This window comes from Sphingomonas crocodyli (assembly GCF_004005865.1).
Classification (GTDB): domain Bacteria; phylum Pseudomonadota; class Alphaproteobacteria; order Sphingomonadales; family Sphingomonadaceae; genus Rhizorhabdus; species Rhizorhabdus crocodyli.
In genome coordinates this window covers 1-113,040 of the sequence record NZ_SACN01000001.1, presented here as the reverse complement: position 1 = coordinate 113,040, position 113,040 = coordinate 1, and the positions used below count along the sequence as shown (strand labels likewise).

Annotated in this window: 109 protein-coding genes and 1 pseudogene (1 of these 110 only partly in view); 66 read left to right on the top strand and 44 right to left on the bottom strand. The window is 66.0% G+C overall.

Features of this window, described 5'->3' with window-relative positions:
* From EOD43_RS00555 to EOD43_RS00455, 21 genes are all read left to right on the top strand, one after another.
* A protein-coding gene (locus tag EOD43_RS00555) for an inositol monophosphatase family protein (RefSeq protein WP_127740081.1) crosses the window boundary here: on the top strand, positions 1-430 show its 3' portion. The gene continues 392 nt to the left of window position 1, outside the view; 430 of the gene's 822 nt are visible here — the last part of the coding sequence; its start codon lies beyond the left edge, outside the window; its stop codon occupies positions 428-430.
* A gap of 174 nt (positions 431-604) precedes the next feature.
* Positions 605-982, top strand: coding sequence for an NADH-quinone oxidoreductase subunit A (gene ndhC / locus EOD43_RS00550; protein ID WP_127740079.1), 378 nt, complete (start codon positions 605-607; stop codon positions 980-982).
* Positions 973-1,530, top strand: a complete 558-nt coding sequence (locus EOD43_RS00545) for a NuoB/complex I 20 kDa subunit family protein (protein WP_127740077.1) — start codon at positions 973-975, stop codon at positions 1,528-1,530. Before ndhC ends, EOD43_RS00545 begins: the two co-directional genes overlap by 10 nt.
* Before the next feature lie 5 nt (positions 1,531-1,535).
* Positions 1,536-2,297, top strand: a complete 762-nt coding sequence (locus EOD43_RS00540; protein WP_420822445.1) for an NADH-quinone oxidoreductase subunit C — start codon at positions 1,536-1,538, stop codon at positions 2,295-2,297.
* Positions 2,297-3,520, top strand: coding sequence for an NADH-quinone oxidoreductase subunit D (locus tag EOD43_RS00535; protein WP_206363530.1), 1,224 nt, complete (start codon positions 2,297-2,299; stop codon positions 3,518-3,520). Before EOD43_RS00540 ends, EOD43_RS00535 begins: the two co-directional genes overlap by 1 nt.
* A 23-nt stretch (positions 3,521-3,543) precedes the next feature.
* Complete coding sequence (locus EOD43_RS00530) at positions 3,544-3,849, top strand: nuclear transport factor 2 family protein (RefSeq protein WP_127744555.1); 306 nt, start codon at positions 3,544-3,546, stop codon at positions 3,847-3,849.
* Entirely contained in the window at positions 3,849-4,520 is a 672-nt protein-coding gene (locus EOD43_RS00525; RefSeq protein WP_127740072.1) for a complex I 24 kDa subunit family protein, read from the top strand. The genes EOD43_RS00530 and EOD43_RS00525 overlap by 1 nt, the downstream gene beginning before the upstream one ends.
* Positions 4,517-5,812 (top strand): NADH-quinone oxidoreductase subunit NuoF, encoded by a 1,296-nt coding sequence (gene nuoF, locus EOD43_RS00520; protein WP_127740070.1) that lies wholly within the window; start codon positions 4,517-4,519, stop codon positions 5,810-5,812. The genes EOD43_RS00525 and nuoF overlap by 4 nt, the downstream gene beginning before the upstream one ends.
* A 6-nt stretch (positions 5,813-5,818) precedes the next feature.
* A complete protein-coding gene (nuoG, locus tag EOD43_RS00515) occupies positions 5,819-7,819 on the top strand; it encodes an NADH-quinone oxidoreductase subunit NuoG (RefSeq protein WP_127740068.1) in 2,001 nt (666 codons plus the stop codon).
* Positions 7,816-8,862 (top strand): NADH-quinone oxidoreductase subunit NuoH, encoded by a 1,047-nt coding sequence (gene nuoH, locus EOD43_RS00510; protein ID WP_127740066.1) that lies wholly within the window; start codon positions 7,816-7,818, stop codon positions 8,860-8,862. The genes nuoG and nuoH overlap by 4 nt, the downstream gene beginning before the upstream one ends.
* 3 nt (positions 8,863-8,865) lie before the next feature.
* Positions 8,866-9,351 (top strand): NADH-quinone oxidoreductase subunit NuoI, encoded by a 486-nt coding sequence (nuoI, locus tag EOD43_RS00505; protein ID WP_127740064.1) that lies wholly within the window; start codon positions 8,866-8,868, stop codon positions 9,349-9,351.
* Between the two features lie 36 nt (positions 9,352-9,387).
* The gene (locus EOD43_RS00500; RefSeq protein ID WP_127740062.1) at positions 9,388-9,999 is read left to right on the top strand and encodes an NADH-quinone oxidoreductase subunit J; all 612 of its coding nucleotides are present in this window, start codon (positions 9,388-9,390) and stop codon (positions 9,997-9,999) included.
* Positions 9,996-10,301 carry an NADH-quinone oxidoreductase subunit NuoK gene (gene nuoK, locus EOD43_RS00495; protein ID WP_127740060.1) on the top strand — a complete coding sequence of 102 codons (306 nt, stop codon included), beginning with the start codon at positions 9,996-9,998 and terminating at the stop codon, positions 10,299-10,301. The genes EOD43_RS00500 and nuoK overlap by 4 nt, the downstream gene beginning before the upstream one ends.
* Positions 10,302-10,308: 7 nt before the next feature.
* Positions 10,309-12,396, top strand: coding sequence for an NADH-quinone oxidoreductase subunit L (nuoL, locus tag EOD43_RS00490; RefSeq protein WP_127740058.1), 2,088 nt, complete (start codon positions 10,309-10,311; stop codon positions 12,394-12,396).
* 4 nt (positions 12,397-12,400) lie between these two features.
* Complete coding sequence (locus EOD43_RS00485) at positions 12,401-13,924, top strand: NADH-quinone oxidoreductase subunit M (protein WP_476712812.1); 1,524 nt, start codon at positions 12,401-12,403, stop codon at positions 13,922-13,924.
* Positions 13,924-15,363 (top strand): NADH-quinone oxidoreductase subunit NuoN, encoded by a 1,440-nt coding sequence (gene nuoN / locus EOD43_RS00480; RefSeq protein WP_127740054.1) that lies wholly within the window; start codon positions 13,924-13,926, stop codon positions 15,361-15,363. The genes EOD43_RS00485 and nuoN overlap by 1 nt, the downstream gene beginning before the upstream one ends.
* Positions 15,360-16,061: a biotin--[acetyl-CoA-carboxylase] ligase gene (locus EOD43_RS00475; RefSeq protein WP_127740052.1), complete on the top strand. Its 702-nt coding sequence runs from the start codon at positions 15,360-15,362 to the stop codon at positions 16,059-16,061. Before nuoN ends, EOD43_RS00475 begins: the two co-directional genes overlap by 4 nt.
* A 30-nt stretch (positions 16,062-16,091) precedes the next feature.
* Complete coding sequence (locus tag EOD43_RS00470) at positions 16,092-16,874, top strand: type III pantothenate kinase (protein WP_127740050.1); 783 nt, start codon at positions 16,092-16,094, stop codon at positions 16,872-16,874.
* A gap of 81 nt (positions 16,875-16,955) precedes the next feature.
* Positions 16,956-18,536: a ribonuclease J gene (locus EOD43_RS00465; RefSeq protein WP_127744554.1), complete on the top strand. Its 1,581-nt coding sequence runs from the start codon at positions 16,956-16,958 to the stop codon at positions 18,534-18,536.
* Positions 18,537-18,540: 4 nt separating this feature from the next.
* A complete protein-coding gene (locus tag EOD43_RS00460; protein WP_127740048.1) occupies positions 18,541-18,810 on the top strand; it encodes a DUF1467 family protein in 270 nt (89 codons plus the stop codon).
* A gap of 82 nt (positions 18,811-18,892) precedes the next feature.
* The gene (locus EOD43_RS00455; RefSeq protein WP_127740046.1) at positions 18,893-19,309 is read left to right on the top strand and encodes a hypothetical protein; all 417 of its coding nucleotides are present in this window, start codon (positions 18,893-18,895) and stop codon (positions 19,307-19,309) included.
* Between the two features lie 27 nt (positions 19,310-19,336).
* Here the strand turns inward: EOD43_RS00455 and EOD43_RS00450 are convergent, their stop codons facing one another.
* The gene (locus tag EOD43_RS00450) at positions 19,337-21,766 is read right to left on the bottom strand and encodes a coiled-coil domain-containing protein (protein ID WP_127740044.1); all 2,430 of its coding nucleotides are present in this window, start codon (positions 21,764-21,766) and stop codon (positions 19,337-19,339) included.
* An 84-nt stretch (positions 21,767-21,850) separates the two neighbouring features.
* Here EOD43_RS00450 and EOD43_RS00445 point away from each other — a divergent pair, with 84 nt between their 5' ends.
* From EOD43_RS00445 to EOD43_RS00430, 4 genes are all read left to right on the top strand, one after another.
* A complete protein-coding gene (locus tag EOD43_RS00445) occupies positions 21,851-22,150 on the top strand; it encodes an Hpt domain-containing protein (RefSeq protein ID WP_127740042.1) in 300 nt (99 codons plus the stop codon).
* Positions 22,151-22,314: 164 nt separating this feature from the next.
* Positions 22,315-23,532 (top strand): hypothetical protein, encoded by a 1,218-nt coding sequence (locus EOD43_RS00440; RefSeq protein ID WP_127740040.1) that lies wholly within the window; start codon positions 22,315-22,317, stop codon positions 23,530-23,532.
* Between the two features lie 33 nt (positions 23,533-23,565).
* Positions 23,566-24,678 carry a DUF2336 domain-containing protein gene (locus EOD43_RS00435; protein WP_164857049.1) on the top strand — a complete coding sequence of 371 codons (1,113 nt, stop codon included), beginning with the start codon at positions 23,566-23,568 and terminating at the stop codon, positions 24,676-24,678.
* A complete protein-coding gene (locus EOD43_RS00430) occupies positions 24,675-26,003 on the top strand; it encodes a sensor histidine kinase (protein WP_240653026.1) in 1,329 nt (442 codons plus the stop codon). Before EOD43_RS00435 ends, EOD43_RS00430 begins: the two co-directional genes overlap by 4 nt.
* 174 nt (positions 26,004-26,177) lie before the next feature.
* On the opposite strand, the gene gltA is transcribed toward EOD43_RS00430, so the two are convergent.
* Both gltA and gltX read right to left on the bottom strand, forming a co-directional pair.
* On the bottom strand, positions 26,178-27,461 hold the full coding sequence (gltA, locus tag EOD43_RS00425; RefSeq protein WP_127740037.1) for a citrate synthase: 1,284 nt from the start codon (positions 27,459-27,461) through the stop codon (positions 26,178-26,180).
* A gap of 49 nt (positions 27,462-27,510) precedes the next feature.
* Positions 27,511-28,932 (bottom strand): glutamate--tRNA ligase, encoded by a 1,422-nt coding sequence (gene gltX / locus EOD43_RS00420; RefSeq protein WP_127740035.1) that lies wholly within the window; start codon positions 28,930-28,932, stop codon positions 27,511-27,513.
* An 89-nt stretch (positions 28,933-29,021) separates the two neighbouring features.
* Here gltX and EOD43_RS00415 point away from each other — a divergent pair, with 89 nt between their 5' ends.
* Positions 29,022-31,082 carry a ComEC/Rec2 family competence protein gene (locus tag EOD43_RS00415; protein ID WP_240653025.1) on the top strand — a complete coding sequence of 687 codons (2,061 nt, stop codon included), beginning with the start codon at positions 29,022-29,024 and terminating at the stop codon, positions 31,080-31,082.
* Here the strand turns inward: EOD43_RS00415 and EOD43_RS00410 are convergent.
* The 6 genes from EOD43_RS00410 to trpC form a co-directional block, all read right to left on the bottom strand.
* The gene (locus tag EOD43_RS00410) at positions 31,079-32,068 is read right to left on the bottom strand and encodes a PAS domain-containing protein (protein ID WP_127740031.1); all 990 of its coding nucleotides are present in this window, start codon (positions 32,066-32,068) and stop codon (positions 31,079-31,081) included. The two genes, EOD43_RS00415 and EOD43_RS00410, sit on opposite strands and share 4 nt — an antisense overlap.
* 76 nt (positions 32,069-32,144) lie before the next feature.
* Positions 32,145-32,615, bottom strand: a complete 471-nt coding sequence (locus tag EOD43_RS00405; RefSeq protein WP_240653024.1) for a DUF3224 domain-containing protein — start codon at positions 32,613-32,615, stop codon at positions 32,145-32,147.
* A gap of 2 nt (positions 32,616-32,617) precedes the next feature.
* The gene (gene lexA / locus EOD43_RS00400; RefSeq protein WP_127744551.1) at positions 32,618-33,286 is read right to left on the bottom strand and encodes a transcriptional repressor LexA; all 669 of its coding nucleotides are present in this window, start codon (positions 33,284-33,286) and stop codon (positions 32,618-32,620) included.
* A gap of 76 nt (positions 33,287-33,362) precedes the next feature.
* Positions 33,363-34,553 (bottom strand): molybdopterin molybdotransferase MoeA, encoded by a 1,191-nt coding sequence (locus tag EOD43_RS00395; RefSeq protein WP_276318181.1) that lies wholly within the window; start codon positions 34,551-34,553, stop codon positions 33,363-33,365.
* Between the two features lie 60 nt (positions 34,554-34,613).
* Positions 34,614-35,123: a cyclic pyranopterin monophosphate synthase MoaC gene (gene moaC, locus EOD43_RS00390; protein WP_127740029.1), complete on the bottom strand. Its 510-nt coding sequence runs from the start codon at positions 35,121-35,123 to the stop codon at positions 34,614-34,616.
* On the bottom strand, positions 35,120-35,911 hold the full coding sequence (trpC, locus tag EOD43_RS00385) for an indole-3-glycerol phosphate synthase TrpC (protein ID WP_127740027.1): 792 nt from the start codon (positions 35,909-35,911) through the stop codon (positions 35,120-35,122). Before trpC ends, moaC begins: the two co-directional genes overlap by 4 nt.
* Positions 35,912-36,055: 144 nt before the next feature.
* Between trpC and EOD43_RS00380 the strand changes: the two genes are divergently transcribed.
* The 13 genes from EOD43_RS00380 (at position 36,056) to ruvA (ending at position 49,621) form a co-directional block, all read left to right on the top strand.
* The gene (locus EOD43_RS00380; protein ID WP_240653023.1) at positions 36,056-37,561 is read left to right on the top strand and encodes an efflux transporter outer membrane subunit; all 1,506 of its coding nucleotides are present in this window, start codon (positions 36,056-36,058) and stop codon (positions 37,559-37,561) included.
* Positions 37,558-38,952, top strand: a complete 1,395-nt coding sequence (locus EOD43_RS00375) for an efflux RND transporter periplasmic adaptor subunit (protein ID WP_127740025.1) — start codon at positions 37,558-37,560, stop codon at positions 38,950-38,952. The genes EOD43_RS00380 and EOD43_RS00375 overlap by 4 nt, the downstream gene beginning before the upstream one ends.
* Positions 38,942-39,664 (top strand): ABC transporter ATP-binding protein, encoded by a 723-nt coding sequence (locus EOD43_RS00370; RefSeq protein ID WP_127744548.1) that lies wholly within the window; start codon positions 38,942-38,944, stop codon positions 39,662-39,664. Before EOD43_RS00375 ends, EOD43_RS00370 begins: the two co-directional genes overlap by 11 nt.
* Entirely contained in the window at positions 39,664-40,872 is a 1,209-nt protein-coding gene (locus EOD43_RS00365) for an ABC transporter permease (protein WP_127740023.1), read from the top strand. The genes EOD43_RS00370 and EOD43_RS00365 overlap by 1 nt, the downstream gene beginning before the upstream one ends.
* The gene (locus EOD43_RS00360; RefSeq protein ID WP_127740021.1) at positions 40,869-41,591 is read left to right on the top strand and encodes an EF-hand domain-containing protein; all 723 of its coding nucleotides are present in this window, start codon (positions 40,869-40,871) and stop codon (positions 41,589-41,591) included. The genes EOD43_RS00365 and EOD43_RS00360 overlap by 4 nt, the downstream gene beginning before the upstream one ends.
* Entirely contained in the window at positions 41,588-42,304 is a 717-nt protein-coding gene (locus EOD43_RS00355; protein WP_127740019.1) for a response regulator, read from the top strand. Before EOD43_RS00360 ends, EOD43_RS00355 begins: the two co-directional genes overlap by 4 nt.
* Complete coding sequence (locus EOD43_RS00350) at positions 42,304-43,728, top strand: ATP-binding protein (protein ID WP_127740017.1); 1,425 nt, start codon at positions 42,304-42,306, stop codon at positions 43,726-43,728. The genes EOD43_RS00355 and EOD43_RS00350 overlap by 1 nt, the downstream gene beginning before the upstream one ends.
* 164 nt (positions 43,729-43,892) lie before the next feature.
* Positions 43,893-45,152, top strand: a complete 1,260-nt coding sequence (locus tag EOD43_RS00345; RefSeq protein WP_127740015.1) for a 3-methyl-2-oxobutanoate dehydrogenase (2-methylpropanoyl-transferring) subunit alpha — start codon at positions 43,893-43,895, stop codon at positions 45,150-45,152.
* Between the two features lie 17 nt (positions 45,153-45,169).
* Complete coding sequence (locus EOD43_RS00340; RefSeq protein WP_127744547.1) at positions 45,170-46,174, top strand: alpha-ketoacid dehydrogenase subunit beta; 1,005 nt, start codon at positions 45,170-45,172, stop codon at positions 46,172-46,174.
* A 6-nt stretch (positions 46,175-46,180) separates the two neighbouring features.
* Entirely contained in the window at positions 46,181-47,473 is a 1,293-nt protein-coding gene (locus EOD43_RS00335; RefSeq protein WP_127740013.1) for a dihydrolipoamide acetyltransferase family protein, read from the top strand.
* 70 nt (positions 47,474-47,543) lie between these two features.
* On the top strand, positions 47,544-48,290 hold the full coding sequence (locus EOD43_RS00330; protein ID WP_127740011.1) for a YebC/PmpR family DNA-binding transcriptional regulator: 747 nt from the start codon (positions 47,544-47,546) through the stop codon (positions 48,288-48,290).
* 237 nt (positions 48,291-48,527) lie between these two features.
* Positions 48,528-49,028, top strand: a complete 501-nt coding sequence (gene ruvC / locus EOD43_RS00325; protein ID WP_127740009.1) for a crossover junction endodeoxyribonuclease RuvC — start codon at positions 48,528-48,530, stop codon at positions 49,026-49,028.
* Positions 49,025-49,621 carry a Holliday junction branch migration protein RuvA gene (ruvA, locus tag EOD43_RS00320; protein WP_127740007.1) on the top strand — a complete coding sequence of 199 codons (597 nt, stop codon included), beginning with the start codon at positions 49,025-49,027 and terminating at the stop codon, positions 49,619-49,621. Before ruvC ends, ruvA begins: the two co-directional genes overlap by 4 nt.
* 5 nt (positions 49,622-49,626) lie before the next feature.
* Here ruvA and EOD43_RS00315 read toward each other — a convergent pair whose 3' ends face one another.
* Positions 49,627-50,538 carry a 2-hydroxyacid dehydrogenase gene (locus EOD43_RS00315; protein ID WP_127740005.1) on the bottom strand — a complete coding sequence of 304 codons (912 nt, stop codon included), beginning with the start codon at positions 50,536-50,538 and terminating at the stop codon, positions 49,627-49,629.
* Positions 50,539-50,634: 96 nt separating this feature from the next.
* On the opposite strand from EOD43_RS00315, the gene ruvB reads away from it, so the two are divergent.
* The 9 genes and pseudogenes from ruvB (at position 50,635) to EOD43_RS00270 (ending at position 57,666) form a co-directional block, all read left to right on the top strand.
* Positions 50,635-51,663, top strand: coding sequence for a Holliday junction branch migration DNA helicase RuvB (ruvB, locus tag EOD43_RS00310; RefSeq protein WP_127740003.1), 1,029 nt, complete (start codon positions 50,635-50,637; stop codon positions 51,661-51,663).
* A gap of 173 nt (positions 51,664-51,836) precedes the next feature.
* Entirely contained in the window at positions 51,837-52,292 is a 456-nt protein-coding gene (gene ybgC / locus EOD43_RS00305; protein WP_127740000.1) for a tol-pal system-associated acyl-CoA thioesterase, read from the top strand.
* The gene (gene tolQ / locus EOD43_RS00300) at positions 52,289-52,999 is read left to right on the top strand and encodes a protein TolQ (protein WP_127739998.1); all 711 of its coding nucleotides are present in this window, start codon (positions 52,289-52,291) and stop codon (positions 52,997-52,999) included. Before ybgC ends, tolQ begins: the two co-directional genes overlap by 4 nt.
* A gap of 1 nt (position 53,000) precedes the next feature.
* On the top strand, positions 53,001-53,459 hold the full coding sequence (gene tolR, locus EOD43_RS00295; protein ID WP_127739996.1) for a protein TolR: 459 nt from the start codon (positions 53,001-53,003) through the stop codon (positions 53,457-53,459).
* Complete coding sequence (locus EOD43_RS23495) at positions 53,459-54,265, top strand: TonB C-terminal domain-containing protein (RefSeq protein WP_240653022.1); 807 nt, start codon at positions 53,459-53,461, stop codon at positions 54,263-54,265. Before tolR ends, EOD43_RS23495 begins: the two co-directional genes overlap by 1 nt.
* A gap of 153 nt (positions 54,266-54,418) precedes the next feature.
* Positions 54,419-55,672: pseudogene (gene tolB, locus EOD43_RS00285) on the top strand (Tol-Pal system beta propeller repeat protein TolB); the annotation flags it as partial.
* Between the two features lie 76 nt (positions 55,673-55,748).
* A complete protein-coding gene (gene pal / locus EOD43_RS00280; RefSeq protein ID WP_127744546.1) occupies positions 55,749-56,267 on the top strand; it encodes a peptidoglycan-associated lipoprotein Pal in 519 nt (172 codons plus the stop codon).
* Between the two features lie 256 nt (positions 56,268-56,523).
* A complete protein-coding gene (locus EOD43_RS00275; RefSeq protein ID WP_127739992.1) occupies positions 56,524-57,423 on the top strand; it encodes an SPFH domain-containing protein in 900 nt (299 codons plus the stop codon).
* A 12-nt stretch (positions 57,424-57,435) separates the two neighbouring features.
* The gene (locus tag EOD43_RS00270) at positions 57,436-57,666 is read left to right on the top strand and encodes a type II toxin-antitoxin system antitoxin (protein ID WP_127739990.1); all 231 of its coding nucleotides are present in this window, start codon (positions 57,436-57,438) and stop codon (positions 57,664-57,666) included.
* A gap of 86 nt (positions 57,667-57,752) precedes the next feature.
* On the opposite strand, the gene ung is transcribed toward EOD43_RS00270, so the two are convergent.
* From ung to EOD43_RS00245, 5 genes are all read right to left on the bottom strand, one after another.
* Entirely contained in the window at positions 57,753-58,433 is a 681-nt protein-coding gene (ung, locus tag EOD43_RS00265) for a uracil-DNA glycosylase (protein ID WP_127739988.1), read from the bottom strand.
* 3 nt (positions 58,434-58,436) lie between these two features.
* The gene (locus tag EOD43_RS00260; protein ID WP_127739986.1) at positions 58,437-59,747 is read right to left on the bottom strand and encodes a dicarboxylate/amino acid:cation symporter; all 1,311 of its coding nucleotides are present in this window, start codon (positions 59,745-59,747) and stop codon (positions 58,437-58,439) included.
* A 94-nt stretch (positions 59,748-59,841) separates the two neighbouring features.
* A complete protein-coding gene (trpD, locus tag EOD43_RS00255) occupies positions 59,842-60,807 on the bottom strand; it encodes an anthranilate phosphoribosyltransferase (protein WP_127744545.1) in 966 nt (321 codons plus the stop codon).
* Positions 60,808-60,824: 17 nt separating this feature from the next.
* Positions 60,825-61,424: an anthranilate synthase component II gene (locus EOD43_RS00250; RefSeq protein WP_127739984.1), complete on the bottom strand. Its 600-nt coding sequence runs from the start codon at positions 61,422-61,424 to the stop codon at positions 60,825-60,827.
* A complete protein-coding gene (locus EOD43_RS00245; protein ID WP_127739982.1) occupies positions 61,421-62,665 on the bottom strand; it encodes an FAD-dependent oxidoreductase in 1,245 nt (414 codons plus the stop codon). The genes EOD43_RS00250 and EOD43_RS00245 overlap by 4 nt, the downstream gene beginning before the upstream one ends.
* An 84-nt stretch (positions 62,666-62,749) precedes the next feature.
* Between EOD43_RS00245 and EOD43_RS00240 the strand changes: the two genes are divergently transcribed.
* Entirely contained in the window at positions 62,750-63,808 is a 1,059-nt protein-coding gene (locus EOD43_RS00240) for a DUF5694 domain-containing protein (protein WP_127739980.1), read from the top strand.
* On the opposite strand, the gene EOD43_RS00235 is transcribed toward EOD43_RS00240, so the two are convergent.
* The 3 genes from EOD43_RS00235 to EOD43_RS00225 all read right to left on the bottom strand — a co-directional run bounded on the left by EOD43_RS00235 (position 63,801) and on the right by EOD43_RS00225 (position 66,690).
* A complete protein-coding gene (locus EOD43_RS00235) occupies positions 63,801-64,613 on the bottom strand; it encodes an amidohydrolase family protein (protein WP_127739978.1) in 813 nt (270 codons plus the stop codon). The two genes, EOD43_RS00240 and EOD43_RS00235, sit on opposite strands and share 8 nt — an antisense overlap.
* An 82-nt stretch (positions 64,614-64,695) precedes the next feature.
* Positions 64,696-66,171 carry a helicase HerA domain-containing protein gene (locus EOD43_RS00230; protein ID WP_127739976.1) on the bottom strand — a complete coding sequence of 492 codons (1,476 nt, stop codon included), beginning with the start codon at positions 66,169-66,171 and terminating at the stop codon, positions 64,696-64,698.
* Between the two features lie 213 nt (positions 66,172-66,384).
* On the bottom strand, positions 66,385-66,690 hold the full coding sequence (locus tag EOD43_RS00225; protein WP_127739974.1) for a PspC domain-containing protein: 306 nt from the start codon (positions 66,688-66,690) through the stop codon (positions 66,385-66,387).
* A 197-nt stretch (positions 66,691-66,887) separates the two neighbouring features.
* Between EOD43_RS00225 and EOD43_RS00220 the strand changes: the two genes are divergently transcribed.
* Both EOD43_RS00220 and EOD43_RS00215 read left to right on the top strand, forming a co-directional pair.
* Positions 66,888-67,838: an isopenicillin N synthase family dioxygenase gene (locus EOD43_RS00220; RefSeq protein ID WP_127744544.1), complete on the top strand. Its 951-nt coding sequence runs from the start codon at positions 66,888-66,890 to the stop codon at positions 67,836-67,838.
* A gap of 157 nt (positions 67,839-67,995) precedes the next feature.
* Entirely contained in the window at positions 67,996-69,522 is a 1,527-nt protein-coding gene (locus EOD43_RS00215; RefSeq protein WP_127739972.1) for a S10 family peptidase, read from the top strand.
* Between the two features lie 110 nt (positions 69,523-69,632).
* On the opposite strand, the gene queF is transcribed toward EOD43_RS00215, so the two are convergent.
* A complete protein-coding gene (gene queF / locus EOD43_RS00210) occupies positions 69,633-70,085 on the bottom strand; it encodes a preQ(1) synthase (protein ID WP_127739970.1) in 453 nt (150 codons plus the stop codon).
* Between the two features lie 54 nt (positions 70,086-70,139).
* Between queF and metC the strand changes: the two genes are divergently transcribed.
* Positions 70,140-71,336, top strand: coding sequence for a cystathionine beta-lyase (metC, locus tag EOD43_RS00205; protein ID WP_127739968.1), 1,197 nt, complete (start codon positions 70,140-70,142; stop codon positions 71,334-71,336).
* Positions 71,337-71,464: 128 nt separating this feature from the next.
* Here metC and EOD43_RS00200 read toward each other — a convergent pair whose 3' ends face one another.
* The gene (locus tag EOD43_RS00200) at positions 71,465-71,854 is read right to left on the bottom strand and encodes a hypothetical protein (protein ID WP_127739966.1); all 390 of its coding nucleotides are present in this window, start codon (positions 71,852-71,854) and stop codon (positions 71,465-71,467) included.
* 313 nt (positions 71,855-72,167) lie between these two features.
* Between EOD43_RS00200 and EOD43_RS00195 the strand changes: the two genes are divergently transcribed.
* Positions 72,168-72,944: a TorF family putative porin gene (locus EOD43_RS00195; protein WP_127739964.1), complete on the top strand. Its 777-nt coding sequence runs from the start codon at positions 72,168-72,170 to the stop codon at positions 72,942-72,944.
* Between the two features lie 145 nt (positions 72,945-73,089).
* Here the strand turns inward: EOD43_RS00195 and EOD43_RS00190 are convergent, their stop codons facing one another.
* From EOD43_RS00190 to thyA, 11 genes are all read right to left on the bottom strand, one after another.
* Positions 73,090-74,172, bottom strand: a complete 1,083-nt coding sequence (locus EOD43_RS00190; protein ID WP_164857048.1) for an acyl-CoA thioesterase — start codon at positions 74,170-74,172, stop codon at positions 73,090-73,092.
* 2 nt (positions 74,173-74,174) lie between these two features.
* Positions 74,175-74,576, bottom strand: coding sequence for a DUF427 domain-containing protein (locus tag EOD43_RS00185; RefSeq protein ID WP_127739960.1), 402 nt, complete (start codon positions 74,574-74,576; stop codon positions 74,175-74,177).
* A gap of 85 nt (positions 74,577-74,661) precedes the next feature.
* A complete protein-coding gene (locus EOD43_RS00180) occupies positions 74,662-76,212 on the bottom strand; it encodes an ATP-binding cassette domain-containing protein (protein WP_127739958.1) in 1,551 nt (516 codons plus the stop codon).
* Positions 76,209-76,991 carry an ABC transporter permease gene (locus EOD43_RS00175; RefSeq protein ID WP_127739956.1) on the bottom strand — a complete coding sequence of 261 codons (783 nt, stop codon included), beginning with the start codon at positions 76,989-76,991 and terminating at the stop codon, positions 76,209-76,211. Before EOD43_RS00175 ends, EOD43_RS00180 begins: the two co-directional genes overlap by 4 nt.
* Entirely contained in the window at positions 76,988-77,911 is a 924-nt protein-coding gene (locus tag EOD43_RS00170; protein WP_127739954.1) for an ABC transporter permease, read from the bottom strand. Before EOD43_RS00170 ends, EOD43_RS00175 begins: the two co-directional genes overlap by 4 nt.
* Positions 77,912-78,018: 107 nt before the next feature.
* Positions 78,019-78,450, bottom strand: a complete 432-nt coding sequence (locus EOD43_RS00165; RefSeq protein WP_127739952.1) for a DUF3035 domain-containing protein — start codon at positions 78,448-78,450, stop codon at positions 78,019-78,021.
* Positions 78,440-78,937, bottom strand: coding sequence for a signal peptidase II (gene lspA / locus EOD43_RS00160; protein ID WP_127739950.1), 498 nt, complete (start codon positions 78,935-78,937; stop codon positions 78,440-78,442). Before lspA ends, EOD43_RS00165 begins: the two co-directional genes overlap by 11 nt.
* Complete coding sequence (gene ileS / locus EOD43_RS00155) at positions 78,934-81,882, bottom strand: isoleucine--tRNA ligase (protein ID WP_127739949.1); 2,949 nt, start codon at positions 81,880-81,882, stop codon at positions 78,934-78,936. The genes lspA and ileS overlap by 4 nt, the downstream gene beginning before the upstream one ends.
* A 42-nt stretch (positions 81,883-81,924) precedes the next feature.
* Positions 81,925-82,866, bottom strand: a complete 942-nt coding sequence (locus EOD43_RS00150; protein ID WP_127739947.1) for a bifunctional riboflavin kinase/FAD synthetase — start codon at positions 82,864-82,866, stop codon at positions 81,925-81,927.
* A gap of 176 nt (positions 82,867-83,042) precedes the next feature.
* Positions 83,043-83,525, bottom strand: coding sequence for a dihydrofolate reductase (locus EOD43_RS00145; RefSeq protein WP_127739945.1), 483 nt, complete (start codon positions 83,523-83,525; stop codon positions 83,043-83,045).
* A 148-nt stretch (positions 83,526-83,673) separates the two neighbouring features.
* A complete protein-coding gene (gene thyA, locus EOD43_RS00140) occupies positions 83,674-84,600 on the bottom strand; it encodes a thymidylate synthase (protein ID WP_127739943.1) in 927 nt (308 codons plus the stop codon).
* A gap of 229 nt (positions 84,601-84,829) precedes the next feature.
* Between thyA and EOD43_RS00135 the strand changes: the two genes are divergently transcribed.
* The 3 genes from EOD43_RS00135 to EOD43_RS00125 all read left to right on the top strand — a co-directional run bounded on the left by EOD43_RS00135 (position 84,830) and on the right by EOD43_RS00125 (position 87,299).
* Positions 84,830-85,621: an exodeoxyribonuclease III gene (locus EOD43_RS00135; RefSeq protein WP_127739941.1), complete on the top strand. Its 792-nt coding sequence runs from the start codon at positions 84,830-84,832 to the stop codon at positions 85,619-85,621.
* A complete protein-coding gene (ribA, locus tag EOD43_RS00130; RefSeq protein WP_127739939.1) occupies positions 85,618-86,682 on the top strand; it encodes a GTP cyclohydrolase II in 1,065 nt (354 codons plus the stop codon). Before EOD43_RS00135 ends, ribA begins: the two co-directional genes overlap by 4 nt.
* Positions 86,683-86,786: 104 nt before the next feature.
* Positions 86,787-87,299, top strand: coding sequence for a L,D-transpeptidase family protein (locus EOD43_RS00125; protein ID WP_206363468.1), 513 nt, complete (start codon positions 86,787-86,789; stop codon positions 87,297-87,299).
* A 587-nt stretch (positions 87,300-87,886) separates the two neighbouring features.
* Here EOD43_RS00125 and EOD43_RS00120 read toward each other — a convergent pair.
* The 9 genes from EOD43_RS00120 to EOD43_RS00080 all read right to left on the bottom strand — a co-directional run bounded on the left by EOD43_RS00120 (position 87,887) and on the right by EOD43_RS00080 (position 98,687).
* Entirely contained in the window at positions 87,887-88,636 is a 750-nt protein-coding gene (locus tag EOD43_RS00120) for an SDR family NAD(P)-dependent oxidoreductase (RefSeq protein ID WP_127739935.1), read from the bottom strand.
* A gap of 301 nt (positions 88,637-88,937) precedes the next feature.
* On the bottom strand, positions 88,938-89,438 hold the full coding sequence (locus tag EOD43_RS00115) for a RidA family protein (RefSeq protein WP_127739933.1): 501 nt from the start codon (positions 89,436-89,438) through the stop codon (positions 88,938-88,940).
* Positions 89,439-89,464: 26 nt separating this feature from the next.
* Positions 89,465-89,890: a c-type cytochrome gene (locus EOD43_RS00110; RefSeq protein WP_127739931.1), complete on the bottom strand. Its 426-nt coding sequence runs from the start codon at positions 89,888-89,890 to the stop codon at positions 89,465-89,467.
* A gap of 5 nt (positions 89,891-89,895) precedes the next feature.
* Positions 89,896-91,500 carry a flavin monoamine oxidase family protein gene (locus EOD43_RS00105; RefSeq protein ID WP_127739929.1) on the bottom strand — a complete coding sequence of 535 codons (1,605 nt, stop codon included), beginning with the start codon at positions 91,498-91,500 and terminating at the stop codon, positions 89,896-89,898.
* Positions 91,501-91,605: 105 nt separating this feature from the next.
* A complete protein-coding gene (locus EOD43_RS00100) occupies positions 91,606-94,296 on the bottom strand; it encodes a TonB-dependent receptor plug domain-containing protein (protein ID WP_127739927.1) in 2,691 nt (896 codons plus the stop codon).
* Between the two features lie 439 nt (positions 94,297-94,735).
* Complete coding sequence (locus EOD43_RS00095) at positions 94,736-95,134, bottom strand: MerR family transcriptional regulator (RefSeq protein WP_127739925.1); 399 nt, start codon at positions 95,132-95,134, stop codon at positions 94,736-94,738.
* Positions 95,135-95,192: 58 nt separating this feature from the next.
* Positions 95,193-96,908: a long-chain-fatty-acid--CoA ligase gene (locus tag EOD43_RS00090; protein WP_127739923.1), complete on the bottom strand. Its 1,716-nt coding sequence runs from the start codon at positions 96,906-96,908 to the stop codon at positions 95,193-95,195.
* Between the two features lie 21 nt (positions 96,909-96,929).
* On the bottom strand, positions 96,930-98,240 hold the full coding sequence (locus EOD43_RS00085; protein ID WP_127739921.1) for an OmpP1/FadL family transporter: 1,311 nt from the start codon (positions 98,238-98,240) through the stop codon (positions 96,930-96,932).
* Between the two features lie 42 nt (positions 98,241-98,282).
* Positions 98,283-98,687 (bottom strand): DUF2147 domain-containing protein, encoded by a 405-nt coding sequence (locus EOD43_RS00080; RefSeq protein ID WP_127739919.1) that lies wholly within the window; start codon positions 98,685-98,687, stop codon positions 98,283-98,285.
* Between the two features lie 161 nt (positions 98,688-98,848).
* On the opposite strand from EOD43_RS00080, the gene EOD43_RS00075 reads away from it, so the two are divergent.
* From EOD43_RS00075 to EOD43_RS00065, 3 genes are read left to right on the top strand one after another with little or no spacing between them, the layout of a single operon-like run.
* The gene (locus EOD43_RS00075) at positions 98,849-99,985 is read left to right on the top strand and encodes a thiolase family protein (RefSeq protein ID WP_127739917.1); all 1,137 of its coding nucleotides are present in this window, start codon (positions 98,849-98,851) and stop codon (positions 99,983-99,985) included.
* Positions 99,986-99,987: 2 nt separating this feature from the next.
* Complete coding sequence (locus EOD43_RS00070; RefSeq protein WP_127739915.1) at positions 99,988-102,297, top strand: 3-hydroxyacyl-CoA dehydrogenase/enoyl-CoA hydratase family protein; 2,310 nt, start codon at positions 99,988-99,990, stop codon at positions 102,295-102,297.
* A 47-nt stretch (positions 102,298-102,344) separates the two neighbouring features.
* Positions 102,345-104,153, top strand: coding sequence for an acyl-CoA dehydrogenase C-terminal domain-containing protein (locus tag EOD43_RS00065; RefSeq protein ID WP_127739913.1), 1,809 nt, complete (start codon positions 102,345-102,347; stop codon positions 104,151-104,153).
* A gap of 36 nt (positions 104,154-104,189) precedes the next feature.
* On the opposite strand, the gene EOD43_RS00060 is transcribed toward EOD43_RS00065, so the two are convergent.
* The gene (locus tag EOD43_RS00060; protein ID WP_127739911.1) at positions 104,190-105,068 is read right to left on the bottom strand and encodes an alpha/beta fold hydrolase; all 879 of its coding nucleotides are present in this window, start codon (positions 105,066-105,068) and stop codon (positions 104,190-104,192) included.
* A 37-nt stretch (positions 105,069-105,105) separates the two neighbouring features.
* Positions 105,106-105,783, bottom strand: coding sequence for a DUF1345 domain-containing protein (locus tag EOD43_RS00055; protein WP_240653021.1), 678 nt, complete (start codon positions 105,781-105,783; stop codon positions 105,106-105,108).
* A gap of 194 nt (positions 105,784-105,977) precedes the next feature.
* Here EOD43_RS00055 and EOD43_RS00050 point away from each other — a divergent pair, with 194 nt between their 5' ends.
* Complete coding sequence (locus EOD43_RS00050; protein WP_127739907.1) at positions 105,978-106,319, top strand: TfoX/Sxy family protein; 342 nt, start codon at positions 105,978-105,980, stop codon at positions 106,317-106,319.
* A 160-nt stretch (positions 106,320-106,479) separates the two neighbouring features.
* Here EOD43_RS00050 and ppa read toward each other — a convergent pair whose 3' ends face one another.
* Positions 106,480-107,019: an inorganic diphosphatase gene (gene ppa, locus EOD43_RS00040; protein WP_127739905.1), complete on the bottom strand. Its 540-nt coding sequence runs from the start codon at positions 107,017-107,019 to the stop codon at positions 106,480-106,482.
* A 133-nt stretch (positions 107,020-107,152) separates the two neighbouring features.
* Between ppa and hisS the strand changes: the two genes are divergently transcribed.
* The 5 genes from hisS (at position 107,153) to EOD43_RS00015 (ending at position 111,713) form a co-directional block, all read left to right on the top strand.
* Entirely contained in the window at positions 107,153-108,397 is a 1,245-nt protein-coding gene (gene hisS / locus EOD43_RS00035) for a histidine--tRNA ligase (protein ID WP_127739903.1), read from the top strand.
* Positions 108,397-109,476 (top strand): peptide chain release factor 1, encoded by a 1,080-nt coding sequence (gene prfA / locus EOD43_RS00030; RefSeq protein ID WP_127739901.1) that lies wholly within the window; start codon positions 108,397-108,399, stop codon positions 109,474-109,476. Before hisS ends, prfA begins: the two co-directional genes overlap by 1 nt.
* Positions 109,477-109,478: 2 nt before the next feature.
* Entirely contained in the window at positions 109,479-109,847 is a 369-nt protein-coding gene (locus EOD43_RS00025) for a hypothetical protein (protein WP_240653020.1), read from the top strand.
* A gap of 4 nt (positions 109,848-109,851) precedes the next feature.
* Positions 109,852-110,670 carry a peptide chain release factor N(5)-glutamine methyltransferase gene (gene prmC / locus EOD43_RS00020; protein WP_240653208.1) on the top strand — a complete coding sequence of 273 codons (819 nt, stop codon included), beginning with the start codon at positions 109,852-109,854 and terminating at the stop codon, positions 110,668-110,670.
* A 296-nt stretch (positions 110,671-110,966) separates the two neighbouring features.
* Positions 110,967-111,713, top strand: coding sequence for a DUF4167 domain-containing protein (locus EOD43_RS00015; protein WP_127744542.1), 747 nt, complete (start codon positions 110,967-110,969; stop codon positions 111,711-111,713).
* A 48-nt stretch (positions 111,714-111,761) separates the two neighbouring features.
* Here the strand turns inward: EOD43_RS00015 and EOD43_RS00010 are convergent, their stop codons facing one another.
* On the bottom strand, positions 111,762-112,100 hold the full coding sequence (locus tag EOD43_RS00010) for a hypothetical protein (protein WP_127739897.1): 339 nt from the start codon (positions 112,098-112,100) through the stop codon (positions 111,762-111,764).
* Between the two features lie 85 nt (positions 112,101-112,185).
* Here EOD43_RS00010 and EOD43_RS00005 point away from each other — a divergent pair, with 85 nt between their 5' ends.
* Positions 112,186-112,617, top strand: a complete 432-nt coding sequence (locus EOD43_RS00005) for a CBS domain-containing protein (RefSeq protein WP_127744541.1) — start codon at positions 112,186-112,188, stop codon at positions 112,615-112,617.
* The last annotated feature ends 423 nt before the right edge of the window (positions 112,618-113,040 follow it).

Genomic DNA, 113,040 nt, shown 5'->3' with positions numbered 1-113,040 from the left:
CGAGAGCTTCTGGGCCGAGAAGGGCCGTGGCACCTGGCTGCAGGATCGCCGCCTGCGCGTGTCGGCGCGGCGCGAGCTTTCGGAGTCGCTGGTCGCCACCGGCATTCCCTTCATGGGGCATGGCAATTTCAAGCAGTGGACGTCGATCTTCGCATCGGTCGCCCCGGAAGTCGCGGGTATCCGCCGCTTCGGTGCGGCGTCGCTCGATCTCGCCTGGGTCGCGGCGGGGCGTTTCGATGCCTTCTGGGAATCGGATCTCAAGATCTGGGACGTGGCGGCCGGTATCCTGCTGGTGAAGGAGGCGGGCGGCTTCGTGTCCGATTTCCGCGGCGGCGATCGCTTCCATGAGCGCAACGAATATCTCGTGACCAACGAGGGGCTTGCCACGCGCATGAACAAGCTGGTCGCGCAGGGCCTGAAGGGCGCCTGACGGGGCGTCGTTTCCGTACGGCGGCGTGCTGCCTGACGGAAACGGAAACACGCCGGAAAACAGCCCGTATTATTGCGATTCATTCTCACTCCCCAGCGGCTTGCTTCGCAGGTGCAGCGGGCCTAAACGTCCCGCCAAAGGCCACTTCTGGGCCATCCTTGTCGGAGCAATCGAATGGCGTCGGTCGCCGCCGGATATCTGCCGATCCTGCTGTTTCTGGGTGTCGCGCTCGCATTGTCGAGCGCCTTCGTCTTCCTGCCGATGCTTGTCGGCCGGGCGACGGGCACCCATCAGCCTTCGCCTGAAAAGCTCACCGAATATGAGTGCGGCTTTCCCGCGTTCGAGGATAGCCGCGCGCAATTCGACGTGCGGTTCTACCTGATCGCGATTCTGTTCATCATCTTCGATCTCGAAGCGGCCTTCCTGTATCCGTGGGCGGTCTCGCTCGGCGCGATCGGCTTTGCCGGCTGGCTGTCGATGATGATCTTCCTGGTCGAACTGACCATCGGTTACATCTATGCGTGGAAGAAGGGAGCGCTGGAATGGGAGTGATCCTCGATCCGGCTGCGAACCCGCATCCGACGGAAAATGCCATCGTCCCGCCCGACGCGGACTTCTTCAATTCGCTTCAGTCCGAAGTGAACGACAAGGGCTTCCTCGTTACCTCGGCGGAAGACCTGTTCACCTGGGCGCGCACCGGCTCCTTGTGGTGGATGACCTTCGGCCTCGCCTGCTGCGCGGTCGAAATGATCCACGTCAACATGCCGCGCTACGACATGGAGCGTTTCGGTGCCGCGCCGCGCGCTTCGCCGCGCCAGTCGGACGTGATGATCGTCGCGGGCACGCTGTGCAACAAGATGGCCCCGGCGCTGCGTCGCGTTTACGATCAGATGTCGGAACCGAAATACGTCATCTCGATGGGCAGCTGCGCCAATGGCGGCGGCTATTACCATTATAGCTACAGCGTCGTGCGTGGCTGCGATCGGATCGTGCCCGTGGACATCTACGTCCCCGGTTGCCCGCCGACCGCCGAAGCCCTGCTCTACGGCGTGATGCAGCTGCAGCGGAAGATCCGCCGCGTCGGGACGTTTGAACGATGAGCGTCGTGTCCCACGCCTTTCCGCGCTTCGCGATGCCCGAAGGGCTGGCCGATGCGCTGACCGCCGCGCTCGGCGATCGGCTGATCCAGATCCGCGAATGCGTCGGCGAATATGCGCTGCACGTCCGCCGTGAGGCGGTGGTCGAGGTGGTGACGATCCTGCGTGACAGCCTTGGCTATCAGCAGCTGATGGAAATCGCCGGCGTCGATTATCCCGATCGCGCGGAGCGGTTCGAGGTGGTCTATTGCCTCCTCAGCCTGACCAAGAACCACCGCATCCGCGTCCATGTCGCGACCGACGAAGTGACACCGGTGCCGTCGGTGACGGGCGTGTGGCCGGTCGCCGGCTGGCTCGAGCGCGAAGTGTACGACATGTACGGCGTGCTGTTCGACGGCAATCCGGACCTGCGCCGCATCCTGACCGATTACGGGTTCAAGGGGCATCCGCAGCGCAAGGACTTCCCGCTGACCGGCTATGTCGAACTGCGTTATTCGGAGCGCGACAAGCGCGTCGTCTATGAGCCGGTGAAGCTGGCGCAGGATTTCCGCAGCTTCGACTTCATGTCGCCGTGGGAAGGCGCCGATTACATCCTGCCGGGTGACGAGAAGGCGTCGGCGACCCAGCCGGGCGCGCCCACCCCGGCTCCCGCGCAGAAGGCGCCCGAGCCCGTGAAGGGCGAAGCGCCCCCGGCAACGCCCAAGACGACCGAGTCCCCGGCGCAGACCGGCGAGGGCAAGGCCGATCCCAAGGGCGACGGAGCGAAATGATGGCCAGCGCTTACGAAGCTCTTACCCCCGACAAGCCGACCGTCGGCGACGTCGAGATCCAGAATTACACGATCAACTTCGGCCCGCAGCATCCGGCCGCGCACGGCGTGCTGCGCATGGTGATGGAGCTGGACGGCGAAATCGTCGAACGCGTCGATCCGCATGTCGGCCTGCTCCACCGCGGCACCGAAAAGCTGATCGAGTATAAGACCTATCTGCAGGCGCTGCCGTACTTCGATCGCCTCGATTATTGCTCGCCGCTGGGCATGGAGCACAGCTATGTGCTCGCGGTCGAAAAGCTGCTCCAGATCGAAGTGCCGATCCGCGCGCAATATCTGCGCGTGTTCTTCGCCGAGCTGACCCGCATCTGCAACCACATGCTCAACCTCGGCTCGCACGTCATGGACGTCGGCGCGATGACGCCGAACCTGTGGCTGTTCGAAATCCGCGAGGATTGCCTCAACTTCTTTGAGCGCATGTCGGGCGCGCGCATGCACCATGCCTATCTGCGTCCGGGCGGCGTGCATCAGGATGTGCCGCTCAAGCTGCTGACCGACATCGGCGACTGGCTCGACACCCGCCTGCCGCGCCTGTTCGAGGATGCGATCAGCCTGGTCGCCGACAACCGCATCTTCAAGCAGCGCAACGTCGATATCGGCGTTGTCAGCCGCGACGAGGCGATCGCCTGGGGCTTTTCCGGCCCGATGATCCGCGCGGCCGGCGTGCCGTGGGATATCCGCAAGAGCCAGCCCTACGACGTCTATGATCGCATGGACTTCGAAATCCCGGTCGGCACCAAGGGCGATTGCTATGATCGCTTCATGGTCCGCGTCGAGGAAGTCCGCCAGTCGGCGCGCATCATGAAGCAGTGCCTCAGCGAAATGCCCGAAGGGCCGATCGCCAGCCTCGATCGCAAGGTCGTCCCGCCCAAGCGCGGTGAGATGAAGCGATCGATGGAAGCGCTGATCCACCACTTCAAGCTCTATACCGAGGGCTTCCACGTCCCCGCCGGCGACGTTTACGTTGCGACCGAAAGCCCGAAGGGCGAGTTCGGCGTCTATCTGGTGTCGGACGGCTCCAACAAACCCTATCGCTGCAAGATCCGGCCGACCGCGTTTTCGCATCTGCAGGCGATGGATTTCATGATGAAGGGCCACATGCTGGCCGACACCACTGCGATCCTTTCCGCGATCGACGTCGTGTTCGGGGAGTGCGACCGGTGAGCAAGCTTAAGATCGCCGAGGAAATGATCGCGCATTACAACGCGCAGGACGCCGACGCCTATGTCGCGCTGATGACCGAGGATGCGGCTGAGGCCGGCTATCGCGGTGATGTGGTGCGCGACGGCAAGGAAGGCGTGCGTTCGGGCCTGAAGGCCATGTTTGCGCAATTCCCGGAAAACCGCGCCGAGATCATCACCGGGCAGCAGCTGGGCGATTATGTCCTGCTGCATGAAAAGGTGTTCCGTTCGAACGACGCCGAGCCGTTCGAGGTGATGAGCATCTACAGTTTCGAAGGCGACAAGGTGTCGCGCGTGGAGTTCGTTCGCTAATGGCCGACGCACCGCAGATCCCCGACGAGGCGGAAGTCCGCGCGCGCTGGGGCAATTTCGCCTGGTCGGCCGAAAATGAGCCGCAGGTGAAGAAGATCATCGCGCGCTACCCGCCCGGCCGTCAGCAGTCGGCGGTGATGCCGCTGCTCGATCTCGCCCAGCGTCAGGTGGGGGCCGAGACGAACACCCAGGGCTGGCTGCCCGTGCCGGTGATGGAATATATCGGCGCGCAGTTGGGCATGGCGTATATCCGCGTGTACGAGGTCGCGACCTTCTACACGATGTACAATCTCGCGCCGGTCGGCCGCTATCATGTCCAGGTATGCGGCACGACGCCGTGCATGCTGCGCGGTTCGGACGACGTGCTCGATGCCTGCTACAAGAAGGGCATGAAGAAGGGCGCGACGACCGCCGACGGCCTCTTCACGCTGACCGAAGTCGAATGTCTGGGCGCGTGCGCCAATGCGCCGATGGTCCAGATCAACGACGACAATTACGAAGACCTGACCTTCGACACGACCACCGCGATCCTCGAGGATCTGGCGGCGGGCCGTCAGCCCAAGATCGGTCCGGCGATCGAGCGCCAGACCAGTTGCCCCGAAGGCGGCCCGACCAGCCTTGTGGAAATGGTCGGCGAAAATCACGATTATCGCGGGAGCTGGGGCAAATGAGCCTTGCCGATAAGGACCGCATCTTCACCAACGTCTATGGGTTCCAGCCGTGGAACCTGGAGTCGGCGCGCAAGCGTGGCGATTGGGACAATACCAAGGATCTGATGGCGCGCGGCCAGGATCAGATCATCGAGGATATCAAGGCGTCGGGCCTGCGCGGCCGCGGCGGCGCGGGCTTCCCGACCGGCATGAAGTGGAGCTTCATGCCCAAGGAGCCGAAGCCGGGTAAGCCCAGCTTCCTGCTGATCAACGCCGACGAATCCGAACCCGGTTCGTGCAAGGACCGTGAGATCATCCGCCACGATCCGCACAAGCTGATCGAAGGTGCGCTGATCGCCGGCTTCGCGATGCGCGCGCGGGCGGCCTACATCTATATCCGTGGCGAGTTCATCTACGAGGCGAAGGTTCTCTTCGCCGCCGTCGAGGAAGCTTATGCTGCCGGTCTGCTGGGCAAGAATGCCGCTGGGTCGGGCTACGACTTCGACGTGTTCGTCCATCGCGGCGCGGGCGCTTATATCTGCGGTGAGGAAACCGCGCAGATCGAAAGCCTCGAGGGCAAGAAGGGCCAGCCACGCCTCAAGCCGCCTTTCCCGGCGGGCGCGGGCCTGTGGGGTTGCCCCACCACCGTCAACAATGTCGAATCGATCGCGGTCGCGCCGACCATCCTGCGTCGTGGCGCGGAATGGTTCTCGTCGATCGGGCGCGAAGGCAATAAGGGCACCAAGCTCTTCCAGATCAGCGGCCATGTGAACAAGCCGTGCGTGGTCGAGGAGGAGATGGGCATTTCCTTCCGCGAGCTGATCGAGCGCCATTGCGGCGGCATTCGCGGCGGCTGGGACAATCTGCTCGCGGTCATCCCCGGCGGTTCTTCGGTGCCGCTGGTGCCGGCGGCGCAGATCATGGACGCGCCGATGGATTTCGACGGCCTCAAGGCGCTCGGCTCCGGCCTGGGCACCGCCGCCGTCATCGTCATGGACAAGTCGACCGACATCGTCCGCGCGATCAGCCGCCTGTCCTATTTCTACAAGCATGAAAGCTGCGGCCAGTGCACGCCGTGCCGCGAAGGCACCGGCTGGATGTGGCGCGTGATGGAGCGGCTTCGCACCGGCGAAGCCTCGATCGGTGAGATCGACATGCTCCACGACGTCACCAAGCAGGTCGAAGGCCACACCATCTGCGCGCTGGGCGATGCCGCTGCCTGGCCGATCCAGGGGCTGATCCGCCATTTCCGCCCCGAAATCGAGCGCCGGATCAACGAGCGCAGCGGCGACCTCGCGGTCGCGGCGGAGTAAGAGAATATGCCAAAGCTGACCGTTGACGGCGTCGAAGTCGAAGTCCCCGCAGGCGCCACCGTGCTCCAGGCGTGCGAAGCCGCGGGCAAGGAAATCCCGCGCTTCTGCTACCATGAGCGGCTGTCGATCGCCGGCAATTGCCGCATGTGCCTGGTCGAAGTGAAGCCGGGGCCGCCCAAGCCGCAGGCGTCGTGCGCGCTGCCGGCCGCGGACAAGCAGGAAGTGTTCACCGCGTCGCCGATGGTGAAGAAGGCGCGCGAAGGCGTGATGGAATTCCTGCTGATCAACCATCCGCTCGATTGCCCGATCTGCGATCAGGGCGGCGAGTGCGATCTGCAGGATCAGTCGATCGCTTATGGCAAGGGTCAGTCGCGCTTCCACGAGAATAAGCGCGCCGTCACCGACAAATATATGGGCCCGATCGTCAAGACGACGATGACGCGCTGCATCCAGTGCACGCGCTGCGTTCGCTTCGCCGAGGAAGTGTCGGGCGTCGAGGAAATCGGCGCGATCTATCGTGGCGAAAACATGCAGATCACCTCCTACCTCGAGCAGGCGGTGACGAGCGAGCTTTCGGGCAATGTCGTCGATCTGTGCCCGGTCGGCGCACTGACGTCGAAGCCCTATGCGTTCGAAGCGCGCCCGTGGGAGCTGACCAAGACCCCCGGCATCGACGTGATGGACGCGGTTGGCACCAACATCCGCATCGACGCGCGCGGCCGCCAGGTTCTGCGCATCCTGCCGCGCATCAATGAGGACGTGAACGAGGAATGGGCGTCGGACAAGACGCGCCACGCCGTCGACGGCCTCGCCCGCCGGCGTCTCGACAAGCCCTATCTGCGCAAGGACGGCAAGCTCGTCCCCGTCACCTGGGGCGAGGCGTTCCAGGCGGTCGCGGCGGCCAATGCCGGTTCGTCGGTCGCGGCGATTGCGGGCGATCAGCTTGATGCCGAGACGATGTATGCCGCCAAGGCTTTGCTCGCGAAGCTGGGTTCAACCCTGCTCGAAGGCCGCCAGACCGGCATGGATTATGACGTGTCGAGCCTCGGCGCGGTCAACTTCAACTCGACCATCGCAGGGATCGAGACGGCGGACGTGATCCTGCTCGTCGGCACGAACCTGCGCTGGGAAGCCCCGCTGATCAACACGCGCATCCGCAAGGCGGTGAAGCGTGGCGCGAAGGTGTTCGCGATCGGTGAGGACGTGAACCTCACCTACAAGGCGACCTTCCTCGGCAACGATCTCGGCCTGCTCGGCAATCTGCCGAAGGACGTGACCGACGCCTTCGCCAATGCGCAGCGTCCGGCGATGATCGTCGGCGGCGGCGCGCTCAAGGCGGGCGCGCAGGGCGCGACGCTGGCGCTGGTCGGTCCGCTCGGGCTGATCAAGGATGGCTGGAACGGCTACAACGTCGTCCACCTCGCCGCCGCGCGCATGGGCGGGCTGATGCTCGGTTATGCGCAGAAGGGCGGGATCGCGGATATCGTCGCGGCCAATCCGAAGCTGGTCTTCCTGCTCGGCGCCGACGATGTCGATGCGTCGAAGTTTGCCGGCCTTAAGGTCTATATCGGCCATCATGGCGATAACGGCGCTTCGGCGGCCGACGTCGTGCTGCCGGGTGCGGCCTATACCGAAAAAGCCGGCACCTATGTGAACACCGAAGGCCGGGTCCAGCGTAGCGAGCGTGCGGTCTTTGCGCCGGGCGATGCGCGCGAAGACTGGGCGATCCTGCGCGCGCTGAGCGACGCGCTGGGCGCGACCCTGCCGTTCGACACGTTCGATGCGCTGCGCAAGGCGATGATCGCTGACGTGCCCGCGCTGGGCGTCGAGGGGCTGGCCGGTTATGTCTGGTCGGCACCGTCGCTGTCCGCGTCGGTTTCGGGCCCGGTCGGCTATCCGATCAAGGATTTCTACCTGACCAACCCGATCGCGCGCGCCAGCGACACGATGCAGCGTTGCTCGGCCGAACTGCTCCACGGGGTCAGCTTCGCGGAGGCCGCCGAATGACCGCCTTCTTCGAAAGTTTCGGCCTGCCCTTCGAATGGGCATGGTTCATCTCGATGATCATCGGGATCCTCGTGATCGCGCTGCCGCTGATGCTGGCGGTCGCGATGATCATCTATGCCGATCGCAAGATCTGGGCGGCGATGGCGCTGCGTCGCGGCCCGAACGTCGTCGGCCCCTTCGGCCTGCTGCAGAGCTTCGCCGACGGCGCGAAGGTGTTCCTGCAGGAAACGATCATCCCATCGGCCGCGAACAAGGGCCTGTTCCTGCTCGCGCCGATCATCACCTTCACGGTGGCGCTGATCGTGTGGGCGGTGATCCCGTTCGCGCCGGGCGTGGTGCTCGCCGACATCAATGTCGGTCTGCTCTACATCCTCGCGGCCTCGTCGATCGGCGTTTACGGCGTGATCATCGCGGGTTGGGCGTCGAACTCCAAATATCCCTTCTATTCGGCGCTTCGTGCCGCCGCGCAGATGGTGTCGTATGAAGTGTCGATCGGCTTCGTGCTGATCTCGGTCGTCCTGTGGGCGGGCAGCTTCAACATGTCGGCGATCGTCGAGGCGCAGCGCGGGCAGATCTTCGAATTCGTCAACGGCTTCGGTTTCAATCCGCTGCTGTTCCCGATGGCGGTGGTGTTCCTGATCTCGGCGATGGCCGAAACCGCGCGCGCACCGTTCGATCTGACCGAAGCGGAATCGGAACTCGTCGCCGGCTATCAGACCGAATATTCGTCGATGGCCTTCGCGCTCTACTGGCTTGGCGAATATGCCAACGTCATTCTGATGTGCGGCCTGAACGCGATCCTGTTCTGGGGCGGCTGGCTGCCCCCGGTCGATTGGGCGCCGCTCTACATGGTGCCGGGCATCGTCTGGTTCTTCGCGAAGCTGATGTTCTTCTTCTTCGTGTTCAGCTGGGTGAAGGCCACCGTGCCGCGCTATCGCTACGACCAGCTGATGCGGCTGGGCTGGAAGATCTTCCTGCCGCTGTCGCTGTTCTGGGTGTTCCTGGTCTCTGGGTGGCTGATGCTCACCCGCTACGGAGTTTAACCGATGAGCCTCGGCTACATCGTCAAGTCGTTCACGCTCTGGGAGTTCGTGAAGGCGCACTGGCTGACCTTGAAGTATTTCTTCAAGCCCAAGGCGACGATCAACTACCCGTTCGAAAAGAACCCGCTGTCGCCGCGCTTCCGTGGCGAACATGCGCTGCGTCGCTATCCGAACGGCGAGGAACGCTGCATCGCGTGCAAGCTGTGCGAGGCGGTGTGCCCCGCGCAGGCGATCACGATCGAGGCCGAACCGCGTGACGACGGCAGCCGCCGCACAACGCGCTACGACATCGACATGACCAAGTGCATCTATTGCGGTTTCTGCCAGGAAGCCTGCCCGGTCGACGCGATCGTCGAAGGCCCGAACTTCGAGTTCGCGACCGAGACGCGCGAGGAACTGATCTACGACAAGTCTAAGCTGCTGGCGAACGGCGACCGCTGGGAATCGGCGATCGCCCAGAACCTTGCCGCCGATGCACCCTATCGTTAAGCCGCACGCCGTGACCAAGAGAGGCCATTCGCAGCCGTGATCACAGTCATCGCCTTCTATCTGTTCGCCGCTATGGTGATCGCGTCCGGCACGCTCACCATCCTGGCGCGCAACCCGGTCCACTCGGTCCTGTGGCTCATCCTCGCCTTCTTCAACGCGGCGGGTCTGATGATCCTCGTGGGGGCCGAGTTCATCGCGATGCTGCTCGTCATCGTCTATGTCGGCGCGGTCGCGGTGCTGTTCCTGTTCGTGGTCATGATGCTCGACATCGACTTCGCCGAACTGCGCGCCGGCTTTGCCCAATATCTGCCATTCGGCGTGCTGCTGGTGATCCTGCTCGCCGCCGAAATGGTGTTCGCGGTGGGCGCCTGGACCGCCGGCGGGATCGACATCGCCGCCAAAGCCGCGCCGACGCCCGCCGAAGTCCCGAACATCGAGGCGCTCGGCACGCTGATCTACACGCGTTACCTCTACATCTTCGAAGGCGCGGGCCTTGTCCTGCTCGTCGCGCTGATCGGCGCGATCGTCCTCACCCACCGCGTGCGCGGCGGCGTGAAGGCGCAGAAGATCGCGGCGCAGAACCAGCGCCGTCCGGAAGAAGCGATCCGCAACGTCAAGCCGACCGTCGGTCAGGGGGTCGAACTGTGATTGGGCTGCAGCATTATCTGGTCGTCTCGGCGATCCTGTTCGCGATGGGCGTGTTCGGCATCTTCCTGAACCGGAAGAACGTGATCATCATCCTGATGGCGATCGAACTGATCCTGCTCAGCGTGAACATCAACCTCGTCGCCTTCTCCGCCTTCCTCGGCGATCTGGTGGGGCAGGTGTTCGCGATGTTCGTGCTGACGGTGGCCGCCGGTGAGGCCGCGATCGGCCTGGCCATCCTCGTCATCTATTTCCGTGGCCGCGGCACCATCGCGGTCGACGACATCAACCGGATGAAGGGGTGATCGTTCGGTGATCGTAGCAATCGTCTTCCTGCCGCTTCTGGCGGCGATCGTCGCGGGCCTCGGCAACCGCATGATCGGCAACGTCCCCGCCAAGGTGGTGACGACCGGCGCACTGTTCGCCTCGTGCGCGATGAGCTGGCCGATCTTCATCGACTTTCTCAACGGCACCCAGACGGCGCATGTCGAGCCGGTCCTCGCCTTCATCCGTTCGGGCAATCTGAACGTCGATTGGGCGCTGCGCGTCGACACGCTGACGGCGGTGATGCTGGTGGTGGTGACGTCGGTCTCCAGCCTCGTTCACCTCTACAGCTGGGGCTATATGTCGGAAGACGACAGCCAGCCCCGCTTCTTCGCCTATCTGTCGCTGTTCACCTTCGCGATGCTGATGCTGGTGACGTCGGACAGCCTGGTCCAGATGTTCTTCGGCTGGGAAGGCGTCGGCCTCGCATCCTATCTGCTGATCGGCTTCTGGTATCAGAAGCCGTCGGCCAGCGCGGCGGCGATCAAGGCGTTCGTGGTCAATCGCGTCGGCGACTTCGGCTTCTCGCTCGGCATCTTCGGCACCTTCCTGGTGTTCGGCACGGTTTCGATCCCCGAAATCCTGGCGGCCGCGCCCGGCTATGCCAATGCGACGATCGGCTTCCTGGGCTACCGCGTCGATCTGATGACCCTGCTCTGCCTGCTGCTGTTCGTCGGCGCGATGGGCAAGTCGGCGCAGCTCGGCCTCCACACCTGGCTTCCCGACGCGATGGAAGGCCCGACCCCGGTGTCGGCGCTGATCCACGCGGCGACGATGGTGACGGCGGGCGTCTTCATGCTGTGCCGCCTGTCGCCGATGTTCGAAGTGTCGCAGCACGCGCTGACCGTCATCACCTATGTGGGTGCGGCCACCGCCTTCTTCGCGGCGACCGTCGGCACGACGCAGACCGACATCAAGCGCGTGATCGCCTATTCGACCTGTTCGCAGCTCGGCTACATGTTCATGGCGTGCGGCGTCGGCGCTTATGGCGCGGCGATGTTCCACCTGTTCACCCACGCCTTCTTCAAGGCTTTGCTGTTCCTGGGCGCCGGTTCGGTGATCCACGCGATGCACCACGAACAGGACATGCGCTATTATGGCGGCCTGTGGCGCAAGATCCCGTGGACCTTCGCGGCGATGATGGCGGGCACGCTGGCGATCACCGGCGTCGGCATCGTGGGCGTGGCCGGCTTTGCGGGCTTCCATTCGAAGGATGCGATCATCGAAGCGGCCTTCGCCAGCCATTCGAGCGCGGGCGGCATCGCTTATGCGGTCGCGGTGTTCGCGGCGCTGCTGACCAGCTTCTATTCGTGGCGCCTGGTGTTCCTCACCTTCTTCGGCAAGCCGCGCTGGGCCGGGTCGGAGCATATCCAGCATGCGGTGCATGACGCGCACGGCCACGGCCATGACGATCATGGGCATGACGATCATCATGCGCACGACGCGCATGCCGACGATCACGGCCATGCGCACGATCATGGGCATGGTCACGGCCACGCGGTCGAAGGCGATCTGGGCTATCATCCGCATGAAAGCCCGGCGCCGATGATGATCCCGCTGGTCGTCCTGTCGATGGGCGCGATCTTCGCCGGCTGGTTCTTCGCACCGTGGTTCCTCGAGGCCGAGCATGGCGCGGCCTTCTGGGCCGGCAGCATCGCCTTCAACGAACATCTGATGCACGCGATGCACGAAGTGCCGTGGTGGGTGAAATGGTCGGCGACGGCGGTGATGATCACCGGCTTGTTGATCGCGCTGTGGGCCTATATCTGGGATACGAGCGTGCCCGCGCGGTTCACCTCGCAATTCCGGGTGCTGTACGACTTCCTGCTGCACAAATGGTATTTTGACGAACTCTATCACTATCTGTTCGTCGTCCCCGCCATCTGGCTCGGCCGCTTCTTCTGGAAGAAGGGCGATCAGGGCACGATCGACCGCTTCGGCCCGAACGGCGTCGCCGCAGTGGTGGTGCGCGCCGGTGCCGCGGCCCGCGCCGCGCAGTCGGGATATCTCTATACTTATGCGCTGGTGATGCTGCTCGGCCTTGCCGCCGCCGCGACCTGGGCGATGGTGGGCTGACGTGATGGGCTTTCCGATCCTTACCCTGATGATCGCGATCCCGGCGCTGGCCGCGATCGCCTGTCTCTTTGCCGGCGCCAGTGCAGCGCGCTGGATCGCTTTGATCGCGACGCTCGTCGATCTCGCGCTCGGCGTGGTGCTGTGGACCAATTACGAGATTGGCGGGCCGCAGTGGCAGTTCGTCGAACATGTCGATCTGTTCGGGCGCTTCGCCTGGGCGGTGGGCATTGACGGCATCGCCTTGCTGCTGATCGTCCTCTCGGTCTTCCTGATGCCGATCTGCATCGGCGCCAGCTGGGAAGCGATCACGAAGCGCGTGCCGGAGTACATGGCGGCGTTCCTGCTGATGGAAACGCTGATGATCGGCGTGTTCGCGGCGCAGGATCTCTACCTGTTCTACATCATGTTCGAAGCCGGCCTGATCCCGATGTACCTGATCATCGGCATCTGGGGCGGTGCGGACCGCATCTACGCGTCGTACAAGTTCTTCCTCTACACTCTGCTCGGATCGGTGCTGATGCTGATCGCGATGCTGTGGATGGTGAACACCGCCGGCACCACCAGCATCCCGGTGCTGATGAACTATGATTTCCCGGCCGATGCGCAGACATGGCTGTTCCTGGCCTTCTTCGCGAGCTTCGCGGTCAAGATGCCGATGTGGCCGGTCCACACCTGGCTGCCCGATGCGCACGTCCAGGCGCCGACCGCAGGCTCGGTGATCCTGGCGGGCGTGCTGCTCAAGATGGGCGGCTATGGGTTCATCCGCTTCTCGCTGCCGATGTTCCCGGTCGCCTCGGCTGAGCTGTTCTGGCTCGTCATGGGGCTCAGCATGGTCGCGGTCGTCGTCACCTCGCTGATCGCGCTGGTGCAGGAGGACATGAAGAAGCTGATCGCCTATTCGTCGGTCGCGCACATGGCCTTCGTTACGATCGGTCTGTTCGCGTTCAACCGTCAGGGGCTTGAGGGCGCGATGCTCGTCATGCTCGGCCACGGCCTCGTCTCGGGTGCGCTCTTCCTGTGCGTCGGCATCATCTACGATCGCCTGCACACGCGTGAGATTGCGCGCTATGGCGGCCTGGCGACGAACATGCCGAAATATGCATTGTTCTTCCTGCTGTTCACGATGGCGTCGGTCGGCCTGCCGGGCACCAGCAATTTCGTGGGCGAGTTCCTGTCGCTGGTCGGCGCTTATGAGGCGAACAGCTGGGTGGCCTTCGTCGCGACGACGGGCATCATTCTGGGCGCAGCCTACATGCTCGTCCTCTATCGCGGCGTGGTCTATGGCCCGCTGACGAAGGAAGACGTCGCCGCCATGCCCGATCTGTCGAAGCGCGAACTGGCGCTGCTGCTGCCGATCGCCGCCGGCGTGATGTGGATGGGCGTCTATCCCGAAAGCTTCATCGCGCCGATGCGCAAGGATATCGGGGCGGTTCTCGCCCGGATCGCGCCCACCGCGCCCGAAAGCGACGCCAAGGTCGTCGTCGGTCCTGTCCCTCATGCTGCTGCGCATGCGGAGGCGCACCACTGATGCCGATCACCGCCTCCCTCGCGCTCACTTTGCCTGAGCTGATCCTGTCGCTCGGCGCGCTGGCGCTCCTGATGGTCGCGGCCTTTGGCGGCGACGGGCTGACCCGCGCGATCGGCTGGGGCGCGGTCGCGCTCTTCGCCGCCGCCGGCTTCTCGCTCACCGGCCCCGCCGGCAATGGCGGGCCGGGCTTTGACGGCCTCTACATCGCCGACAGCTTCTCCAGCTTCGCCAAGATCCTGATCTACATCGCGGCCGCCGCCTCGATCCTGATCGCACCGGGCTTCTTCGCGCGCACCGGGCAGCTGCGGGCCGAATATCCGATCCTCATCCTGCTCTCCGCCGTCGGCATGGGCATGATGGTGTCGGCGAACGACCTGCTGACGCTCTATGTCGGCCTCGAACTCCAGTCGCTCTCGGCCTATGTCCTCGCCAGCTTCATGCGCCGCGACAGCCGTTCGGCCGAAGCGGGCCTGAAGTACTTTGTCCTCGGCGCGCTCGCCTCGGGCATCCTGCTCTACGGCATCTCGCTGCTCTACGGCTTCACGGGCACGACCCTGTTCGCCGGCATCGCGGACTCGCTGGCCACCGGCATTTCGACCGGCGAGATGTTCGGCATGGTCTTCATCTTCGCGGGCCTCGCCTTCAAGATTTCGGCGGTGCCGTTCCACATGTGGACCCCCGACGTGTACGAAGGCGCGCCGACCCCGGTGACCGCCTTCTTCGCCTCGGCCCCCAAGGTCGCCGGCATGGCGCTGCTGATGCGCGTCGCGGTCGATGCGATGGGTTCGGGCACCGATGCGTGGCGTCAGATCGTGATCTTCTCGGCGCTCGCCTCGACGATCCTCGGTGGCGTCGCCGCGATCGGCCAGTCGAACATCAAGCGCCTGCTGGCCTATTCGTCGATCAACAATGTCGGCTTCGCTTTGTTCGGCCTCGCCGCCGGCACGCCCGAAGGTGTGGCGGGTACGCTCACCTACATGGCGGTCTATGTCGCGATGACGATCGGCAGCTTCCTGTGCGTCCTTCAGATGCGCGATGCCGATGGCCAGCCGGTCGAAACGATCGTCAGCCTCTCCGGCCTGTCGCGTACGCGTCCGGCGCTGGCGGCGGCGTTCGCGATCTTCATGTTCAGCCTGGCCGGCATCCCGCCGCTCTTCGGCTTCTGGCCGAAGTTCCTGGTGTTCGATGCGCTGGTGAAGGCGGGCTTCTGGCCGCTGGCGATGATCGGCATCGCGACCTCGGTGATCGGCGCCTTCTATTATCTGAAGATCGTCAAGACGATCTACTTCGATGAGCCGGCCGCCGAATATGCGCGCTCGGACAGCAAGCTCGAAGGCGGTCTGATCGCGCTGTCGGCTCTGTTCGTCTCGCCGCTCGGCTATCTCGCCATCCCGGCGCTGGGCGTCGCCAGCATGGCGGCGGCTCGATCGATCTTCTGATCCGGCACGTCGCCAGTACGGGGTCGACCAACGACGACGTCGCGGCGCTCGCCCGCGACGGCGCGGCGGAGGGCCTCTGGCTGCGCGCCGACGTGCAGACCGGCGGGCGGGGGCGACATGGCCGCGCCTGGGTCTCGCCGCCCGGGAATCTCTACGCCAGCACGATCGTCCGCCGCTTCGCGAGTGATCCGCCGCCGCAGACGCTTGCGATGCTCGCGGCCGTCGCGCTCGACGAGTTGCTGCAAATCTGGCTGCCGGCCGATCGGCTGACGATCAAATGGCCCAACGACCTCCTGGTCGGCGGCGCGAAGATTTCGGGTATCCTGCTGGAGGCCGCCGGCGATGCCGTGGTCGTCGGCATCGGCGTCAATCTGGCGCACCATCCCGATCTGCCCGATCGCGTGGTGACGAGTCTCGCCGCTCAGGGCGTCACGCCGCCCGCGCCAGCCGATTTCGCCGCCGATCTGGCCGATGCCTTTGCGCGCTGGCTCGGCCGCTGGCGTGGCGAAGGGCTCGCCCCGGTCCTCGCCCGGTGGCAGGCGCGCGCGCACCCGATCGGCACCGCTTTGTCGGTGCGTGAGGGCGGGGAGGTGATCGACGGCCTCTATGACGGGCTCGACGCCGATGGCGCGCTGCGTCTGCGCCGCGCCGACGGGGTGCTGCAGATCATACGCGCGGGCGATGTTTTCCTGCTATAGGGCGCGGCGGAACAAGGGATGCACTGACCGATGCTGCTTGCGATCGACGCCGGCAATACCAATATCGTCTTCGCGCTGATCGAGGACGGCAAGATCCGTTCGCGCTGGCGGATCGCTACCGATGCGCGCCGCACGGCCGACGAATATGCCGTCTGGCTGCACCAGCTCCTCGCGCTCGAAGGGCTGGGTCGCGACGCGATCGACGCGGTGATCGTCGCGACCGTCGTGCCCCGCGCGCTCCACAATCTGGAGGTGCTGGCGCAGAAATATTTTGGGGTCGACGCGCTGATTGCGGGGCGTGCGCCGGTCGAATGGGGCATCACCCTCGACGTCGCCGAGCCGCAGAGCGTGGGCGCCGATCGCGCGGTCAACGTCATCGCGGCGCACAGCCTGCATCCGGGCGACCTGATCGTGATCGATTTCGGCACCGCGACCACCTTCGACGTGGTCGATTATAACGGCGCCTATAAGGGCGGGATTATCGCGCCGGGGATCAACCTGTCGCTCGACGCGCTCGTCGCCGCCGCGGCCAAGCTGCCGCGCATCGCGATCGAGGCGCCGGAAAGCGACAGCGTCGTCGGCCGCACCACGCAGGATCAGATGCTGATCGGCATCTATTTCGGCTATATCGCGATGATCGAAGGGCTGGTCACGCGGATGAAAATCGAGGTCGGCCGCCCCGTAAAGGTCATCGCCACCGGCGGCCTCGCCACCCTTTTCGAACGCCACAGCGATGCGTTCGACAGCATCGAGCCCGATCTGACGATCCAGGGGCTCGGCATCATGTACGACCGCCTGAAGGCGGCCAAATAACAGAATTGGACAATTTTCTAAGTGACTACACCCGGTAACGAACTGCTCTTCCTCGCCCTTGGCGGCTCGGGGGAGATCGGCATGAACGTCAATCTCTACGGCTGTCAGGGCAAGTGGGTGATGGTCGATCTCGGCCTCACCTTCTCCGATCCCGGCTATCCCGGCGTCGAACTGATCCTGCCCGATCTCGCCTTCATCGAGGAACGGCGCGACGACCTGCTCGGCATCGTGCTGACGCACGGGCATGAGGATCATATCGGCGCGATTCCCTATCTCGCCGCCGATCTGGGCGTGCCGCTCTACGCGACCAAGTTCACCGCAGGCCTGATCCGCGGCAAGCTGGACGAGGAAGGGATCGCCGATCAGGTCGATCTCCACATCGTGCCTGAGGAGGAGAGCTTCCAGCTCGGGCCGTTCGGCTTCACCTACGTCCCGCTCGCCCATTCGATTCCGGAGGGCAATGCCGTCCTGATCGACACGCCGCACGGCCGCATCTTCCACACCGGCGACTGGAAGATCGACGAAAAGCCCCAGCTCGGCACCCCATCGACCGCCGAGGAATTGCGCGCGATCGGTGACAAGGGCGTGCTGGCGCTCGTCTGCGATTCCACCAATGTCTTCAATCCCGAAGCCTCGGGTTCGGAAGACGAGGTTCGCAAGGGCCTCGACGAAGTGATTGCGGGCTGCACCGGCCGCGTCCTCGTCACCACCTTCGCGTCGAACGCCGCACGCCTGCAGACGCTGGGGCAGGTCGCGATCGACACCGGGCGTCAGCTCTGCGTCGCGGGCCGCTCGCTCGATCGGATCATCCGCGTCGCGAAGGCGAGCGGCTATCTGCTCGATCTGCCGCCGACGATCGACGTCGACGCCGCGATGCGCCTGCCCCCGCGCGACGTGCTGTTCATCGCGACCGGCGGGCAGGGTGAATCTCGCGCCGCGCTTGCGCGGATCGCGTTCGACAGCCACCCGATCAAGCTCAGCAAGGGCGACACGGTCGTCTTCTCGTCGAAGCAGATTCCGGGCAACGAACTCGCGATCGGCCGCATCCAGAATGCGCTCGCCGCCAAGCAGATCGACATGGTCACGGAAAAGCAGGCGTTCGTCCACGTCTCGGGCCATCCGGGTCGCCCCGAACTCGCCGCCATGTATGAATGGATCCGGCCTGAGATCATCCTGCCCGTCCACGGCGAACTGCGCCACATGGCCGAACAGGCGCGCTTCGCCGCCGAACAGGGCGTGCCGCGCGGCATCGTCCAGACCAACGGCACCCTCCTGCGCCTCGCGCCCGATGGTCCGAAGGCGATTGGCAATGAACGCGTCGGCCGCCTCGTCCTCGACGGCGATGTGATCCTTCCGGCGGATGGTTCGACGATGAACGAGCGTCGCCGGATTTCGCAGTACGGCACGATCGCGGTCGCGGTCGCGCTCGACAAGAAGGGCCGCCTGATCGGCGAACCGGCGATCCAGATCCAGGGCGTGCCCGTGGAGGAGGACCGCGCCGACTTCCTTGAGGAAGCCCGCGAGGCCGCCGCCGAAGCCGCGCAGGACGGCCCGAAGGATGAGGCCAAGCTGCGCGAGGCGATCCGTCTGGCGGTGCGTCGCAAGGCGAACCACTGGACCGGCAAGAAGCCGATCGTCGACGTCGCGATCATCCGGGCCTGATGCGATGAAAATCAGCTCGGCCATCGCGATCTATCTGCTGTTCTGGTGGGGGTGCCTGTTCCTCGTCCTGCCCTTCCGCCTGCGGTCGAGCCAGGAGCCCGAGGATCATGTCCCCGGCCAGGCCGACAGCGCGACCCCGCGTTTCTCGGTCGGGCGGACGGCGCTGTGGACGACGATCACCTCGGCGGTCGTCTTCGCCTGTTTCTACCTGAACTACACGCAGGGCTGGATCACCGCCGACCTGTTCGACCTCTCCCGCTACGCGGGACGCTGATCGCTAGAATTCGCGTTATTGCCTCGGAGAGGACTGCGGATAATATCTCCGAGTGCTGCGACCGCGCGATCTGACGAGGACTGTGATCATCAACGGCGTGTCGCTCGTCATTGGTGTGATGAGTGGAACTGCCCTGTCGGTGGCTGCCGTGGACGGGGATCCCGACGTTTGGCTTCGCTCGCTTCGTCTCCTCGATTGGACACGACATATGTCGATCGGAGACTCGATTCTCGCTGCCGAATGGGCATTTGCCGCAACCTATGCTTGCCTCTTGGCCATTGTTGGAAGTTTGGTTTGGATGGGCATTGCGCGCATTGGGCGTGATAGCGCTTCGGCGGCGAGTTTACTGGGCCTCTTAGTCGCGTTTGGCGGGGCCCTGTCGGTTTTCGACCCGATGGCCGAGATTGCGACATGTCTGTTGGTCAGTGGGGCAGGTATGATCGCCGCATTGGTGACTTTCCATTTGCACCACGCGCTGAGCAGCATGTTCGATCGGTAAATTATAGTCGCCGTTGTGCGGGCATAGTTAAAACCGCAGCCGGTCGATCGCCTGCGCCAGCGCGACGTAGAGCTTGCCCATGTCGGATGAGAGCATCGTGACGCCCAGCGGCGCGCCGTCGCGGCTGTCGAGGATACGGCCGAGCATGGATTCGAATGCGGCGACATAGCGGTCGACCTGCGCGCGGAAGGCGGGGTTGCGCTGGCAATAGGTGGCGAGATGCTGCGCCTCGCCCGCGTCGAGCAGGCGCACCGCTTCGCGCGCGAACACCCCATGATCGCCCGCCAGATAAGCGGTCCACGCTGTGTCGGCGACGTTGGCGGACAGCACCCGCGTCACATCGATCGCGGCGGCCTTGAGCCCGTCGACCAGCACCGCGACCTCACCCGCGAAATTGTCCGACGGATCGGCCTGCGGAGCGGGCCGGCGCTTGTCGAGGGTCAGCGCGCGTTCTTCCAGGTTCGCGCTCGCCTCGGCGATCGAGAGCAGCTGCTTCAACAGCTTCTCGCTCGCATGGTTCGCCGCCGCGACCGCCGCTTCGGCGGTGTCGGAGATCAGGTGGATGCGCTGGGTGATCTGGTCGCCGAACGCGCGCTCGATCGCCTCGGCGCCGCTGCGCGCCAGCTTCTCGCTTGCATCGGGGATGACCGATTCTAGCGCTGCCTTGGCGCCCCGTGCCGCCTCGCCCGCCGTCTCGCGGACCTTCAGGATCGCTTCGACCAGCCGGCTGCCCGACAGTTCGGCGAGCGAGCGCATATTCTTCTCGCTCTCGGCGATCAGGCGGCCAAGCTCGGTCGAATGATCGCGCAGCGCCTCGAGCCGCGCGGCCGCTTCCTCGGCAAAACTGTCCGAAAGTTCACGCTGGCGATCGAGCAAGGCGTCGCCCTCGGCTGCGATCGCCGCCATGCGCCGCGCCGCCTGATCGCCGAGGCCGGCGACGGCGTTGCGCTGCCGATCGATCAGCAGGTCGGCCGAATCGAGCCGGTCGGTCGCGCGCTCGACGGTGGCGGCGAGCTGTTCGGCCTGTGCGGAAACCGCGCGGATCGCGCTGTCGCCGCGCGCGGCTTCGGCCTCGACCTGCTTCATCGCGGCGGGCATGTCGCGCTCGATCACCTGGTTGACCGCGTCGAACGCGATCCGCAGCGCATTGGCGCGATCGGACAGCGAACGGACGCCCGCCATGCTGCCGTCGAGCGCGCGGCCGACCCCGTCGACATGCTCGCTCAGCGCCACGACCATTTCGGCCAGATCGGCGGTCTGCTCGGTCCCAGTGGCGCCCAGACTCTCGAAGCGCGCCTCGATCTCGCCCAGTGCGCGGTTCATCTGTTCGACCAGCAGGCGGCTCGCCCGATCCTGTTCGGACAGCCGCGCGCCGAATGCCTCGGCCTGCGTCGATAGCGCGTCCATCCGTTCGGCGATCGCCTGTGCGGCGGTGCTGCCCGCATCGTCGATCGCGGCGCGGGCATGGTCGATCATGGCGACCATCGCCGCCTGTTGCGCCTCGACGCCCTGCCGCGCCTGATCGATCGCCTCCCCGGCGGCGAGCAGCGCCTTGTCGGAGGATGCGACCAGCGCCGTGCCGGCTTCGTCGATCGCGCGCGCGGCGCGTTCGGATCGGCTCTCGATCCGGCCGACATGATTGGCGATCCGGCCCGCCGCCGCGCCGATCAACTCGTCCGCCTCATGGCTGCGCGCGATGATCTGGGTCAGCTGCTCGGCCAGGCTTTCGGACTGGCTGACCGCCGATCCGGCGATGGCCTTCATATGATCGGCGGTTTCCTGGCTCAGGTCGCGGGCCTTGGGCAGATCGGCCATCAGCGCACCGATATCGCCGCGCGCTCCGGCGGCGGCCTGCGCCAGCGTATCGGTCTGCCGGGCGAGAAGGTCGCTCTCGTCGCGCATGTCCATGCTGATCTGCGCCAGCCGCTCGGCCGCCTTGCCGCCTTCGGCCAGCAGCGCATCGGTGTGGATCGACAGCGATTGCCGCCGCACGTCCAGCGCCTGCGTGACGCGCGCGATGGCCGCCTCCAATCGGGCGCTTTCGGCGCGCATCGATTGGGCGGTCTCGGGAAAACGCTTCGCCTCGCGCCGGCCCGATCGCTGGAACAGGATCCAGCCGATGCCGATCAGCGCCAGCGGCCCGCTCGCGGTCGCAACCGCGGTGACGATGCCCGATAGGTTCGTGGGCGAAACCCCGCTCAATGCGACCAGAGCGACCCATCCGGCCGCGGCGATCCCGCACAGCGCGCCCAGGATGAAATCGGAGGCGCGGCGCGGCGTCGCTTCGATCGGTGCCTCGGCCGCGATCATCGGCGGATCGACGATGCGATCGTCGAGCAACAGCTCGTCCGCAGGGTCCGGTGACGGGGATGGCGTGTCGGCTGCGGCGCGGACGGCGGCGGCCTCGGCCGCATTGGCCTCGCGCCAGCTGTCCAAGGGATGCGGTGCCTTCGCCATTGGTTGGAGAATCTATCGTATTTCCGATTCGCCGAACAGGGGGCGTTAGGACTTTCTTAACCCGCGCCGGATGATTTTGCGGCCATGTCCTACATGCCCCAGGATCTCGATCGGCTTCTGGCCGAGGCGGTTGGCGCAAGCCCGCATATCCTCGCCTCGCTGCGCGCCGATTTCCTGGGATCCGCACTGGCGCAGCTTGCCGCGCTCGAAACCGCGGAGACGGTCGAAAACTGGCGCGATGCCGCGCACAAGCTGCAGGGGCTGGCCGCCAGCTTCGGCCTGACCGACCTGATGTGGCTCGCCGCCGCCACTGCGCGTGCGAAGCCGAGCCCCGCCCTGATCGCGCCGATCCGCGCGATGCTCACCGAACTGTCCCAGCATTAACCTTTGAAGAATCGCTGCGGCGATTCTACTCTCTCCGAACGCAGTCTCCGCGCGAGGCTGCAAGGCAGGTTGGTCGCGTAGCCGAGCCCGGCGGGGCACAGCATTGCTCCCGCCGATAACGAAAATCCTAAGCCTCATCGGCTGGTCGGAAAGAGGAAGACGGATTGCCCCTGGCCGCGCTGATCGCAGCACAGGAAGCCGACGATTCGGGACAGGGGCTGCGCGCAACCCTGCCCGTCGCCGGCCGCACGCTCGTGGAATATCAGGCCGCACTCGCGGCGCGCGCGGGCGCGGACATGATCGTCATCCTCGTCGAACGCATGCCGGGTGAGCTTGCCCGCGCGGTGCAGCGGCTGCGCAACGAAGGTGCGGCCGTCGTCGTCGCGCGCAGCATCGCCGATGCGGTCGATCGCTTCGATCCCGATGCGCGCATCCTGCTGATCGCCGATGGATGCGTCGCGGACGATGCCGCGGTCGAGGCGCTGGCCGCCGCGCCCACGCCGGCGCTGATGGTCGTGCCCGATCAGCCCGAACATGCCCTGCTCGAACGGCTCGATGCCGATGCGCGCTGGGCGGGCTTCGCGCTGATCGATGGTGCGCGGCTGCACGCCACCCATGCGATGCTGGGCGACTGGGATCTGGTGTCGACCGTGCTGCGCCGCGCCGCGCAGGAGGATGCGACCCGGATCGAAGGCGATGCGGAGGGGGAGATCGTTCCCCTGATCGCGGTCGAGCCGAAGGCGCTCGCCCCCGTCGAACGCGCGCTGATGGCGCGCGGCCGCCGCGATGGGGCGGGCTGGGTCGCGCGCTATGTGCACCGCCTGCTGATCGCGCCGATCGCATCGCCGCTGGCCGCGCGCGGGGTGAAGCCGATGCCGATCGCGATCGGATCGGTGGTGGCCGCATGGCTCGCACCGTTACTCGCGGCCTTCGGTTTCTTCTGGCCCGCCGCCGTGCTGCTGCCGGTCGCGACCGCCGCCTTCGCCGTTGCGCGGGCAGTGGGAACGATCTGGGCTCCCGAGCTGCCGGCCCGCCGGCTGTTGATCGCCGCGCGCCATGCCGCCGCGCTGACGGTACTGGCCATGCTCGCGCTCATGCTCGTGAAGACGCTCGGCTGGGGCTGGGCGATCGTCGCGCTCGCCATTCCGGCGGGGCTTGCGGGGCTCGATCGCGCGCGGCCGATCGAAGCGGCGCTGGACAGCGGCGAACGGCCGGTCTGGCTCGCCAGCGGCGATGCGCTGATCTGGCTGTTGCCGCCGCTCGCCGTGCTGGCGGGCTGGCCGTGGACAGTCGCCGCGCTCGCGCTCTACGCGCTGGGCAGTTTCGTCATCCGCTTCGATGCGTTGGCTCGCCGGGCGATCCCACGCTTAGCAGCCTCTTAACCAGGGTCGGCTATGGGCGCGAGGATGGACCCGTTGTCGACCACAGCGATCGAAGGACTGTTGCCGGAAGGGCCGATCTGGCTCGACGGCGGCGTGCCCGATTCTGCGCAGGCGCTGGGCCACCTCGAACGCCGGCTCGATGCCGCCGCCGCCGAACTCGCGCTCGACGAGGAACAGCGGCTGACCGAGCTGCAGCGTGCGCAGATGCGGGCGCTGCACCAGGCGCTCGTCCGCTCGATCGAGGCCGATCTGCGCCTGCGCCTTGCCCGCCGTCTGGAACGGGATGACGCGCCGGAGGAATTGCTCGCCGCGCTCGATGCCGCGCATGTCGATATCGCGCTGCCGCTGATCCGCCTGCCGGGGCAGAAGGATCTCGCGCTGGTCGAATTGCTGTTGCGCCGCGTCGATGCGCATCGGCTCGCGCTCGCATTGGGGCAGGATACGCACCGGGCGGCGGGCGTCGTCCAGCAATTGCTCGACCTTGCCGATCCCGCGATTGCGGAGGCGACGATGGCGATGATGATCGCCGACAGTCGGAGCAGGGATGCCTTTGGCGAACCCCAGCTCGACGGGGTCGATCTGCCGGAGGTGCTGCGCCGCCGGCTGGTGTGGAAGATCGCCGCCGCGCTGCGCACCTATATGGTCCGCCGCCACGGCATGCGCGCCGAACGCGCCGACGCGCATGTCACCGCGATCGGCGGCGCCTATCTGGCCGAGCAGCAGCCGGTGCCGGGGGTCGAGGCCGCAGCCGCAAAGCTTGTCGCCCTGCTCGATGAGCGAGAGATGCTCGATGACGAGCTGATCATGCAGGCGCTTGAGGACGGATTGCTGCCTTTGTTTGCGGCGGGCCTCGCACTGCGTGGGAGCATCGACGAGGCGACCGTGTGGGCGATGGTCGCCGATCCTTCGGCCTGGATGGTCGCGACTTTGCTCAAGGCGATCGGGTGCCAGCGCGAGCCGGCGGTGACGATGCTGTGGCGGCTCGGCCTTGCCCACGGCACCGCCGAGGATCGGCTTATCGAACGCAGCGAAGCCTTCGATGCGCTGAACGAGGGCCGCGCCCGCGACGCGCTGGGCATCTGGCGCTCCGATCGCGCCTATCGCCGCGGCGTCGCCGAACTGGGCGAGCGGGATTATCTGCCGTGAGTCTGGTCGGAGAGGTCAAGGCGACGATCGGTCGCATCGATCGCGACGGTCGGCTGATCGAGGCCGATCCCCAATTATTGCGGATGCAGGAGCGCGCGGGCGGCACGCTGGGGCAGCCGCTGGCGGTGCCGCCTCTGGCCGCGATCGTGCGGCTGGCGGTGCGACTCCAAATCCCGATCACGCGTGCGATGACGGCGGCGCTGGGCGACCGCGACGTTAATCTGCTGGCGCGTGTGAAGCCGACCGGCGACGGCTGTGACGTCGCGATCAGCGGCTGGAACGAACAAAGCCCGCTCTCGCTCAACGACGCCGGCCGCGCGCGCGATTTCGCCCGCACCCGCGCCGACTGGATTTGCGAAACCGATGCGTCGCTGCGCATCGTCCATCTGACCGGCGCAGTCGCCGATGCGATCGGCCGTCCGCTCGACGATCTGTTCGAACTTACCCGCGGCGCACGCGGCGAGACGTTGGTGGAGATTGCCGCACGCACCGCCGCCCGCTTCGAAGATGGCGGTGCCGTGCTGCGGATCGACGGCGGGGAGCCGGTGCGGATCGACGGCCTGCCGCTGATCGACGGGGTCGGGCGGCTGGCGGGCTATCGCCTGCTCGTTCATCGCCGCGCTGCGCAGGGCGATGTCGACGATCCCGCGCCTGCCGCGATCAACGCCTTTGGCGAGCGGCTGAGCAACGCGTTGCGCGAGCCGCTGGCGCGGATCATCGCCAACGCCGACAGTCTGAGCGCGCGTGAGGATGGGCCGCTGCGCCGCGATTATGCCGATTATGCGTCCGATATAGCCGGGGCGGGTCGACACCTGCTCGCTCTGGTCGACGATCTGGTTGATCTGCAGGCGATCGAGGATCCCGATTTCCGCCCCTCGATCGAGCCGATCGATCTGGCCGAATTGCTCCGCCGCGCCGGCGGGCTTCTTACGGTGCGCGCAGCCGACAAGCAGGTGCGGATCGGCATGCCGGAGCCGGGCAGCGTGATCGGATCGGCCGATCATCGCCGCGTGCTGCAGATATTGATCAACCTGATCAGCAACGCGATCCGCCATTCGCCCCCCGGCGGCACGATCTGGCTGCGCGCGGCGCGCGAGGGCGATCTGGCGGTCGCGCTGGTCGCCGACATGGGCGACGGCATCGCGCCCGAGAATCACGAACGCATGTTCGAACGCTTCGAACGGCTCGACTTGGCCGATGGTTCGGGCACCGGCCTGGGCCTCTACATTGCCCGCCGTCTCGCCCGCGCAATGGGCGGCGACCTCGGCGTCGACAGCGCCACCGGCACCGGCGCCCGCTTCGTCCTGACCCTGCCCGCTGCCTGACGGGGCCCAACGAACCTCGTAGAGGTTCGCAAGGCCGAACGGCCGCCCGAGCTTATTGCGAGGAAGCCAAGGCAGGCGGATGCCCGCCGCCCGGCGTTTGAGGGCTCAACAAACAAAACAAAAAGAAAAGGCCGGGTTTCCCCGGCCTTCCCTTAGCTCGCGATGGACAGCGCCTTAGCGCTTGTCGACCGGCACGTAATCGCGCTGCGTCGCGCCCGTGTAGAGCTGACGCGGGCGGCCGATCTTCTGGCCGGGGTCCGAGATCATTTCGTTCCACTGCGCGACCCAGCCGACGGTGCGGGCGAGCGCGAACAGCACGGTGAACATGTTGGTCGGGAAACCGATCGCCGACAGGATCACGCCCGAATAGAAATCGACGTTCGGGTAGAGCTTCTTGTCGATGAAATACGGATCCTTGAGCGCGATCTGCTCGAGCTCGCGGGCCGTATCGAGAACCGGATCGTTCTTGCCCAGCTTGTCGAGAACCTCGGTCGCGGCCTTGGACAGCACCTTCGCGCGCGGATCGAAGTTCTTATAGACGCGGTGGCCGAAGCCCATCAGGCGGAACGGATCGTCCTTGTTCTTCGCACGCGCGATGAACTCGGGAATGCGATCCGGCGTGCCGATTTCGCGCAGCATGTTGAGCGCGGCTTCGTTCGCGCCGCCATGCGCGGGGCCCCACAGACATGCGATGCCGGCCGCGATGCACGCGAACGGGTTCGCGCCCGACGAACCGGCCAGACGCACGGTCGAGGTCGAGGCATTCTGTTCGTGATCGGCATGCAGGATGAAGATCTTGTCCATCGCGTCGACGACGATCGGATCGACCTCATATTCCTCGGCCGGGTTGGCGAAGGTCATCCGCATGAAGTTGGCGGTGTAGCTCAGGTCGTTCTTCGGGAAGACGAACGGACGGCCGACCGAATATTGATAGGCCATCGCCGCGATCGTCGGAATCTTGGCGATCAGGCGGTGCGACGCGATCAGGCGCTGCTGCGGATCGTTGATGTCGGTGCTGTCGTGGTAGAAGGCCGAAAGCGCGCCGACGACGCCGCACATGATCGCCATCGGGTGCGCATCGCGGCGGAAGCCACGGAAGAACTGCGCCAGCTGTTCATGCACCATCGTGTGGCGCGTGATCGTGTTGCTGAACTTTTCCAGCTCGCCCTTCGACGGCAGTTCGCCGTTCAGCAGCAGGTAGCTGACTTCCATGAAGCTCGACTGTTCGGCGAGCTGCTCGATCGGATAGCCGCGGTGGAGCAGGACGCCTTCGTCACCGTCGATATAGGTGATCGCGCTTTCGCACGACGCGGTCGAGGTGAAGCCGGGATCGAAGGTGAAGGCGCCGGTCGCCGCATAAAGCTTGCGGATGTCGATGACGTCGGGGCCGATGGTGCCCGAAACGACGGGGTAGTCGGACGGCTTGCCGCCCATTTCGAGCTTTGCAGTGTCCCCCATATCATTCCTCCTATGCTGGCCGGCGGGCTGGCCCCCCGCCTGCGCTGAATCAAATGCGATCGTCCATCCGGGCCAGGCTCTCCTCACGGCCGAGCAGGGCCAGAACGTCGAAGATGCCCGGGGATGTGGTGCGTCCGGTAAGCGCCGCGCGCAATGGCTGCGCGACCTTGCCGAGGCCGATCCCCGCGCTCTCCGCCACGGTGCGAATGGCCGCCTCCAGTTCGGGGACGGACCAGTCCGACGTGGCGGCAAGAACGTCGCGGGCTTGGGCCAACAGCGCCTTGCCCGGTTCGTCTAGCAGCGTATTTGCCTTCTCGTCCATATCGAGCGGGCGAGCGCGAAACAGAAACAGCGATCCGTCTGCCAAGTCATTGAGATCCTTGGCGCGAACCTTCAAAAATGGAACGCTGCGCAGCAATAATGCTCGCTCTGCGGACGTCATCTCGCGATCGAGCGCCTTTGCGACTCCGGGCGCGGCCAGATCGGCCAGCCGTGCATCGTCGGCCTCGCGCATATAATGGCCGTTCAGGTTTTCGAGCTTCTTCATGTCGAAGCGCGCGGGGCTGCGGCCGATGCCGCCCAGGTCGAACCACTCGACCGCCTGATCGCGATCGATGATCTCGGCATCGCCGTGGCCCCAGCCGAGCCGGAGGAGATAGTTGTTCACCGCCTCGGGCAGCAGGCCCATTTCGTCGCGATAGGCATCGACGCCCAGCGCGCCGTGCCGCTTCGAAAGCTTCGCGCCGTCCGCACCGTGGATCAGGGGAACGTGCGCGTAGATCGGCTCCGGCCACTCCATCGCGCGGATCAGCGCGAGCTGGCGGAAGGCGTTGTTCAGATGATCGTCGCCGCGGATGACGTGGGTGACGCCCATGTCGTGATCGTCGACCACGACGGCGAGCATATAGGTCGGCGTCCCGTCCGACCGCAGCAGGATCATGTCGTCGAGTTCGGAATTGCGCACCGTGACCGCGCCCTGCACCCGATCCTCGATCGTCACCTCGCCCTCACGCGGCGCCTTCAGCCGGATGACGAAGGGCGCGCCGGCGGGCGCTTCGGAAGGATCGCGATCGCGCCAGCGGCCGTCATAACGCAGCGGCTGCTTGGCGGCGCGCTGCTGCTCGCGCAGTTCGGCCAGTTCCTCGGGCGTGGCGTAACAGCGATAGGCATGGCCCTTCGCCAGCAATTCGTTCGCGACTTCGGCATGGCGATCGGCGCGGGCAAACTGGTAAACCGCGTCGCCATCCCAATCGAGGCCCAGCCAGCGCATGCCGTCCAGGATCGCCTCGATCGCCGGCTCGGTCGAACGCGCGCGATCGGTATCTTCGATACGCAGCAGGAACTTGCCGCCCATGTGGCGCGCATAGAGCCAGTTGAACAAGGCGGTGCGGGCGCCGCCGATGTGAAGGAATCCGGTAGGCGACGGCGCGAAACGGGTAACGACAGGACGGGTTTCGGTGCTTGCGCCCACGCGCTGATTCTCCAAGAAATGGCGCGATGGCCGAGACGGACGCCGCCCCTAGCATAGCCCTTTCGCCGCGACAAACCGATGGCGGACGGATGCTGGCCGCGATCGAGCATGTGCTGGAGGCGGAGCGCGATCAGCTGGCCCTATGGTTGCCGGTGGGCTTCGGCGCGGGGATTGCGGGCTGGTTCGCGCTGCCGGGGCCGACCGGCTGGATCGGGCTGGGCATCGCGGCGGCGGGCGCGGGGCTGGCGGCGCTGGTTTTCGGCGGGGCGAGCCGGCTGGGCCGCGCGGTGGCGATCTTCGCGCTGGCGATGCTGCTGGGCCTCGTCGCCATCTGGACGAAGGCGGATTGGGTCACCGCACCCCGGATCGATCGGCCGAAGGTGGTGACGCTGACGGGCATCGTCGAGGCGGCCGAGCCGCGGCCGGCGACCGGCGTGGTGCGGTTGCTCGTGGCGCCCGATGCCGCGCTGCATCTGCCGCCGCGCGTGCGGATCAATGTCGATGCGGATGATCTGCCGACGGTGCCGTCCGCCGGATCGCGACTGAAGGTGCGCGCGCGCCTGCTTCCGCCTGCGCCGCCGATGGTGCCCGGCGGCTATGATTTCGCGCGCGTCGCCTGGTTCGATGGGATCGGGGCGACCGGCAAGGCGCTCGATCCGCCGGCGATCGTCGCGGCGGGCGGGGGCTCCTCGCTCGCCGACATCCGCACCCGCCTGACCGCACATATCGAGGCGAGCATCAGGGGCGCGGGCGAAGGCGGGATCGCGGCCTCCTTCGTCACCGGCGATCAGGGCGGCATTCCGGAGGATGATAATGAGGCGCTGCGCCGCGCAGGCCTTGCGCACCTGCTGTCGGTGTCGGGGCTGCATGTGACGGCGGTGGTGGGGGCGGTGATGCTGCTCACGATCCGGTTGCTCGCTTTGTCGCGCCGCCTCGCGCTCCACGCGCCTTTGCCCTTGATCGCGGCCGGGGCGGGCGCGCTGGCGGGGATCGGCTATACGTTGCTCACCGGTGCGGAGGTGCCGACCGTGCGATCGTGCATCGCCGCCCTGCTGGTGCTGGGCGGGATCGCGCTGGGGCGGGAGGCGATCACGCTGCGGCTGGTCGCGGCAGGCGCGTTGATCGTCCTCGTCTTCTGGCCAGAGGCGCTGGCGGGGCCGAGCTTCCAGCTGAGCTTTGCCGCGATCGCCGCTTTGGTCGCCTTCCACGAACATCCGAAGGTCGCCGCCTTCGCTGCGCGGCGGGATGAGGGGATCGTGCTGGGTGGCGGGCGCATGTTGCTGATGCTACTGGCGAGCGGTGTGGTGATCGAGGCGGCACTGTCGCCGATCGCTTTGTTCCATTTCCACAAGGCGGGGCTGTACGGCGCGGCGGCGAACATCGTTGCGATCCCGTTGACCACCTTCGTCGTGATGCCGGCGGAGGCGATTGCGCTTGCGCTCGATCTGGTCGGGCTGGGCGCGCCGATCTGGTGGCTGGTCGGCAAGGCGCTGGGCCTGCTCCTGTGGATCGCGCATGTCGTGGCCGATGCGCCGGGATCGGTCGCGGCCCTCCCGTCAATGCCACGCGGCGCCTTTGCCCTGATGGCGGCGGGCGGCCTGTGGATCGTGTTGTGGCGGACGCGGTTGCGGCGCTGGGGCGGCGTCCCGCTCGCAATCGGTGCGGTCTGGGCGCTGCTGACCCCGCCGCCCGACCTCCTCGTTACCGGCGACGGCCGCCATGTCGCGGTGCGTGACGGGCGCGGCGGTATCGCGATCCTGCGCGATCGGGCGGGCGATTATGTCCGCGATGTGCTGGGCGAGGCGTCGGGCGTCGAAGGCGAAGCGCCCGCGCTGGAGATCATGCCCTTCGCCCGCTGCAGCGCCGATCTGTGCGCGGCGGACGTGACCGGCGGCGACCGCACGATCCGCCTCCTCGCCACCCGCAGCCGCGACTTCGTGGACATCCGCGCCATGACGCGCGCCTGCGCCGCCGCAGATATCGTGGTCGGCGACCGCCGCCTTCCCCGCACCTGCCACCCCCGCTGGCTCAAGGCCGACGCCTCCTTCCTGCGCAGCACCGGCGGTCTGGCGATCCGGGTCGGATCGGGTGAGGTCGAGAGCGTCGCCGAGCAGGTTGGCCGGCATCCGTGGGGAAGTTTTGCGCCTTAAGCGCTTGTCGGGAAAGTGACCTTCACGGTCAGCCCTCGATCGATCCAGGCGACGTTCAGGTCGCCTTTGCGGGCGCGGACGATGCGGTCCATCAGTTTCATGCCCTGGCCGCCGTCGCGTGAATGGGCATGGACGATGCCGTTCGACAGCTCAGTCCAGGATATGACGACATTGCCCGTGGCCGTGGACGCACCCACCGAAACCGAACCGCCGTGGCGGATCGCGCCATGTTTGGAGGAGTTGACGGCCAGTTCGCCCAGCACTAGCGCAATCGCGTCCGCGCGGCCCTGATCGACTTCGCAATCCGCAATGGTGTCGATCGTGACCGAGCAGTGCGCGGTGTCGAACGCATCGACCAAAGCGGGGATCAGATCGGATATCCGGCAGGGGGCGTTTTCGCGCGACGCGAACAGCGTTTGCGATGATGCCAGTCCGGTCAGTCGCGTGACCATTTCATCAGCGAACACCTCCCGATCCGGTGTTCCCCGCGCCATGCCGGACATGAGGCCGCCGATCATGGCATAGCTGTTCTTCAGCCGATGCCGCATTTCCGCCGTCGTCACTTCGAGTGCCTGGCGCGTTATCGTGGCATCGGTCACGTCGCGCGACACGGACAGCAGCCCGGTCACTTCGCCGTCGTCGGATCGAACGGCGGAAACCGAAACATTCCACCAGCGGGGATTGCCCTTGGCTGTCGGGCAATAAGCGTCGAACCGCACGGCTTCGCCACGCCGAACGCGCTCGCAGGCGTCAAGAATGACGGGCCGTGTTTCTTCAGGCCAAAGCGACGACCATTCCGCACCGAGCATTGCGGATATATCGTCAATCTCCATCGCGCACTGCCCGTTGGCATTCATATATTCGAGGCAGCCGTCGATATTGAGGAGCTTCACGCAATCGACGCTCTGGTCGAGAACGGACGCCAGCGTCGCAATCGATAGCGAACGCACGGGTGCGGGAACATCGGGGTGGAGGGTTTTTGTCATACGTATCCGTGGTCCGTTACCTTAGAGGTCCGGATACGCAAATATACTTATGGACATTCGGGCCGGTTCGAGCGGCTCAGTTCGGCAATTTGTAGCGCAAAGTATAAAAATGCTTGCCGTCCTTCTCGATGCGAATGTCGAGGGTGCCGGTGATGCCGGTCAGGGCATCGGTGCCGCTGTCGGGGACGATCGCGATATGGAGGCTTGTGGCGCCGCGCGCCATCGTGCCGACATGGTCGAGCGCGAAGCCGCCCTTGCGGCCGGCGAGGGTGCCGGTGACGCGTTCGATCGCGACATAAGCGGCGGAGCCTTCGGTCTTGGTGTCGACGGTCAGCATCTTGCCGGTGCCGATGCCGTCGAGATCGCCGTGATAGACTTTGTCGAGCTTGTAGGTGCCGATCGGCGCGTCGGCCGCACCTTCGGGCGCGGCCTTCACGTCGAAGGCGCCGGTCGCGATCCGCTCGACCGGTTCGGCCGCCATCAGGGGCGAGGCCGCGAAGATTACGGCCGCGATCGGCGCGGCCAGCAGAAGACCGCGCCGGATCATCGTCAGTAGCGCCGCAGCAGGCCGGCGAGCTTACCCTGCACCTGCACCTGATCGGGGGCATAACGCTGCGGGTCGTAGGCGCGGTTGGCCGGATCGAGCCGGATCATCGTGCCTTCGCGGCGGAAATATTTGAGCGTCGCTTCGGCGCCCGCGATCAGGGCGACGACGATATCGCCGTCCCGCGCGGTCTGCGCGCTGCGGATCAGCGCATAGTCGCCGTCGAGAATGCCGGCCTCGACCATCGAATCCCCGGCGACTTCGAGCGCATAATGTTCGCCCGGCCCGAGCAAGGCGGCGGGCACCGAAAGGCTGCTCTGCCCCTCGAGCGCCTCGATCGGCACGCCCGCGGCGATGCGGCCGTGCAGCGGGATTTCGAGGACATTCTCATTCGCGGCGACGGGCGCGGGAACATTGGTGTTCGCGGGCTTCGGAGTCTTGGCGGGCTTGGGCGTCGCCGTTTCGGGCATTCGCACCACCTCCAGCGCGCGGGCGCGGTTGGGCAGGCGGCGGATGAAATTGCGTTCCTCCAGCGCGGAGATCAGCCGGTGCACGCCCGATTTCGATTTGAGATCGAGCGCGTCCTTCATCTCCTCGAACGAGGGCGAAACCCCGGTCTCGGCCAGACGATCGTGGATGAAGATGAGCAGTTCATGTTGCTTGGCGGTGAGCATCGCCGGCACCTCACATGACGGTTCCGGCACGTCGCCAGAACGAACGCGGAACATTTAGGCAACCGTTACGGCGCTGTCAAGCGAGGGAAAGCAATTCGACCTGCTCGCCCACAAGGGCTGGTGGCGCATGGGCCGGGCGGACCACCAGATGATCGGCGGCAGCCAGCGCGGAGAGGCCCGCGCTGTCCTGCCCGATCAGCGGATGGACCCGGCCGTCGATGAGGCGCGCGCGCGGATATTCGGCGCGCACGCCCGTGGCCGGAAGCGGGCCGGCGAGCGTGCCGGCGAAGGCGCGCGGCAGCGGATCGGCGGACCCGAGCAGATGCGCGATCAGCGGCTTCAGGAACAAGGTGGCGGTGACGAAGGCGGACACCGGATTGCCGGGCAGGCCGAGGACGATCGCGTTACCAAGCCGCGCGATCATCACCGGCTTGCCGGGCTTCATCGCGACCTTCCAGAAGTCGATCGTCGCGCCCGCCGCCTTGAGCGCGGGCAGGACGAGATCGTGATCGCCGACCGATGCGCCGCCGGTCGTGACGATGATATCGCTCGTCTCGGCCGCCTTTGCGAAGGCCTCACGGATCGCGGCGAGATCGTCGCGCACGATGCCATGATCGGCGACGGCGCAGGCAAGCGCGCTGAGCAGGGCCGCGAGCATCGGGCCGTTCGATGCGGGGAGCAGCGATCCGGGCGTCGGCTCTCCGGGGGCGACCAGTTCGTCGCCGGTCGACAGGATCGCCACGCGCGGGCGGCGGTGGACGGGCAGGGTCGCGTGGCCGCCCGATGCCGCAAGCGCGATGGCGGCGGGGTTGAGCGGCGCGCCGGCGGCGATCAGCGCCGCGCCCTCGGCAAAGTCGCCGCCGACGGGGCGGACGAACTCGCCGACCGCCTTGGGGCCTTCGCCGCTCATCGTCAGGCGATCGCCATCGCGCGTGGCTTCCTCCTGGATCAGGATCGCGTCGGCGCCTTCGGGGACGGGCGCGCCGGTGAAGATGCGCGCGGTCTCGCCCGGCGCCAGCGCGCGGTTCAGCCCGCCGCCGGCCGCGCTCTCGCCGATCACGGTCCACGGACCGGGCCGCTCGGCGAAGCGGATCGCATAGCCGTCCATCGCCGACAGCGGCAAAGCCGGCTGCGTACGGCGCGCGAGGATGGGTTCGGCGGCATAGCGGCCGACCGCCTCGATCAGCGAAACCTGTTCGACGGGCAGCGGCGAAGCGAGCGCGAGCATCCGCGCCTGCGCCTCGGCGACGGGAAGGAGGTTGCTCACAAGCACGTCATCCCGGCGGAGGCCGGGATCTCAGGCGTTTCCTGCCTCGTGCTCATCCCATCACTCCTGAGATCCCGGCCTCCGCCGGGATGACGAGTCTTCGGCGTGCCAGTCGCCCGATTTGCCGCCGGTCTTGGCGAGCAGGCGCACCCCTTCGATCCGCATGCCTTTGTCCATCGCCTTGGCCATGTCGTAGATGGTGAGCAGGGCGACCGACACGGCGGTCATCGCCTCCATCTCGATGCCCGTGGTGTAGGCAGTGACGACCGTCGCGGTGGCGCGGATGCCATCGGCCTCGATCACCAGATCGAGCGTGACGCCCGCGATCGGGAGCGGATGGCAGAGCGGGATCAGCTCGGCTGTCTTCTTCGCCGCCATGATCCCGGCAATGCGCGCGACAGCCAGAACGTCGCCCTTCTTCACAGATCCCTCGGCGATGGCGGCAAGGGCGGCGGGCGCGATCAGGATGCGGCCTTCGGCGGTGGCACTGCGCTGCGTGGTCGCCTTGGCCGAAATGTCGACCATCCGCGCGGCGCCGTCGGCGTCGATATGGGTGAGCTTGTCGGTCACGCGCCCATCAGCAGGCGGCGCGTTGCCGCCGCCACATCAGCCTCGCGCATCAGCGCCTCGCCGACCAGGAAGCAGCGGACGCCATGTTCGGCCATCGCATCGAGATCGGCCTTCGATCCCAGCCCGCTTTCGGCGACGAAGGTGCAGCCTTCGGGCGCGCGGCCGACCAGTTCGTAGGTGCGCGCGAAATCGACACTGAAATCGCGCAGATCGCGATTGTTGACCCCGATGAGCCGCGACTTGAGGGCGAGCGCGCGATCGAGTTCGGCGGCGTCATGCACCTCGACCAGCACGTCCATGCCCCAGTCGATCGCTGCAGCCTCGATCTCGGCCATCGCCGAATCTTCCAACGCCGCGACGATGATCAGGATCGCGTCGGCGCCCAGTGCGCGCGCCTCGGCCACCTGCCACGGATCGACCATGAAGTCCTTGCGCAGGCAGGGCAGGGTGCACGCCTCGCGCGCGGCGACCAGATAATCGTCATGCCCCTGGAAATAGGGCACGTCCGTCAGCACCGAGAGGCAGGCGGCGCCGGCGCTTTCATAGGCGCGGGCATGCGCGGGCGGATCGAAATCGGCGCGGATCAGCCCCTTGGAGGGCGACGCCTTCTTGATCTCGGCGATCAGCGCGTGGCCGATCCCCGCCTTGCGATCGAGCGCGGCGCGGAAACCGCGCGGGGCCGACTGCGCCCTCGCCGCGGCATCGAGCGCGGCCTGGCTGGTTGCGGCCTTGCGCGCCGCCACATGATCGCGCTTCGCGTCGCAGATTTCGATGAGCTTGTTCGCCATGATCCGGTCCGCATAGCGGCTGGTTGAGAGGGCGGGAAGGCCTCATACGGTTGCGAATGAAGCCGTTCGCGGCCTATGTGCAGGTGCGAACGGATATTTCACGCGTGAAATCTGCTGACAGGAAAGCCCCCTAGACCGGTGACGATGCGGCACGGCCTGAACAGACTTGCGATCGGTGCGATGGTGCCGGGCCTGATCTCTATGCTGCTTCTCAGCGGCTGCGCGGTCGGCCCCGATTATAAACCGAAGGCCAATGCCGATCTGAAGGTGCCCCGCGCCTTCGTGGCGTCGGACCCGAGCGAGGCGGATGCCGAACCGCTCGATCTCGCCCAGTGGTGGCGCGAGTTCGACGATCCGGTGCTGACCAATCTCGTCGATCGCGCCTTTGCCGCCAATCTCGATATCGCCGCCGCCGCCGCCCGGCTGGCGCAGGCGCGCGCCACGTTGCGCGGCACGCAGGGGCAATTGCTGCCGACCGCCGATGTCAGCGGGTCGGCCAACCGATCGGTCGGCAATCAGAGTTCGTCCTTCATCGATCCGACGACGGGGCAGACCGTCTCGCGCGGCGGCGACACGACCATCTATCGCGGCAGCGCGACCGTGGCGTGGGAGGCGGACGTGTTCGGCCGCATCCGCCGATCGGTCGAGGCGGCACGCGCCGATATGCAGTCGCAGGCGGCGAACCTGGCCTTCGCGCAGGCGGGCGTCGCCTCCGAAGTCGGGCTCAACTACATCAACGCGCGGCTGGCGCAGATCCGGCTGCGGATCGCGCGCGACAATCTGGCGGCGCAGGACGATACGCTGCAGATCGTCGGCTGGCGGCGGCAGGCGGGGCTGGTCAGCAGCCTCGATTACGAACAGGCGCGGCAATTGCGATCGCAGACGGCGGCGTCGCTGCCGGGGATCGAAAATGACTATCTGACCGCGGTCAATCGGATCGCGGTGCTGCTGGGCGAGACGCCAGGTGCGATCACTCCGCTGATCGATCCGCCCGCCTCGCTGCCGCTGGCACCGGGCGTCGGTGCGCCGATCCCGGCGGTGGTCGTGCAACGCCGGCCCGATATCCGCGCCGCCGAACGCACGCTCGCCGCCGAGGTCGCGCGGATCGGCGTGCAGACTGCGCAACTTTATCCCGCGCTCCGCCTGTCGGGGTCGTTCAGCGGATCGGCCACCACGGTCGGCAACGTCATCAACGACGGCGTCGGTCAGCTGGTCGCCGGGATCACCGCGCCGATCTTCCAGGGCGGGCAGATCCGCGCCGCGATCCGGGGGCAGCGCGCCTCGGCCGACGCGGCGCTCGCCAGTTATCAGTCGACCGTGCTGGTCGCGTTGGAGGAGGTCGAGAATGCGCTGAAGGGTCGCGAGGCGGCCGAACGCAGCGTTACCGATGTCTCGATCGGCGCGGAAGCGGCGGCGAACGCGCTGATCTACGCGCAGGATCAGTATCGCGCCGGCCTGATCGACTTTCAGGCGTTGCTCGATGCGCAGCGCACCCGGCTGTCGAGCCAGGACAGCGAAGCGCAGGCGCGCGCCGCGCGTGCGACCGCGACGATCCAGCTTTACAAGGCGCTTGGCGGCGGATGGGAATCCGCGCCGACGCCAGCCCCTGGCCCCTATGAGGGCGGGACCAATTCCAAGACGAGGCCATGATGGACCGACCGACCAGTGATCCGCACGCCGACGATCTCGATGCCTTTCTGGGTGTCGAGCCCAAGTCGGAACGTGCGTTGTGGATCCGGCGCGGGGCGATCGGGCTGGCGGTGGTGCTGGGCCTGCTGATCATCTGGCGGCTGTTCACGGGCAGCGGCAATGACGCGGCCTATGCGACCCGCGCGGTCGAAAAAGGCGATCTGACCGTCATCGTTTCGGCCACCGGCAATCTGGCGCCGACCAATCAGGTCGATGTCGGCTCCGAACAGTCGGGCACCGTGACCGATGTCTATGTCGACAATAATGACCGGGTGAAGAAGGGGCAGCTGATCGCAAAGATCGATCCGCAGCGTTTTCAGGACACGGTGAATCAGGGCCTCGCGGGCGTCGCATCGGCCGAGGCGAGCGTGCAGCAGGCGGAAGCCACGTTGCTCCAGTCGCGCGCCACGCTGCGCCGGATGGAACAGGTCTATAAGCTGTCGGGCGGCAAAGTGCCGTCGGGCACCGAACTCGACACCGCTCGCGCCGATGTCGCGCGCGGCGAGGCGGGGGTCGCGACCGCAAAGGCATCGGTCGAACAGGCCAAGGCGACTTTGTCGACCGCCGAGTTCAACCTGAGCCGCGTCTTCATTAAATCGCCGGTCAACGGGCAGGTGCTGTCGCGATCGATCGAGCCGGGGCAGACCGTCGCCGCCTCGTTCAACGCGCCGGTATTGTTCACGATCGCCGAGGATCTGCACCAGATGCGGCTTGAGGTGAAGGTGGACGAGGCGGACGTTGGGCAGGTGGCGAAGGGCCAGCGCGCGACCTTCACCGTCGATGCCTTCCCCGGCCGCACCTTCCCCGCGTCGATCGAGCGGGTCGATGTCGGTGCCAATGCGTCGAGCAGTTCGTCATCCTCGTCGAGCAGCACGACCACGACCGCCACGACCAGCGGCGTCGTCGCCTATACCGCGCGGCTCACGGTGGCGAACAAGCAGGGCGTGCTGCGTCCGGGGATGACGGCGACCGCCGACATCGTCACGTCGGAGCGCAAGAATGTGCTGCTGGTGCCGACCGCGGCGTTGCGTTTCACGCCGGGCAGCGGCGCGGGCGCCAGCCAGGGCGGCGGCATCACCAGCGTGATCGCCCCGCCGCGTCCGCGTCGCGGCAGCGGCGGCAGCCGCGAGGCGGCGATCGGGCGCGGCAGCAAGCAGACCGTCTATATCGTCGGATCGGGTGGCAAGCCCAAGGCCGTCGAAGTCACTGTGGGCGCGAGCAATGGCAGCCAGGTCGAGATTGTCGGCGGTGATCTGAAGGAAGGCGATCAGGTCGTGATCGGCCAATATGCGACGGGCCAGTCGGGCGGCGGCGCGGGCGCGCAGGGCGGGCAGCGGCGCAATGCCCAATGATGCGGGCGCGTCCGACGCGCTGATCCGGCTTCGCGGCGTCACCAAGACCTTCGGCGAGGGCGCGACCGCGTTTCAGGCGCTTAAGGGTGTCGACCTCGATATCGCGCGCGGCGATTTCGTTGCGGTGATGGGGCCTTCGGGTTCGGGCAAGTCGACGACGATGAACATCCTCGGCTGCCTCGACGTGCCGACATCGGGCCAGTTCCTGTTTCGCGGTCATCCGGTCGAAACGCTCGACCGCGATCAGCGCGCCTTGCTGCGCCGCCGCTATCTCGGCTTCGTGTTTCAGGGGTTCAACCTGCTCGCGCGCACCACTGCGCTCGAAAATGTCGAACTGCCGCTGGTCTATCGCGGTGAGGACAAGGCGAAGCGGCACGAACTGGGCATGGCCGCGCTCGACAAGGTTGGGCTGGCCGACTGGTGGGATCATACCCCGGCAGAGCTTTCGGGCGGCCAGCAGCAGCGCGTCGCAATCGCCCGCGCGATCGTCACCCACCCTGACGTGCTTCTGGCGGACGAGCCGACCGGCAATCTCGATTCGGCGCGCTCGATCGAGATCATGGAGCTGCTGACCGATCTCAACCGCAACAGCGGGATCACCGTGCTGATGGTCACGCACGAACCCGACATGGCGGCGTTCGCGCGCACGATCATCCATTTCAAGGATGGCCTCGTCGAACGGATCGAAAAGAGTCCGGGGGTTGTGGGCTGATGTGGGCGACCACGCTCCTCCTCGCGATCCGCGAGATACGGCGGCATCTGCTCCGCTCGTTCCTGACGATCCTCGGCATCGTCATCGGCGTCTGGGCGGTCGTGACGATGGTGACGCTGGGCAATGGCGCGACCCAGGCGGTCAAGACGCAAATCTCCAGCCTGGGCGCCAATGTGCTGCAGGTCCGCCCCGGCCAGGGCTTCGGGCGTGGCGGCGGCGGGCCGCAGCCGCCCGATTTCAAGATCGAGGATCTCGATGCGATCCGCGAACAGATCGTGGGGGTGACGGCGGTGGCGCCGCAGGTCCAGTCGAGCGGCGCGGCGGTCTATAACGCCGCCAACTGGTCGACGACGATCAACGGCACCAATCGCGAATATTTCACCGCGCAGCCGTGGACGATCACCGAAGGCCGCATCTTTTCGGAAGCCGAGGAGCAGGCGGGCAAGGCGGTCTGCGTGATCGGCAACACCGTCAACAGCCGGCTGTTCCGCGGTGTCGAGGCGGTCGGGCAGCGTTTCCGTATCAAGAATATCAGCTGCGAAGTGATCGGCACGCTCGCGGCCAAGGGGCAGGGCGGCTTCGGCAACGATCAGGATGATGTCGTGATCATGCCGTACAAGGCGGTCCAGCGCCGGATGACCGGCAATCGCGATATCCGCGCGATCCTGGTCTCGGTCGACGAAGCCTATGACAGCCAGAAGGTGCAGGCATCGCTCAAGGAATTGCTGCGCGAGCGGCGCCACCTGACCGACGAGGCCGAGGATGATTTCAACATCTTCGACACCAAGCAGATTTCGGACACATTGTCGGGCACGACGCAGATCCTGACAGCCCTGCTCGGCGCGGTCGCGGCGGTCAGCCTGCTCGTCGGCGGGATCGGCATCATGAACATCATGCTGGTGTCGGTGACCGAACGGACGCGCGAAATCGGCATCCGCCTCGCGATCGGCGCGGTCGGCAAGGAGGTGCTGATGCAGTTCCTGGTCGAGGCGGTGGTGCTGTCGTCGCTGGGCGGGTTGCTCGGTCTTGTTCTCGCTTTGCTGTCGACGCTCGCGCTCGCACCGGTGCTCAAGGTGCCCTTCATCTTCGACGTGCAGATCAACCTGCTCGCCTTCTTCTTTTCGGCGGCGATCGGGGTCGTGTTCGGCTATTTCCCGGCTAAGCGCGCCGCCTCGCTCAACCCTATCGACGCGCTGAGGCACGAATGAGGATCGCGCTCGCCCTGCTCGCCGCCGCGACGCTTTCGGGCGCTGCGCTCGCGAAGAAGGCCGAGCCGACGGTGTGCCCCGGCCCGGTGCCGACCCAGTTGTTCATCTCCCCGGTCGGCGAGCCCTTCCGCCCGCAGCCCGATGGCGGCGATCCGGTGACGCGCTGGTTCGACGGGGCCGATCGCAACCATGACGGGCAGGTCACCCAGAGCGAGCTGATCCTTGACGCCGATCGCTTCTTCGCGACGCTCGACAAGGATCATAATGGCGAATTGTGGCCCGACGAGATCAGCGACTACGAAGAAAATGTCGCGCCCGAGGTGAAGCTGTATCGCGCGCGCCAGCCCGGAGCCGCGCCGGCAGAGCGCCCGAGTGCCGAAGCGATCAAAGAGGCACGCGAACGGATGAAGCGGCGCGCCAAGGGCGATGGCGGCTATGACGGGCCGATGGGCGCGGGGCGCTATGCCTTCCTGAACGTCCCCAATCCGGTCGCGGGGGCCGATGCCGATCTCAATCGCGCGATCAGCCGCGACGAATTCCGCCGGATGGCGGCCGATCGCTTCCGCGATCTCGATCCCAATCTCACCAAGGCGCTGACCCTCGCCACCCTGCCGCGCACCCCCGCGCAGATCGAGGCGAACCGGCGCTGCATCGAAAAAGCCAAGGAGAAGGCGTCGGGCAGGACGCCGGAGAAGCGCAAGGAGCCTGCCCGCCCATGAATCAGGTCAACACCGCCAATCCCGAAATCCTGGTCGTCGACGACGACAATGATCTGCGCACTTTGATCACCGATTTCCTGCGCCAGAATGGCCTGTCGGTCGAAAGCGCGGCCGATGCGGTGGCGATGGACGCGGCGATCGCGGCGAAGCGGCCCGATCTGATCGTCCTCGATCTGATGATGCCGGGGGAGGACGGGCTGTCGGTGCTGCGCCGCATCCGCAAGCCCGGCGGCCCCGCGATCATCATGCTGTCGGCGATGGGCGAGGATACCGATCGGATCATCGGGCTGGAGGTCGGCGCCGACGATTATCTGCCCAAGCCCTGCAATCCGCGCGAATTGCTCGCCCGCATCCGCGCCGTCCTGCGGCGCAAGGCTGAAGAGGGTGCGGCGGCCAATGGCAGCGGGCAGCAGCGTCGCTTCGGCGCCTGGGCGCTCGACGTCGTCCAGCGTGAGGTGCGCCGCGCGGGCGCGCCGGCCGCGCCGCTGACCGACGCCGAGTTTCGCGTGCTTGTCGCCTTCCTCGATCGGCCTCAACGCGTTTTGACGCGCGATCAGATCATCGAAGCGGGCAAGGGGCTCGACAGCGACGTCTATGACCGCGCGATCGACGTGACGATCAGCCGGCTTCGCAAGAAACTTGGCCCCGATGATCCGATCCGCACCGTGCGCAACGAAGGCTATATGTTCACGCTGAAGGTCGAGGGCGAGTGATGAAGGCGATCGCCCGCCTGCCGATCTTCTGGCAGACCCTTCTCCTGCTCGTCGCGGCGGTGATGGTGGTGCAGGCGGTGTCGATCGGCCTGTTCCTGAACTCGCCGCCGCCGCGCCCTGATTTCAACCGCCTGTCCGACATCGCTGAGACATTGGCGGGGCGGCGGATCGATCGGCGGCCGATGCGGATGCAGCTGCAGGCCGGCCCGCTGGGCGAGCCGCGCGACATCATGCGCCAGCGTGAGGAGAAACAGGAACGTCAGCAGCGCGCCGTTGCCGTGCGCGAACGCGCGCTGAGTGTGACGACCGTCGCCGACGAGCCGATGCCCGACGCGGATATGGTGTCCGACGATGCCTTCACCGATCGGCTGGCGTCGATGCTCGATGTCGGCGATCAGGATGTTCGCCTGTTCTTCGAAGCCGATCAGCGCAGCAACATGCCGTGGGCGCGCGAACGCGACGTGCTGATCCGTCGTGGCGAACCGATCTTCTTCGATACCGTGCTCGCCGGCGTCCGCACGGCCGACGGCTGGCGCGTGGTGCGCACCCCGCCGCGCCCCTTCCTGCCATTGTGGCAGCGGCGGATGCTGCAGCTGTTCGCGTTGTCGACCCTGGTGCTGGCGCCCTTCGCCTGGGTCTTCGCCCGCGCGCTCGCCCGTCCCATCCGCCGCATCGCCGAGGGCGCCGACCGTATGGGCGCGAATCCGCAGGCGCCGCCGATCGCGGAGGAAGGGCCGGCGGAGATCCGCACCACCGCGCACGCGCTCAATCGGATGCAGGAACGGCTGGGCACCTACCTTACCGAACGCACCAACATGATCGGCGCGATCGCGCACGATCTGCGCACCCCGCTCGCGCGCATCGCCTTCCGCATCGAAGGCGCGCCCGACGATATGCGGCAGAAGGTGCAGGGCGATATCGAACAGATGCGCGCGATGATCGCGGCGACCATCTCCTTCGTGCGCGATACCAGCCGGATCGGCACGATGGCGCCCGTCTCGCTCGACGCGCTGATCGCCGATATCGCCGCTACTGAAGCTGAGCAGCAGCGCCCCGTCACCGCCGGCCCCGTCGCGCCGATCACGGTGCAGGGCGATTCGATGGCGCTTCGCCGGATGCTCCAGAACCTGATCGACAACGGCGTCAATTATGGCGGCGCGGTGGAAATCACGCTCGCGCGCGTCGGGCATATGGCCGAACTGCGCGTGTCCGATCGCGGGCCGGGCCTGCCGCCCGATTCGATCGAGCGGATGTTCAAGCCGTTCGAACGCGGCGATCCCTCGCGCAACCGCACGACGGGCGGGATCGGCCTCGGCCTCTCGATCGCGCGCGCCATCGCGCAGGAACATGGTGGCAGCCTCGCGCTCAAGAATCGCGATGGCGGCGGTCTGGCGGCGGTCGCCTGCCTGCCGATCGGCGACTGATTTCGCACGCAGCGTCGATTCCGCACGGATATTTCGCGCGCGTCACGGCGTTGGCAAGGATCGGGCGAATATCACCCCGACCCTCGCAGCGCTTTGTAATTTAATAACGAGGGCGTATAACTTTCATAAAGGCGGTTTGAGCCGCCATGAGAGAGGAACGCTGGATGACCGGGCGCAATCTGCCGCCGCTATCGCTCCATGTGCCCGAACCGCGCTTTCGCCCCGGCGACGCGGTCGACTTCGCCGATTTCGACATGCCGGTGGCGGGCGCCGTCGCCCGGCCGGAGATCGGCACCGCCCCCGCCGAGATGCGCGATCACAGCTATGCGATGGTCCGCGTCCTCGATGATCAGGGGCATGCGCAGGGGCCGTGGGATCCGCGCCTCGCGCCCGAAACCCTGCTCAAGATGTTGCGGCACATGGCGCTGGTCCGCGCTTATGACGAGCGGCTCTATCGCGCGCAGCGGCAGGGCAAGACCAGCTTCTACATGAAGTGCACGGGGGAGGAGGCGACTTCGATCGCCGCCGCCCATGCGCTCGATTATGACGATATGTGCTTCCCCTCCTATCGCCAGCAGGGGCTGCTGATCGCGCGCGAATGGCCGCTGGTCGACATGATGAACCAGGTCTTTTCGAACAAGGGCGATCGGCTGAAGGGCCGCCAGATGCCGATCATGTATTCGGCGCGACAGGCCAACTTTTTCTCGATCTCGGGCAATCTCGCAACCCAATATCCACAGGCGGTCGGCTGGGCGATGGCGAGCGCGGCGCGGGGCGACACGCGCATTTCGGCGGTGTGGTGTGGTGAGGGGTCGACGGCGGAGGGCGACTTCCATTCGGCGCTCACCTTCGCGGCCGTCTATCGTGCCCCCGTCATCCTCAACGTCATCAACAATCAGTGGGCGATCTCATCCTTCTCAGGGTTCGCGGGCGCCGAGGCGACGACCTTCGCGGCGCGGGCGGTCGGCTATGGCATTGCCGGGCTGCGCGTCGATGGCAATGATGCGCTCGCGGTCTATGCGGCGACCCAGTGGGCGGCCGATCGCGCGCGCGGCAATCACGGCCCGACCCTGATCGAACATTTCACCTATCGCGCCGAGGGCCATTCGACATCGGACGACCCGACCAAATATCGGTCGGCCGAGGAAAGCACCAACTGGCCGCTCGGCGATCCGATCGCGCGGCTGAAGCAGCACGTCATCGCGCTCGGCATCTGGGACGAGGAGCGCCACGCCGCGATGGACCGCGAAGTCGCCGAACTGTGCAAGGCGGCGCAGCGCGAGTCCGAGGCGCTCGGCACGCTCCACGACGGGCTCAAGCAGCCGTTCGATTCGATGTTCGAGGATGTGTTCGAAGAGATGCCCTGGCACCTCAAGGAACAGAGCCAGCAGATGCGCGACGAGCGCAAGGCGGCGGGGATATGAGCGACGAAACCCGCACCATGAACATGATCCAGGCGATCAATTCGGCGATCGACATCTGCATGGGCCGCGATGACGAGATCGTCGTGCTGGGCGAGGATGTCGGCTTCTTCGGCGGCGTGTTCAAGGCCACGGAAGGCCTGCAGGCCAAGTACGGCAAGACCCGCGTGTTCGACACGCCGATCACCGAATGCGGCATCATCGGCGTCGCGGTGGGCATGGCGACTTACGGCCTGCGCCCCGTGCCCGAAATCCAGTTCGCCGATTATATCTACCCCGCGCTCGACCAGTTGGTGTCCGAAGCGGCGCGGCTGCGTTATCGCTCGGCGGGCGAATATACCGCGCCGATCACGGTGCGGACCCCGTTCGGCGGCGGCATCTTCGGCGGGCAGACGCACAGCCAGTCGCCCGAGGGCATCTTCACCCATGTCGCGGGCCTCAAGACGGTGATCCCGTCCAACCCCTATGACGCCAAGGGCCTGCTGATCGCCGCGATCGAGGACAATGATCCGGTGATCTTCTTCGAACCCAAGCGCATCTATAACGGCCCGTTCGACGGCCATTATGATCGCCCGGTCCAGCCGTGGAGCAAGTTTCCCGAGAGCGCGGTGCCCGAGGGCTATTATCGCGTCGAACTCGGCAAGGCGCGGATCGTGCGGCCGGGCGACGACGTCACGATCCTGGCTTATGGCACGATGGTCCATGTCGCCCAGGGGGTTGTCGCCGATGCGGGCATCGATGCCGAGATCATCGATCTGCGCACCCTCGTCCCGCTCGATCTGGAAACGATCGCCAAGTCGGTGAAGAAGACCGGGCGCTGCGTGGTCGTCCACGAGGCGACCAAGACCAGCGGCTTCGGCGCCGAGCTGTCCGCGCTCGTCCAGGAACATTGCTTCCATCATCTGGAGGCACCGGTGCAGCGCGTGACCGGTTGGGACACGCCTTATCCGCACAGCCTCGAATGGGCCTATTTCCCCGGCCCCGTCCGCCTCGGCGAAGCGCTCAAGCGCGTCATGCAGGATTGATCCACTATGGGCAGCTACAGCTTCAAATTGCCGGACATCGGCGAAGGCATTGCCGAGGCGGAAATCGTCGCCTGGCACGTCGCGGTCGGCGACATGATCGAGGAGGATGAACCCCTCGCCGATCTGATGACCGATAAGGCGACCGTCGAAATGACCGCGCCGGTATCGGGCAAAATCGTCTCGCTGGCGGGCGAAGTTGGCGAGATGGTCGCGATCGGATCGATCCTCGCGACCTTCGAGACCGAGGGCGGTGCCGCGCCTGCCGAGGAGCCGACCGTCGAGGTCGCGCCCAATGAGGCAGCTGCGGTGGTCGAACCAATCCTCCCCGGCACGGGGAGGGGGACCGGCGAAGCCGGTGGAGGGGGCGAGCCACAAGCGACACCCCCTGCCGAAGCCCCCCTCCACCATCAGCCTGCGGCCGATGGTCCCCCTCCCCGTACCGGGGAGGATCGGAAAGTCCTCGCTTCCCCTGCCGTGCGCGCCCGCGCCAAGGATCTCGGCATCGATCTCGCACAGGTGAAGTTCGCGGGCGACCATGTCCGCCACGCCGATCTCGACGCCTTCATCACCTATAATCGCGGCTATGCCCCCTCGACGGGGAAGCGCGCCGACGAGCAGGTGAAGGTGATCGGCCTGCGCCGCCGCATCGCGGAGAATATGGCCGCGTCGAAGCGCGCTATCCCGCACTTCACCTATGTCGAGGAAATCGACGTCACCAAGCTGGAGGCGCTGCGCGGCGACCTGAACGACACGCGCGGGGATCGGCCCAAGCTGACCCTGCTGCCGCTGCTGATCGTCGCGATCTGCAAGACGATCCCCGACTTCCCGATGATCAACGCGCGCTATGATGACGAGAACGGCGTCGTGAACCGTAGCGGCGCGGTGCATCTGGGCATGGCGACGCAGACCGATGCGGGCCTGATGGTCCCCGTCATCCGCGACGCGCAGGATCGCAACATCTGGCAGCTGGCGTCCGAGATCACCCGCCTCGCCGACGCCGCGCGCACCGGCAAGGCGAAGTCGGAGGAGCTGTCGGGCTCCACGCTGACGATCACGTCGCTTGGGCCCTTGGGCGGCATCGCGACCACGCCGGTCATCAACCGCCCCGAAGTCGCGATCATCGGCCCGAACCGCATCGTCGAGCGCCCCGTCTTCCGCGACGGACAGGTGGTAGCGGCCAAGCTGATGAACCTGTCGATCAGCTGCGATCACCGCGTCGTCGACGGCTGGGACGCGGCAAGCTTCGTGCAGGCGCTCAAGCGGCTGCTCGAAACCCCGGCCTTGCTGTTCGTCGACTGACTTGCGCCGCCCCCTTGGCGGACGCTAGAGAGCCGGCCACTTCCCGACAGATACAGATGAGGGCGCGGCAATGGCCGGTCATAGCAAGTTCAAGAACATCATGCACCGCAAGGGCGCGCAGGATAAGAAGCGCGCCGTGCTGTTTTCCAAGCTTTCCCGCGAAATCACCGTCGCGGCGAAAATGGGCCTGCCCGATCCGGCGATGAACGCGCGCCTGCGCGCCGCCGTGATCACCGCGCGTAAGGAAGGCCTGCCCAAGGACAATATCGAACGCTCGATCAACAAGGCTTCGGCCAATGACGGCGCGAATTACGAAGAGGTCCGGTACGAAGGCTTCGGCCCCGGCGGCGTGTCGCTGATCATCGAAACGCTCACCGACAATCGCAACCGCACCGCCACCAACGTCCGCACCGCCGTTTCCAAGAATGGCGGCAATCTGGGCGCGGGCGGATCGGTAAGCCACGGTTTCGATCGGCTCGGCCTGATCAATTACGGCCCGGCCGCGGGCGACGCCGAAAAGGTGTTCGAAGCCGCGCTGGATGCCGGGGCGGAAGACGTGACCTCGTCCGAGGACGGCCACGAAATCTGGACCGCGATCGATGCGCTCCACGAAGTCGCCAAGGCGCTGGAGCCGGTGCTGGGCGAACCCGAAGGCGCAAAGCTCGCCTGGCGCCCGCAGACGATGGTGACGGTGGGCGAGGAGGACGCGACCAAGCTCCTCAAGCTGATCGACACGCTCGAGGACGATGACGACGTCCAGACCGTATGGGGCAATTACGACGTGCCCGAAGACGTGATGGAAAAGCTGGGCGGCTAAGCCGCTCACCTCCCCACCTCGTCATTGCGAGCGTCCTTCGACGGACGGGCTTCGACTGCGCTCAGCCCTGCTCAGGATGAGCGGATAAAAGCCAACCGCTCATCCTGAGTAGCCACTGAGCTTGTCGAAGTGGCGTATCGAAGGACGCCTTCGGCTCCTCGCAATGACGAATAGGGCTTCCAAAATCCCCGCCAATACGCGAAACGGAACATGTGATGAACATGGGGCCGCAGAAGCATGATCCTGATCGGGCTTGATCCGGGCCTCGGCACGACCGGCTGGGGGGTGATCGCGGCGGAGGGGAATAGGCTCAGCCACGTCGCCAACGGCCAGATCAAGACCGAGCCGTCGATGGAACTCGCGCGCCGGCTGGCCCTGCTCCACGACGCTCTGTTTGAGGTGATCCGCACCCATCGCGCCGAGAGCGCGGCGGCCGAGGAGGTGCTGGGCAATTCCAACGCGCAATCGACGCTGAAGCTTGGGCAGGCGCGCGGCGTGGTGCTGCTCGCGGCATCGCGATCGGGGCTGGCGGTGGGCGAATATCATCCGTCGGTCGTCAAGAAGGCGGTGGTCGGCACGGGTGGCGCGGAGAAGCGCCAGATCCAGGCGATGGTGCAGGTTCTGCTGCCCGGCGTGAAACTGGCCGGCCCCGATGCGGCCGATGCGCTCGCGGTCGCGATCACCCACGCGCACCATCTGGCAAGTGCACGCTCGCTCACGCGGAGAGCCTACGCATGATCGCGCGGTTGAAGGGGCTGCTGGCGGAGGTTGCGGCCGACCATCTGGTGCTCGACGTCAACGGCGTCGGCTATCTCGCATTGGCCTCGGGCCGCACACTGACGGCGGTGGGGGAAATCGGCAACGAAGTGCTGCTGCTCACCGAAATGCAGGTGCGTGAGGATGCGATCACCCTGTTCGGCTTCGGATCAGCCGCCGAACGCGACGCCTTCCGCCTGTTGACGAGCGTGCAGGGTGTGGGCGGGCGCGTGGCGCTCTCGATCCTTACCGTTCTCGACGCGGGAGAATTGTCGCGCGCGATCGCGAGTGGAGACAAGGCGATGGTCGCGCGCGCCAACGGCGTCGGCCCCAAGCTCGCGATGCGCATCGTCAACGAACTCAAGGACAAGATGGGCGGCGTCGCGATCGGCCCCGCGACCGGCGCCCCCGCACCCAAGGGCGGCGCAACAGAGGACGCGCTCTCCGCCCTCGCCAATCTCGGCTTCCGCCCCGCCGAAGCCAGCGCCGCCGTGGGCGCCGCCGCCGAGGAACTCGGCCCGACCGCGACGCTCGACGCGCTCGTCCGGCTGGCGCTGCGCAAGGCGGCGAAGTGACGCCGTCAGAGTGGTGTGAGCAGCGGCTTTCCGGCAAAGAAGGCGGCCAGATTGTCGAGAACGAGCTGTGCCATCGCGTCGCGCGTTTCCACCGTCGCGCTCCCCTGATGCGGGAGCAGGACGACATTGGGGAGCGACAGCAAGGCTTCGGGCACATGCGGTTCGTGCGCGAACACGTCGAGGCCCGCGCCGCCCAGGCGGCCTTCGACGAGGGCGGCGACCAGCGCATCCTCGTCGACCACCGATCCGCGCGCGATGTTGATCAGCGATCCGTTAGGGCCGAGCGCATCGATCACGGCGGCGTCGACCAATTTGTCGGTCGCGGGGCCGCCGGGCGTCGCGACGATCAGGATATCGACCGAGGCGGCCAGCGCCACCGCGCTTTCGGCATAGCGCCACGGCACGTCGGCCACCGGGCGCCGCGAGTGGTAGGCGATCTCGCCCGCAAACGGCGCGGCGCGCTTTGCGATCGCCTGCCCGATCCGGCCCAGCCCCAGAATGCCGATCCGCTGCCCGGTCAGCCGGCGCGACAGCTTGGGCATGCCCGCGCTCGCCCAGCGGCCGCTGCGCACCAGCGCGTCGTCGCGCGGGATGTTGCGATAGAGCGCGATCATCAGCCCGATCGCGAGGTCGGCGACATCGTCGGTCAGCACGTCGGGGGTGTTGGTGACGTGGATGCCGCGCCTTTTCGCCTCGGCCAGATCGACCTTGTCGACGCCCACCGCGCTCACCGCAATGATCTCCAGATCGGGCAGCTTCGCCATCGTCGCGGCATCGATCCCGCTACTGCCGTGGGTCGCCACCGCGCGGATGCCGGGGCCGGGTTCGGGGCGCAGATCATAGGCGGCCTTCAGCCCTTCGGTCAGGCGCGGCACCGCGAAGCTGCTGTCGATGTAGAAAAGGGGCGGCTTGGTCATCACGGTCTCCGGCGGCGGGTGAGCTTTCCCCTACAGTCGCGCCATCGACTGTCCACCCGCCGCGCGCTATCCGGTGGCGAATGACCGATAGTGCCAATGACTGATAGCGATCGCCTGCTCACCGCCTCGCGCCGCGCCGAGGATGCCGATGCGGCGTTGCGGCCCAAGTCGCTCGACGAATTCGTCGGGCAGAAGGCGGCGCGCGACAATTTGCGCGTCTTCATCGAGGCGGCGCGGCAGCGCGGCGACGCGCTCGATCACGTCCTGTTCTTCGGCCCGCCGGGTCTGGGCAAGACCACACTCGCGCAGATCATCGCCAAGGAAATGGGCGCGGGCTTCCGTGCGACATCCGGCCCCGTCATCGCCAAATCGGGCGATCTGGCGGCTCTGCTGACCAATCTGGAGGATGGCGACGTCCTCTTCATCGACGAGATTCACCGGCTTCAGCCTGCGGTCGAGGAGGTGCTCTATCCCGCGATGGAGGATCGCGCGCTCGATCTGATGATCGGGGAGGGGCCGTCGGCGCGCAGCGTCCGCATCGATCTGCCGCGCTTCACTCTGGTGGGGGCGACCACGCGGCAGGGGCTGATCACCACGCCGCTGCGCGATCGCTTCGGCATTCCGGTGCGGCTGCAATTCTATTCGGTCGAGGAACTGGAAAAGGTCGTAAGTCGCGCCGCGCGACTTCTCGATCTGCCGATTTCGCAGGATGGCGCGATGGAGGTCGCACGCCGGTCGCGCGGCACCCCGCGTATCGCCGGCCGTCTGCTGCGCCGCGTGCGCGACTTTGCAAACGTGGCGGGGCACGCGATCGTCGATGCGAAGGCAGCCGATACCGCGCTCAACCGGCTGGAGGTCGATGCGCTGGGGCTGGATGCGATGGACCGGCGCTATCTCCACATGATCGCGGACATCTATCGCGGCGGGCCGGTGGGCGTGGAGACGCTGGCGGCGGGCCTCAGCGAGCCGCGCGACACGATCGAGGATGTGATCGAGCCCTATCTCATCCAGCTCGGCCTGATCGCGCGGACGGCGCGCGGGCGTTGCCTCAACAGCCGGGGGTGGAAGCATCTCGGCCTCAATCCGCCGCCCGAAGCCGGGCAGGACGGGCTGTTCGACGTATAACCGTCATCCTGGCGGAGGCCGGGATATCAGGAGATTGTGAGCAGGTTCGCCGCAGGAGCCGCCTGAGATCCCGGCCTCCGCCGGGATGACGCGAGGCAATAGGGCGGTGAGCGGCGAAAATACGCCCTTCGCGCCTTGGCCTATCGGCAAACCGCCCCTAGAATCCGTTACCGATGCACAACGATGCCCCCTATACCGGCCGCTTCGCCGGCCCCGAGCACCGTTTTGCCGTGCGCGTCTATTTCGAGGACACCGATGCCGGCGGGGTCGTCTATCACGCCAGCTACCTGCGCTTCATGGAGCGCGCGCGCAGCGATGTGATGCGGGGTTGCGGGATCGATCAGCAGGCGGTGATGGCGGCGGGCGACGGGGTCTATGTCGTGCGCGATCTCCACATCCGATATCGCGCGGCCGCGAAACTGGACGACGATCTGCTCGTTCTGAGCCGCATGGACGCGATCGGGGGAGCATCGATGGTCATTCATCAACGAGTCATGCGGGCCGATCAATTGATCGCAGAGGCCGATGTTTCGGTCGCGTTCGTCGGCCCCGATGGCCGCCCCAGGCGCCAGCCGCGCGACTGGGTGGACAAGTTCAAGACAATACAGGGAGCAGACGAGACGGCATGAGCGCAATGAGCATTGCAGGTGTGGGCGTAACCGCCACCAGCTCGGCCCTGTCGCCGATCGCGCTGTTTCTGCAGGCGGATATCGTCGTGAAATCGGTGATGATCGGCCTGCTTCTGGCCAGCATCTATACCTGGGCGATCATCCTGTCGTCGGGGCTGAAGATGGGCCGCACGCTGAAAGCATCGAAGGCGTTCGAGGCCGAGTTCTGGAAATCCGAGGATATCGACAAGGTCTATGACGGCCCCGGCCGGCAGGACGTGCCCTCGGCCAAATTGTTCACCGCGGGTGTCGGCGAATGGCGCCGTTCGGTGCGGATCACGCCGGTCGATCGCGAAGGGACGCGCGCGCGCCTCGCCACCGCCATGTCGGCGGCGACCAGTGCGGAGATCGACAAATTGTCGGACCGGCTGAACATCCTCGCCACCATCGGTTCGGTCGCGCCCTTCGTCGGGCTGTTCGGCACCGTGTGGGGCATCATGCGCAGCTTCACCGATATCGCGGCCAGCCAGAACACATCGCTGGGCGTCGTGGCGCCGGGCATTGCGGAGGCTTTGTTCGCGACCGCGATCGGCCTGTTCGCGGCGATCCCGGCGGTCATCGCCTATAACCGCCTGCTCCACCGCGTCGGCCAGATCGAGAACCATCTGCACCGCTTCGGGGACTCTCTGCACCTGACGCTCAGCCGCGAGCTGGAGCGGGTTAAGTAAGATGGCGATGGGTCCGGTCTCCGGCCGGGGCGGCAAGCGCGCGCCGATGGCCGACATCAACGTGACGCCGCTGGTCGACGTCATGCTGGTGCTGCTGATCATCTTCATGGTCACGGCCCCGCTGATGCTCGCGGGCGTGCCCGTCGACCTGCCCGAAAGCGCGGCCGGCGCGCTCGATCAGGACAAGAAGCCGATCACCGTCTCGATCGACAAATCGGGCGAGGTCTTCGTCGACGACAAGCCGGTCCAGTTCTCCGCGATCGACGCCCAGTTCGGGCAGATTGCGGCGACTTCGGGCAAGGGCAAGGATGCGCCGCAAATCTTCCTGCGCGCCGATCGCGGGCTCGATTACGGGCGCGTGATGGCGGTGATGGGATCGCTCAACCATGCCGGCTTGAACCGCGTCGCTTTGGTGACGATGGGCGCAGATGACGGCGCGGCGGGAGCCGAGGCTCCCTGATGGATCGCGCGGAAAAGGCCGGGCTCGGTGTAGCTTTAGTCGGCCATGTGGTGCTGCTGGCGATCATGTCGCTCAATCTGATGAGCGCGCGGCCCAAGCCGCCGCTGGCGGATGCGATGGACGTGATGCTCGTCGACAAGGTGGCGCTGCAATCCTCCTCGCCCGAAAAGGCGGTCGAGCCGCCGCAGCAGATGGAGGCGCCCGACGTGGGTAAGCCCGAGGAGGCGACCCCGCCGCCCGAGCCCACGCCCGCGCCGACCCCGCCCAAGCCCGAACCGAAACCCGCGGTGACGCCCAAGCCCGCCCCCAAGCCGGCCAAGCCCACGCCCGCGCCACCCAAGGCCGAGGCGGCCAAGCCTGCGCCCGAAAAGCCGGCGGCCAAGGCGAAACCCAAGGCGACCAATCTTGGCGACGACTTCCTGAAGGGCATCCCCGCGTCCAAATCCCCCGGCAAGGGCGCTATCGCGCGCGCCGCGGTGATCAGCCCCATCCAGGCCAATGGTCTGGCCGCCCTGATCGCGTCGCAGGTGAAGCCTTGCTACACCGTGCCGACGGGCGGCGCCGGGGCGACCGCCATCGTGACGCAGGTGCGCCTGCGGCTGAAGCCCGACGGCGGCATCGCGGTTGCGCCCGAAGTCACCGGCAATGCGGGCGTGAACGATTCGAACGCCGCCTATCTGCGCCAGATGAACGAAGCCGCTGTCCGCGCATTGCAACGGTGCGCGCCGTATAAATTGCCGCCCGAACTGTACGAAGGCGGCTGGGAAGACATCAAGTTCAACTTCCGCCCGAACCAGATGAACTGATCACCGATTTGACTTCATTCCCCCTGTTCGGCCATGAAACGACCGGGGGGCCAGAGGAGACGAGCTTTGAACCGCCTGCCCCTGACCCGTTTTTGCACTGTTTTAGGCGCGATGGTTGCGTCGCTTGTCGCGACAGCCCCCGCGCATGCGCAGCTTGAGGTCGACATCAACGGCGGCATCGCCCAGCCGATGCCGATCGCGATCCCGTCGATGCCGACGCCTTCGACCGTCACGACGCCTGCGGGCGATACCGCCGCGCTTGGCCAACGCGTGTCGGACGTCATCACCAATGATCTGAAGAATAGCGGCCTGTTCAATCCGCTGCCCAAGAGCGCGCTCGCCAATGTGCCGTTCAGCCAGGCGAACGCCCCCGACTTCATCTTCTGGGGGCAGAGCGGCGCGCAGGCGCTGGTGCAGGGCTTCGTCCAGGCGGGCAGCGACGGCAAGATCACGGTCGGCTGCTATCTCTACGACGTGCTCGGCAAGGTCGAGCTGACCCGACAGGGTTTCGAGGTCGTCCCCGCCCAGTGGCGCCGCGCCGCGCACAAGTGCGCCGACACGGTCTATAGCCGCCTGACCGGCGAAGGCCCCTATTTCGACAGCAAGGTCGTCTATGTGTCGGAGACCGGGCCGAAGCAGAACCGCATCAAGCGGCTCGCGGTCATGGATCAGGATGGCGCCAACCACCGTTTCCTGACCAACGGCCAGTCGATCGTGCTGACCCCGCGCTTCGCGCCGAACCAGCAGACGATCACCTACATGTCCTATGCGGGCAATCGGCCGCGCATCTACGTCTATAATATGGGCACCGGGCAGCAGCGGCTTGTGGTCGATCTGCCGAACATGACCTTCGCGCCGCGCTTCTCGCCCGATGGCCGCTACATCGTCTTTTCGATGTCGGTCGGCGGCAATACCGACATCTATCGCGTGTCGGCCAGCGGCGGCACCCCGCAGCGGCTGACGACGTCGCCGGGCATCGATACCGGCGCCAGTTATTCGCCCGACGGATCGCGCATCGTGTTCGAAAGCGATCGTTCGGGCGGGCAGCAGCTTTATGTGATGAACGCCGATGGTTCGAACCAGAACCGGATCAGCTTCGGCGGCGGCCGCTATGCCACCCCGGTGTGGAGCCCGCGCGGCGACTTGATCGCCTTTACGAAGATCAGCGGCGGCTTCAATATCGGCGTCATGGGCGTCGATGGTTCGGGCGAAAAGGTGCTGACCAACGGCTGGATGGACGAAGGCCCCACCTGGTCGCCCAATGGCCGCGTGATCATGTACAACCGCACCGGGCAGGGGAGCGGCAAGGCCGATCTCCGTTCGGTCGACCTGACCGGCGTGAACGAACGTCCGGTTCCCACCCCGCTCGATGGTTCCGACCCCGCATGGGGCCCCTTGCTCCCGTAAAGCTTAGGTTCAGGGAGCGAAATCCACGGATTTGCGTTATCATTGCGCAACCGTATTGAAGAAGAAGGAGAAGCAGATGGCGCGCTCGATGTTGAACGTCGCTCTGGTGTCGGCCCTCGTGCTGACCGCGGCTTGTACGAAGAAGAAGGTCGAAGATCTGCCGCCGCCCCCGGCCGCGGCCCCCACGCCGACCCCCGAAGCCCCGCCGCCCGCGCCGTCCAACACGACGATCCCGGGTTCGCGCGCGGACTTCCTGCAGCAGGCGGGCACCGACACGGTCCACTTCGCGACCGACAGCTCGGATGTCGACGCCGAAGCGCAGTCGATCCTCAGCCGCCAGGCGCAGTGGCTCGCCAAGTTCCCGAACGTGGCCGTCACGATCGAAGGCCATGCCGACGAACGCGGCACCCGCGAATATAACCTCGCGCTGGGCGATCGCCGTGCGAACTCGGCCAAGAACTTCCTGGTTCAGGCCGGTGTCTCGGCGTCGCGCATCTCGGTGATCAGCTACGGCAAGGAACGCCCGGTCGCGACCGGTTCGGACGAAGGCAGCTGGGCGCAGAACCGCCGCGCGGTCACGGTCGTCCCGCAATAAGGCGATCGTCCGTTTCGGACATCAAGGGCCGTCGGCATCGCGCCGGCGGCCCTTTTGTTTTGGGCCGTCCTTCTCTCCCGCTCGTCATTGCGAGGAGCCGGAGGCGACGCGGCAATCCAGGCCCGCACTGGAGATCGTCGCGAACCTCTTCTGGTTCGGGCCTGGATTGCTTCGCTACGCTCGCAATGACGAGGGACTGGTGTCACGCACTTCGATGATATAAATATGATATCATATTTATCCGAAGGAGAGTCGCATGACCGATCCCACTTCCGGCCTGCTCCACGCCAATCGTGAGCGGGGGGCGATGACGTTCAGCGGGTGGGCGATGCTGCTGATCGCGCTCGTCGCCTTGTTCGCGCTCGTCGGATCGGCGCTGTCGAATGCGGGCGGCAACGGCCCGCTCTGGCTGATCGGCGGGACGCCCGTTCTGGTGGTCCTGTTCATCCTGATCCTGCGCGGCTTCTACATATTGCAGCCCAATCAGGCAGTCGCGATCCTGCTGTTCGGCAGCTATCGCGGCACCGATCGCGCGACGGGCCTGCGCTGGACCTGGCCGTGGATGAGCCGCGCGCGCATCTCGGTGCGCGCCAACAATGCGATCTCCGAAAAGCTCAAGGTCAACGATCTGCGCGGCAACCCGATCGAGATTGCGGCGCAGCTCGTCTGGCGCGTCACCGATACCGCGCAGGCTTTGTTCGACATCGACGATTATCGCGCCTTCGTGGGCGTGCAGATCGAGGCGGGCGTCCGCGCGATCGGATCGCGCTACGCTTATGACGGCGACGAAGCCGAAGTGACCCTGCGTGGCCACCATGACGAGGTGAACAATGCGCTGCGCGACGAACTGCGCGCGCGTCTCGCGATCGCGGGGATCACCGTCGACGAATGCGGGCTGACCCACTTGGCCTATGCGCCCGAAATCGCCGGCGCGATGCTGCGGCGGCAGCAGGCGGAGGCGGTTGTCGCCGCGCGCGCCAAGCTGGTCGAAGGTGCGGTGTCGATGGTGGAAATGGCGCTCGAGCAATTGTCGGCGCGCGATGTCGTCGAACTCGACGACGAACGGCGCGCGGCGATGGTCTCCAATCTGATGGTCGTCCTGTGTGGCGAGCGGGAGACCCAGCCGATCGTCAACACCGGCACGCTCTATCAGTAGATCTTGGCAGTAATGACTTCGAAGAAGGCCTATCCGCTCCGCCTCGATCCGGCGCTGTTTGCCGCGATCGAGCGCGCGGCCGCGGCCGACCTGCGCAGCGTCAACGCCCAGATCGAATGCCTGCTGCGCGAGGCGCTGGCCAAGCGCGGCGTGCGGGTGGAGTTGGGTGAACCGGCAAAGCGGGGGCGGCCGCCGCGCGACCAATCCTCCCCCGGCGGGGGAGGTGGCAGTCCGAAGGACTGACGGAGGGGTATTGGCCGGCAGCGATACCTGTGTGGAGAGCTACCCCTCCACCGCTTCGCGGTCCCCCTCCCCCTCCGGGGGAGGATTTAGACGGGCGGCAGCGACCAATCGATCGGCGTCTGCCCATGCGCCTCCAGAAAGGCGTTGGCCTTGGAGAAGTGCCGACATCCGAAGAAGCCCGAATGCGCCGAAAGCGGTGAGGGGTGCGCCGCCTTCAGTACCAGGTGGCGCGAATCGACGAACGCCGCCTTCTTCTGCGCGTAGCTACCCCACAGCAGGAAGACGACCGGATCGGGTCGCGCGTTGATCAGGCGGATGATCGCATCGGTGAACTTTTCCCAGCCCCGGTCGCGGTGCGACGCCGCCATGCCCATTTCGACCGTCATCACGCTGTTGAGCAGAAGCACGCCCTGCTGCGCCCACGATTCGAGAAATCCATGCGCGGGTCGCGGCAGTCCCAGGTCGGTGCCAAGCTCCTTGCAGATGTTCACCAGGCTCGGCGGCGGCCGCACCCCCGGCTTCACGCTGAAGCACAGGCCATGCGCCTGCCCCTCGCCATGATAGGGATCCTGCCCGAGGATCACGACCTTCACCTTGTCGAGCGGGGTCAGGTCGAGCGCGCGGAACCACTCGCTCCCCGCCGGAAAGATGCGCTTGCCCTTGTCCTTCTCACCGACAAGGAACTGACGGAGCGCCGCCATATAGGGGGAGTCGAACTCCCCCTGAAGTGGTGCCTTCCAACTGTCGTGAAGCTTGATCTCTGCCATGCCTTAAGCAGGTAGCGCGTCGGGCACCGGCTCCTCAAGGATTCCCTCGCGCTTGGCGACGATCATGGGGACGAGAACCTGCCCCGCGACGTTCACCGCGGTCCGCCCCATGTCGAGGATCGGATCGATCGCGAGCAGCAGCCCCGCACCTTCCAGCGGCAGGCCGAGGGTGGAAAGCGTCAGCGTCAGCATCACCGTCGCCCCCGTCAGCCCCGCCGTCGCGGCGGAGCCCAGGACCGACACGAACACGATCAGGCCGTAATCGGTTAGCCCCAACGGCAGGCCATAGAATTGCGCGACGAAGATCGCCGAGATCGCCGGATAGATGGCGGCGCATCCGTCCATCTTGGTCGTCGAACCCAGCGGCACCGCAAAGCTCGCATAGGTGCGCGGCACGCCTACCGTCTCGGCCGAAGCCTCGGTCACGGGCAAGGTGCCGACCGACGATCGCGATACGAAGCCCAGCTGGATCGCCGGCCACGCGCCCGCGAAGAAGCGGCGCGGCGAAATGCCGTTGATCAGCAGCAGCGTCGGGTAAACCACCAGCAGCACGATCGCGAGGCCCAGATAGATCGCCCCCGCAAAGCTGCCGAGCCGCGCCAGCGCGTCCCAGCCATATTCGGCGACCGCATGGCCGATCAGCCCCGCCGACCCGATCGGGGTCAGCCGGATCACCCACCACAGAAGCTTGCGCATGATGCCCAGGAGCGCGCGAACGAAGCCCACGAACGGCTCCGCCACCTCACCGACCTTGAGCGCCGCCGCGCCGACCGCGATCGAGATGACGATCAGCTGGAGCACGTTGAAACCCAGGCTGGTCGATGCGGTGCCGGTGTCCGACAGCTTGGTCGACGCGGTCAGGCCGAAGGCGTTGGCGGGGATCAGCCCTTTCAGGAAATCGAGCCAGCTGCCGACCGACTTGGGTACGGCCGCATCGGCGGGGGCGACCCCGGCCGAAAGCCCCGGCTGGATGATCACGCCTAGCGCGATGCCGATGCCGACCGCGATCAGCGAGGTGATCGCGAACCACAAAAGCGTCTGCGCGACCAACCGCGCGGCATTCTGCAACTCGCGCAGATTGATGATGCTCGTCACGATCGCGGCGAAGATCAGAGGCGGCACCAGAGCCTTGAGCAACTGGACGAAGATCGACCCGACCGTGTCGAGCGTCTCGGCCAGCGCGTTCGCCTCGCCCTCCGGCCCCGCGCCGATATGCCGCGCGAGCACGCCGAGCAGCAGCCCCACCACCATGCCGGCGAGGACCTGCAATCCAAAATTGCTGAAGAAAGGACGTTGAGCGGGCTTGCTGGCCATGACGGACCTCGTGTGAATCTGCCGCGAAAGTGGGATCGCTCCGCCCCAGCAACAAACGAGATAAACTTATGGGTCCGCGAGCGCGGCTTGGGGCTTAGAACGCGACCCAGCGCGCGAGCAGGGCCTTGGCCTTGCCGCTGTCGATCGATTCGGCCGCGATCGCCACGCCCTCAGCCCAGTCGGCGGCCTTACCCGCGACGATCAGAGCGGCAGCGGCGTTGAACAGCACGGCGTCGCGATAGCCACCGGCCTCGCCATCGAGCAGGCGGGCGAGGGCGGCGGCATTATAGGCCGGGTCGCCGCCCTTGATCGCATCGAGCGGGTGGCGCGTCAGCCCGGCGGCTTCGGGCGCGATCCGCTCGGGGCCGAATCCCGCCTCGCCCAGCCGGAACAGGCTCGATTCGCCCGCGATCGATAGCTCGTCGAGCGGCTCGTCCCCTGCTACCAGCATCGCCGACGCAGGCTTGAGCCGATCGAGCGCGCCGGCATAGGTCGGCAGATAATCGGGCCGCGCGACCCCGATCAACTGGCGCTCCACCCCCGCCGGATTGCAGATCGGCCCCAGCAGGTTGAAGATCGTCCGCCGCCCGATCGCCTTGCGGATCGGTGCTAGTGGCTTCAGCGCCGGATGATGCTTCTGCGCGAACAGGAAGCAGATGCCGATCTCGTTCAGCGATGCTTCGGCGCGCTCCGAAGCCCGATCGAGATCGAGGCCCAAAGCCTCCAGCGTATCGGCCGCGCCCGCCTTTGACGATGCCGCGCGATTGCCATGCTTGGCGACCGGCACGCCTGCGCCCGCGACGACCATCGCCACCGCGGTCGACACGTTCAAACTGTGCGCCCCGTCGCCTCCGGTGCCGCACACGTCGATCGCGCCTTCGGGGGCGGTGACGCGGATCATCCGCGCGCGCATCGCCCGCGCGGCGCCCGCAATCTCGCTCGACGTCTCGTCGCGCTCCGCCATCGCGGTCAGGAAGGCGGTGATGCTCGCATCGTCATGGTGCCCGTCGAGGATCGCGGCGAACACTTCTTCCGCTTCGGCCTGGCCGAGCGGGAACATCGGATCGGGCAGGGCGCTCACGCCGCTGCTCGTTCTTTCACCGTCATTCCCGCCGCGCGCATGAAATTGGCGAGCATCGCATGGCCATGTTCGGTCGCGATGCTTTCGGGGTGGAATTGCACCCCGTGGATCGGCAGCGTCGCATGGCGCACGCCCATCACCTGCCCGTCGGGGGTGCGCGCGTTGATCACCAGATCGGCGGGCATCCCCTCTTCCGGCACGATCAGCGAATGGTATCGCGTCGCGGTGAAGGGGGAGGGCAGGCCCTCATAGAGACCCGTATTGTCGTGCAGGATCGGGCTGGTCTTGCCGTGCATCAGCTGCGGCGCGCGGATCACCTGACCGCCAAAATGCTGCCCGATCGACTGGTGGCCCAGACACACGCCCAGCAATGGCCGCTTCGCCTCCGCGCAGGCCGCGACCAGCTCCAGGCTGATCCCCGCCTCATTGGGGGTGCACGGGCCGGGCGAGATCAGAAACGCCTCGGCCCCCGACGACATCGCCTGCCCCACCCCGATCGCGTCGTTGCGCACGACCTCGACCTCGGCGCCCAGCTCCATCAGATAATGGACCAGGTTCCAGGTGAAGCTGTCATAATTGTCGATGACCAGGATCATGCGATGGCCTTAGCGGCTGGGACGCTGCGGGAAAAGCCGTCTTCATAGCGCGTGAGTTTGCGCAACGGCCCCCCCACCAACCCGCTGACCAGCAGGGCCTGTATGCGCGGGATCGGGGGAATGCGGGACAGCGGCCCGACCAGCCAGTCGCGAAGCCAGGGGATGAACCGGCCATCGGACTGATAGACCGGGGTCAGGATCGCCGTGAGTGCCTGATAGAGGTGCACATGGCACTTCCGCAGCGCGACGGCTGTGCCGATGGCGGTGTCGAGATCGTCCGAGTGGCGCAGCGCGAGCGCCAGCGCATAGGCATCGAGCATCGCCATGTTGGCGCCCTGGCCCAATTGCGGGCTCGCCGAATGCCATGCGTCGCCCAGATGGATCAGGGCGGCATCGGCCGGCTTGGCGAGCGTGCGGTGGGCGTAGCGCGCAAAGGTCAATCGATCGGGGCTGTCTATCTGGTCGAGCAGCGGCGCGAGCATGGGCCAGAGCGCCAGCACTTCCTGTTTCCACGCTGTCAGACCTTCCGCTTTCCATCGTTCGAACTGATCGACGCGAAGCGACCAGAAGAAGGCGGCCTGTGGCGTGGCCGAACCGGGGCGCATCCCGATCGGCATGACCCCGGCCATCTTGCTGGCCGCGCGATAACGTTGCTCCAGCGCTGTCGGATCGAAGCGAGGATCCTCAGGCCAATCAAGGCTTGCCCACAAGGCGCCATAGCTCAGCTGCCGGCCGGTCGGCGGGGCAAGGGGCGTCTGGGTGCCCAGCGTGTCGACGATCAGGTCGAACGGCGCCGATGGGGGGCCCCGTTCGAACAACAGCTTGCGGCATCCGTCGGCGGTGCGTTCGCTGCCGCAGATTGTGCGACCGGTCTCGATGGCAATGCCCGCGGCGGCGATCTCGTCGAACAAGATCGCGAACAGCGCGGCCCGATGCACACCGATGCCGAATCGACCCGGTTGACCGAGCGAGCGATAGTGGACGTCGAGCACGCTGCGCCCGTTTGCGGTGCGGCCAACAAGCCGGTCGATCCGCGCACCCTGTCCGCTCAGCCGCTCCGAAAGCCCCAGTTTCGCTAGCACCGACATGCCGGTCGGCTGGATCATCAGGCCGGAGCCGATCGGCTTTGGAGCATCGAACCGTTCGAACAGCGTCACGCGATGGCCGTCGCGATGGAGCAGCAACGCGGTCGCGAGACCCGCCGGCCCGCATCCAGCAACGGCAATGTCGATCGGCCCCATCGGTACGGGCGTGTAGCGGAGAGCGAGGGGAGGGGGAAGTTCGGCGAGTGGACAAGTGTATTATATGAATGATACACTCTTTCCATGAACATCGCTCGCCATCTCTTCGCCCTGTGCCTCGCTGCCGCGTCGCTGCCGGTGGTCGCCGCGCCCTTTGATCCCGGCGCGATGCAGGTCGCGGGGCCGCGCACGCAGATGTTGGTGCTGGGGACGCCGCATCTGGGCGAGTTCGGAGAGAGTTTTCGGCCTGAATTGCTCGGGCCGCTGCTCGACAGGCTCGCGGCGTTCCGGCCCGACGTCATCACGATCGAGGGGCTGTCCGGCCCCGATTGCGAGATGCTGATCCGCTACAAGCCGCTCTATCCCGGCGTCGCCGACGATTTCTGCTGGGATCCCGCCCCCGCGCGCGACGCGACCGGGCTGGATATGCCGGCGGCGGAGGCGGCGGTCGATGCGGCGCTCAAAAGCTGGCCGGCGCAGCCGACGGCGGGCGATCGGCGGCATCTGGCGGCATTGTTCCTGGCGAGCGGCGATCGGGCTTCGGCGCTCGTCCAGTGGCTGCGCCTGCCCGAGGCGGAGCAGCATGCGGGCGACGGGCTCGACGCGGCGCTGGTCGCGGTGATCGAAAAGCAAAGGGTTCGCGCGAACGAAAATTATCAGGTCGCCGCCGTCCTCGCCGCGCGGCTGGGGCTGGAGCGCGTTTATCCGACCGACGATCACAGTTCGGATCGCACCGTCGCCGCACTCGGCAAGCCCTATGAGGATGCTTTGCGCAAGCTGTGGAGCGCGCCCAATCCGTTCCTGAAGGACTATCTGGCGAAGAAGGGCGCGGTGAAGACGCCTGATCAGATGCTCGCCTTCTACCGATATATGAACGATCCGAAGACCAATAAGGGCGCGGTCACGGGCGACATGGGCGGTGCGCTGAAGGAAGCCACGCCGCCTTATTATGGTCGCCAATATGTCGGCTGGTGGGATGTGCGGAACCTGCGCATGATCGCCAATATCCGCAGCGCCTTCGCCGATCGGCCCGGCGCGCGCGTGCTCAGCATCGTCGGCGCGACCCACAAGCTCTATTTCGACGCCTATCTCCGCCACATGGCCGGGGTCGATCTGGTCGATACGCGCAAGGCGCTCAGATAAGGCCCAATATCCGCTCGATATTGCCCGACAGGATCAGCCCGCGCTCGGCATCTTTCAGGTCGGCCTTGCGCAGTTGGGTGAGCACATGGTGCTCGTGCCGATAGCCGAGCGGGTGCGAATAGAGGTCCGACCCATAAACCAGTCGCTTCGCGCCGAAGCGGCGGATGAACGGCATCACGATGTCGAGTGTGTAGAGCAGCCCGGTGTCGAAGATCAGGTTGGGCGCGAGATCGGCCAGGAACATCACCTGCTGCGATTGTTCGTAGGATGCGAAGGCATCGAGCACGACGAAGGGCAGATCGGGAAAGTCGCGCGCGATCGATGCGACCCGCCACGGCGCCTCGTCGCTCAGTTCGGGCAAGGCGTGGACGAAGGGGATCAGGCGATGCCGCTCCATCCGCTCGATCAATTTGCGGATCAGCGGACTGTCATTGGGCACGCCCTGATAACGGGTGTGGAAACTGACGCCGGCCAGGCCGAGTTCGGCATGGATGCGATCGACCTCGTCCAGCCCTGCCGCGCCATAAAGCGGCTCGACGATCCCGATCGCGGCCGGGAAGTGCGCGCGGTCGGCATCGCGATAGGCGGCGATCGCATCGTTGATCCGGCGGGTGTCGGCGATCCCTTCGGCGCGAATATAGCCGTGGCCGGGGATGACGATCGCCTGGTCGACGCCGTTGGTCGCCATCGTCTCGATCCGGATGCGCAGTTCGGCATCGGCTTCGCCGCCCCCTGACGCTCCACCAAGGCCGAGCGTATCCTTCACCGATCCGACATGGTGGTGGCAGTCGATGACCTTCATCATCCCCTCCGTTCTTTTTCAGGGAGGATGACGCGGGCGCTCGCGGATCGCAGCCCAAGCGCCGCGATTTACGCGCAGACGGAAGCTATTCGGCCGCCTCGGGCATCGCGGCGGCCGTCGTCCAGCCGAGGCGCGGGATGTTGATCGATCGTTTGCCGACCAGATCGGTGCGCAGGACAAAGATGCCCTGTTCCTCCATATAGGCGATTAGCCGGCGGACGCGGCCCAGGCTGTGCGTGCCATAGACGGTGGCGAGCGCGGTGTCGGAGGGCGCCTCGCTCCCTTCACGCCCCGCGCGCGCGACCAGCAGGAAGGGGGCGAGCATGTCGTCGGGCAGGGTCGCGCCCAGCGCCATCGCGTCGAGCCAGCCTTCGTCGAGTTCGCCGTAGAGGCCGGCGCGCGCCATTGCGAGGCGGCGACGGAAGCCGGGCAGGTCGAGCCCCGGATCGGCGAGCCGGTGCATCCGGCACCGCACGCCGAAATCCTGAAACAGCACGGCGGCGGCACGATAGGTCGCGTCGGGATCCTCCACGATCTCGCGCAGCACCGCGTCGATCACGGCCTCGCGCTCGTCATCGGGCATGGCGGGCGCGGAGGGTGCGGCGGTCGGCGTCAGCACCGGTCCGGGGCGGCTGATCGCGCGCAACAAATCGTCGGTGGTGGGCACCGGCGCGCGGGGCGGCGGCGGGGGTGGGGGCAGATCGTCGCCGGGGGCGAACAGCAGGCCCTGCAGATCCTCTGGCTGCGCGGCGCTGGGCAGCGGGACCAGCTTGGGGCTGCCGCTTCGCGCGCTCGTTTCGACCGCGCCGATCTGCACCGAGATCGGGCGACGCGACACGGCGGGGCCGAGCGCGAGGAAGGTGCCGCGCGGCAGATCGCGGATCGCCTCCGCCTGTCGCCGCTCCATGCCCAGCAGATCGGCCGCGCGTGCCATATCGATGTCCAGGAATGTGCGCCCCATCATGAAGTTGGAGGCTTCGGCCGCGACATTCTTGGCGAGTTTGGCGAGACGCTGGGTCGCGATGATCCCGGCCAGACCGCGCTTGCGCCCGCGGCACATCAGGTTGGTCATTGCCGCGAGCGAGGTGCGGCGCGCTTCTTCGGAAACTTCGCCGGCGGCGGATGGCGCGAACAATTGCGCCTCGTCCACCACCACCAAGGCCGGATACCAATGGTCGCGCGGGGCATCGAACATGGCGGACAGGAAGGTCGCGGCGCACTTCATCTGCGCATCGACCTCGAGTTCGTCGAGTGCCAGGACCACCGAGACGCGATGCTCGCGGATACGCGCGGCGATGCGCGCGATTTCGGCCTCGCTATGATCGGCTGCCGAAATCGCGACATGGCCGAAGCGATCGGCCAAAGTCACGAAGTCGCCCTCGGGATCGATCACGACCTGCTGGACAAGGCCCGCCGAGCCTTCGAGCAGGCGGCGCAGCAGGTGCGACTTGCCCGAGCCCGAATTGCCCTGGACGAGCAGACGCGTGGCGAGCAGCTCCTCGATGTCGAACGAGACGCTTTCGCCCCGCTCGCTGGCTCCCATATCGATTCGCGCGGTCATGCTGCGCTGCGTTCTGACGGAAAGGGGCCGCGCCATTCAAGCGCGACCCTCAAGAAAGTTGTGGATGTTTCGCATTCAAGATCCTCCCCCGGCGGGGGAGGTGGCATGCCGCAGGCATGACGGAGGGGTATTGGCCGGCAGCGACCTATTCCGTCTCTAGCTACCCCTCCACCGGCTGCGCCGGTCCCCCGCCCCCTCCGGGGGAGGATCGAATTACGCCGCCTGCGCCAGTTCCTGCGCGTCGTCGGCCCGCTCGCTGCGCTGGCCGATTTCGACAACCGCCGCGCCCTTGCGGTTCGGCATCAGCTTGTAGGCGGCGAACAGCAGGATGCCGAGCGCGACATAGACACCGATCGTGATCTTCGGGCTGAGCAGCAGGCAGACGCCGACGGCCATGCGCAGGATGTTGGGGTTGATGCCCAACTCGCTGCCGATGCCTTCGCACACACCGAACATCGTGTCGGCCCGGTTGAAATAATTGCCGTTTGCGCGTGCCATCTCGAAAATCCCTGTGGTCATGGCGACCCTCCGTCGCCGTCATGCCAGATACTCAGCACGGACCGTGCCAAATCGCGAATGCCCCGGATTTCCTGAATTTTGGCTGAAGGTTCGACGAACGGCCGAGATATTTCGACCAAGGTTTGGGAAATTTCGCCAATGACATGGCGTGGCGGCGGGGTGGTGACGAGCGGGCCGCACAGGCTTATATTGCCGGCATGACCGACATTGCAGAACTCGATACCGTTCCCAGCGTCTCGCTGACTCAGGCTGACCGCGACCCGCAGGGCTTTTCGCAGGACATTGGCCGCTCGTTCGAACGCTTCGGCTTCGCCGTCGTCGCCGATCACGGCATTCCCGCCGATCTGATCGCGAAGGCGGAGGCGATGTCGAAAGCGCTGTTCGCGCTGCCGACCGAAACGAAGCGCCACTATCTGATCCCCGGCAGCGGCGGCGCGCGCGGCTATACCGCGTTCGGGATCGAAACCGCCAAGGGCAATGACAAGCCCGATCTCAAGGAATTCTGGCACGTCGGGCGCGATCTGCCCGCGGGCCACAAATTCTCGGACGAAATGGCGCCCAACGTGTGGCCGGACGAAGTGCCCGGCTTCCGCGAAACCTATCAGGAGCTTTTCGCTGCGTTCGACAAGGCGGGGCTGCGCATCCTGGAGGCGATCGCGCGCTATCTGGGCCTCGCGCCCGATTATTTCGTCGATACGGTGAAGGACGGGAACAGCGTGCTGCGCCTGCTCCACTATCCGCCGATCGGCCCCGACGCCCCCGGCATCCGCGCCGGCGCGCATGAGGATATCAACACGATCACCCTGCTGCTCGGCGCCGAGGAAGGCGGGCTGGAACTGCTCGACAAATCGGGCCGCTGGATTCCGGTGAAGATCCAGCCGGGCGAGCTGGTCGTGAACATCGGCGACATGCTCGAGCGGCTGACCAACAAGGTGTTGCCGTCGACCAGCCACCGCGTGATGAATCCGCCCCCCGAACGCCGGGGCCTGCCGCGCTATTCGATGCCCTTCTTCCTCCACTTCCGCCCCGATTTCCTGATCGAGACGCTGCCGGAAACGATGGGCGAGGACCGGCCGAACCTGTTCCCCACCCCGATCACCGCGCACGGTTTTCTCCAAGAGCGGCTGGAGGAGATCAAGCTGATCTGACCACCCGTCATCCCGGCGGAGGCCGGGATCTCAGGAGGCTCTTGCGCATCGCGACTCTCCCGAGATCCCGGCCTCCGCCGGGATGACGTGCTTGGCCGTATTGACCCCCTAAGACAGCCTCCGCTAGCGTCCCCGCATACCGAAAAGGGGACCGACATTGCGTTTCACCACCTCCCTCGCGGCCATCGCGCTCGCGCTGAGCCCGATCGCCGTCCACGCCGCTGACGAGAAGAAGCCGGATGCGATCGCCGATGCACCGATCCCGCCACCGCTCGTCTCGGTCACCAAGCACCGCGGCACCTTCGGCGGACAGGCGGTCAGCTACACCGCGACCACCGGCGAGACCTATCTCAAGGACAAGGACGGCAAGCCACTCGCCGCCATCTTCTCGACCAGCTACGTCAAGGACGGGCTGACCGATCCCACCAAGCGGCCGATCACCTTCCTGTTCAACGGCGGCCCCGGTTCGGGTTCGGTGTGGCTCCACATGGGCGCGTTCGGGCCGAAGCGGGTCGTGATCCCGTCGGATGCGCGCGATGATGGCGCGCCGCCCTTCCCGATCGTCGACAACCCCGACAGCCTGATCGACGTCACCGACGTCGTCTTCATCGATCCGGTCGGCACCGGCTTCGCGCACGCGCTGGGGAAGACCGATCCCAAGGATTATTGGGGCGTGTCGAAGGATGCCAAGTCGGTCGCCGAGTTCATCCGCAAGTGGCTCGACGACAATGGCCGCTGGAACTCGCCCAAATATCTGGGCGGCGAAAGCTATGGCACCACCCGCTCGGTCGCCGTCGCGCATGAGCTGGAGGGGCAGTATAATGATGTGTCGCTCAACGGGATCATCCTGATCTCGTCGATCCTCGATTTCGGCGCGACGGCCGAAGTGCAGGGCAATGAAATGCCCTACATCCTCAACCTGCCGTCGATGGCGACGACCGCCTGGTATCACAAGAAGGTGCCCAATCCGCCCGCCAGCGCGGCGGCGATGGCGGCCGAAGCCCGCGCCTTCGCGATCGGCCCTTATGCGGCGGCCCTGCTCAAGGGCAACACGCTGCCCGCGGACGAACGCGCGCAGGTCCGTACCCAGCTGTCGCGCTATACGGGCCTGAGCGAGCAATATCTGGAGACCGCCAATCTGCGCGTCGTGCCGGGCCGCTTCTACAAGGAACTGCTGCGCGCCGACGGCTTCTCCACCGGCCGTCTCGACACCCGCTACAAGGGCGTCGATTATGATCGCGCAGGCGAGGAACCGGACAACGATCCCAGCTTCTACGCGATCGACGGCGCCTATTCGGCCGCGATCAATTCGTACCTGCGCGACGATCTGAAGCTGAAGATGGAGCGGCGCTACGTCACCATCGGTCCGGTCGGCCCGTGGGAATGGAAGCTCGAGGATCAGCGCGGCCGCGACGGCGAAGTCTATGTCAACGTCGCGCCCTATTTGGGGCAGGCTTTGCGCGAGAATAGCGGGCTGCGCGTGTTCGTCGGGCAGGGCTGGTACGACTTCGCCACCCCCTTCTTCGCCGCCGAATATTCGATGAACCGGCCGGGCTTCGACCCGTCACGCATCCAGTTCCATTATTACGACGCGGGCCACATGATGTACGTCCGCGACGAGGATCTGCATAAGCTGTCGAGCGACGTGAAGGCGTTCATCCGGCAGGGTGGCACGGGGCGGTAACTTCCAATTCGTCATCCCCGCGTAGGCGGGGACCCATCCAGTCTATTCTCAAACGACAGCGAATGAGGAGAGAGCGGATAGGCCCCCGCCTGCGCGGGGGTGACGGTGTCTTATCCCCGCCCTCTGTACCCCGCGACGCCCTGATCGGGCAGCCACAGCCCCTCGGGCGGCGCGCCCGATTGCCAGAAGACGTCGATCGGGATTCCGCCGCGCGGATACCAGTAACCGCCGATGCGCAGCCATTTCGGCTTCATCTCGTCGAACAGGCGCTGGCCGATGCCGACCGTGCAATCCTCGTGAAAGCCCGCATGGTTGCGGAACGATCCGAGGAACAGCTTCAGCGACTTGGACTCGACGATCGTGTCGCCGGGCGCATAGTCGATCACCAGATGCGCGAAATCGGGCTGGCCGGTGACGGGGCAGAGCGAGGTGAATTCTGGCGCTGCGAACCGCACGAGATAGAGCGTGTCGCGCCGCGGATTGGGCACATAATCGAGCACGGCCTCTTCGGGCGTTGCGGGAAGGGCGCTTGTCTGGCCCAGATGCAGGGGTGTGGTTTTCATGCGCGCGATATAGCGAGACTTGTGCGCAGTCCCAAGCCGCGCCATCCCACGCCCATGAACGACGAACAGGACCGCACCGCCCTCCGCCCCGCCACCCGTGTCGCGACCGCCGGACGGCGCAAGGAATGGACGCAGGGCATCGTCAATCCGCCGGTGTGGCGCGCGTCGACGATCTTGTTCGACGATGTCGCGCATCTGCGCGCCTCGACCCGGCGGCCCAATGACGGCCTCTATTACGGCCGGCGCGGCACGCCGACCCAATGGTCGCTCGCCGATGCGCTGACCGAAATGGAGCCGGGGGCGGAGGGCACGATGCTCTATCCGTCGGGCGTCGCCGCGATTGCGGGCGTGCTGCTGGCGGTGCTGGAGCCGGGCGACGAACTGCTGATGGTCGACAGCGCCTATGAACCCAGCCGCGCCTTTTGCGACAATGTGCTGAAGAAGATCGGCGTCACCACGATTTATTATGATCCCGCGATCGGCGCGGGCATCGCCGATCTGTGCACCGACAGGACGAAGGCGATCTTCCTCGAAAGCCCCGGCAGCCTGACGTTCGAGGTGCAGGATGTGCCCGCGATCGTCGCGGTGGCGAAGGCGCGCGGCATCGCCACGATCATCGACAATACCTGGGCAACGCCTTTGCTGCTGCCCGCGATCGGCATGGGCGTCGATATCTCGATCCTCGCCTGCACCAAATATATCGTCGGCCATTCGGACGTGATGATGGGTTCGGCCACCGCCAATGCGGCCTGGTTCGACAGGATCCGCCGCACCGCGCATTCGCTGGGGCAATGCGTCAGCGCCGACGACGCCTATCTCGCGTCACGCGGCCTGCGCACGCTCAGCGTTCGCCTGCGCCAGCATGAGGAAAGCGCACTGAAGATCGCGCGCTGGTTCGAAGGGCGGCCCGAGGTTGCGCGCGTGCTGCACCCCGCCTTGCCGTCCTGCCCCGGCCACGATCTGTGGAGGCGCGATTTCAGGGGCGCGTCGGGCCTGTTCTCGATCGTAATGCAAGGCGGCGATGATAAGGCGCGATCGGCGCTGATCGACGGGCTGGCTTTGTTCGGGATCGGCTATAGCTGGGGCGGCTATGAAAGCCTCGCTCTGCCGGTCGATCCTTCGCCGGTGCGATCGGCAACGAAGTGGCAGGCCGAAGGGCCGGCGATCCGTTTCCACATCGGCCTCGAAGATCCCGACGATCTGATCGCCGATCTCGAAGCGGGCCTGGCGCGTTACGCCGCCGCCCTCTGATCCTCCCCCGGAGGGGGAGGGGGACCGGCGTAGCCGGTGGAGGGGTAATTCGAGGCTGAACGGCTCGCTGCCGGCCAATACCCCTCCGTCAGTCCTACGGACTGCCACCTCCCCCGCCGGGGGAGGACTTAGGAGAGTTCGGCCTGAGGAAGCAGCGCGTCGATCCGGTTGAACGCCGCACCGATCGAATCGGCCAGCAGGCGTGCGGCCGCTGCGGTCGATGGCGTGCCCGCGCGATCGGCCAGCACGGCGCGCAGCCCCGCCGCCGCCATCCGTTCGGCGTCGCCCGCAATCCGCATCACCGTCACGCGCGTCAGCGATCCCGCTGCGCGATAGCGGGCGGCGATTTCGTGCGGGCGTGACCGGTTCGGCTGGGTCGCCGCCTGCCCGCCGGTGACGCGGCCGATGTCGGACAGCACCGAAAGCGTATCGAACAGCGCATCATGCCGCGGTGCGGCGTCGCCAGCCTGATCGGGGGCCTGAACGGCGGCAACTTCGATCTTCGACAGGAACGACACAGACAGGCTTTCTGAAACGGGGGCAATCGCATCGATGTGGCCCAGTCGCGGTTAAAATCGCGTGAAGCCGCGCGAAGAACAGCCGCAGACATCGCGTCCGGATCCCCTTCCTGAGGTCCGGAAACTGTTGCCTCATCGCAACACTAGTCACGATCTAGAAATAATTGACTCAATTTAGCGTTGTGCGCTGCGATAGCGAGGCGCAATAGACACATGTCTCGCTTGGGAAGCGTGCCCGGCCCGCAGGGTCAGAGGACATGCCCCGCGCGGCGCAGGGGGAACGTGGAAACCACGTTCAAGGGGTTATAAACTCATGCGCTCCACCCTGATCGGCCGCTTGGCTCTGACTATGGGCTCGGCCCTCTCGTTGGCGGCTGTGGCCACGCCGGCTCTCGCTCAGGACGCCGCGGCGTCCGACTTCACCCTCACCGGCTCGGCGGCGCTCGTCAGCGACTATCGCTTCCGCGGCGTTTCGCAGACCAACCTGCACATCGCCCCGCAGGCGAGCGCGACGCTCACGCACAGCTCGGGCCTCTATGCCAGCTTCTGGTCGTCGGCGATCGATGACTATGTCGCGGCTGGCGCCGATGCGGAGCTCGATCTGATCGCGGGTTATTCGACCACGATCGACGACGTCACCCTCGACGGCGGCCTGCTCTATTATGTCTATCCCAGCGCCGCGAAGGGCGCGAACACCGACTTCCTCGAAATCTACGGATCGGTGAAAAGCGCGTTCGGCCCCGCCACGGTCAAGGGCGGCTTCGCTTATGATCCCAAGCAGAAGGGCCTGGCCAGCGGCGTCAACGCGAAGAACGACAATCTCTATCTCTATGGCGAAGCCAGCTACACGATCCCCGATACGGGTTTCGGCCTGACCAGCCATATAGGCTATTCGAAGGGCCGCAGCTTCCTGACCGCGAACCTGAAGGACTATATCGACTGGAATCTGGGTGCGACCTACACTTGGAAGAACGCGACCTTCGGCATCGCTTATGTCGATACCGACGCCAAGAAGGGCGAGTTCGTCGGCAATGCGGGCAAAAATGTCGGCAAGGCCGGCGTCGTCGGCTCGGTCACCTACGCCTTCTGATCCTTGCTTTATCCTCCCCCACCAGGGGGAGGTGTCAGCGTAGCTGACGGAGGGGGAGGATAGGATGATCTTGAGTTCGTTACCGTCCTCCCCCTCCGTCGCCTTCGGCGCCACCTCCCCCTGGCGGGGGAGGATAAGGAAGGGACTACATGATCCGCGTCGAATCCAGCCCGCTTTCATTGGCGCTCGCCGCGAAATCGCGGATCATCGCCTGCACGGTGTAGGATGCGACGAGCCGCCCGTCGCGGGTGAAGACATGCCCCTGCCCCTGCGCCAGCCCGCGCCCGGCGTGGATCGCCGGGTTGGTATAGAGCAGCCAGTCGGTCAGATCGGGTTCGCCGTGCAGCGCCAGCGTCGCGGTCAGCACCCCGGTCGACAAAGTATAATGTGCCTGCGCCTCGCCGAAGCCCGGATGCGGCAGCATCGCCGCCGCGATCGTGAAATGCGTCACCGGCTGGGCGAGCAAGGCCTGCTGCAGATACAGTTCCTTCGGCGCATCGCGGTGGCGGATCCAGCAATGGAGTTCGGGCGGGCCGATCCGGTCGGGATCGGGATCATAATCGCCGTTCACGAAGCGCACGTCGCGGCCCAGCAGCCCGAAGTCGTGCGCCGGGCAGTCTTCCGGCGCCTTCACCTTCGGCATCGCGATCTGCCCGGTGATCAGGTCGGGCGATCCGTGGTCGAGCAGGATCAGCGAGGAGGAGACCGGCTTGCCCCCCTGCGTCGCGCGCACGCTTAATGTCGCGAACTGCCGCCCCACGCGCTGCCGATCGACGGTTATGTCGATCGGCTTATCGAACACGGCGGGGCGCTCCAGCACGATATGCGCGTTGACGACGCGCTTGTCGGGCGCGCTCTTGGCCGCCGCGACCATCGACATGGCGAGCAACTGCCCGCCCTCGACCACGTTGCGGCGGATGTCGCCATAAGTCGGCCCGGTGAAGGCGCCGTCGCCCGCCGGCTGCACGTCGATCAGCCGCAGCAGATCGTCGACATCGCCCCAGCGCGGAAAGCGGTTGGTCGTCCCCCCGCCGTTCGGCCAGCGATCCTCCACCTCGATCCGCAGCGCCTCCGGATCGTGGCTGATCAGCGATCCGTCCGCCGACGGGATCAATATGCCGCCATTGGCCTCGACCCGGTCGGTCGCGATCGCAGCCTCGCTCTCGGCGATCAGCGTCTCGCCATCCCACGCCGAAACCCGGCCCTTGATCGGAAATTGATCGCCCATCGTCATGCCCCCTTTACCAACGCCGCCGCGATCCCGATCGATACGGTCACGCGGTTCTGATAGAAGGCGATGTGCCCTGCGATCTGCGCGACCTGCGGGTAGGGCGTCTCATAAGCCCAGGCGACCGGATCGCCCGCTTCACCCGCCAGGCCCCAATAGGATGCGTGGCCTTTATACGGGCAATAGCTCGTCCGATCGGGGATGCGCGCCAGCTTCGTCAGATCGACGTCGCCCACGGGGAAATAGAAGACGAGGCCGTGATTCTGCTCGTCGACCAGCAACGCTCGCTCGCTGCGCGCCAGTTCGACGCCCGCCTTGCTCGTCGCCGTCAGCAGGTTGCGCCGGCGCATGATATCGACCCGATAGTCGAAGCGCGCGCCATAGCCGCTCTCTTCCTCGCTCATCTCGCTCTCCTTGTCGGGATCGACGATAGGCAGAGCCGGCGGCGAACGGAGAAGGCGCGGGGAGGCTTCCGAAAGGCCGGAAGCCTCAGTGGCTCGCCGCGACCAGCTTCTGCGTCACCGGATGGCTGGGCGCGCCGATCACCTTTTCCATCGGCCCTTCCTCGACGATCCGCCCGGCGTCGATCACCGCGACACGATGGCACAGCCGCCGCGCGACGGCGAGGTCGTGGGTGATCATCAGGATCGAAAGCCCGCGCGTCCGCTGCAACCGGCCGAGCAGATCGAGGACGGTGCCTGCCACCAGCGTATCGAGCGCCGACGTCGCCTCATCGAGCAGCAGCATACGCGGGCTGGCGATCAGCGCGCGGGCGATGGCGACGCGCTGCGCCTGCCCGCCCGACAGCGCGGAGGGGCGGCGATCGGCGAGCGCGGGATCGAGATCGACTTCGGTCAGCGCCGCAGCCACTTTGGCGGCCACCGCCGCCGCATCGAGATCGGGCTGCAGGTTGTGCAGCGGCTCGGCGATCACATCGGCGACGCGCCACAGCGGATCGAGGCTGGCGATCGGATCCTGAAAGACGGGCTGCAACCCCGCGCGATCGGCGGGCTGCATTGCCTTGCGATCGGGCAACGACGTGCCCCCAAAGCGCACGTCGCCCGCATCGATCGGTCCCAGCCGCGCGATGGCGCGACCCAGCGTCGACTTGCCCGAACCCGATCGGCCGACCAGCGCGAGAGCCTCGCCCTCCGCGATCGTCAGCGCGGCATCGTCCACCGCCGTCACCCGCCCGCGCCGCCAGCCGGGGCGCTCGAAACTCACCGACACCCCCCTCGCCTCGATCAAAGGCGCGCCTACCGGGCCGAGTGGCGGCGCCGGATCGGTCAGGCGCGGCGATGCGGCGATCAGCGCGCGGGCATAGTCACTGTCGGGCGCACGTAGCAGCATCGGCGCCGGCCCCGCCTCGATCATCCGCCCCTCGCGCAGCACCAGAGCCTCATCGGCATGATCGGCGACGCTGGCGAGATCGTGGCTGACCAGCAGCATCGCCATCCCCTCCTCGGCGCGCAGCCGATCGAGCAGGCGCATCATGTCCGCACGCAATACGGCGTCGAGCGCGGTCGTCGGCTCGTCGGCGACCAGCAGTTTCGGCCGGTGCGCGATCGCCATCGCGATCGCCACGCGCTGCCGCTGCCCGCCCGACAGGCGGTGCGGATATTGGTCGAGGCGGTCGCCCGCCTGTTCGATCCCGACGCGTTCGAGCGCGGCGATCATCTCGGCGCGGCCGGGGCGCGGCGCCCCTGCCTGCCGCCACGCTTCGGACAGCATCTTGCCGACGGTCAGATGCGGGGTCAGCGCGGTCAGCGGCTGCTGGAAAACGAAGCCGACGTCGCGCCCGCGCAGGCGCCGCAGCGTCGCTTCGCCAGCGCCCACCAGTTGCGCGCCGTTGAGGACCGCCGATCCGCCCGCGACGCCGATCGACAGGCCGAACGGCGCGAAGCAGCTCTGGCTCTTGCCCGATCCCGATTCGCCGACGAGCGCGAGGCAACGCCCGGCGGGGATCGCGAAATCGATCCCGTGGACGATCCGCCGCCCGCCGATATCGACGGTCAGACCCTGAACCGCAAAGATACTCATGCGCTCATCCGATCGCGCAGCTTTTCCCCCGCGATCGTCAGGCAGATCAGGATCGCGATCAGCACCGCGCCCGGCAGGATCAGCGCGTGGGGGGCGACATCCATGTCGTCCGCCCCATCCTTGATCAGGATGCCCAGCGACGTCATCGGCTCCTGCACGCCCAGGCCCAGGAACGACAGGAAACTCTCGATCATCACGACCTGCGGCACGGTGAGCAGCAGATAGGCGATGGCCACGCCCGCAAGGTTGGGCAGGATATGGCGCGCCACGATCGCAAACGGCCGCGCCCCCGCCGCCTCGGCCGCCAGCACGAACGGGCGGTTCTTCAGCGTCAGCACTTGGCCCCGCACCACCCGCGCCATCGTCAGCCATTCGACCAGCCCGATGCCCACGAACACCAGCAGGATCGACCGACCGAACACGACCATCAGCAGGATCACCACGAACATGAAGGGCAAAGCATAAAGCGCGTCGACCACGCGCATCATCGCCTCATCGATCCGCCCGCCGCACCAGCCCGCGACCGCGCCCCACGCGACGCCCACGACCAAAGCCACCAAAGCGGCGGCGGTCGCCACGCCCAGCGTCACACGCGTCCCGACGAGGGTGCGCGCGAGCAGATCGCGCCCCACGCTGTCGGTGCCCATCACATGCCCGCCCGCAAACGGCTCGGCGCGCACCGCATTCCAGTCGATCGCGTCATACGGCCAGTGGATCAGCAGCGGGCCGATCAAGGCGGTCAGCGCGATCAGGGCGACGAGGATCAAAGCCGCCCTCATGCGTCGCGGGTCCGCGGATCGAGCCAACCGTAAGTCAGGTCGGCGATCAGGTTGAACAGCACGATCAGCCCCGCGTAGATCACGACCACGCCCAGCACGAGCGGATAGTCGCGGTTGAGCGCGCCTTGCACGAAATAGCGCCCCAGCCCCGGCAGGCCGAACACCGTCTCGATCACCACCGCCCCGGTCAGCAGCCCCGCCGCCGCCGGTCCCAGATAGGAGGCGACCGGCACCAGCGCAGGCCGCAGCGCGTGGACGATCAGGATGCGCAGCGGCCCAAGCCCCCGACTGCGCGCCGCGCGGACATGATCCTGCGCCAGCACCGTGGCCAGCCCCGCGCGCGCCAGCTTCGCGATTGCGCCGGCATAAGGCAGCGCCAGCGCGATCATCGGCAGCACCAGATGCCCCGCATCGCCATCGGCCCATCCCGACACCGGCAACCAGCCGAGCCGCAGCCCGAACAGCAAAGCCAGCAGCGGCCCGACCACGAAGCTGGGCAGGGCGGTCAGCAGGGTCGCGGCGAACATGATGATGCGATCGGCCAGCCCCCCGGCCCGCGCGGCGGCGATCGTCCCGCCGGTCAGCCCCAACAGGATCGCGAGCAGCAGCGCCCAGCCGCCCAAAGTCAGCGATACGGGCAGCCCCTTGGCGATCAGATCGGTGACGGTGAAATCGCGATAGACCAAAGACGGCCCGAAATCGCCCTGCGCCAGCCGCCACAGATAGCGGCCGATCTGTTCGGGCAGCGGCCGATCGAGGCCGTATGCGGCCATGAGCGCGTCGCGCGTCGCGGGATCGAGCGGGCGTTCGCCGTCGAACGGCCCGCCGGGCGCCACCCGCATCAGCACGAAGGACAATATGATCACCGCCGCCAGCGTCGGCAGCGCGGTGAACAGGCGTCGGCGAAGGAGGTGGAGCATTAGCCCGTCATCCCGGCGGAGGCCGGGATCTCAGGAGGCTCCTGCGATGAGGTAGCGTCTAGATGCTCGCTGAGATCCCGGCCTCCGCCGGGATGACGAGCGGGCAATCAATTCCCCATCGACACGCTGGCTGCGGGATCCTGCTTGTCGGCGGCGGCCAGGATGGTGCGCGTCACCGGGCCTTTGTCGACCATGACATTCTTCGTCTCGGCGACGGCGGAACGGATGCCGGGTTCGGCCTGCGTGCCGGTCAGGCCGATAATGTCCTTTTCAGTCTGGCTCTTGGGCGCGGCGGTGCCGGCGAACATGGCGCTGAGCGCCTGCTGGCTCGAATCGGCCTCCTGCGGGCGCGGGGCGCCGGGCTTCGGCGGGACCAGCGCGAAATCGGGCGGGATGGTCAGCGGCGCGCGCTTGGAAACCTGAAACTCGTCGAGCGCGGCGCCACGGCCGGCCATCACGCCGCCCTTGCTGCGGCCGCCGCAGGCGCTGAGCGCCATCATGGCGACCAGCGCCGAACAGATGAGAAGCTTAGACCGCATTACCATTCTCCTTGGGCGCTTCACGCACGAACAGCGCGCGCAGCACCAGCAGCACGACACCGATCGTAATCGCCGCGTCCGCCACGTTAAAGACCAAAAAGGGATGCCAGTCGCCGAAATGCAGGTCGAGGAAGTCGACCACATAGCCCAGCCGCACCCTGTCCGCGATATTGCCCAGCGCCCCGCCCAGCACGAGGCCCAGCGCGAAGACGTCCGCCCGCGCCTTTTCGCGCCACAGCCACACGCCGACGAGGATCGCGATCGCCGCCGTCATCGCGACGAGCATCCAGCGTTCCTTTTCGGAACCCGCGACCAGAAAGCCCATCGACACGCCATAATTGGGCACGAAGCGCAGATCGAAGATCGGTAGGATGTGGACCAGGCCACGCTCCTCCATCTTCATCGGCCCGGTCATGAACCATTTGGACAGCATGTCGATCGCGAAGACCAACACGCCGGTGCCGTAGCCGATCAGGCGTGTGTTCATGCGCCGACCACGTCCTCGCAGCGTGCGCAGAGAGCACCATCCTCGACCACTTCGGGCAGGTGGCGCCAGCAGCGGCCGCACTTTTCATATTCGGTCTTGGCCACTTCGAAACGGACGCTCTCACCCGCCGGCGCCTCGACGCCCGCATCGCCATCGACGATGTCGACCTTCGCGACGATGCCGATCTCGGCAAAGTCGATCGATCGCAGCAGGCTCGCCTGCGCGGCGTCGTACACCACCGCGGTCGCATCGGCCTCCAGGCTCGATCGCACGATCTTGTCGCGGCGCAGCGGCTCGATCTCGCCGGTGAGCTTCAGGCGGTGCTGGCGGATCAGCGCCCACTTCATGCGCAGATCGTCGTCGGTCCAGCCGGCATCGACCGCGGGCCATTCGAGCAGGTGGACCGATCCACCCTCCGGATAGCGCGTGCCCCATGCTTCCTCGGCCGTGAAGCACAGGATCGGCGCGGCATAGCGCACCAGCGCCTCGAACAACGTGTCGAGCACGGTGCGATAGGCGCGGCGCGTGATGCTGTCCGGCGCGTCGCAGTACAGCACGTCCTTGCGGATATCGAAGAAGAAGGCCGACAGATCGTTGTTCGCGAAATCCGTGAGCGCCCGCGCATAGCGGTTGAACTCATAGGCCGCCGTCGCCGCCTTCAACTCGGCATCGAGTTCGGCGAGCAGATTGAGGACATACCGCTCCAGTTCGGGCATCTCGCCCGGCGCGACCTTCTCGGTTTCGCTAAACCCGTCGAGCGCGCCCAGCAGATAGCGGAAGGTGTTGCGCAGCTTGCGGTATGCGTCGGACGTGCCGGCCAGCACCTCCTTCGAGATACGGACATCCTCGAAATAATCGGTGCTGGCGACCCACAGGCGCAAGATGTCCGCGCCGCTCTCGCCGATCACCTTCAGCGGGTCGACGACATTGCCTTCGGACTTGGACATCTTCTTGCCCTTGCCGTCCAGCGCGAAGCCGTGGGTCAGCACCGCGTCATAGGGCGCGCGCCCGCGCGTGCCGCAGCTTTCGAGCAGCGACGACTGGAACCAGCCGCGATGCTGATCCGATCCTTCGAGGTACAGGTTGGCGCGAACGTCCTTCCCGTACCGCGCCTCGATCGTGAAGGCGTGCGTGCTGCCCGAATCGAACCACACGTCGAGGATGTCGACGACCGGCTCGTAATCGGCCGCGCTGTAATTCGCGCCCAGCAGCGCCTGATGATCGGCGGTGAACCACGCATCCGCGCCGCCTGCCTTGAAGGCGTCGACGATGCGTGCGTTGACCGCCGCGTCGCGCAGATAATTGCCGTCCTTGTCGACATAGAGCGCGATCGGCACGCCCCAGGCGCGCTGGCGGCTAATCACCCAATCGGGGCGCCCCGCGACCATCGCGGTGATGCGGTTCTCGGCCTTTTCCGGCACCCAGCGGGTGTTGGCGATCGCGTCCAATGCGATGCCGCGCAGGGTGGGGCCGTTCCCCCCAGCCGTCACCCCGGCGGAGGCCGGGGTCTCAGCGGACTCTTGCGACGACGTGGCCTCCCCACCTCCTGAGATCCCGGCCTCCGCCGGGATGACGGAAATCGGGGCATCCATAGGGATGAACCATTGCGGCGTGCAGCGGAAGATCACCTTCGCCTTCGACCGCCAGCTATGCGGATAGCTGTGCTTGAAGTCGGCGCTCGCGGCCAGCAGCGCACCCGCTTCGCGCAGGTCGGTGCAGATCGGGCCTTCGGGGCCGTTGAACTTGGGGTTGATGACAGAACCCTGTCCGCCCATCCATGCCCAGTCGGCGCGATATTTCCCGTCGCCCTCGACCGCGAACACCGGATCGATCCCGTTCGCCTTGCAGAGGAAGAAATCGTCCTCGCCATGATCGGGCGCCATGTGGACAAGGCCGGTGCCCGCATCGGTCGTCACGAAATCGCCCGCGAGCAACGGACGCGGCTTCGCGAAGAACCCGCCGAGCTTGTGCATCGGGTGCCGTGCGATCGTGCCGGCGAGCGCGTTTCCGAAATAGAATTCGCGAGTGCTCCAGATCAAAGTGTCGTGTTCTGACTTGCCCTGAAGAAGCGAAGGTTCGACGCGTTTACGAAACTGGTCTGTCAGATCGCGAGCGACGAGGAAGCGCCCCAGAACTGTCTCGTTCTGATCTTCGCAAACATAGAGGACATAATCGACCTCTGGCCCGTAAGCCAAAGCCTGGTTGACCGGGATTGTCCACGGGGTCGTCGTCCAGATCACCGCATAGGCGCCCACCAGTTCGGGGATCGCGCTCTCGACGATCTCGAACGCAACGTCGATCTGCGTCGAGGTGATGTCCTCATATTCGACTTCGGCTTCGGCCAGCGCGGTCTTTTCGACCGGGGACCACATGACCGGCTTCGCGCCGCGATAAAGCTGGCCGGTCTCGGCGAACTTGAGCAGCTCGCCGACGATCGCCGCCTCGGCCTCATACTTCATGGTCAGATAGGGATCGTCCCAGTCGCCCATGACGCCCAGACGCTGGAACTGCTCGCGCTGGATGCCGACCCATTTTTCGGCATAAGCGCGGCATTCGGCGCGAAACTGGACGGGATCGACCTCGTCCTTGTTCAGCTTCTTCGCGCGATAAGCTTCCTCGACCTTCCATTCGATCGGCAGGCCGTGGCAGTCCCAGCCGGGAACATAAGGCGCGTCCTTGCCGGCGAGCGACTGGCTGCGGACGATGATGTCCTTCAGCACCTTGTTCATCGCATGGCCCATATGGATGTCGCCGTTCGCGTAGGGCGGGCCGTCATGCAGGATGAAACGCTCGCGGCCCGCGCGGGCTTTGCGCAGCTGACCATAGAGATCGTCGGCCGCCCACTTCGCCAGAATCGCCGGCTCCTTCTGCGCAAGGCCGGCTTTCATCGGAAAGTCGGTCGTCGGCAGGAAGACGGTATCGCGGTAGTCGGGTGCGTCGGCCATTATCTCATCCATGTTCCCGGTCATGCCGGGTGAGGGCCGGCCTTAGTTTATGGGGGGAAGGGCGGCAAGCCGCGCCTTTGCCTCGATGCAATCGGCGTCCATCTGCGCGACCAGCGCGTCGAGACTGTCAAACTTCGCCTCAGGCCGCAGGAAGCTGATCAGCTCGATCTCGACCGTGCGATCGTACAGGCTCTCCGCGAAATCGAAGAGATAGGCTTCGAGCAGTTCCTTGGGCGGATCGAAGGTCGGCCGGATGCCGAGATTCGCGGCGCCGTCGATCACGCGCCCGTCATCCAATCGCGCGCGGATCGCATAGATGCCGTAACGCGGGCGCAGATAATTCCCCATCGCGATATTGGCGGTGGGGAAGCCGATCGTGCGGCCCAATTTGTCGCCGTGCTGGACCTTGCCCTCGATCCGGTAAGGGCGGGTCAGCAGCCGCGTGGCCTCCTCGCACTCGCCGGACTGCAGCGCGGCGCGGATGCGGCTGGACGAAACCGGGCCGATCGCGTCGCTCAGGGGCGCGATCGCCTGCGTGGTCAGGCCGTGCTTCGCGCCGATGTCGGCCAGCACCGCGACATTGCCCGCCTTGCCCTTGCCGAAGGTGAAATCCTCCCCCGTCACGACATGCGTCGCGCCCGCGCGGCCGATCAGATAATCGGTGACGAAGGTTTCGGGGGATACGTTCGCCAGCACCTCGTCGAAACGGAAGACCAGCATCGCATCCGCGCCCGCTTCACCGAACAGCCGCGCGCGCTGATCCAACGTGGTCAGGCGGAAGGGCGGGGCATCGGGGCGGAAATGGCGCACGGGGTGCGGATCGAAGCTGGCGACGAGGACGGGCTTGTCATGCGCGCGCCCATGCGCGACCGCGGCCCCGACGACCGCCTGATGCCCCCTGTGGAAGCCGTCGAAATTGCCCAGCGCGACCACGCCGCCCCGAAGATGATCGGGGATCGGCACGTCGCATGTCAGCCGCTCCATGACGCGCCTATAGAAAGTGGCGCGGGGCCGCGCAATTGCCCCCGATAATCCTCCCCCGCTAGGGGGAGGTGGCGCCGAAGGCGACGGAGGGGGAGGATGCGATACCTCTGATTGGTCGCCGCCCTCCCCCTCCGTCAGCTAAAGCTGACACCTCCCCCTGGCGGGGGAGGATCAAGTCAGGCCCGCACCAAAGTCACGAATGCATATCCCGGTCGGTCGCCCTCGGCCGAGTGCGCCTCGCGCGCCGTCTCGCGCCATTCGGGGCCGAATGCGGGGACGATCGCGTCGCCATCGGGCGCCGCATCTACCTCGGTCAGTTCGATCCGGTCGGCGTGCGGCAGCATCAGCGCGTAGATTTCCGCGCCGCCGATCACCGACAGGCGCGGGCCATCGGCGGCGGCGATCGCGGCCTCCACACTGTGGACCACCTCCGCCCCCTCGGCATGCCACGCCGGATCGCGGGTCAGCACGATATGGCGGCGGCCGGGCAACAGGCCGGGCAGACTTTCAAAGGTCTTGCGCCCCATCAGCATCGGCGCGCCCGCGGTCTTCGCCTTGAAATGCTTCAGGTCCGCGGGCAGCCGCCACGGCAGATCCCCGTCGCGCCCGATCACCCCGTTGCGCGCGCGGGCCAGGACGAACGTGATTTCGGGCTTCATGCTCTTGATCCTCCCCCGGAGGGGGAGGGGGACCGTCGCAGACGGTGGAGGGGTATTGGCCGGCAGCGACCCGCTTGTGGCCAATACCCCTCCGTCAGTCCTGCGGACTGCCACCTCCCCCGCCGGGGGAGGATCTGAAAAGGCATCTTCACACCGCCACCGGCGCCGAAATGTGCGGGTGCGGATCGTAGCCGTCGACCACGAAATCCTCGAGCTTGTAGTCGAACATGCTCTCGGGCTTCCGCGCGAAGCTGAACTTCGGGAACGCCCGCGGTTCCCGCGACGTCTGCTCCTCGACCAGATGGCCGTGGTTCGAATAGACATGCGTGTCCGCGCCCATCCAAACCAGCTCGCCCGGGGTCAAACCCGTCTGCTGCGCCAGCATCCGGATCAGCAACGCCGCCTCGAAGATGTTGAATGGGAAGCCCAGGCCCAGGTCGCACGACCGCTGATACAGGATGCCGTGCAGCCGCCCGTTCGCGACCTGATATTGATAGGTCATGTGGCACGGCGGCAGCGCCATCTCGCCCAGATGCGGCACGTTCCACCCGGTGAAGATCAGGCGTCGCGAGGTCGGGTTGTCGCGGATCATCGTGACGAGATCGGCGATCTGGTTGACCCCGCGCTCCTCCTTGCGAAACAGCCCGCCCTCGACCGGCGTATAGCGCGGCCAATCGACCCACTGCTTGCCGTAAACCGGGCCAAGATCGCCCCACTTCGCGGCGAAATCGTCATCGTCGATCACGCGCTGTTCGAAGGTCGCACGGTCGATCGCGTCGCCGGTCGCTTTCACATATTTGGCCATCGGCCAGTCGGTCCAGATATGCACCTTCTGCCGCACCAGTTCGCGGATATTGGTGTCGCCGGACAGGAACCAGATCAGCTCCTTCACCGCCACCTTCCACGCGACCTTCTTGGTTGTGATCAGCGGGATCGTGCCGTCGGACAGGTCGAAGCGCATCGTCACACCGAACAGGGCGCGGGTGCCCACACCGGTGCGATCGACGCGCTCGTCCCCCTCTTCCCAGGCGCGGCGCATGGCGTCGAGATATTGCTGTTCGGGATGCGTGGTCATGCCCCACGCCTAGCCCCCAATCCCCCCTCCCTTCAAGGGAGCCTCCACGAAGATCCTCCCCCGTCGGGGGAGGTGGCACGCCGCAGGCGTGACGGAGGGGTATTCGCCGGCAGCGATACCCTTGTGAGGAGCTACCCCTCCACCGGCTGCGCCGGTCCCCCTCCCCTTCCAGGGGAGGATTTTGGGGGGGTATGGCGCTCGCCCTTGGGCGTCGCTACATCGCGGCTCCATGTCGAGCCTCAAGATCGCCTCCTGGAACATCAACTCGGTGCGTGCGCGCATCGATATCGTCCGCCAGTTTCTGGAACAGGAACAGCCGGACATATTGTGCCTGCAGGAAACCAAGGTCCGCGACGATATCTTCCCGTTCACGATGTTCCGCGAGCTGGGCTACGATCATTTCGAGCTGAAGGGCCAGCCGATGCACCACGGCGTCGCGATCATCTCGAAAATCCCGCTCCATGACAGCGGCCGCCACGACTGGCAGGACAATGGCGAGGCGCGGCATGTCGGCGTGCGGCTCGATTGCGGGATCCGGCTGGAAAATGTCTATATTCCGGCGGGCGGCGACATTCCCGATCGTACGGTCAACACCAAGTTCGGGCAGAAGCTCGACTTCCTCGAACGCATGATCGCGTGGTCGGGCGAGCTGAAGGAGCCGACGTTGCTGGTCGGCGATTTCAACATCGCCCCGCTCGAATGCGACGTGTGGAGCCACAAGCAGCTGCTCGACGTCGTCAGCCACACGCCGATCGAGGTCGAGACTCTGGGCCGGCTGCAGGCGAGCCACGGCTGGGTGGATCTCGGCCGCCATTTCTATCCGGCGCCCGCGCGGCTCCACACCTGGTGGAGCTACCGCTCGCCCGATTTCACCGCCAACGATCGCGGCCGCCGGCTCGATCATATGTGGGCCAGCCCCGATCTCGCGAAGAAGGCGACCGGCCATTATATCTGCGAGCCGTGCCGGTCGTGGATCAAGCCGTCGGATCACATTCCGTTGGTCACGGTCTTGGACGTATGAGCGCATCCCGGAATGCGGCGCGCGCGATCGACGCGCTCAAGCGCGGCTGGCCGGTCGCGATCGAAGCGGCGGACGGTGTGCTGCATGTCCTCGCGGTCGAAACCGCGCACGGGCCGAGTCTTGAGGCGTTCGACGAAGGCGAAGCGCCTGCCGACCTCCTCCTCTCCGCTGCGCGCGCCGCGACCCTGCGGCTGGCGAACCAGCGCGAGGCAGCCAGCCCGAACTGCCCCGCTTTGATCGGCCGCGTGCCGTGGCTCGATCTGCCGACCGCCATCGCGCTCGCCGATCCCGCGCGCGATCTGGAAACGCCCCTCAAAGGCCCGTTCCTCGCCCAGCATGTCGACGCGCCTGAGGCGGCGGCGACCGCTTTGCGCCTCGCCCGCGCCGCCGGCCTGCTTCCCGCTTTGTTCGTGCGGAACGACGGTCCGGTCGAGGCGCGCGTCATCCCCGCCGATCTCGATGCCTATGACGATCCGGCCAGCCTTGTCGTCGCGGCGCGCGCGCGCCTGCCGGTGGCGGAGGATGCGAAGGCCGAAATCGTCGCCTTCCGCCACGCCGCCGACGCCGCCGAACATGTTGCGCTCATCATCGGCGCCCCCGACGGCACCCCGCCCTTGGTGCGCCTCCACAGCGAATGTTTGACCGGCGACGTGCTGGGCAGCCTCAAATGCGATTGCGGGCCGCAGCTGCACGGCGCGCTCCACGCTATGACGCATGCCTCCTGGGGCATCCTGCTCTACCTGCGGCAGGAAGGGCGTGGGATCGGCCTGATCAACAAGCTGCGCGCCTATCAGCTGCAGGATCAGGGTTTCGATACGGTCGACGCGAACCTGCGCCTCGGCTTCGGCGTCGACCAGCGCGATTTCCGCACCGCCGCGCGCATGCTCACCCTGCTCGGCCAGACGCGGGTGCGCCTGCTCACCAACAATCCGAACAAGGTCGCGGGGCTGGAGGCCGAAGGCGTCACGGTGGTCGAACGCGTCGCGCACAAGATGGGCGAGAATCCGCACAACATCGCCTATCTCGAAACCAAGCGCGACCGGACGGGCCACCTGCTCTAATCCCGTCGCCCCAGCGAAGGCTGGGGCCTATCTCTGTTTTCGCGGCCGGTGCCGTATGGGATGAGAGCGATAGGCTCCAGCCTTCGCTGGAGCGACGAGGGGGAATGTCGGTGGCAACACTTCAGGTCGACACGGCGGCGCTCACCCTCACCGCACCCGACGGCCGCGTCATCCCCTGCACGATCGGCCGCTCGGGCGCCTGCGCGGGGGAGGCGAAGCGTGAAGGCGATGGCTGCACCCCGCTGGGCGACTGGCCGATCCGCTGCGTCCTCTTCCGCCCCGGCCGCGCCGCGCCCCCGCCGGGGCTGCGCCTGCCGTGGCGCTGGATCCGCCCCGGCGACGGCTGGTCCGACGGCACCGACGATCCCGCCTATAACCGCCCCGTCCGCCATCCCCACGCTTACTCGGCCGAGCATCTGGAGCGCGACGACGGCCTCTATGACGTCATCGTCATCCTCGGCCACAACGACGCCCCGCCTGTTCCCGGTCTGGGCAGCGCAATCTTCCTCCACTGTTTCGAGGAGCGCAGCACCGCTGGCTGTGTCGCGATCGACAAGGGCGAATTGCTGCGCATCCTGCCGATGCTCGCGCAGGGGGCTGTCTTCGCGATCCGTTGAGAACATGTGAAGAACATATCTTGACAAAAAGAACCAATTGGGTTATTCACTGATCCATTCTCGTCGTCCGATCAGCGGCGGGAGCGCAGGACCGGCCCGGGGCAAAGCGCTTGCTCCGCACCGGGCCAACGGTCGGCGCGAAGTCATCCGGTCCAAGCCGAAGCTTCGCTCAACACCCGGCCGGCAAGATAGAGGGACTGTCCGCCGACGGCGGCATCGTCCGGCATGACGAGAAGACAGGGCCGATCCACTGCGGACGTCAGAGACCGCATCCCGGGTAGCCCCGATCGGAACGCCGGCACGACGCCTCAACCGTTCGGGGAAGCTGCGCTTGCGTGGCTTTCGATTCCGCACGCGGAGTTCGCTCCGCCCCCGGACCCCTATGCCGGCCAAAGAACATGACGACCACTTCCCGGATGCCCGCGGAAGGACGCGCCGACCGGTTCCTGTCCTGATTTCGGAGTCGGACTCCGTCTATATACCTTCGTCACCCCGGGCCTGACCCGGGGTCCCGCTTCTTTTCTTCCACTTCAACGTAGCCAAAGGCAGCTTGACCCCGGGTCAAGCCCGGGGTGACGGTGTGGGCGTTAGATCCTGAGCGCCGCGCCGCCATCCACCAGCAGGGTCTGCCCCAGCATGAAGGACGACACGTCCGAACACAGATAGAGCAACGCGCCCACCAGATCCTCGGGCTGGCCGCGTCGCTGGAGAACCTGCTTGCTCAGCACCATGTCGATGATCGGCTGCGGCACGCGGCCGGTCATCATCCCCGGCGCGATGCCGTTGACGCGGATATTGTCGCCCACGAACTCCTCGGCCAGCCCGATCGTCAGCCCCGCGACCGCCAGCTTCGAGACCGCATAGCTGCTGTCGAGCTTGAAATAGGCCGAATTGGACGACTGGTTGATGATCACGCCGTGCCCGCTCGCCTTCAGATAGGAGCGGCAGACATGCGCCATCCGCGCGAGCGAGCCGACATTGACGTGCAGGATGCGGCGCCATTCGTCGCTCGTCAGGTCCGACAGATGCTGCCAGCGCCCGCGCGCCAACCCCGCATTGTTGACGAGGATGCCGATCCCGCCCAGCCGGTCTGCGACCTCGGGCACGACCCGTTCGATCGCCTCATCGTCGGACACGTCGAGGGCAAGGCCGATCATCTTCCCGCCCGTCTCACCCGCGATCGTCTCGGCGGCCTTGGCGGCCAGATCGCCGTCCATGTCGGTCAGCGCGACGACGCAGCCCGCCCGCGCCAGGCCATGCGCCAGCGTATAGCCGATCCCGCTGCCCGCCCCCGTGATCAGCGCGATCCGCCCCTCAAGGCCGAAACCCATCGTCATTGCCGCTCTCCCGTCCGTCTTGTCGACGGACGCTGTCCCATCGGCGGGGCGGCGCGCCAATCGGCATGTGCGCAGAACCGCTCGGCGAGAATCGAGAGTTGCGCTCCAAAGTCCTCCCCCGGAGGGGGAGGGGGACCGCGAAGCGGTGGAGGGGTATTTGAGGCTGGGCGATCCGCTGCCGGCCAATACCCCTCCGTCAGACCTGCGGTCTGCCACCTCCCCCTCCGGGGGAGGATCTCTCCAAGAAAAGAAAAGGGCGCCGCCGGTTGCCCGGCGACGCCCCGTCCTTCCCGAAACGAGATTACTTGGCTTTGACCGCCGTCACTTCGAGTTCGACGAGGAACATCGGCTGGACGAGGTTCGCGACCTGGAAGGTCGAGCGCGCGACGGTGTTCGGCTGGGTGGCCGAACCGAACTCCGACTTGAACGCGTCGTTGAAGCCCATGAAGTCGATCTTGCCGGTCTTGGGGTCGGCGGCGAGGAAGGCCTGCATCTTGACGACGTCGGACATCGCATAGCCCTTCTCGGCCAGCAGCGCCTTGATCTTCTTAAGCACGCTCAGCGTCTGGGTCTTGGTGTCGCCGAAATCCTCGACCGTGGTGCGCTTGGCCGGGTCGATCGGATCGGCGAGCTGGCCCGACAGGTAGAAGGTCTCGTAACCCGCGGGCACGATCACACCCTTCAGGATCAGCGCCGGCTTGCCGTCGGGGCCGGGCGGGTTGATCCGCTCGATCGGGGCGGGGGCAGCCTGCGCGGCGGTGGCGAGAAGGGCGCCGGCAGCGGCAGCGAGGATAGCTTTCATCGGGGCAGTCTCCTGTTGGAAGGGGATTAGTGGGCCGAAATCGGTTTCTGGGTGTCGACGGGCGCTTCGCCATCGCGCTGCGCCTTGACCATCGCGGGCGTCACCGCGCCGGCGGCATTGCCCCAGGCGGTGCGGACATGGGTGAGCGCGGCGGCGATCTGCGCGTCGGTCAGGTCGGCCTTGAAGGTCGGCATGCCGGCGCGGCCTTCGAGAACGACGTGGATCGCCTGTTTGGGATCGCCCAGCACGAAGGCGTCGCCGGCGAGCGCGGGGAAGGCGCCCTCGATGCCCTTGCCGTCTTCCTGGTGGCAGGCGGCGCAATTGTCGCTGAACACCTTGGCCGGGGCGAGGTTGGGATCGGGCTCCGCCGCGACGGTCGGGGCGTGGGTTGTTTGCGCCACCGCCGCGACTCCGGCCAGCGTCATCGCGGCGGTGAGGATCAACTTGCGCATGATCGTCAGCCCTTCATCGCCCGCGCATGGAGCCGTTCGACCTGCTGCCACGCGCTTTCGAACGCGCCCGCCTGCCAGCCGCCGATATAGCTCATATGTTCGCCGGCCAGGTAGATGCGGCCATCGGGTTCGCACAGCACCGGATAGGCGCTCTTGCGCGCCTCGTCGCTCCACATGCCCCAGCCGCCAAGGTTGTACTTCACCCGGTGCCACGCGACCGAGAAGCTGGTCTCGTAGCTGTCCTTATAGGCGGGGAAGACTTTCTGCCCGTAATCGACCGCCATCGTCGCGCGATCGGCGGGCGACTTTGCGGAGACCTTCGCGGCGTTCGGGCCGAAATTATAATAGCCGAGCAGCACGCCCTTCTGGCTCTGCCACCCGGTCGAGGGCAGCGCGATATTGTTGATGTCCGGGTTGTCGCAGAAGACGTGGCCGCCGTAGATCGAGTGATCCTCTTCCCAGAAGCGGCGCTTCATCTGCAGGCCGATCTTGCCGACGGGCGCATAGGCGCACTTGGCCATCGCGTCCTTGAACGGCTGCGACAGGCCATTGTCGATCGCCTTGAGCACCGACAGCGGGATCGTGCAGATCATCCAGTCGGCGGTCAGGGTCTCGGCGCCCGCGGGGCCATTGACCATCGCGGTCACGCCTTTGGGCGTCTGGCGGATCTGCTGCACCTCGGTCGAAAACTTGATCATGCCGTCGGGCAGGTTCTTCGCGATCGCCTTGGGGATCTGCTCCATGCCGTTGAACGGCTGGAACATCGTGCGCTGCTGATCCCATTCGGAAATGCCCTGCACCATGTGCCACAGGCCCGAATTGAGGACGTCGGCGAATTTGTAGGGCGTCGTCGGCGTGCCCGGCCCCGGATTGGTGCCCGCGCCCGGATCGACCACGAAGCCGCGGCCCGGAACGCCCTTGTAGCTCAGATCCTTCTTGTCGAGCGCGCCGAAGTGGACGAGGAATTCGATCAGCTGTTCACGATCGGCGTCGCTCAATTCGGTGTTGAGCGCCTTCTGCTGCGACAGCTTGGCGAGGATTTCGGACGAGTAGCCGAGCGTGTCGGCGACGATCTCGCGCTTGCGGATCGGCTTGCCGGCCAGCGGCCCCTTGCCCTTTTCGAAATAGATGAAGCTGGCGTCGTTATCGTTGTTGAACAGCTCCAGCGGCACGCCGAACTTCTTGGTGTAATGCAGCGTCGAATGATGGTGGTACGGGATGCGCCACGGGCCGTGGTTCAGATACAGCCCCTCATCATAGTCGCACACCTGTTCGGTGCCGCCGAGTTCGGTCAGGCGGAAGCCCTTGCGCGCCGTCTGGGCGCGGCCGCCCGCGAAGCTGCGCGCTTCCACGACCGTCACCTGATAGCCGGCCTGGGTGAGTTCATACGCGGCCGCGAGGCCCGCATTGCCGGCGCCGAGCACCAGCACCTTGTTCTTCTTTGGCTTGCCTTCGAGCTTGGGCGGAGCCGCCATCGCCGATCCGATGCCGAAGCCCAGCGCGTCCATCCCCGCCAGCAGCATCGCCGAGCCGCCCATCGCGGCCAGCCTTTCCAGAAGATGCCGACGGGTGAAGGCGCCCGCGCCCACCCCTTTCGCAAGCTCGTTCATCCCACATCCTTCGCTTTTGGAGCGACCCGTCCCGAGGATCGTATCGTTTCGTTTTAAAAAGGAAAGGCCGGGGACGGCGAACCGCCCCCGGCCCTTCATACGCGATCAGAACTTGAAAGAGATGCGGCCGTAATAATAGCCGCCGTTGATGCCGTAAGGCGAGAAGGTCGGGTACTTGGTGATGTACGCCGTCGAGCTCTGGGCATATTGCTGGTCACGAATGAACTGCGGATACTTGTTCGGATACTTGTTGAACAGGTTGTTCGCGCCGATCGAGATCTTGATGGGCTCCAGGATCTGGTAGCCGAGTTCAAGATCGGTGATGAATGCGGATCCTGCGCTCAGCTTTTCTTGCGCAAGACCATTGGTCGGCGTCGAGATGATCGCGTAGCTGTTGCCATAATAGCTTTCACGCAGGTTCATCGTGAAATCGCCGATCGACCAGTAGGCGCCCACCGTCGCACGGAATTTCGGCGTGGTGTTGGTCAGATCGTTCGACGCGTAAACGTCGAGGATCGTCTGGCGCTGGTTGATGTTGGCCGGCGCCGGATTGATCTTCGTGACCTTGGTGACGTTGTAGTTCGCCGCCAACGACCAGTCGATCTTGCCGTAAGTGTCGAGATCGGTCTGGTAGGTCGTCAGGAAGTCGATGCCCCGCGTCAGGCTGGTGATGCCGTTCACGAAGGCGTTGACGCCCACGGTGCCGCTGGCGCCGCCGTCGATGGCCGCGATGACCGAGTCGACCGGAACGCCGTTGTTGCGCAGCGCTGTGACGACCGAAGGCGAAACGATCGCGGTGCAGACGGTGCTGACGTTGAAACGGCAGTTGTTCGAGTAACCGAGGAACGAGCTCGAACGGACGATGCGGTCCTTGATCTTGATTGAATAGGCATCGATCGTGATCACCATCTTGTCGATCGGCTTGAACACCCAGCCGCCCGAGAAGTTGGTCGACTTTTCAGGCTTCAGGCCCGCAATGCCGAGCGCCGCGGCGCCGGGCGAGTTGGGCGCGAAGATGCCCGACAGCGACGACACGGACACGTTGATGCCCGAATAGAAGCCCTCAGCCAGCGTCGGCGCGCGGAAGCCGGTCGAAACCGTGCCGCGGACCGCGATCGCGGGCGAGATGTCGTAACGACCGGTCGCCTTGAAGATCGTGGTATCGCCGAAGTCGCTATAATGTTCGTGGCGGACCGCGCCGTCGAGCGTCAGCTCGGGGAGGGGCTTTGCCGCGATATCGATATATTGCGAGAAGTTGCGGCGCGTATTCCTGCTGGCATTGGCCGGCGAGTAACCGAAGAAGGACTGAATGCCGCCCTGCGCCACGCCGGTGCCGGTATAGTAGGACGCTTCGTCACCGGCCTTGAGCTGGAACATGTCGCGGCGATATTCGAGGCCGGCCGCAACCGTGATCGGTTCGGCGAAGCCGACGTCGAAGTCGCGGCTCAGATCGAGCGTGTTGGTCCACTGCGACGCGATGAACTCGCCGTTGAGCGTGTTGGTGGGCGAGAAGCCCTTCGACGTCGCGCTCGACGAGTCATAATAGAGCGCGGCGTTGGCCGAATTGATGACGTAGATTTCGCTCAGGTTGTTGCCGTAGGTCGAGGTGATGTCCCAGCGGGTGCCGCTGATTTCACCCTTGGCGCCGACCTGAACCGAGTAATCGGTTTCGACCGTCTTTTCCTGCGGGCGGAAGCCGGCGGGATAAGGGATGTCGGCCGAGGTTTCCGGGCACAGCGCGATCGTCATATTGTTGCGGCAGGCCGCGCTCGTGCCCGCGACGACGAAGTTGTTGTTGGGCAGGCGCTGCTTGCCGAACACGACGACCGGCAGGCGATAATTCTGCCAGGTCTTGCCGATCTTCTTCGAATAGCTGCTCGAACCGTAAAGCTCGATATCGTCGGAAATTTCCCAGCCATAGGTGGCGTAAACGTTGGTCAGCTGGAGCCGGCCGTCGCCTGCGATCTGGTTGACCTCGGGATATTTGTCCTGGCCGGTCAGCGCGTTGCCGAAGCGGGCAATGTTGTAACGACCGCCATTGACGCCGGTGTTGGCGGCACCGGCCTGACCGGTATCGACTACGCGCGGATCCAGATCGCCACGGAAGCTGTAATTCTTGAACTGGCGCTCGGCCGTGACGTTGACATAGGCGCCTTCGAACGGTGCGAAGCCGACATTGCCCATCACGTCCCAGCGCTGGCCGCCCTGGTCGAAATATTTGCCGCCGGTCACGTTCACGCTGCCGCCGTGATCGGCATGCTTCAGGATGAAGTTGACGACGCCCGCGATCGCATCGGTGCCGTATTGGGCGGCGGCGCCGTCCTGCAGCACTTCGACGCGCTCGATCGCGTCCTGCGGGATCAGGCTGATGTCGGCCGCGGCGTTACCGCCGAAGGGGCCGCCGGTGACGACGACCGACGAGGTGCCGTGGCGGCGCTTGCCGTCGATCAGGATCAGGGTGTGGTTGGGGTTCAGACCGCGCAGCTTGATCGACGGGTGGAACGCCGCCTGGTCGCTGCCGAACGCCTGCGCCTGCACCGAAGGCAGCTGCTGGGCGAGCGTCTGGATCATGTCGGTCTGGCCGACGCGCTTGAGCGAGTCCGAACCGAGCACCTGGATCGGGGCGGGGCTGTCCGACGCCTTGAAGCCGGTCGTGCGCGTGCCGGTGACGATGATGGTTTCGCCGTCGCTTGCCGTCGTCGCGTCCTCGGCCGGTGCCGACTGCGCCATCGCGGCGCTGGCCCACAGGCTGGCGATCGCGACCGTCGCGAGGGAAACGCTATGTATTCTTTTCATTCGAGCCCCCTAAAAGAGAATCTCTTTCAGGTTCCCCATCCCAACAGTGACTCTGTCAGGAAGATATGGCTCGGAAGTGGCTCGGTAAAAGTCGCAATGCTCCCCCAACAGATAAAGCGACTAGGGGCGCCTTACCTGCCATGCCTCTTGCAATTTCACCCGCCCGCTTGCTCGAATCATTCTCCCCCGGTCATTGCGTTGGAGACTATTAAAAATTTCCTGATCAGCAATCATCATTCGTGTCAGGAAATCGAGCATCGCGGAAAACGATGCAATGGTGTTGCGCGTTTGCAACGCACCATCGCGACGCTTTCAATAAGGATAGACGGACGAACGGCGTGTTTCCGCCATTCGGCCTGAAAATATTTTTCCTGGAGGTGTCGGGATGTTTCCCGGCAGGCAGGCGTAGCTCGGGGCAATCTTGCGCCGCAGCGCAGGTTCAGCGCGCCTGCTGAAGCCGATCGGAGGCTTGGCGTTCGATCTCGATCAGCTCCGCGACGGTCTGTTCGATCGCCTCGCGCTGCATCTCAAGCTCCTCGATTCGCTCGATCACGCGCTCGCGCAGGCGGCGCATCTGGGCGAGGTGGAGCGAATCGACGTCGTAGAGATCGAGAAACTCCTTGATGTCGCGCAGCGTGAAGCCCAGCCGCTTGCCGCGCAGGATCAGCTGGAGGCGCGCGACCTCACGCCGCGTATAGACGCGCATCGATCCCGCGCGCTGCGGCGCGATCAGACCCTTATCCTCATAGAAGCGGATCGTGCGGCTGGTGACGCCCAATTCGGTCGCGACGCGCTGAATATTCTTCAGCTCGGTGCCGTCATCATCGTCTTGCGCCATGCCACTCGTCCCCCTGGGCGGCAATTTGCGCGGGAAGCTCATGGCTCGCAAGCCGTCTTCACGCGCTTTTCTGGGCGGATTTGCGGGCTTCTTCCTCGACCAGTTCCTTCTTCGAAAGCTTGCCGATCATGGTCTTGGGCAGGCTGTCGCGGATCTCGATCTCGCGCGGCAGCTCGATCTTCGACAGGCGCGACTTCAGATATTCGGCCAGTTCCTCGATCGTCGCGCTGTGATCGGCGCGGATCGTGACGAACGCCTTGGGCGCCTGGCCGCGATATTCGTCGGGCACGCCGATCACGACCGCTTCGGCCACCGCCGGATGATCGTAGAGCGCTTCCTCGATCACGCGCGGATAGACGTTGTAGCCGCCGCAGATGATCACGTCCTTGATGCGATCGACCAGGAACAGATAGCCCTCGTCGTCGAGATAGCCGACGTCGCCGGTGCGCAGCGCGCCGTCGATCATCACCTTGTCGGTGTCCTCCGGTCGGTTCCAATAGCCCTTCATAACCTGCGGCCCACGCGCGCAGACCTCACCGCGTTCGCCCAGCGGGACGATCTTGGTCGGATCCTCCAGATCGCGGATCTCGATCACGGTGCCGGGGAAGGCGGGGCCGGCGCTGTTGTCGCGCGCTTCGCCATAGCAGGGGTTGCAGGTGATGATGGGGGATGCTTCGGACAGGCCATAGCCTTCGACCACGCGGCAGCCGGTCAGTTCCTCGAACTGGTTGCGCACGTCGAAGGGCAAAGGCGCGCCGCCCGACACGGTGAATTCCAGCCCGTCGAAATGGACCGGATGTTCGGCCGCGGCCTTGTTGATCGCGGTCAGCATCGTCGGCACGGCGAGCAGCTTGGTCGGCTTGGTGCGCTTGGCGGTCTTCAGGAACTGCTTCAGCTCGAAACGCGGCAGCAGGATCATCTCGGCCGCGGTGTCGATCGAGAAGTTGAGCACCGTCGTCAGCGCGAAGACGTGGAACATCGGCAGCACGCCCATGATCCGATCCTGCGCGCCCGGCTTGCCGCCGACATGCAGGATCATCTGCGCGCTGTTCGCGGTCAGATTGGCGTGGGTCAGCATCGCGCCCTTGGGCACGCCGGTCGTCCCGCCGGTATATTGGAGCACAGCGACATCGTCGGGCGATCGCGTCGCGGGGGTGAAGACGCCGTCATTGTCGATCAGCGCGCGGAAGCTGACGTGCAGCCCGTCGCCCTGCTCCCAATGCGCGGTCTCGGATCGCTTGAACAGGCGGAAACCGATCGACTGGGCGAGCGGCAGGATGTCCGCCATCGGGCAGACGATGATCGTCTTGAGCCCCGATTCGGCGGCGACGGCGCGAACCTTGTCCTCGATCATCTTCAGATCGGGCACCGCCATGAAGGTCGTGCCCGAATCGCGGATCTGATGCCGCAGCTCATGTTCGACATAGAGCGGGTTGAAGTTGACGATCGTCGCGCCGCATTTCAGCGCGGCGAAATAGAGGATCACGAAATAGGGGGTGTTGGGCAGGCACAGGCCGAAGCGTGTGTCCGGCCCGACACCGGCGGCCTGCAGCCCCTTGGCCGCGCGATCGACCATGTTGCCGATCTGGGCATAGGTCCAATGCCGGCCGAGAAAGTCGATCGCGGTCCGATCGCCATGATTGGCGACCGCGCGATCGATCAGTTCGGTGAGCAGGCGGGGGCGGATCTGATCCAACCCCGGCCCTTCGGTGCGGGATTCCGGGCGGTCGACGCCGCGACCTGACTGTTCGGTTCCGGCCACGACGTCGTCCATGTTCCCAGTCTCTCCGTTTCTTTAGAAGGCTGCCCGCGCGCCGAGCGAGAAGATCAGCGCATGGCCGGTGACGCGGCCATTGGTCAGGATCGGGGTCTGCAGCGGGGTGCCGGCATAAGCGGCCGTCACGCGGTCGATGCTTTCCTTGGCGAAGCGGGTGTACATCGCGCCGCCATCGAGGGTGAACGCGTCCGAGACCTTGTACGAGGTGCCGAGCGCGAAGTTCCAGCGATTGCCATCGGGCACGCGTGCGTCGCGATTGCCGTCCTGCGTCGGGGTCTGATCCCACTGGATACCGCCGCGCAGCGCCAGCTGCGGCGAGACGTCATAGTCCCAGCCGCCCGCGACGCTCCAGGTGTTGCGGTAGTTTTCGGGGATCGCGGTGTTGAGCGGCGCGCCCAGGCGGATCGCGTCGAACTTCTTCCAGCCGACGCGCGAGACCGAGCCGTTGAGCGTCAGCGCGTCCATCACCTTGACGCGCGCAGCACCGGTCAGCTGCCACGGGGTGCGGAAGCGGGCGACGGCGTTCACGTTGATGTTGTTGGCGGTGGGGATCGGCGCGACGAGGCCGGTGATGACCACCGAACCCTTCAGCTTGTGCTTGATCGACGACTTGTAGCTCAGGCCCAGATCGATCGTGTCGGTCGGGTGCAGCTGAACGCCGGCCGACCAGCCGAAGTCCCAACCCTTGCCCTTCAGCGTCTGCTGCCCATCGGGCAGCGTGGCTGAAACGTTGGGCAGGGCGTTGCTGAGCGTCGCATCGCTATGTTCGATGTTGATGCCGAAGCCAAGGCCGATCATCGGCGACGGCGCGAAGGCGATCGTCGGCTGGATATCGATCGTGGTCAGCTTGGTCTTGTCGGCGGTGTAGCGCGCCCAGCTGTTCGCTTCATAATTGGTCGCGAAGCTGAACGGCGACGTGATCGCGAGGCCGACGGCCCACTGATCGTTGAGCTTATAGGCGACGCCGCCCGACGGCAGCACGCCCTTCTTGATCGGATCTTCCGACACCTGATTGCCGGTGATCGGCACCGGGGTGGCGTTGGTCGGGCGGCGGATCAGCGTGTTGACGTTGCGCACCTTGCTGCTCGGCAGGATCGCGGCGGCGCTGACATAGGCGCTGCTCGTCGCGTTGCCGGCGATGGCGGCGGGGTTCCACCACAGCGATTCGGCGCCCTGATCGGCGGCTTCGCCGGAGAAGGCGCGGCCGACCGCCTTGGTCGACTGTTCCTGCAGGTAGAAGCCGGCGGCGTTCGCCGATGCTGCACCCAGCAACGTGGCGGATGCGGTCGCGGTCAGCAGCGCCGCGCGACGGAAGGTGATCGTCTTCATAGTCTTCCCTCTTCTAATTTCCCGAACCTATCGGCCCGCGCGTCAGCGGACCCGGTGCCAGGTCTGGTTCTTGCAGAGCGGCACGAAGATGCAGCCGCGAAGCTTCAGCGTGTTCGCGTCGACCATCGTGATCTTCGCGTCATAAGTCTTGCCGTCTTCGGCGTTGTAGATCGTGCCGCCGGTCCAGGCGTCGCTTTCCCATTTGAAGCCGCTGAGCATCTGGATGCCCTTCAGGGTGCGGCCGCGCTGGGCGACGTCCTTGTTGTTGCTGTCCTTGAGCGCGGGATTGGCGGTGATCCCGTCCGATCCGACGAGCTTGCCGCACAGCGACTGCCCGCAGCGCGCGATTTCGACAATGCCGTTGCGGGTTTCGGTCTTCCAGCGGCCGACCGCGGTATCAGGGGTAAGGCCCGCCGCGGCGGCAAGGGCCATCAGGGTGATAGACATCGTTTCCGTCTCCAGCGTTCCGCCCGATGCTGCGATCGGGTCGGTCGTTTGCTGCATGTTAGATTGCACAAAAAAAGGTTGACGTATAGGGCAATCTTCATACCTTAACGGAAAATCTTTTTGGTGTGTCCTGTGGGCCACCGGCATGGAGAGCCGATTCGATGCAGAACGCCGTCATTGCGGGCTATGCCCGCTCGCCCTTCCACCTGGCGAACAAGGGCGCGCTTGCCCGTGTTCGACCCGACGACCTTGCCGCACAGGTGATTCGCGGCTTGATCGATCGGACCAAGGTGAAGCCCGAGGATATCGAGGACATCATCGTGGGCTGTGCCTTTCCCGAGGCCGAACAGGGCTTCAACGTCGCAAGGCTGATTGGGTTGCTTGCCGATTTGCCGATCGGCGTGGCGGGCATGACGGTGAACCGTTTCTGCGGTTCGTCGATGAGCTCGATTCAGATCGCCGCCGGCCAGATCGCGATCGGCGCGGGCGATGTGTTCATCTGCGCGGGCGTGGAGAGCATGAGCCGCGTGCCGATGATGGGCTTCAACCCGCTGCCCAACCCCGAACTCGCGAAGAAATCGCCTGGCGCCTATATGGGCATGGGTGAGACGGCGGAGAATGTCGCCGAACAGTTTCAGGTGAGCCGCCAGGCGCAGGAAGCCTTTGCGGTCGAGAGCCAGCGCAAGGCCGCCGCGGCGCAGGAAGCCGGCAAGCTGAAGGACGAGATCGTCCCGATCCAGACCAAGGCGGGCGTCGTCGACACCGACGGCACGATCCGCCCCGGCACGACCGCCGAGGCGCTGGCCGGCCTGAAGCCCGCGTTCAGCGCGAACGGCACCGTCACCGCCGGTACCTCCTCCCCGCTCACCGATGGTGCGGCTGCGGTGCTGGTGACGAGCGAAGACTATGCCAAGGCGAACGGCCTCGAAATCCTCGCGCGGATCAAGTCGGTCGCGGTCGCAGGTTGCGAGCCGACGATCATGGGCATGGGTCCGGTCTCCTCGACCCGCAAGGCGCTGGCGCGTGCCGGCCTGTCGGTGTCGGACCTCGACGTGGTCGAGATCAACGAAGCCTTCGCGTCGCAGGCGATCGCGTGCGGCAATGAGTTGGGCCTGAAGGCCGAGACGGTCAACCTCGACGGCGGCGGCATCTCGATCGGCCACCCGCTGGGCGCCACCGGCGCGCGCATCGTCGGCAAGGCGGCGGCGCTGCTGAAGCGTGAGGGCGGCAAATATGCGCTCGCCACCCAGTGCATCGGCGGCGGGCAGGGCATCGCCACCGTGCTCGAGGCGATCTGATCATGGCCGGTCCTATCAGCAAAGTCTGCGTCATCGGCGCGGGCACGATGGGCGCGGGGATCGCCGCGCAGGTCGCCAATGCCGGCGTGCCGGTGCTGCTGCTCGATATCGTTCCGAAGGAAGGCAGCAACCGCAACGCGATCGCCGAAGGCGCGGTCGCGAAGATGCTCAAGACCGATCCCGCCCCCTTCATGTCGAAGGGCGCGGCGAAGCTGGTCGAGACCGGCAATATCGACGACGATCTCGCCAAGGTCGCCGAATGCGACTGGATCGTCGAGGCGGTGATCGAACGGCTCGACATCAAGCAGGCGCTCTATGCGAAGCTGGAGACGCTCAAGAAGCCGGGTGCGGCGGTGTCGTCGAACACGTCGACCATCCCGCTCGAAAAGCTGGTCGAGGGGCGCAGCGATGCGTTCGCCCAGGATTTCCTGATCACCCACTTCTTCAATCCGCCGCGCTATATGCGGCTGCTCGAACTGGTGACGGGGCCGAAGACCGATGCGGCGGTGGCCGGCAAGGTCGCCGACTTCATCGATCGGTCGCTGGGCAAGTCGGTGGTCCGCGCGAAGGATTCGCCGGGCTTCATCGCCAACCGCATCGGCACCTACTGGCTGCAGGTTGCGGTCAATGCCGCGATGGATCTGGGGCTGACGGTGGAGCAGGCCGACGCGATCGGCGGCAAGCCGATGGGCGTGCCGAAGACGGGTGTGTTCGGGCTGATCGATCTGGTCGGCATCGATCTGATGCCGCTGCTGCAGAAGTCGCTGGGCGCGACCCTCAAGCCCGACGATCCTTTCCACGCGACCGTGCGGCCGATACCTTTGGTCGACAAGATGATCGCCGACGGCTTTACCGGCCGAAAGGGCAAGGGCGGTTTCTACCGCATCAATCGCGAGGCGGGTAAGCGCAAGGAAGCGATCGACCTCGCGACCGGCGACTATCGTCCCTCGGTGTCGGCGCAGCCGCCGCGCGACAAGCTGCCCGCGCTCATTGCGCGCAAGGACAAGACGGGCGAGTTCGCCTGGGGTCTGTTGGGCGCGGTGCTGCCTTATGCGGCGAACCTGGTCGGCGAAGCGGCGGACGATATCGTCGCGATCGATGAGGCGATGAAGCTCGGCTATAACTGGAAGTTCGGCCCGTTCGAGCTGATCGACCAGATCGGCGCGGCGAACCTTGCCAAGCGGCTGGCCGACGAAGGCAAGCCGGTTCCGGCGATCCTGACGACCGCGGGCGAGCGCAGCTTCTACCGCATCGAAGGCGGCAAGCGTCAGTTCCTTGGGAGCGACGGCGACTATCACGACGTCGTCCGTCCCGAAGGTGTGCTGCTGCTCGAGGATATCAAGCGCACGTCGAAGCCGCTGCTCAAGAATGGCTCGGCGGCGGTCTGGGATATCGGCGACGGCGTAGCCTGCTTCGAATTCACGTCGAAGATGAACGCGCTCGACGGCGAGACGTTGAAGCTGATCGGCAAGGCGGTCGAGCTGGTGTCGACCAAGATGAAGGCGCTCGTCGTGTACAACGAGGGCGGCAATTTCTCGGCCGGCGCGAATCTCGGCCTCGCCATCTTCGCGGTGAACATCGCGGCTTGGGGCGAGATCGAAAAGCTCGTTGCGGGCGGGCAGTTCGCCTACAAGGCGCTGAAATATGCGCCCTTTCCGGTGGTGTCGGCCCCGGCGGGCCTGGCGCTCGGTGGCGGCTGCGAAATCCTGCTCCATTCGGACGCGATCCAGGCGCATGCCGAAAGCTATATCGGCCTCGTCGAATGCGGCGTCGGCCTCGTCCCCGGCTGGGGCGGGTGCGGCGAGATGATCGATCGCTGGACCAAGGCGGGCGTGCTCCCCAAGGGGCCGATGCCGGCGGTGGCGAAGGTGTTCGAAACCGTATCGACCGCGACGGTCAGCAAGTCGGCAGCCGAAGCCAAGGAACTGATGTTCCTGCGCAAGGGCGACGGGATCACGATGAATCGCGATCGCCTGCTCGCCGATGCGAAGGCCAAGGCGCTGTCGCTGGTCGATGGCTATGCTGCACCCACGCCGCCCGAGTTCAAGCTGCCGGGCGTCGGCGGCCGCACCGCGCTGAGCCTTGCGGCCCACGGCTTCCACAAGCAGGGGCTGGCGACCGATTATGATCTGGTCGTCTCGGATGCGCTGGCCGAAGTGCTGACCGGCGGCGACGCCGATCTGGTCGACGTGGTGAGCGAGCAGCAATTGCTGGAGCTGGAGCGGAAGGCTTTCCTTGCCCGCGTTCGCGATCCGCGGACGCAGGCGCGGGTGGAGACGATGCTGGAAACCGGCAAGCCGCTCAGGAATTGATGGTGTAAAACCCTCCCCCGGTGGGGGAGGTTCGAACGGAGAGTAAGATGCAGGTCTATCAGGCGCCGCTGCGCGATATGCGTTTCGTGCTGCACGAGCTTTTTGCGCAGCATGACGGCTTTGGCACGATCGCCGCGCATGAGGAATTCACGCCCGACCTGCTCGATGCGGTGCTCGAGGAAGCCGCCAAGATGGCGCATGAGGTGCTGCTGCCCCTCAACGCGCCGGGCGACGAGGAAGGCTGCCACCACGAAAATGGCGTCGTCCGCACGCCGGCCGGCTTCAAGGATGCGTACAAGCAGTTTTGCGATGCCGGCTGGGCCGCGCTTGCCAACGATCCCGAATGGGGTGGGCAGGGCCTGCCCGAGACGGTGAACAAGCTGGTCGAGGAAATGATCTGCGGCGCGAACGTCTCGTTCAGCCTCTATCCGGGCCTGACCCACGGCGCGACCACCGCGATCGAAAGCCATGCGTCGGACGAGCTGAAGCAGCGTTTCCTGCCGAAGATGACGTCGGGCGAATGGTCCGGCACGATGTGCCTGACGGAATCGCATTGCGGCACCGATCTGGGCATGCTGCGCACCAAGGCGGTGCCGCAGGATGATGGCAGCTACAAGATCACCGGCAACAAGATCTTCATTTCCGCCGGCGAGCATGATCTGGCCGGCAACATCATCCACCTCGTCCTCGCCCGCATCCAGGGCGCGCCCGAGGGGGTGAAGGGCATCAGCCTGTTCATCGTGCCGAAGTATCTGCCGAAGGAAGACGGCTCGGTCGGCCCGTCGAACGGCGTTCTGTGCACCGGCATCGAGCATAAGATGGGCCTCAAGGCGTCGGCGACCTGCCAGATGAGCTTCGAGGATTCGATCGGCTGGCTGGTCGGCGAACCGAACAAGGGCCTGGCCGCGATGTTCGTGATGATGAACACCGAGCGCGTTTCGGTGGGCATCCAGGGTCTCGGCATCGGCGAGGCCGCCTATCAGGGCGCGGTCGCTTATGCGAAGGATCGTATCCAGGGCCGGTCGCTGACCGGGGTGAAGCGCCCCGATCTCGCCGCCGATCCGATCATCGTCCACCCCGACGTGCGCCGCATGCTGATGACGCAGCGCGCTTATATGGAAGGGTGCCGCGCGGTCGGCCAGTGGGTGTCGCGCGCGCTCGATATCGTGCGCCATTCGGAAGACGCGGCGGAGAAGCAGCGCGCGGACGATTTCGTCCAGCTGATGACTCCGGTCGTCAAGGCGCTGTTCACCGATCTGGGCCACGATACCGCGCATCTGGGCGTCCAGACCTATGGCGGCCACGGCTACATCCGCGAACATGGCATGGAGCAATATGCCCGCGATGCCCGGATCGCGATGATCTACGAAGGCACCAACGGCATTCAGGGCCTCGACCTGGTCGGGCGCAAGCTCGGCGCGCATGCCGGCCGCTACCTCAAGAGCTTCTTCCACCCCGTGTCCGACTTCATCGAAGCGAACAAGGAAGCGAAGGAAGACAAGGCCAATCCGTGGGGCAAGCTGGTCGCCGGGCTCGAACAGGCGTTCGGCGCGCTCCAGCTGTCGACCGCGACGATCGCGCAAAAGGGCATGGCCGATCCGGAGGAGGCTGCCGCTGCCGGCACCGATTATCTGCGCCTGCTCGGCCTCGTCGCGATGGCCTATATGTTCGCGCGTTCGGCCGAGATCGCGATGGCCAAGCTGATGGCGGGCGAGGATGCCGACGGCTTCTACAAGAACAAGCTCACGACCGTGCGCTTCTTCTACGAACGCATCCTGTCGCAGGCGGCGGGGCTGCTGATGGCGATCAAGGCCGGCAAGGCCTCGATGATGGACATGGCCGAAGACGCGTTCTGATCTCGCGATCCCTCTCCCGAGCGATCGGGGGAGGGATCAGAGGAAGCCTTTCAGCTCCGCCATGAACGCATCGAACTGGTCGTGGTGGAGCCAGTGGCCGGCATCGTCGAACAGCTTGACGCGCGCATCCTTGAAATGCGCGGCGCGGCCATCCTCGGCCGGGTTCGAGGCCCAGCTGTTGCGCCCGTAGGCGAGCAAAGTCGGGCAGCTGATATTCGCCCACAAAGCCTTCTGCTCGTCGCGCGTCAGATCGGTCGGCGCGTGCGAGCGGACATAATTGTCGAACTTCCAGCTATAGGTGCCGTCCTCGTTCCGGCTGACGCCGTGCATCGTCAGGTGGCGCGCCTGTTCGTCGGTCAGATAGGCGTTTTCGGCCTTCATCCGCTGGAGTGCGGCATCGACCGTGGGGTAGCGGCGGGCGTCGCGCATCGCGAGGCCGCGGCGTTCCTCGATCCAGTCGACCCAGCGATCGACCGGAGACCGCGCATCGAACTTCGCACGCGATTCGGGGGAGAGGCCCAGCCCCTCGATCGCGACGATCTTGCGCACCGTATCGGGATAGAGGCCGGCATAACGCAGCGAGATCGCCCCGCCCAGCGAATGGCCGACGATGGTGACGCTGGCATCGCCCTGCTGGTGGATCAGTTGCGCCAGATCATAGGTATAATAGCCCATCTGATAGGCGCCGTCGGGCGACCAGCTGCTGTCGCCATGCCCGCGCAGATCGGGGGCGATGACGTGCCAGTCGTGCCGCAGCTCGCGCGCCACCCAGTCCCAGCTGCGCGCATGATCGCGCCCGCCGTGAACGAGAACCAGGGTCGGGGCCGATGCATTGCCCCAGTCGACATAGTTGAGCCGCAAACGCTGCGAGATGAAACTGCGCGAAACCGGGCCGAGATCGTCTGTCTGTGCCATGCGGCGACCTTGCCCCTTTATGTCCGGAACATCAACGTCAGGAGCCGCCGAGAACGTTGATCGTGAAGGCCAGCACGCCGATGTTGAAGACGAAGGCGGCGAAGCAGTGGAAGGTCACGATCCGGCGGACCCGCGCGCTGGCGATCTCCACATCGGATGTCTGGAACGTCATGCCCAAGGTGAAGGCGAAATAGATGAAGTCCCAATAGCCGGGTTCATCATCGTCACCGGGAAAATCGATCCCGCCGCTGTCGCCCTTGCCCCCTTCCGCCTCGGTGTAGAACAGATGGGCATAATGCAGCGCATAGACCATGTTGCTGAACAGCCAGGCGATCAGTAGGGTCGCGATCACCAGAGCGATGCTGATCGTGTCGAGCGCCCGCCTCTGCGACAGTTCCACCGCGATCGCGACCAGGATCACCGAACAGACGATCCCGGTAATGCCGAGCAGGACGGCGCGATTGGCGTCGTTGCGTACCGCCGATTCGCGCATCCGGTCCGCCGGCCGATCGAGCAAAGGGATGACCGAGAGCAGGAAGGCCACCGCCCCGACATCGAACCCGATCAGCGCCGCGCGCGGCCAGCCCGCGGTCCGGATCGCGATCACGAACGCCACCACGCTGATCGCGATGAAGGCCAGGAAACGCGGCGGCGCGATGCGGTTGCCAAGGCCAAGGCGGGGTGCGGTCATGGCGGGGAGTGTAGGACGCTCCATGCGCGATCGTCATGCTGAACTTGTTTCAGCATCCACTCCCTCTCTTGGGCAGGCTTTAGTTGGTAGATGCAGCGCCGGAGCAGGAGCCGCCGGTCTTGCTCCGGCCTCCCGGTGGATGCTGAAACAAGTTCAGCATGACGGGGTGAGGGAGGGTGGTTACATCACCTCAGGGCTTGGATGCGGGGTGCGCACTGATGGATCCGCTGGTCGACTGGGTGGCCGAGGCGCTGGCGCCGATGGGGGAGGTGACGTCGCGGCGGATGATGGGCGGGCATACGCTCTATCTCGACGGCCACGTCTTCGCGATCGCGGCGCTCGACGATCTCTGGTTCAAGTCCGATGCGATCAGCAATCCGGTGTGGGATGCCGAGGGCTGCGATCCTTTCACCTATGATGCGAAGGGCGAGACCCGGACGATGAACTATCGCCGCGCGCCTTCGGACGTGCACGACGATGAAGATGCGATGCGCCACTGGGCCGGGGTGGCGCTGGAGGCGAGCCGTCGGGCTCCGGCGAAGAAGAAGCGGAAACGCTGAAACCCGTCATCCCGGCGGAGGCCGGGATCTCGGCGAGTATCTAGGCGCACGCTGGTCGCAGGAGCCTCCTGAGATCCCGGCCTCCGCCGGGATGACGGACATTAAGAAAAGGGCCGGAACCTTGCGGCCCAGCCCTTGTCCATTCAACCTCGCGGAAGGATCAGGCCGCCTTGGCCTTCTTCGCCGCTTCGATCGCCTCGAGCGTCACGCGGCGCGCTTCGTCGGCGCCGCCCCAGGTGCCGATGCGCACCCACTTCTTGGCTTCGAGATCCTTGTAGTGGGTGAAGAAGTGCTCGATCTGCTGGAGCACGATCTCGGGCAGATCGCCCTTTTCGCCGACATTCGAATAATAAGGGAAGGTGCTGTCGATCGGCACGCAGACGAGCTTTTCGTCGCCGCCGGCCTCATCCTCAAGGTTCAGCACCGCGATCGGGCGGGCGCGGACGACGCAGCCCGGCACGAAGGGCGAGCGCGCGATGACGAGAGCATCGAGCGGATCGCCATCGGGCGACAGCGTGTGCGGCACGAAACCGTAATTCGCCGGATAGCGCATCGGGGTGTGCAGGATGCGATCGACGAAGAGCGCGCCCGACTTCTTGTCGAACTCGTACTTCACCGGCTCGCCGCCGACGGGCACCTCGATGATGACGTTGAGGCTGTTGGGCGGATCGTCGCCGACGGGGATGAGGTCGATGTTCATGAGCGCAGCCTATTATGCTGCACCGCACCAGTTGCCAAGCATCAACTGAAGTCTTTTCGGCACCGATCGGCGCTTTTTCTTGGGCGTCACGATGCGCTTTCCTCATGGCCACCAAGACTCTAAACGGGCGCGCATGAGCAGGATCGAAACGCCCAAGCCCATTCGCGGCACGCAAAGCATGTTGAAGGAAGAGGTCGAACGGTTCGACCATGTCGTCGACACCTTCAATCGCGTGCGCAAGCTGTACGGTTTCGGGCGGGTCGAAGTGCCGGTGTTCGAATCGACCGCGGTCTTCTCCCGATCGCTCGGCGAGACGACCGACGTGGTGTCGAAGGAGATGTATTCGTTCGAGGATCGCGGTGGCGATTCGTTGACGCTGCGCCCCGAATTCACCGCCGGCATCTCGCGCGCCTACCTGACCGAGGGATGGCAGCAATATGCGCCGCTGAAGGTCGCGACCCACGGGCCGCTGTTCCGCTACGAACGTCCGCAAAAGGGCCGCTTCCGCCAGTTCCACCAGCTCGATGCCGAAATCATCGGCGCGGGCGAGCCTGCGGCGGACGTGGAGTTGCTGTGCTTCGCCGATCAGCTGCTCAAGGAATTGAAGGTCGACGACGGCGTCACGCTCCAGCTCAACACGCTGGGCGACAGCGCGACCCGCGAGGCGTGGCGCCAGGGGCTGATCGCGCATTTCGAAGCGCATCGCGGCGATTTGTCCGAAGAAAGCCAGGACCGTCTGATCAAGAACCCGCTGCGCATCCTCGATTCGAAGGATTCGCGCGACCGCCCGATCGCCGATGCCGCGCCCGAAATCGACGCGCATATGTCGGCGGAGGCGGGCGCCTTCTTCGAAGCGGTGACCAAGGGGCTGGAGGCGGCGGGCGTCGCCTATCAGCGCAACGCGCGGCTGGTGCGCGGCCTCGATTATTATCGCCACACCGCCTTCGAATTCGTCACCGATCGGCTGGGCGCGCAGGGCACCGTGCTGGGCGGCGGCCGCTATGACGGCCTGATCGAAACGCTGGGTGGCGCGCACACGCCGGCGGTCGGCTGGGCGGCGGGGATCGAGCGGCTGGCTATGTTGATTGAGAAGCCGGAGTCGGCGGTTCTCGGCGTAATAATGGCGGTCGAGGATGATAGCGTTCTTGAGGCAGCGATCAGCGGACTGAATCGTCTCAGACGTGCAGACGTCTCAGCGGAGATGATTGCGACCGGGTCTCCGCGTAAGAGGTATGATAAAGCGACCAAAGTTCTGGCGCAGGTGCTCGTGACCGTGAACTCGAACGACGGTCAGCCCGCCTTTAATATCCGATCGGCGTCTCTGTCGGATCAACATCTGAAGGTGAAGGCGATCCTCGAAGGGGCGCTGGCGGCCTGATGACCTCCATCACTTCCCAACGCATCGCGCAGATCGAGGCGCGGCGGGACGAATTGCAGGCGGCGATGGCGCGGGGCGATCTGGCGGGGGAGCAGTTCGTCCAGCTGTCCAAGGACTATGCCGAGATCGAGCCGGTCGCCGAAGCGGCGGGCGAGGTGCGGCGGCTGCGCGCCGAGATCGTTTCGCTTGACGAGATGATCGCCGCCGAGGCCGACACCGAGTTGAAGTCGATGGCGGTCGAGGAGCAGGCCGAACTCAAGACAACGTTGGCCGAGGCGGAGCGCAAGCTCGCGCTCTCGCTGCTCCCGCGCGACGCGGCCGATGCGCGTTCGGCGATCCTCGAAATCCGCGCGGGCACCGGCGGGGACGAGGCCGCCCTGTTCGCTGGCGATCTGTTCCGCATGTATCAGCGTTATGCCGACAGTCGCGGCTGGCGCGTCGAACTGATGTCGGCCAGCGCCGCCGAACTGGGCGGCTTCAAGGAAGTCGTCGCCTCGGTCACCGGCAGCGGCGTGTTCGCGCGCTTCAAGTTCGAAAGCGGGGTCCACCGGGTCCAGCGCGTGCCCGTCACCGAAAGCGGCGGGCGTATCCACACGTCGGCGGCGACTGTCGCGGTGCTGCCTGAGGCCGAAGAGGTCGACGTCCGGATCGAGGACAAGGACCTGCGGATCGACGTCTATCGGTCGTCGGGGCCGGGCGGCCAGTCGGTCAACACCACCGATAGCGCCGTGCGCATCACCCACCTGCCCACCGGCACCGTCGTGATCCAGCAGGACGAAAAGTCGCAGCACAAGAATAAAGAAAAGGCGATGAAGGTGCTGCGCGCCCGCCTGTACGAGGCCGAGCGCGAGCGGCTGGCGAACGAGCGGGCGGGCGATCGCAAGGCGATGGTCGGTTCGGGCGATCGATCCGAACGCATCCGCACCTATAATTTCCCGCAGGGGCGCGTGACCGATCACCGCATCAACCTGACCCTGCACAGGCTCGCCGAAATCCTGGAGGGACCGGGTCTGGACGAATTGATCGGCGCGTTGATTGCCGAGGACGAAGCCGCGCGGCTTGCGCAGCTCGACGGATGAGGATGCGGGCGGCGGCGCTCCTGCTGATCGCCATCGCCGCCCCGGCCGTTTCGCAGAGCATCGCACCGAAAGGCACCGACCTTGGCCGCGCGATCGACAAGGAATTGAGGCCCTGCCCGAAGGATCAGAGCGGCGCGGGCATCGTCGTCTGCGCGCGAACGAAGGAGCGGGTGGCTCTGCGCTATCGCCTGCCGATCAAGCAGGACGGCTTCGATCCGGCCGGCCCGGTCGACAGCGTCTCGCGCGAGCGGCATCGGATGCTCGATGTTGGCGCCGGCGGCACGCGATCGTGCAGTCCGATCGGCCCCGGCGGATCGACCGGCTGCCAGTCGCGCGACTGGAAGGCGGCGCGCGAACAATATGGCAAGTGAGATGATGACGGTTCGCCAGGCACTGAACGAAGCGACGCGCGCGATCGAGGCGATCGGGCCGACGCCCCGGCTCGACGCCGAACTGCTGATGGCGCACGCGCTGGGCCTGTCGCGGGAGGCGATGCTGCTCGGTCATATGGATGCGCCTGCGCCCGCCGGATTCGATGCGCTGCTCGCCCGCCGGCTGGGGCACGAACCGATCGCCTATATAATAGGCCATCGCGCCTTCTGGACGATCGATCTGGCGGTCGCGCCCGGCGTCCTCATCCCGCGCCCGGATAGCGAGACTTTGATCGAGGCGGCGATCGACCATTTCGGCGAAGGCGCGCCGGGCGACATCCTCGATCTCGGTGTGGGATCGGGCGCGCTGTTGCTTGCGGCGCTGAGCGAATGGCCGATGGCGCGCGGGCTGGGGATCGATGCTTCGCCGGGTGCGGTCGCGATCGCGCAGGACAATGCCGATCGGCTCGATCTCGCCGATCGGGTCGAGATCCGCATCGGCGACTGGGCGGAGGGCGTCGATCGGATGTTCGATCTTGTCCTGTGCAATCCGCCTTATGTCGAAAGCATCGCCACGCTGGCGCGCGAAGTCGCCGATCACGAGCCGGCCTCGGCGCTCTATGCGGGGCCGGACGGGCTCGACGATTATCGCCGGCTTGCGCCGATGTTGCCGCGCCTGATCGCGCCCGGCGGGATGGCGGCGATCGAGATCGGCGCCGATCAGGCGGCGGCCGTTCTGGCGCTTTTTGCGGACGAAGGGCTGGCCGGAACGGTGCGGCAGGATCTGGGCGGGCGCGATCGCTGTATCGTCCTGACGCGATGAAAGTCGCACAGGCCCCTACAAATGCACTTGGAAAATGACGGGCGGCCCCTTACATAAGAGGCATTGATATCGGATGCATGGGGCAGGCATCCGACTCGCAGCAGCCGAGCTTTAAGCCAAGGGGCGTCCGTCGCAGGCCCCTTGATCATGGCGGCGCGGGCGCCCTTTGCGGGCCGCCTGTTGGCGGCGTGCAACGTGATTGGGTTTCGGGGCGTGCAGCCCCGATGACGTATCCGGGACGGTCCCGGAAATTGGGAGTGGTGAACCGAAACCACCAGTACGAGGACATCGTTACGTTGATGAATAATCGGCAGAACGGCCGCCGGCGCGGCCGTGGCGGTGGCGCGGGTGCGCCTCGCCCCAACGGCGGCGGCAATGGCGGTGGCAACCGCATCGATAACCGCGCGCGCGGCAATGCCGCCCAGCTTCTCGAGAAATACAAGACGCTGGCGCGCGACGCACAGATGCAGGGCGATCGCGTCAACACCGAATATTATCTGCAGTTTGCGGATCACTATTTCCGTGTCCTGGCCGAAAGCCGTTCGCGCTTCGAGGATCAGCAGCCGCAGCAGCGCCAGCGCCGCGACGACTTCGCCAGCCAGGGCGCCGACAGTTTCGACGAGGATTATGCCGACGAGGGCGATCGCGGTCAGGAAGCGGCCGAGGCCGCCGACGGCAATCGCGCGCAGCAGGATCGCTCGGACGACGAAGCGCCCCGCCGCCAGCAGCGTTGGCAGCCGCGTGAAGATCGCCAGGATCGCCAGGATCGTCGTGACGATCGTTCGGTCGAAGCGAGCGCTCCCGCCGCTTCCGAAGGTGGTGATGAGGAAGAAGCGCCGCGTCCGCGTCGCGGTCGTCGTCCACGGGCGGAGGCCGTCGCGCAGGATGGTGGCGAGCGGATCGAGATGGATCGGCTTCCCCCGGCTTTCTCGCCGGCTCCGGCCGCCGAACCGGCCAACGATGCGTCCGATGGCGATGGCGAAGACCGCCCCCGCCGCCGTACGCGCCGCGCCCGTGGCGACTCCGCTCCTGCGGACGCCTGAGTCGTTCTCAGCTGAACAGGAAAGGGCGGTCCGCTTGGGCCGCCCTTTTCATTTGTCCGGGTCGCGTCGATCGAGCCAGTCGCCGCTTTTGTCCTCCGGGCGGAACGCCGCGACGTCGGCATCGTGCCCCGATCCGGCGCTCATGAAGAGCAGCCCCATCAGCGCCCCCGCCAGCAGCACCGACAGGCCGACCCCCGCGATCACCGCGATCAGGGTCGCCCAGCTCAGCGGCGATCCGTCCGCGCGCAGATAGAGGATCGTCGCGCCGACCGCGGCGACCGCCGCCGCCAACACCCAGCGCATGATCCAGCGATAACGCGCCCAGGCCGCCGAAGCGGTCTGCGGATCGGACAGGCGTGGCGGCTGTGGGTTGGGACGACGACTCATGGGCTTTTCTTTGCCTTGCGAACATGAGACCATCAATTCCCGAAGCGCCGTCATGAAAGCGCGGCGCCTGGAGAAGGAGGCCGAAATGACGATTGCGGCAATACTCCGCACCCGCAGCGACGATCACGTCGTCACGGTGGCACCCGACATGGCTGTCAAAGATGTGCTCGCGCTCCTCGCGGACAAGAGGATCGGCGCGGTGCCTGTGATGGATGGGGACAATCTGGTCGGCATCATGTCCGAACGCGACATGATCTACGGCCTCAGGCGCGATGGACCCGCCTTCCTCGATCAGCCGGTGCGCCATGCGATGACCACGTCGGTTATCACCGTGGGCAGCGACATGACCCCGTTCGATGCACTGGCGATGATGACGCGGCGGCGCATCCGGCATCTGCCGGTGGTCGACGATGGCGTGGTGATCGGCTTCGTTTCGATCGGCGATCTCGTGAAGGCGCGGATCGAAGCGATCGAGGCCGAGGCCGCGGCGATGCGCGATTACATCCAGACGGCGTGATTCGATGTCGGGTTAGGGGCTGAGTCGGTGTGATTCTCGTCGATTCGGGCCGTAAGTGGCTCGATTCGGCGCGATTCATTCGCAACTGGCGGAAGGCGATATCGCGCGAACCCCGGTGAAACGGGGCTTCCTGAGCTTTTGAAACAGTCGTGTAATTTTGTTGTTGACCGGGGGGGAGGTCGCTCATAGAAGCCACTCCACCGACGGCGGCGACGCGGTTTCGACCGAGTTTCTACCGACTTTCCAGATCGTTAACTCGATCACCCCAGAAGCCTAGCTTACGGGGACGGAGAGGTTTTCGGTTCTTTGACATTGTTGGATTGATGAAGGGACGTGTGGACGGCGGTTGGCCGGCTGCTGTGGGCGTTGAGGCCACGGTTAGTCGGTAAACTTAATGCCGTTCCATATTGTCCTGCTTACACA

Excerpts from the sequence above, each read along its gene's own strand:
- ndhC (WP_127740079.1), top strand. The coding sequence starts at position 605 with ATGGCGTCGGTCGCCGCCGGATATCTGCCGATCCTGCTGTTTCTGGGT.
- EOD43_RS00545 (WP_127740077.1), top strand. The coding sequence starts at position 973 with ATGGGAGTGATCCTCGATCCGGCTGCGAACCCGCATCCGACGGAAAAT.
- EOD43_RS00535 (WP_206363530.1), top strand. The coding sequence starts at position 2,297 with ATGGCCAGCGCTTACGAAGCTCTTACCCCCGACAAGCCGACCGTCGGC.
- EOD43_RS00530 (WP_127744555.1), top strand. The coding sequence starts at position 3,544 with ATGATCGCGCATTACAACGCGCAGGACGCCGACGCCTATGTCGCGCTG.
- EOD43_RS00525 (WP_127740072.1), top strand. The coding sequence starts at position 3,849 with ATGGCCGACGCACCGCAGATCCCCGACGAGGCGGAAGTCCGCGCGCGC.
- nuoF (WP_127740070.1), top strand. The coding sequence starts at position 4,517 with ATGAGCCTTGCCGATAAGGACCGCATCTTCACCAACGTCTATGGGTTC.
- nuoG (WP_127740068.1), top strand. The coding sequence starts at position 5,819 with ATGCCAAAGCTGACCGTTGACGGCGTCGAAGTCGAAGTCCCCGCAGGC.
- nuoH (WP_127740066.1), top strand. The coding sequence starts at position 7,816 with ATGACCGCCTTCTTCGAAAGTTTCGGCCTGCCCTTCGAATGGGCATGG.
- nuoI (WP_127740064.1), top strand. The coding sequence starts at position 8,866 with ATGAGCCTCGGCTACATCGTCAAGTCGTTCACGCTCTGGGAGTTCGTG.
- EOD43_RS00485 (WP_476712812.1), top strand. The coding sequence starts at position 12,401 with ATGGGCTTTCCGATCCTTACCCTGATGATCGCGATCCCGGCGCTGGCC.
- nuoN (WP_127740054.1), top strand. The coding sequence starts at position 13,924 with ATGCCGATCACCGCCTCCCTCGCGCTCACTTTGCCTGAGCTGATCCTG.
- EOD43_RS00470 (WP_127740050.1), top strand. The coding sequence starts at position 16,092 with ATGCTGCTTGCGATCGACGCCGGCAATACCAATATCGTCTTCGCGCTG.
- EOD43_RS00465 (WP_127744554.1), top strand. The coding sequence starts at position 16,956 with ATGAACGTCAATCTCTACGGCTGTCAGGGCAAGTGGGTGATGGTCGAT.
- EOD43_RS00460 (WP_127740048.1), top strand. The coding sequence starts at position 18,541 with ATGAAAATCAGCTCGGCCATCGCGATCTATCTGCTGTTCTGGTGGGGG.
- EOD43_RS00450 (WP_127740044.1), bottom strand. The coding sequence starts at position 21,766 with ATGGCGAAGGCACCGCATCCCTTGGACAGCTGGCGCGAGGCCAATGCG.
- EOD43_RS00445 (WP_127740042.1), top strand. The coding sequence starts at position 21,851 with ATGTCCTACATGCCCCAGGATCTCGATCGGCTTCTGGCCGAGGCGGTT.
- gltA (WP_127740037.1), bottom strand. The coding sequence starts at position 27,461 with ATGGGGGACACTGCAAAGCTCGAAATGGGCGGCAAGCCGTCCGACTAC.
- EOD43_RS00415 (WP_240653025.1), top strand. The coding sequence starts at position 29,022 with ATGCTGGCCGCGATCGAGCATGTGCTGGAGGCGGAGCGCGATCAGCTG.
- EOD43_RS00410 (WP_127740031.1), bottom strand. The coding sequence starts at position 32,068 with ATGACAAAAACCCTCCACCCCGATGTTCCCGCACCCGTGCGTTCGCTA.
- EOD43_RS00405 (WP_240653024.1), bottom strand. The coding sequence starts at position 32,615 with ATGATCCGGCGCGGTCTTCTGCTGGCCGCGCCGATCGCGGCCGTAATC.
- lexA (WP_127744551.1), bottom strand. The coding sequence starts at position 33,286 with ATGCTCACCGCCAAGCAACATGAACTGCTCATCTTCATCCACGATCGT.
- trpC (WP_127740027.1), bottom strand. The coding sequence starts at position 35,911 with ATGGCGAACAAGCTCATCGAAATCTGCGACGCGAAGCGCGATCATGTG.
- EOD43_RS00380 (WP_240653023.1), top strand. The coding sequence starts at position 36,056 with ATGCGGCACGGCCTGAACAGACTTGCGATCGGTGCGATGGTGCCGGGC.
- EOD43_RS00375 (WP_127740025.1), top strand. The coding sequence starts at position 37,558 with ATGATGGACCGACCGACCAGTGATCCGCACGCCGACGATCTCGATGCC.
- EOD43_RS00370 (WP_127744548.1), top strand. The coding sequence starts at position 38,942 with ATGCCCAATGATGCGGGCGCGTCCGACGCGCTGATCCGGCTTCGCGGC.
- EOD43_RS00365 (WP_127740023.1), top strand. The coding sequence starts at position 39,664 with ATGTGGGCGACCACGCTCCTCCTCGCGATCCGCGAGATACGGCGGCAT.
- EOD43_RS00360 (WP_127740021.1), top strand. The coding sequence starts at position 40,869 with ATGAGGATCGCGCTCGCCCTGCTCGCCGCCGCGACGCTTTCGGGCGCT.
- EOD43_RS00355 (WP_127740019.1), top strand. The coding sequence starts at position 41,588 with ATGAATCAGGTCAACACCGCCAATCCCGAAATCCTGGTCGTCGACGAC.
- EOD43_RS00350 (WP_127740017.1), top strand. The coding sequence starts at position 42,304 with ATGAAGGCGATCGCCCGCCTGCCGATCTTCTGGCAGACCCTTCTCCTG.
- EOD43_RS00345 (WP_127740015.1), top strand. The coding sequence starts at position 43,893 with ATGACCGGGCGCAATCTGCCGCCGCTATCGCTCCATGTGCCCGAACCG.
- EOD43_RS00340 (WP_127744547.1), top strand. The coding sequence starts at position 45,170 with ATGAACATGATCCAGGCGATCAATTCGGCGATCGACATCTGCATGGGC.
- EOD43_RS00335 (WP_127740013.1), top strand. The coding sequence starts at position 46,181 with ATGGGCAGCTACAGCTTCAAATTGCCGGACATCGGCGAAGGCATTGCC.
- EOD43_RS00330 (WP_127740011.1), top strand. The coding sequence starts at position 47,544 with ATGGCCGGTCATAGCAAGTTCAAGAACATCATGCACCGCAAGGGCGCG.
- ruvC (WP_127740009.1), top strand. The coding sequence starts at position 48,528 with ATGATCCTGATCGGGCTTGATCCGGGCCTCGGCACGACCGGCTGGGGG.
- ruvA (WP_127740007.1), top strand. The coding sequence starts at position 49,025 with ATGATCGCGCGGTTGAAGGGGCTGCTGGCGGAGGTTGCGGCCGACCAT.
- EOD43_RS00315 (WP_127740005.1), bottom strand. The coding sequence starts at position 50,538 with ATGACCAAGCCGCCCCTTTTCTACATCGACAGCAGCTTCGCGGTGCCG.
- ruvB (WP_127740003.1), top strand. The coding sequence starts at position 50,635 with ATGACTGATAGCGATCGCCTGCTCACCGCCTCGCGCCGCGCCGAGGAT.
- ybgC (WP_127740000.1), top strand. The coding sequence starts at position 51,837 with ATGCACAACGATGCCCCCTATACCGGCCGCTTCGCCGGCCCCGAGCAC.
- tolQ (WP_127739998.1), top strand. The coding sequence starts at position 52,289 with ATGAGCGCAATGAGCATTGCAGGTGTGGGCGTAACCGCCACCAGCTCG.
- tolR (WP_127739996.1), top strand. The coding sequence starts at position 53,001 with ATGGCGATGGGTCCGGTCTCCGGCCGGGGCGGCAAGCGCGCGCCGATG.
- EOD43_RS23495 (WP_240653022.1), top strand. The coding sequence starts at position 53,459 with ATGGATCGCGCGGAAAAGGCCGGGCTCGGTGTAGCTTTAGTCGGCCAT.
- pal (WP_127744546.1), top strand. The coding sequence starts at position 55,749 with ATGGCGCGCTCGATGTTGAACGTCGCTCTGGTGTCGGCCCTCGTGCTG.
- EOD43_RS00275 (WP_127739992.1), top strand. The coding sequence starts at position 56,524 with ATGACCGATCCCACTTCCGGCCTGCTCCACGCCAATCGTGAGCGGGGG.
- EOD43_RS00270 (WP_127739990.1), top strand. The coding sequence starts at position 57,436 with ATGACTTCGAAGAAGGCCTATCCGCTCCGCCTCGATCCGGCGCTGTTT.
- ung (WP_127739988.1), bottom strand. The coding sequence starts at position 58,433 with ATGGCAGAGATCAAGCTTCACGACAGTTGGAAGGCACCACTTCAGGGG.
- EOD43_RS00260 (WP_127739986.1), bottom strand. The coding sequence starts at position 59,747 with ATGGCCAGCAAGCCCGCTCAACGTCCTTTCTTCAGCAATTTTGGATTG.
- trpD (WP_127744545.1), bottom strand. The coding sequence starts at position 60,807 with ATGTTCCCGCTCGGCCAGGCCGAAGCGGAAGAAGTGTTCGCCGCGATC.
- EOD43_RS00250 (WP_127739984.1), bottom strand. The coding sequence starts at position 61,424 with ATGATCCTGGTCATCGACAATTATGACAGCTTCACCTGGAACCTGGTC.
- EOD43_RS00245 (WP_127739982.1), bottom strand. The coding sequence starts at position 62,665 with ATGGGGCCGATCGACATTGCCGTTGCTGGATGCGGGCCGGCGGGTCTC.
- EOD43_RS00240 (WP_127739980.1), top strand. The coding sequence starts at position 62,750 with ATGAACATCGCTCGCCATCTCTTCGCCCTGTGCCTCGCTGCCGCGTCG.
- EOD43_RS00235 (WP_127739978.1), bottom strand. The coding sequence starts at position 64,613 with ATGATGAAGGTCATCGACTGCCACCACCATGTCGGATCGGTGAAGGAT.
- EOD43_RS00230 (WP_127739976.1), bottom strand. The coding sequence starts at position 66,171 with ATGACCGCGCGAATCGATATGGGAGCCAGCGAGCGGGGCGAAAGCGTC.
- EOD43_RS00225 (WP_127739974.1), bottom strand. The coding sequence starts at position 66,690 with ATGACCACAGGGATTTTCGAGATGGCACGCGCAAACGGCAATTATTTC.
- EOD43_RS00220 (WP_127744544.1), top strand. The coding sequence starts at position 66,888 with ATGACCGACATTGCAGAACTCGATACCGTTCCCAGCGTCTCGCTGACT.
- queF (WP_127739970.1), bottom strand. The coding sequence starts at position 70,085 with ATGAAAACCACACCCCTGCATCTGGGCCAGACAAGCGCCCTTCCCGCA.
- metC (WP_127739968.1), top strand. The coding sequence starts at position 70,140 with ATGAACGACGAACAGGACCGCACCGCCCTCCGCCCCGCCACCCGTGTC.
- EOD43_RS00195 (WP_127739964.1), top strand. The coding sequence starts at position 72,168 with ATGCGCTCCACCCTGATCGGCCGCTTGGCTCTGACTATGGGCTCGGCC.
- EOD43_RS00190 (WP_164857048.1), bottom strand. The coding sequence starts at position 74,172 with ATGGGCGATCAATTTCCGATCAAGGGCCGGGTTTCGGCGTGGGATGGC.
- EOD43_RS00185 (WP_127739960.1), bottom strand. The coding sequence starts at position 74,576 with ATGAGCGAGGAAGAGAGCGGCTATGGCGCGCGCTTCGACTATCGGGTC.
- EOD43_RS00180 (WP_127739958.1), bottom strand. The coding sequence starts at position 76,212 with ATGAGTATCTTTGCGGTTCAGGGTCTGACCGTCGATATCGGCGGGCGG.
- EOD43_RS00175 (WP_127739956.1), bottom strand. The coding sequence starts at position 76,991 with ATGAGGGCGGCTTTGATCCTCGTCGCCCTGATCGCGCTGACCGCCTTG.
- EOD43_RS00170 (WP_127739954.1), bottom strand. The coding sequence starts at position 77,911 with ATGCTCCACCTCCTTCGCCGACGCCTGTTCACCGCGCTGCCGACGCTG.
- EOD43_RS00165 (WP_127739952.1), bottom strand. The coding sequence starts at position 78,450 with ATGCGGTCTAAGCTTCTCATCTGTTCGGCGCTGGTCGCCATGATGGCG.
- lspA (WP_127739950.1), bottom strand. The coding sequence starts at position 78,937 with ATGAACACACGCCTGATCGGCTACGGCACCGGCGTGTTGGTCTTCGCG.
- ileS (WP_127739949.1), bottom strand. The coding sequence starts at position 81,882 with ATGGCCGACGCACCCGACTACCGCGATACCGTCTTCCTGCCGACGACC.
- EOD43_RS00150 (WP_127739947.1), bottom strand. The coding sequence starts at position 82,866 with ATGGAGCGGCTGACATGCGACGTGCCGATCCCCGATCATCTTCGGGGC.
- EOD43_RS00145 (WP_127739945.1), bottom strand. The coding sequence starts at position 83,525 with ATGAAGCCCGAAATCACGTTCGTCCTGGCCCGCGCGCGCAACGGGGTG.
- thyA (WP_127739943.1), bottom strand. The coding sequence starts at position 84,600 with ATGACCACGCATCCCGAACAGCAATATCTCGACGCCATGCGCCGCGCC.
- EOD43_RS00135 (WP_127739941.1), top strand. The coding sequence starts at position 84,830 with ATGTCGAGCCTCAAGATCGCCTCCTGGAACATCAACTCGGTGCGTGCG.
- ribA (WP_127739939.1), top strand. The coding sequence starts at position 85,618 with ATGAGCGCATCCCGGAATGCGGCGCGCGCGATCGACGCGCTCAAGCGC.
- EOD43_RS00125 (WP_206363468.1), top strand. The coding sequence starts at position 86,787 with ATGTCGGTGGCAACACTTCAGGTCGACACGGCGGCGCTCACCCTCACC.
- EOD43_RS00120 (WP_127739935.1), bottom strand. The coding sequence starts at position 88,636 with ATGACGATGGGTTTCGGCCTTGAGGGGCGGATCGCGCTGATCACGGGG.
- EOD43_RS00115 (WP_127739933.1), bottom strand. The coding sequence starts at position 89,438 with ATGAAAGCTATCCTCGCTGCCGCTGCCGGCGCCCTTCTCGCCACCGCC.
- EOD43_RS00110 (WP_127739931.1), bottom strand. The coding sequence starts at position 89,890 with ATGCGCAAGTTGATCCTCACCGCCGCGATGACGCTGGCCGGAGTCGCG.
- EOD43_RS00105 (WP_127739929.1), bottom strand. The coding sequence starts at position 91,500 with ATGAACGAGCTTGCGAAAGGGGTGGGCGCGGGCGCCTTCACCCGTCGG.
- EOD43_RS00100 (WP_127739927.1), bottom strand. The coding sequence starts at position 94,296 with ATGAAAAGAATACATAGCGTTTCCCTCGCGACGGTCGCGATCGCCAGC.
- EOD43_RS00095 (WP_127739925.1), bottom strand. The coding sequence starts at position 95,134 with ATGGCGCAAGACGATGATGACGGCACCGAGCTGAAGAATATTCAGCGC.
- EOD43_RS00090 (WP_127739923.1), bottom strand. The coding sequence starts at position 96,908 with ATGGACGACGTCGTGGCCGGAACCGAACAGTCAGGTCGCGGCGTCGAC.
- EOD43_RS00085 (WP_127739921.1), bottom strand. The coding sequence starts at position 98,240 with ATGAAGACGATCACCTTCCGTCGCGCGGCGCTGCTGACCGCGACCGCA.
- EOD43_RS00080 (WP_127739919.1), bottom strand. The coding sequence starts at position 98,687 with ATGTCTATCACCCTGATGGCCCTTGCCGCCGCGGCGGGCCTTACCCCT.
- EOD43_RS00075 (WP_127739917.1), top strand. The coding sequence starts at position 98,849 with ATGCAGAACGCCGTCATTGCGGGCTATGCCCGCTCGCCCTTCCACCTG.
- EOD43_RS00070 (WP_127739915.1), top strand. The coding sequence starts at position 99,988 with ATGGCCGGTCCTATCAGCAAAGTCTGCGTCATCGGCGCGGGCACGATG.
- EOD43_RS00065 (WP_127739913.1), top strand. The coding sequence starts at position 102,345 with ATGCAGGTCTATCAGGCGCCGCTGCGCGATATGCGTTTCGTGCTGCAC.
- EOD43_RS00060 (WP_127739911.1), bottom strand. The coding sequence starts at position 105,068 with ATGGCACAGACAGACGATCTCGGCCCGGTTTCGCGCAGTTTCATCTCG.
- EOD43_RS00055 (WP_240653021.1), bottom strand. The coding sequence starts at position 105,783 with ATGGAGCGTCCTACACTCCCCGCCATGACCGCACCCCGCCTTGGCCTT.
- EOD43_RS00050 (WP_127739907.1), top strand. The coding sequence starts at position 105,978 with ATGGATCCGCTGGTCGACTGGGTGGCCGAGGCGCTGGCGCCGATGGGG.
- ppa (WP_127739905.1), bottom strand. The coding sequence starts at position 107,019 with ATGAACATCGACCTCATCCCCGTCGGCGACGATCCGCCCAACAGCCTC.
- hisS (WP_127739903.1), top strand. The coding sequence starts at position 107,153 with ATGAGCAGGATCGAAACGCCCAAGCCCATTCGCGGCACGCAAAGCATG.
- prfA (WP_127739901.1), top strand. The coding sequence starts at position 108,397 with ATGACCTCCATCACTTCCCAACGCATCGCGCAGATCGAGGCGCGGCGG.
- EOD43_RS00025 (WP_240653020.1), top strand. The coding sequence starts at position 109,479 with ATGCGGGCGGCGGCGCTCCTGCTGATCGCCATCGCCGCCCCGGCCGTT.
- prmC (WP_240653208.1), top strand. The coding sequence starts at position 109,852 with ATGACGGTTCGCCAGGCACTGAACGAAGCGACGCGCGCGATCGAGGCG.
- EOD43_RS00010 (WP_127739897.1), bottom strand. The coding sequence starts at position 112,100 with ATGAGTCGTCGTCCCAACCCACAGCCGCCACGCCTGTCCGATCCGCAG.
- EOD43_RS00005 (WP_127744541.1), top strand. The coding sequence starts at position 112,186 with ATGACGATTGCGGCAATACTCCGCACCCGCAGCGACGATCACGTCGTC.